A 109,662-nucleotide genomic window follows, 5' to 3' on the forward strand; every position below is an offset into this window, starting at 1 on the left:
GAATGGTCGCGCACCTCGGACGCCGGGTCGATGGCGATGCCGAGCCGCTCGAACAGCTTCGCGGTGCGGCGGTTCAGCTCGCGGTGGTCGACGAAGCCGAAGCGGTTCAGCGGCTCGCGGCGGATCCAGATGTTCTCCGCCACCGTCATGAAGGGCATCAGGTTGAGCTCCTGATGGATCATGGCGATGCCGGCCTCGAGCGCGTCGAGCGGCGACGCGATCCTGGTGCGGGCGCCCCTCAGGCGGATCTCGCCGCGGTCGGGCTGGTACACGCCGGCGATGATCTTCATCAGCGTCGACTTGCCGGCGCCGTTCTCGCCCATCAGGGCGTGGACGCTGCCGCGGCGGATCCGCAGGTCGACGTCGTCGAGCGCCACGACGCCGGGGAACTCCTTGCGCACGCCGTCCACCTCGAGGAGGAAGTCGGCGCCGGGAACGGCGCCCGACTGGCGGACCGCCTTCAAGGTGTTGGGGCTCAGCATGGGTGTGCTCCTGTCGGCGTCGCGGCTCCCGCGCGCTGCCCGCCGCCCGCCGGACGGTTCCCCTTCCCCGGCACGGGGGAAGGGCGGGCGACGGATCGGGTTCGTGCCGTCATGGCGGGGAAAGGGGTCCGGGTGCGGCGCGGCCGGGCGGCGAGCCCGGCGCGGCGCGGCGCCGTCACTTCGCCAGGTAGTCCTTGAGGTTGGCCTTCGTGACCTTCTCGAACGGCACGTCGACGATGGACGGCACCTTGTCGCCCTTGATCAGCGACAGCGCCGCGTCGACCGCACCCTTGCCCTGGCCCTTGGCGTTCTGGAACACCGTCACGTAGAGGTTGCCGTTCTGCACCTCGGCCAGGCCGTCCGCGGTGGCGTCGATGCCGCCGATGCACATGGACTTCGGGTCCCGGCCCGCCTGCTTCAGCGCCAGGATGGCGCCCACCGCCATCTCGTCGTTGTTGGCCGCCACGCCGTCGATCTTGTCGCCGGTGGTGATCCAGTTGTTCATCAGGTCGATGGCCTTGTTGCGGTCCCAATCGGCCGTCTGCTTCTGCACCACCTTCAGGCCAGGGGTCCTGGCCACCACGGCCTCGACGTCGGCGGTGCGGTCGAGCACGCCGATGTTGGACAGCTGGCCCTCGATGATGACGATGTTGCCCTTGCCGTTCAGGCACTTGGCCAGCTCCTCGGCTTCCAGCGTGCCCGACACCTTCTCGTCCGAGCCCACGAAGGCGACGCCCGGCGGCAGCTGCTTGTCCTCGGGTTTGCGGTTCACGTAGACGAGCGGGATCTTCGCCGCGACGGCGAGTTGGGTCATCTTCGGGGTCGCCGACGTGTCGACCGGGTTGACGATGATGGCGTCGACGTGCTGGGCGATGAAGTTCTGGATCTGGCTGATCTGCTTGCCGGTGTCGTCGTTGGCGTCCTCGACCTGCAGCGACACGCCCTTGTCCTTGGCCTCGGCCGAGATGGCGGTGCGGACGCTGGTGAGGAAATTGTCGTCGAACTTGCCGATCGTGACGCCGATGGTGGTGGCGGATGCCGCCCCCGTGAGGGCCGCGGTGGCGAGCAGGGCGAGAATCAGGCGCTTCATCGGGTATTCCTCCTGGGTGCTTCCCCTCGTGGGGGACCGTCGGGGCTTCGCCCTCGACGGCTGTGGGGTTTCGTCGGCGCGCGGGCGCCGACGGTATCACGCGGCGGGTCGTGCGACGCCGCCGGAGATGAAGGCCATGCTGTCGCGCAGGGCGGCCTGGATGTCGGGGCTCCGGTGCACCTCGGGCGCGAAGGGCTCGAAGGACACCGGCCCGCGGTAGCCGCCGGCGCCGAGCGCGCGCACCTGCCCGACGGTGTCGAGGACGTCGCCCGCGTCCACCAGCACGCGATGCGCGTCGCGCAGCCCGTCCGCGCCGATGGACGCATCGACCACGCCCGAAACGTGCACGAGGCCCGTCATCTCGGGGAACAGCTCGCCTTCGCCCGCCAGATGGTGGTGGAACGTGTCGTGGACGAGCGCGAAGGCCTTCGCGCCGTCGACGTCCCGGATGGCCTCGACGGCGGCCCGCTTCGAGCGCAGGGCGCATCCGGCGAAGCCCAGGGGCTCGACGAAGCCGGCGATCCCGGCCCGCTCCAGCATCGGCTTCAAGGCCGCGAGGGCTTCGCGCAGGGCGGCGGCGCGCTCGTCGCCCGAGGCCGCCGCGGAAGCGGCGTCGTTGCGCGGGCACAACACGATGCCGCCGGCCCCGCAGGCCGCCGCATAGTCGATGAGGGCGCCCGCCTGCGCGGCGCGCTCCGCCGTCCAGTCGTCGAAGAGGGCCAGGGCATTGATGCTCGCGATGGCGAGGCCCGCGCGATCGGCCATCCGCTCGACGTCGCCCGGCGGCGTACCGTCGGCGATGGCGGTGCCGGCGATGTCGTTGCGGATCTCCACGGCGGAAACGCCGAGGCTGCGCGCCAGGGCGAAGAAGTCCGCGAGCCCCAGCCGGGGAGCGGCCATGTGGTTCAGCGCGAAATCGATGCCGGTCACGTCGGGTCCCGTGGAAAGCCGCTGCCCCCGCCGGAACGGCGCGGGTCCGAAGGAGCGGCAAACGCCGCAAGGCGGGATCGGTGGGCCTTTCGGCCCCACTGGCCCTCGTCCGCCGCCGCGCAGGCGGAGCAGATAGATCGTTCTTGTTCGTTATTGGAATGAATATTCCGAATCGGCGCGCCGGTCAACCGTCGGTCGCGCCGCGGCCAGGCCCCGCGGAGCCCGGCCGCGGCCCCCCGGTCCGGGCGGCGGGCGGACCCTCACCCCTTCGGGCTGTACTTGTCGATCTTGGCGAGCAGGTCGGAGAAGTCGACCGGCTTCGAGCAATAGTCCGTGCAGCCGGCCGCGATGGCCTTGTCCTTGTCGCCCGACATGGCGTGGGCCGTCAGCGCGATGATCGGCACCGCCGCGGTCGCCGGATCGGCGCGGATCAGCCCCGCCGCGGACCAGCCGTCGAGGACGGGCAGGTTCATGTCGAGCAGGATGATGTCCGGCGCCTCGCTCTTCGCCTTGTCGACGCCCTCCTGGCCGTCGGTCGCGACCGCCACCTCGAAGCCGCGGCGCTTCAACCGCCGGGACAGGAAGTCCCAGATCTCCTCGTGGTCCTCGACAAGCAGGATCTTCATCTCGCGTCCCTCATGCTGCGGGGCCCCTCGGGGGCCCATGGTCCCGGAGCCCCCGGAAGGGCTCGCCGTTGAAGCTGTCCGTTCAGCCGCCGGCCCTGCGGCCCGCCACCGCGGGCCGGGCCCGCAGGGCGGCCTTCTCGGCCGCGCCCTCGGCTTCGAGCCCCCGGTTTCCGGTCACCTTCCCGAGGGCCTCCTTGAGGGCGGCCCCGGCCGCCTTGGCGACAGTCCCGATCCGTTGCTTCGACATGGCCAGCCTCCCGGCGCCCGCGACGCCGGGCCGTCCGTCATCCCCCATATGGCATCGCCCGCGGGATCCGCACCTGCCGGCGGGCGCGGACGGGGATGCGGAAGAACTAGTTCGGGGGGTGCGGCGCCATCATCCCGCGCGGGACGAGCCCGCGATGCCCCGCTCGCGCCCCCACACGATCAGCGCGGCCCGGCTGCGGACGCCGGTCTTGCGGAACAGGCTCGCCACGTGGTTGCGCACGGTGTTGCGCGACACGCCCATGCCGGCCGCGATGGCGCCGTCTTCCTCGCCCCGGCACACGAGGTCGAGCACCTGGCGGGCGCGGGGCGGCAGTTCGGCGAGGCCCGCGCCGTCCGCCGCATCCGGGGTGCGCGCCCGGGCCAGCTTCTCCAGCACGGCGTCGGTGAGCCACGACGTGTCGCGGAACACGGCCTCGATGGCGCCGGCCACCTCCACGTGGGTGCGCTTGCGCTCCGACACGTTCTGCGCCGTGACGAGCACGCAGCGCTGCCCGTGGATCTCCACGGCTTCCGCGGCGACGAGGCAGTCGAGCGCGCCGCCGTCGGCCGTGAGCAGCCGGAGGTCGAGGTCGCGCACGCGGCCGTCGTCCCGCAGCAGCCGCTCGATCGTGGCGGCCGCCTTGGGGTCGGACCAGAGCTGCAGGTCCACGGCGTCGCGGCCCACCACGTCGGTCTTGTGGAAGCCCGTTTCCTGCGCGAAGGCGTCGTTGACGAGCAGCACGCGGTTGCCGTCCCGCGTCGCCACCAGGGTCGGCACGGGCGACAAGCGGAACGCGATCTCGAAGCGCTCCTCGCTTTGACGCAGCGCTGCCTCGGCGTGGCGGCGGCCGTCGAGGTCGGCGAAGGTGAACAGCATGCAGCCCACGCCGTCGACGTCGATGGGCTGGCCCGCCACGATGACGCCCTTCTCGCCGCCTTCGGGGAGCTGCAGCACGGCCTCCATCTGCGGGATGGTGCGCCCTTCCTGCAGCCGCTCGATGGCGAGCTCGCGCCGGCTCGCGCCTTCCAACACGTCCACCTCGTAGATGGAGCGGCCCACCACGTCCTCGTCGCGGTAGCCGGTCATCTCCAGGAAGCCGCGGTTGACGCGCACGTGGCGCAGGTCGTCGAGGCGCAGGATCAGGGCGGGGGCGGGGTTGGCCGAGAAGGCCTTCTCGAAGCGCTCCTCGGCGCTGTAGCGCTCGGTCTCGTCGTGGAGCAGCAGCACGAGGCAGTTCGGCACGCCGTCGTCGTCGTTGAGCACGAGGCTGCGGATGCGGTGGACCCAGCGCACGTCGTTGCTGCCGGCGGGCGCCACCTCGACCACCACCTCGTCGAAGGCTTCGCCGGCCATGACCCGTTCCATCGGGTACTGGCCTTCGGGCAGCTTGTGGCGGTTGCGGTAGCGGAGCTCGAAGCGCCGCCGGTAGTCGGTGACGTCGCGGCCGAGCTCCGCCACGGCGGCCACCCCATGCATCGCCAGCGCCGGGGCGTTGGCCCATTCGATCGACTGGTCGGTGCCGACCAGGATCACGCCGTCCGTCATGCCCCCGACGATCTGGCGCAGGTGGCGCTCGTCCACCGTGCGGCGGGGGGGAGTTTCCCCGACCGGGCCCGCCCGACGTGCCCCGACCGTCATCGGGCCGAGTAAACGAAGAAGGAGTTGAAGCTGGAGCCGAAGCTCTTGTCGAGCTTGAAGCGGCACGGGGTGGTCAGCTCGAACGCGTTCGAGTCGTAGCAGTAGGACGTCGCCGAGCAGTAGAACATCTTCCCGCTCCGCTTGTCGACCTTGACCGCCGACAGGGGGCCGAAGGTGCCGCTCCCCTTGGACTTCACCTGTTCGGGGGCTTCGAGGGCGGGCACGTCGGCGAGGATGCGCGCCATGCAATGTCCGTCGGCGCGGGCGGCGCCGGGACCCGCGCCCGCGAGCGCGGCGCCGCACAGCAGCGCCGCGAGGTGGTTCCGGGCGGGCGAACGGCGGTCCATGGCCTTGGCTCCTGTGCGTCGGGTCGCCCGAACGATAGGTCGCGCGGCGCGCGGAAGATAGCGCGGCCGACGGGCCAAGCGATGGAGGCGACGGCCTTCCGGCGCGGGGCCGCGCCCGTCCCGGTCACGCCGCCGCCGCCAGGGCGCCGAGGTGGCGGACGAGCATCTCGGTCGAGGCTGCGAGGTCGCCGGAATTGTCGATGCGCAGGAGGTCGGCCCCCGCCGGCGGTTCGACCGGGACGCTCCGGCGGAGGCGGTCGAGGATGGTCGCTTCCGCTTCGCGCCCGCGCGACGACAGCCGGGCGATGTCGAACTGTTCGAGCGCCGAAAGCGCCACGGCGACGTCGGCGGGGCGCCACAGCCGCAGCAGGGACTGCGTCGCCGGCATGTCGTTGAGCCGGCCGACCAGCACGTTGTTGAGGACGTCGAGCTGGCCGACGAGGTTGAACTGCTGGAAGATCATGGCGCAGCGGGCGCGCCAGTCGCGGAGGCCCCGGCCGCGCAGCGCCGTCACGTCGACCCCGTCGAAGGAGATGACGCCTTCGCTCGGCTCCACGAGCCGATTGATCAGGCGCAGCAGCGTCGACTTGCCGGCGCCCGACCGCCCCACGACCCCGACGAAGCTGCCCGCCTCGATCTCGATCGACATGTCTTCGACGGCGACCTTGTTGCCGTAGCGGCGGCTCACGCCCTTGATGATCAGCATCGCCCCACCCGCATCCTGTAGAATGCAGGCATAGGGCGCGCGAAGCTTTCGTGACGGGTTCGACGTCGCCGGAACCGACGGCGGAGCGCGGTGCTGTCCGGGGCGGGCACCGACGGTTGTTCCCGGCGGGAGGGCGCCCCCATTCGCTTGACGTTTGTTTCCATCCCTGGTCGCATGGGCTCTCGATGGTTCAGCTCAATCTGCGGCCGCCTCCCATGCTGCTCGACGACGGGATCGAAGACCGGGCCCTTCTCGACCTCCGCCGCGCGGCGGCCGGGACGCGCCGGGACGCCGCGGTGCCGACCGGCCCCCGCGACCCGTCCCCCGGCGCCGACGACCTGCCGCCGGAGCTGGCGTTCCTCGTGGCGCAGGGCGTCGCGCCCGCGCTGGTGCGCCGCGCGGCGCGGATCGCCGCGGAGCTCGGCACCCCCGGCGAGGACGCCCTGTTCGGCCTCGGCTTTCCGGACGAGCGCTACGGCCGCCTGCTCGCCCGCCACCTCGGCGCGCCCTACCTCCGCCGCCCGTTGGCGCTGGCGCGGGAAGGCCTGGACGTGGCCGCCGCGGCGGCGGTGGGCTGGGCGCGGCTGGCCCCCCATCGCGGCCGCGTCGGCAACGTTTGCGCGCCCCGCGGGGACAAGCTCCGCCTGCTCCTGGACCGGCATCGCTTCGAGGACGTCGGCAGCTACGACTTCGCCATCACCACCCGCCGCCGCTTCGAGGCTCTGCTGCGCCGGCACGACGCGGCCGGCCTGGGCGAGCGTGCGGCGTCGGGGCTCGCCGGATGGGATGCGGCGCTGTCGGCGCGCGGGGGCGCCACGCCGGCCCAACTGGGCGCGGCGCTCGGCCTCGTCGCGGCCCTGGCCCTCGGCGTCGCGGTCGCGCCGGGCCCGACCGCGCTGGCCGCGTCGGCGGCGCTGTTCTGCGTCTTCGCCGCCGCGGTGGCGCAGCGCCTCGTCGTTGTCGCGGCGAGCGCCGCCCGCACGGCGCCGCCGCCCCTCGCCCCGCTGCCGGACCGCGACCTGCCGGTCTACACGCTGGTGGTGCCGCTGTTCCGCGAAACGCGGGTGCTGCCCCGGCTCGTGCGAGCCCTCGACGCGATCGACTACCCGGCCTTATGTAGGAAACGCAACAAACGTCACCCTATGCGATACCTTCGCAATCGCCTATGATGGCGTATGCTCTACGCCAACTCCCCGCCCCAGATCGTCGCCACCCTCAAGGCCAAGCGCCACGACATCGAAGCCTCTGTGAAGGCCTACGAGGCCAAGCTCGCCCAGGCCCGTCGGGATCTCGCCCACGTCCAGGCGACGCTCGCTCTGTTCGCCACCGACGATCCCGGCACCATCCGAGCCTACACGGACACGAGCCGGCTGTTCAATCGCGGGGAGGTGTGGGGCCTCTGCTGTCAGGCTCTGGCCGAGCGCGGTCCCATGGACACCCGAGAGCTGTCCCGTTGGGTCGCCACGTCGAAGGGCATGGACGCCGCCGACCCGGTCCTGTGCAAGGCCCTCGCCTATCGCATCGTCCAGTCCATGACGCTCCAATGGAAGCGCAAGCGGATCGGCTCGGAGGGTATCAGGAAGGGCGTGCGGGTGTGGGCGTTGCTGAAGGGGGAGTGAGGCCGGGATGCTACGGCGCCTAACCCAGTTTCGGCACCCAAGGCGGATCGCGCGTTCCCTCATACGTCAGCTTGCCGCGATAGACGACCCGCCCCGACTCGTTCCGCACGTCGCACGTGATGACGTGCAACTCACCGTCCGGCAGTTCCTCACGGGCGATGTCGGGAAGCAGGGCTTGGGCCTGCTCCCGCGCTTTTTCGAAGCTGTCGAACTCGTCGCCCATCTCGTCGCGATGGAAACCTTTCGCATCGCGCACGTCGAAATAGTAGAGCGGCATGCCGTGCCTCCACCCCGCTTTGGCAAGGGCACAGGCCTCCCTCAGCCGCCATACGCCATGAGACACCGTGGACGGTGCAACCTGCATCGCAGAAATCGCAACCAGACGCATTCACATAGGCTATTTCACCTTGATTGAGCCATTTTCGTCCTTCCTCCTGATGCGATTGCACGCATGCGGCCGAACAGCTCTGCGTGCCGCCGATAGCCGTGTGAGAGGACACCATGCGCCTTCCATCTCCCGCACAGGTCCGAGCCGCACGCGCCATGCTGAATTGGTCGAAGATCGATCTGGCGAAGGCCGCAAGCGTTTCCGTCTCGACGGTGCTGAACTTGGAGGGGCGTGATCCTGAACGGGTTTCGGGGGGATCTGCAGGCGCTATCCGCGTGGCACTGGAGACCGCAGGCGTGTGGTTCATCCAGGATGACAGCGAAGCGACTGGCGTGATGCTCTGCCCGCGCTGACACAGGCCATCCCGCCAACGTCGGAGAGCGCTATGCCCCAACTCTTCGATCCAGAGGCCGCGCGACTCATTGCAGACAGTCGCGTGGCCGTCGAGGCTTCCCGCCGCCTCATCGCTCAGTGCAAGCGAGACAGGGAAGCGTTCCGGGCTTTGATGGACGAAAGCCGCCGATTGCTGGAGGCGTCACGCCAACCCCGCGAGCGATAGACGGTCGCGCCTGCCGCGTCGCCTCCCTGGCCCTCGGCAAGGCCACCAGCCCGGACTTCGTGGGGTACTGGCAGCGGCATCGGGCGGTGGTGTGAATCCAACGCCAAGGAACCGCATCGGCTGGCATGCGTAGTCAGGCCGCGGGGCTAACGCTCTTGTAAGTTCCGCATCGATGCGCAAATGCGTGTCACCTCGGCGTCGGAACCGATAGCCAATGAGCTAACTTGGCATTAGCTCATGGCTGTGCAAACTGGGCATGCGGCGCCACACAGGGGCGGAGCGAGGGAGACACAGATGACGATGGCAGGGCTTGAGGGATGGACCAACCGCTAATTACCGGTTGAATTGTCTACAGGAATCAGATAGGCGGTTGGTATGAAGATCATACCGGCCGCCTTTTTCGTTGTCGTCGGAGCCATCCTCGCTATTGTAGCGTTGAGGTGGGGTGCTTTGTATCAGGCTATCGCTAAAACCGACCCCCATCCTGATACATATGCTATTTTGATAACGGGTTTTTTGGCTGCCATTGTCGCCATTTGGGGTATTTTAAGCCAGCGAGCAATTGCGAGACGTCAAGTTACTTTAGAATATCTTCTCAAAACTGAGAACGACAAGGACTTGTTTGCAGCTAAAATCGAGTTCAATGAGTTAGCAAAATTGCCAGAAGGGCTTGAAAAGTATGCCTCAGAACAGGAACAGGCATCTTCGCAGGCTAAAGCTATTCGTCATGTGCTGAACGATTTGGAACTTGCTGCGATAGGTATCGAAAAGGGTATTATAGACTACAGTCTATATAGCCGTTGGTGCAGAAGTGGCGTGATTAAAAAATGGAACCAGTCCGAAACGTTCATTCATAAGTTGCGTGCTAGGACTGGAAACGAGGCTCTCATGCGTGAGTTTGAGGCTATGGTTGGATGGTTGAAAGGCTCGAAAAAACTCAAGCGAGGCTACTTTTGGTCTCAATGGTTTTTTTGAACCGCCATACGTCCGTACTGATATCACGCCACCCGCCACACCGCCCCCGGCCCCTTCCCACCCTTCGCGACCCGCTCGCCCTTCTCCAGATATCGCAGGTTCGCCCGCACCCGGTTCCTGAGCCCGCTGGCGTTGTCGCTCTTCACCGTTTTTGCGCCACGTCGTTGTGTGCTGCACCATAATATGTTGCGATGCCGTCGGCGCTCACCTGTAGGACGGCGGAGCGCTACACGGCCCCACCCTCCCGTGCCCACGATGGGCGGGGCCGTGCTCTTCACCCCTCGTTCCGTTCCCAATATCCCTTCCACTGGCGCGACACCGGCGAGGCCAAGGCCAGTTTCGCGGTGCGGCGGAAGGCGTCGCCGTTCGACAGGCGGCGATTGTCCTCCTTCCAAGCGGCTTCGGCGGCGTACTGATAGAGGTAGCGGGCCGAGACGTGATGGTGCTGGCCGTCCACCATGCGGCGGAGGCGGGAGAAGTAGGACTCGGCCTGATTGGTATTCGCCTCGGGGGTCGAATAGCTCTCGGAGTGGTTGATGCGGCCGACCGCCTCAAAACGGTCGTGCAGCACGTCCCAATGGCGGGCCTCATCGGCGTAGACCGTGGCGTCGGGGGCGACGTTGTCGACCGCCAAGGCAACGCCCTCGGCTTCGCTCTCGCGGACAAAGGTCTTCGTGGCGCCGTCGCGCTCGCGGAGGACCACCACCACCCGGCGCTCGCCGTTCTGGTTTTCCGACTTGCGGCGGTCCTTCCGGCTCTCGATGTGGTTGTCGGGGCGGATCTTGCCGCCAAAATACGCGCCGTCGATCTCGACCTCTCCGGCGAGCTGCATCCCTTCCACCTCGGAGGCCAGGGCCTCGCGGAGCTTGTGGGCGAGCACCCACGCCGTCTTGTACTGGCAGTTAATGTCCCGGCCGAGCTGGAGGGCGGACAGGCCCTTCACGGCGTTCACGCAGAGGACGATGGCGGCGCACAGGTCCGTGAAGGCCATCTTGCGGGAGGCGAAGATCGTCCCCGAGGTGACGGAAAACTGATGCGCGCAGCCGGCGCACTTGAACTTGCGGCGGCCCTTCACGTCGTAATGCTTCAGCCCGCCGCAGCGGGGGCACACCGGGGCGCCGTCCGTCTCCGCCCAGCGCATCCGGCAGAAGATGCCGTAAGCCGCGTCCTCGCCACCCTTGTAGATGGAGGCCAGCGAGAGGGTGCGGGCTTCGGCGGAAAGGAGGAAGTGCTGAGCCATGTCATCACCTGCGGTGCATCTGCACCGTTTATGATGGCACTGTGCGGCGTAGTCAATGGCGAATGCCTCGTGTATGATGACATTCGTACCGGAGATGCTTCATGCTCGACAACGTCAGCCCAGCCCCACAAGCCGATATGGTCCCAGGCGGCGAGCAATGGGAAGCCAAGGTGAAGAACGTCCTCAAGGCTGAGCTGAAGCGCCGGGGGATCGGCTACAAGGAACTGGCGGAACGGCTATCCGCGATCGGTGTCTCGGAAAACGAGCCGAACATCCGCAACAAGCTGGCGCGTGGCCGGTTCACCGCCGTGTTCATGGTGCAGGTGATGGCTGCCATCGGCGCCAATGAAATCCGACTTTAAGTTGTCAACTGCTCTCTTGAGCGTTCTGTGATGCCCTTCGTGCGGCGCGCTCTGCTCTCACCGCAGGGCCTCTAGCTTCTTGTTCTGCTCGCAACGCTCTCGCTCGCTCTTGCTCCCTTTCTTCCTCAGCTCTTTTTCGAAGAGGATCTTCCCGTTTCGGAAATAGCACAAATGAGCAGAAGGCGCGCAAATCGAGTTCGTTTGTTGCCGAAAATCTTTGTGTGACATCCCTAACATTCCCAAGCTCCGTCTCTACGGTTGTTTTGGGTGTTTTTGAAAGAGGGTCGTAGTCACATTGATGGCGAAGTTCCTGCAGGGTTACAAACTGAGTGGCGAACTCTTGAATGCTCTCTGGAAACTTCCTCATTATCTCCAGATCGCGGCATCGCGTTTTTGTATTCTCATGAGCTAAAGCTCTGTAGACTTGCTGCCAAGCTCTGCGATAATCCTCCTGGATTGAGCCCATAAAAAGGTCAGCGCACGTTTTGGAAATTTCATGAAAAAGGGCATAGTACAATGTACTGGCAGCCCTATTAAGGTCGGCCTGGGTCGGTTCTGACCCAGGCCGGTTGATGAGGAGCTCAGCGCTAGCGATGAGATCCTGAGTCATCATCTTCTCCGCGCCTCATGCTCTGCTTGGTTCATATATCTGACCATAGGAAATGCCGTAAAACCGGCATTTGCCAGAGACAATCTAAGAACCCGTACCAAGCTCGAAAAACTCCTAGGAGCGAAATTCGAGGGGGGCGTGTTGATGACGACATCTACAGCAATTATGTCGTCACCATCGAAATCCTCACCGTGTCGGCTTCGAACTGACACGATTTTGTCTCCGCCAAGATGCGCTCGAACGGTGTTTTCTACCGTGTCAGACAAAATGTCTCGATGGTCCTCCGCCCTATCGCGAGGCGTGGACGCGATGTCCAGCATGGCTTTTCTCCCCTCCTTGGGACTATCAGTTATTAACTGCCCATCACTAGTGAAGGGTCAATGACCCTTGACATGGTCAAAATTATATGGCACCGCTACCGCGCGGTGCGGCGACGCACTTCAGCGGCGCCTGTAGCGAGCGGTTATTTTTGTATCGTAGCTACTAGGCCGCACTTTTGAACCCCGGTTCACCGCCTTCCCCTCGCGCTGCCTGCTAACCACGTCTCACCCAAGACCGCGCCGGCCTCCGCCACACAGCCCTATTGTGCTCGCCCTATGGCTTTGAGCGTCGGAGATCCGGCGGAGGCCGTGCGCGAGGCGAGCATGATCCCTGCCGAGGATGCGATGGGCCCGGCCCAGATGGCGGCTTTGCTCGACGCCGCGTTCCGTGTTGCCGACCCGCTTTCCTATCTCGACACCACAGCGATGACGTTTCGAGCGCTGGGGCGGGGAGATGACGCCAGAGCCGCGGCGTGGATGGGATGCCTCTATGCGGAAGGGGAGATCGAACTCCTGATGAGCCTGAGAACGACGTGGCGGATGGGACTGGTGCGTAGCCCGGAGAGCATCGTGGGTTAGCATAGAAGCGCCACCGTCAGTGATGGCATTTGTTGCGTTTCCTACATAAGGCCGCGACTACCCCCACGCCAAGCTCGACGTGAAGATCATGCTCGAAGCCTGCGACCGGGGCACGATCGCGGCCGCGGCCCAACTCCGCCTGCCGCCCCGCTACGACGTGATCGTGCTGCCCGACGGCCACCCCCGCACCAAGCCGCGGGCGCTCAACGCCGCGCTGGAATCGGCTCGCGGCGACCTCGTTGTGGTCTACGATGCGGAAGATCGGCCCGACCCCGGCCAGCTCCGCGCCGCCGCGGCCCGCTTCGCGGTCGCTCCCGCCGACCTCGCCTGCCTGCAGGCCCGCCTGACGGTCGACCACGCGGACGAGACGTGGGTCACGCGCCTCTTCGCGCTCGACTATGCGGCGCTGTTCCACGGCGTGAAGCCGGGTTTGGCGACGCTCGGCCTGCCGATCCCGCTCGGCGGCACGTCGAACCACTTCCGCGGTCTTATGTAGCTGCCTCACCAACGAGTGAAATCAGTCGCTTACGCCTCGGGGTAGTCCGGCGCCTCGATCCACTCCCCTTGGACGCTGAGTGTCGTCCGGTAGCGCTCACGGCCTTCGTGACACCGTACCACGGCCGTGATGGTTCGATGCTCTGCATCAACGGCATGGTCTCTGGCGATGTCCGGAAGGAGCGAGAGGGCCTGATCCCGGGCTTCGTAGAGGTCCCTAAGCTCGATGCCGAAGACGTCGCGCGAGGCCTCGCCGCTGTCGTCGATGTCGAAATAGTACATAGGCACTGGCACGATCCTCAATCGTTGACCCAGCTCCGAGTTCGGGAGCGTCTGCAGCAGCCTGACGCGGGCTTGAACTGCATGCAACTAGCCCTGAGGATTTCGGAAAAAAATGATCGGGTGATGTTGAGAAGGCTCACTCAATGTCGAGCTTGGCTGTCCCGCGATAAATGAGGGTCCCGTCTTCGCGCCGCACCCTCACCGTGAAAACCCGTGAACGTCCCTTAAGCATTTCAGCGAGGCCGAGGCCCTGAAGCAGGATGGCGGCTTCTCTGCCGATGTCCTGCGGGTCGGTAAGATCGATGCCGGCTTCATCGCGGACCTGCCGCTCGCCATCGCATGTGTCGAAGAAATAGCGCGGCAATCGTCCCTCCAGACTCCGCCCTATGAGGGGCGTGGGAGCTGATACGGATCGGATTGTCCGATGGTTTCGGAGTGGGGTGAAATACGTCGTTTGCCGCAGGCGCTGCCTTATGGCGGTGGGGCGGAGAGCGCGATCTGCTGTTCTCTAAAAGCCTCATCGCACACAGCCCTGAGTCCCATGCGGACGGTCTCCACGTCGAACGATGCCCATCCGTGACATCCTGCTCGCCATCGCGATCTTCGCCAACGGCGCCAAGGGCCACAGCGCCCTGCAGCTCTCCCGCGATCTGGACTGCCAATATAAGACGGCCTTCGTCCTCGCCCACAAGATCCGCGAGGCCATCACGGCCGACTGTGACGAGCGCACCCTCGCGGGCGACGTGGAGGTCGACGGCGCCTATTTCGGCGGGTACGTGAAGCCCGCCAATGAGAAGGCGAACCGCGTCGACCGCCGCAAGGCCGAAAACCAGACCGGCAAGCGCAAGGTGGTTGTCGTCATGCGCGAGCGAGGCGGCGAGACGCTTCCCTTCGTGTTCCGCTCCGAGGCCGCTTCCGTGTCCACGATCGGCGCCAAGGTGGCGGCCGGCTCGACCCTCTATGCCGACGAAGCGGCGTCCTGGGATCGCCTCCACGACCGCTTCCTCACGAAGCGCATCAACCACCAAGAGGCCTACTCGACGGCCGAGGCCTGCACCAACGGCGCGGAGTCGTTCTTCTCCCGCATCCGCCGCTCAGAGATCGGCATCCACCACCACATCGCCGGCCCCTACCTCCAGGCCTACAGCCAAGAGATGGCGTGGCGTGAGGATCACCGCCGGGTGTCCAACGGCGAGCAGTACCTCGCCATGACGGAAGCGGCGCTGCGTCACCCCGTCAGCCGCGTGTGGAAGGGGTACTGGCAGCGGGCGGCTGACTAACCCTTACGTCCTAACCGTTATGCAAAAATGCCACGTCAGGTTTTTTTCAGTGGATTGTTGCAATCTGCTCAGCATCCGCTACATCGCTGTTCCATACTCTTTCCCCGACTGGCCGCTCCGGCCAGCCGGGGTTTCGCGTACCCCGTTGACGGGGCGGTTAGGGGTACGTCAGGGAGCGGAGCCATGGATAGCCAGGTCGTGAGCAATACACCAGACGCTAATCAGCCGGTTCGGGCTGAGGCCACTTTCATCTCGGGGTGGTTTACCAAGCAGTTCGATGCTGGTAAGCAGCCTAAGTATGGTTATCCTACTAACCACCTTCCTGAGACGACCGACAAGCCCATGGACATGGTGACCGGATTCGTCACTGCGGACAGTAAGTAACTCTTAAGGCGGGGTATCCCGAGAGGTTTGCGTTAGCGATGCAAATTACAAAAGATACCCTGCCTGCTCTTATTGAGAGCGATACTAAGTTCATTAGTATTTTTAAGAGTTATGCTGAAGAGGCTATGTGGTCGGCCCGATTAGTTCCTCAGTTTTCAAAACCTCGGTTGGTCGAGGCGCGAGGCGCGTGGCTAAACGACGTTGATCGCGTCGGCAGTCATGAGAAGCATCTTGTCAATGGGCTGGATCATTTTAAGCAGGCAGGGCATCTTGCCTTTTGGCTTCGTCGCATGTCGCCCCTTATCGAAGCGAGCGATCCAACACAGGATATCCAAGATTCATCTGGGTACGAGCTAGACGAAACCGAAAGCGCGTTCAGAGATCTCCTGTTCGCAGGGCCCAATGAGTATTTGGCGTTCGATTTTGGATTTCAGATCGTAAGATTTTACGAAATGGCGCGTATTGATCGCGTGACTCCCTGTCCTGATATCAGGCCAAGCCGCGATTATTATCAAACTACGTGCCATTTTTTGAAATATAAGAATGTTTCACCCCATGGTCTCCACATAATCTACAAGTCATTGTTTGTTATGTGATGTAAGGTTTTATTTTGCTGAAACGGGCTGTTAAGACGCTTTAGTTGGTTTCAACCGCCACAGCATGTTCCCGTGCCCGTCTTTGCCGGCCGTGACGCGACCGTCGCCCTTGAGTACCCGCAGGGCCTTGGACACCCGCCGGGTATGATCCGCCATGAGCTTGCGGTCCCGCGCGTCCTGGCCTGAGACGGAGAGCAGCGCTTCGGCGACCTGGCGCGACGTGCGCGGTTCTCCCGTTTCCCGCAGCTCGTCGATGCAGCCCCGTGTCAGCTCGCCCCGGCCGAAGATGACCTCGCGCTTCTGCCGGGGCATCGCAGCGTCGAGATCGCCCTTGTAGCCCAGCGTGCCGAGGACGCGGTCCATCGCGGCGACGTCGTTTTTGATCTCCGCCAAGCGATCACGGATGCGCTCCGCTTCGCCAAACAGGTCGGCGCGCTTGGTGAGCAGGCCCGAGATGGTGTGCTCGAAGGTGTCGGTGCGGGAGGGGCGGATGGTGTCAGACATGTCACCATGGTATCAAAGCCGAGCGATCTCAGGCAGATAGCCCTTGGTGAGTTTGCTACCTAACACCGCACTTCCGCGCGTCCGCGCTGCGCCGCGTCGGCGGCTGGGATGCCTGGAACGTCACGGAGGACATCGATCTCGGATACCGCCTCGCCCGCTTCGGCTTCCGCGTCGGCGCGCTCGACTCCGACACCTTCGAGGAAGCGCCGCTGACCCTCGCCCGGTGGATGCCGCAGCGCAGCCGCTGGCTGAAGGGCTGGATGGTGACGCTGCTGGTCCACGGCCGCCAGCCGCGCCGGCTGTTCGTCGAACTCGGCTGGCGCGCCGGCCTGTCGGTCGCGGTGTCGCTGGCCGGCACGGTGCTGAGTTGCCTCCTCGGCCCGCCGCTCCTCGTCGCCGTCGCGGTGCAAAGCTGGCGCGGGGTCCTGTTTCGCGCCGAAACGCCGCTGTGGTGGCTGTTCGTGGCGGCGAGCGGCGCGCTTCTGGCGGGCGGCGTCGCGGCGGCGCTGTGGCCCGTCCTGCTCGGCCTGAGGCGCATGGGCCGGCTCGACCTCGCGGCCTGGCTCCCCACCCTGCCGCTCTACCTGCTGTTCGTTTCGGCCGCCTCGTGGCGCGGCCTGTTCGAGCTGTGGCGAGACCCGCAGGCGTGGAACAAGACCGAGCACGGCCTCGCGCGGCACCGGGCCGCGCGGCCGCGCCCCTGACGGGCGTGGCCTCCGCAAGGGCGGCGACCGCATGCCTGCCTCCCGCGTAGGCGGCGAACTTCCTCAGTGCTGCATCGTTGAGCAGGCCTCGCGGCACCGAAGACCAACCACACAGTCCGATGGGCGCGATGCCGCTTCTCGGACGCGGTGCGGCGGCAACGATGAAAGCCAACACATGACCAGCACCAACTTCCGCTCGGCCGCCTTCGCGATCTTCGCGCTCGGCGCCGGCCTCGCCACCGCCCCGGCCTTCGCCCAAGACCGCTTCGCCGCGACGTCCGACGAGGGGGCCGCTTACGCCCAGCCCATCCCCGGAGACGAGGGGGCGGCGGTTCCGCCGAACACGATGGGACATTTCACCTGCGGCTTCAACGAGCAGCACAGCCACCTCGAGCGCCAGAACTGCGGCGGCGTCCATTACCGCTACTGACGCGCGGTCCGGCCGACGACGCCGGATCGGGGGCTCGGCGGCACGCGAACGACGCCGCTTCCCGCATGGCACGGCGCCCGACGGAGGGCCCGCCGGCGCCGAGGTTCCCGCCGACTGCGGCGTGACCCGTCCGGCACGGGACCTCATCGCGGACGGTGGGTGCTGATGTGGCGCCGATCCGTCGGCCCGGCCTTTCGGAAGCCCGCGGTGAGGAACCGCGGGCTTTTCACGCGTTAAGGAACACCACGACCGCGGCGAAGGTGGAGCCATGCCGAACCAGCGTTCCGCCCCCGAAGCCGCGCCCCGCCGCCCCGCCGCCCGTCCCCGCCGCACGGTCGAGGCCGGGGCCGCGCCGGACCAGCTGGAGCTGGAATTCGTCCGCTTCGGCCCGCGCGACAAGGCGCTGGACCTCCGGGTGGATCTCGGCTCGGACACGATCTGGGCCACGCAGGCCCAGATGGCGGAGATGTTCGGCGTCGGCGCCGCCGCGGTGTCGAAGGAACTGTCGACGCTCAAGGGCGAGGGCGGCCTCGGGACCGTGCGCCCCGGCAGCGCCGGCTCGGGCGACCTTTACGACCTCGACACCATCCTGTGCGTGGGCTACCGCGTCAGCTCCGGCAAGGCCGCGGCGTTCCGGCGCTGGGCCAGCCAAACCCTGCGCGCTTCCGCGGTCGACGGCTTCGCGTTGAACGAGGCGCGCCTGCGCGACGACCCCGCGGCGAGCGACCGGCTGGCGACGCGGCTGCGCGCCATCCGTGCCGATGAGACCAACATCTACGAAACGGTGCGGGCCTTCTTCCGCCAGGCGTCGCAGGATCACGACGACGGCGCACCCGCGGCGCGGCAGTTCCACGCCACGCTGACGGACAAGTTCGTGTATGCCGTCACGGGCAGCACGCCCTCCGACCTCATCCTGGCGCGCGCCGACCACGGCGCGCCCAACATGGGCCTGACGCGCGTCGCCGGCGACGCCCCCAGCGTCGACGAGGCGCGCATCGCGTCCAACTACCTCGACGGCGACGAGATCTACGCCCTGCACGTGTTGTGCGAACAGTTCCTGCTCTACGTCCAGGGACAGGCGGCCCGCAGCCGGGTCATGACCATGCGGGAACTCGCCGGCAGGCTCGACGACCTGCTGCGCTTCGACGATTACCCCGTGCTGCCCGGCCACAAGGACGTCCATCGCGAGCGCGCGGTGCGCCACGCGGGGGCCGAATACGCCCGTTTCGTCCTGCGCGACCCCCCGAAGCCGCGGCTCGGACGCCGCTGATGGACGGCTTGACGCTGTTCGGCCTCGCCGCCGTGTCTCTGATGCTCGTCGCCTACGCGCTCGAACCGCGTGGGGCAGGCTTCACGCTCCTCTTCGCAGGCGCCTGCGCGCTCGGCTCCACCTACGGCTTCCTCCAAGGGGCGTGGCCCTTCGGCCTCGTGGAGGCGGTTTGGGCCGTCGTGGCCTTGGTGAAATGGCGGAGACTCGCTCCCGCATGAGCGAACCGTCGGCTTCCGTTCCGATCCGCATTCGGGATGCCATCCAGGCCGATCGGCCCTATCTCGCGTGGCTCGAGGAGGCTTGCATGCGAGACTATGCCGTCGCGCTCTGGGGCGTCTGGCGGACGCGGCCCGGCGAGTCTCTGGACCTCCGACAGTACCGCATCCTCGTCGCCTCGGAGCGGGACGCGGGGTGCATCGGGGTCCGGCGCGAGGTCGACCATCTTTGGATCGATGCGCTCTACGTCGCGCCCGGGTTCCAGAATCGGGGCATCGGGGCCGCTGCTCTCCGCATCGCCGTCTCGGAAGGCGCCGCGGAAGGATTGCCCGTGCGCTTGAGCGTTCTCACGACCAACCCCGCCCTCGCTTTCTATCTGCGGAACGGCTTGGTCGTCGAACGCGAGACGGTCGAACGCCGCTATCTCACGACGTCGCCTTGAACCCCCGACGCCTTCGCGGCGTCACGAGGATCGCGGAAGAGCTTCCGCAACGGAAACAGGCCGCCGGAGTCCGGCGGCCCCTTGTTGCGCGATCGCCGCGAAACGATCAGGCGGTCGCCTTGGCCCGGCCGCGGCGGGGCTTCTTGGCCGGCTCCTCGGCCGCGGCGGGCTCGGGTTCCGGGGCGGCGGGCGCCGGCTCGGGCTCGGCTGCCTCGACTTCGGGCTCCGCCGATTCCAGGGCGGGTGTGCCGGCCTTGCGGCCGAGACCCATGGTCTTGGCCAGGTTGGACCGCGCATCCGCATAGGCGGGCGCCACCATCGGGTAGTCCTTGGCGAGGCCCCACTTTTCCCGATATTCCTGCGGCGACAGGCCGTGCTCGGAGTGGAGGTGGCGCTTCAGCGACTTGAAGCGCTTCCCGTCCTCGAGGCAGACGATGTAGTCGTTGGTGACGGACTTCTTCACCGGGACCTTGGGCTGCGGAGGCTCCTTCACGGGCTCCGGCTTGGCGCCGTTGAGGATGTTGCCGAGCGAATCGTGCACGGATTGGAGCAGCGCCGGCAGCTCGCTGACCGGGACCGAATTGTTCCGCACGTAGGCCGAAACGATTTCAGCCGCCATCTCGACGACGTTCAGATCTGGTGGTGTGTCGGACATAGACTTGCCTGCTCCTCATCTTTCCTTGGAGGTAGAGCGCTTTCTTGAGCAAGGCAAGACACGTCGCGACCCGATCGTCCGCGCGGAAGCAAAAAAACGGTGCAAACGGCCCCAGGGCGGCGGCTCGCGATGATCAGCGGGCCCGTTCTGCCCCCGCTGCACCCGCGAAGACCGGCGCGGCGGGGCGGCCGGAGGGCGAAAACAGTATCGGGCCGGCGCGGGATCGCGCGGGGCGGAGGACGAATCAGCCCCGCCCGCCGATCGGGCCGTTTCGCCCGGGCCCGCCGGTTTTCGTCGCTTCGGGGCGGCAGGCTGTTATACGGGGGGCGGGCGTGAAGCGGATGGGACGGCGATTGCGCGGGATCGGGGACGTTTGGCGACCGCGCGTGGCGGCCGTCCTGTTGGCCCTGGCCTCGACGCCCGCCGTGGCGGATTCGCGCGCCGCGCCCGCGGCCGCGGCGGACCACCACGGGGTGGTGGACGCCGACAGCTATCCCTGGTCCGCGGTGGGAAAGCTGTTCAACTCCATCGGCGGGGCCTGCACGGCGGCGGCGGTCGCGCCCGACAAGGTGCTGACGGCGGCTCACTGCCTCTACGCCTTCCGCACCCACCGCTTCCTGCGGCCCGATTCCATCCACTTCCTGCTCGGCTACGCCCGCGGCGACTACCGCATCCATGCCCGCGTGGCATCGTACGCGCTGGGCCCCGGCTACGACCCGGCCGACGAGACCCGCACCGCCGCGCGCGACTGGGCCGTGCTGACCCTGGCGGAACCGCTCCCCGCGACGGTCCGCCCCATCGCGCTCGCCGCCGCCGTGCCCGCGGCCGGCGCCGCCATCGAGATCGGCGGCTTCGCGCAGGACCGGGCCTACCTGATGACGGCCGACACCCGCTGCCGCCTGCTCGGGCCCTCGGCCGGCACGCCGGTGCTGGCCCACGACTGCGTGATCGCCCACGGCGACAGCGGCGCGCCCCTGCTCGCCCGGTCCGCCGACGGCGCCGTCCAGGCCTTCGCCGTGACGGTGGGCTTCTGGACGGTCGGCGGCCGGCAGGTCGGCATCGCGGCGCCCGTGACGGCCTCGATCCTCCTGACCGCCGAAGCGCGCCGGTGATCTCCCGTCGACGGGCCGCCGCCGCGATGTCATGCTGACGCCAGAACCGGAGAGGCGAGCGATGCGGGACACGGCCCGATGACCGATGCGGACACCCGCCCCACCCACGACGTCCTGGCCCGCCGCGACGGCGCGCTCGGCCACCTCACGCTGAACCGTCCGGCCGCCCACAACGCCCTCACCCTCGACATGGTGCGGACGATCGACGCCGCGCTCGACCTTTGGGAGGAGGACCCCGGGGTCGCCGCCGTGCTGGTCGACGGCGCCGGCGACCGCGCCTTCTGCGCCGGCGGCGACATCCGCGCGCTCTACGACGCGCGCCGCGCCGGCCTGCACGCGCCGCTGGCGGATTTCTTCCGCCTCGAATACCGGCTCAACGCCCGCATCGCCCGCTATCCGAAGCCGATCGTCACGGTCATGCACGGCATGACGATGGGCGGCGGCATCGGGCTCGGCGCCCACGCGTCCCACCGGATCGTGACCGAGCGTTCGGCGCTGGCCATGCCGGAGGTGAGGATCGGCTTCGCACCCGACGTCGGGGGCACCTACCTGCTGGGCCGCGCGCCGGGGGAGCTCGGCCTCCACCTGGCCCTCACGGGCGGGCGCGCCGGCCCGGCCGACGCGCTGCTCTGCGGGCTCGCCGACGTCCACGTCCCGGCCGGGCGCCTGCACGACCTCCGCACGGCGCTGGCGGGCTGCCGCACCGCCGCCGACGTCGACGCCCGCCTGTCCGCGTTCGGCACCGCGCCCGCGCCGGGCGGCCTCGACGCCGCGCGGGGCTGGATCGACCGCTGCTACGGCTTCGACGCCGTCGAGGACATCCTCGCCGCGCTGGAAGCCGCGCCCGAGGCCGAAGCCCGTGCCGCCGCGGCCGAGATCGCCGGCAATGCGCCCACCTCGCTCAAGGTGACGCTGCAGGCCCTTCGCGATGCCCGGCTGCTCGGCCTCGAAGACTGCCTCGACCGCGAGTTCCGCGTGTCGCTGTCCATCACGGCGCGGCCGGACTTCGTGGAAGGCGTGCGCGCCGCCGTGGTCGACAAGGACCGCGCCCCGCGCTGGCAGCCGGCGCGGCTGTCCGACGTGTCGCGCCGCGACGTGCTGCGGCACTTCGAGCCCGCGGAGGACGGTGACCTCGGCCTCGGCAAGCCGTCGTGGGCTGGCCCTCGAACCTCTGCTTCGCCCCACGGGGGAGAAGAGCGGGACGGCGTGGCAGGAGCCTCGCCATCCCGCTCAGGGGACGACGCGTGATCGGGGCCCTGGCGGCCGGGGATCGCGACAGCTGGATGCCGCTGTGGCGCGGCTACCAGGCCTTCTACGCGGTGGAGATCCCGGACGCCGTGTCGGCCGCCACCTGGGAGCGGCTGCTGGATCCCGCGGAGCCGATGGGCGGCGCGCTGGCCTGGGAGGGCGACGAGGCGGTCGGCCTCGTCCACCACGTCCGCCACCGCTCGACCTGGACGACCGGCAACTCCTGCTACCTCCAGGACCTGTTCGTGGCGCCGGGCGGCCGGGGCCGGGGCACCGGCCGGGCGCTGATCGCCCACGCCGAGGAGGTGGCGCGGCAGGCCGGCTGCTCGCGGCTGTATTGGCTCACGCACGAGACCAACGCCGACGCCATGAAGCTCTACGACCGCGTGGCCGAGAAGTCGGGCTTCGTGCAGTACCGGAAATCGCTTTAAGGCCCTCGGCGTCCCGGTCCACCCCGGGCGGCGCCGTTCGCCGGGATGCGGCCCCACGGGAGATCGCGATTTGACGGCCGCCGGCCCGTCCGATCAACTGACGCCAAGGCCGCCGCTCGTGCGGCGCGGCCCGTGCGGGGGAGGGGACACGCCATGGCGGCGATCGCGTTCATCGGGCTCGGCAACATGGGCGGCCCCATGGCGGCCAACCTCGTCGGGGCGGGGCATGCGGTGGCGGGCTTCGACCTCGACCCTGCCGCCCTCGACGCCGCCCGGGCGGCGGGCGTGACGGCCGCGGCGTCGGCGGCGGAAGCCGCGGCCGGCGCCGACGTCGTCGTCACCATGCTGCCCGCCGGCCAGCACCTCGTCGCCGCCTACGAGGGTGGCCTCGTGGCGGCCGCGCCGGAAGGCGCGCTGTTCATCGATTCCTCGACCGTCGACGTCGCATCCTCGCGCCGCGCCCACGCCTTCGCGGCGGCGCGGGGCATGAGCACGGTCGACGCCCCGGTGTCGGGCGGCGTCGCCGGGGCCGTGGCGGGGACGCTCACCTTCATGGCGGGCGGCGCGCCCGAAGCGGTCGAGCGGGCGCGCCCGATCCTCGCCGCCCTGGGTCGGCGCGTCGTCGCCTGCGGGGGACCCGGCGCCGGCCAGGCCGCCAAGCTTTGCAACAACATGGTCCTCGGCATCGCGATGGTGGGCATCAGCGAGGCCTTCGTGCTGGCCGAAAAGCTCGGCCTCGACCATCAGGCGCTGTTCGACGTCGTTTCGACCTCGTCGGGCCAGTGCTGGGCGCTGACCAACCATTGCCCCGTGCCGGGGCCCGTGCCGGCGAGCGCCGCCAACCGCGCCTACGCGCCGGGCTTCGCCGCGGCCCTGATGCTCAAGGACCTGACGCTGGCGCGCGACGCCGCCGACAGCGTCGGCGCCGACACGGCGCTGGGGCGACACGCGCGCGACATCTTCGCGGCCTTCGCCGAGGGCGGAGGGGCGGCGCTCGACTATTCCGCCGTCATCGAAGCGGTGCGCCGGGGCTGACGCGCGGCACAAACCCGCCGCGTCGGCGGTTCAGGGGAAGCGCGGCATTCCCGCCCGCGCCGGAACGCCGGACCCCATGGACCTCCCCGATGCCCGACCGCCCGCGCGCCGCCGCGCCCTGCTGATCGTCAACGAGCACAGCCGCTCGGGCCGCGAGCGCGGCGACGAAGCCGAGGCCGCCCTCGACGAGGCCGGCCTCGCGGTGACGCGCGGCCACACGGACTCCCGCGAGGACGTGTCCCGCCGCATCCGCGAGATGCGCGGTTCCGTGGACCTCGTCGTGGTGGGGGGCGGGGACGGGACGATCAATGCCGCCGCGCCCGGCATCATCGGCACCGGGCTCCCGCTCGGCGTGCTTCCGCTCGGCACCGCCAACGACCTCGCCCGCACGCTCGGCCTGCCGATGGACCTCGAGGGGGCCGTGGCGGCCATCGCGGCCGGGCATCTCCGGCGCATCGACCTCGGCGAGGTCAACGGCCATCCCTACTTCAACGTGGCGAGCCTGGGCTTCGGCGTCGACCTCACCCACGCGCTGACGAGCGACGCCAAGAAGCGTTGGGGGCCGCTCGGCTACGCGGTGGCGGGCCTGCGCGTGCTGCGGCGACTGCGGCCGTTCCACGTCGACATCGAGATCGGGGGCGTGCGCCACCCGTCGCGCACCGTGCATCTCGCGGTCGGCAACGGGCGCCACTACGGGGGCGGCATGACGGTGAGCCACGACGCCGCGATCGACGACGGGCGGCTCGACGTCTACAGCCTCGAAGTCGCCAGCGTGTGGAAGCTGCTCATGCTGCTGCCGGCCCTGCGCAGCGGGCACACCCAGGATTGGACCGAGATCCACACGCTCGACGGCGCGGAGATCCGCGTCACGGCGCACCGCGAGCGCTCGGTCAACGCGGACGGCGAGATCGTCACCCGCACGCCCGCGGTGTTCCGCGTGCTGCACGACGCCGTGGCGGTCTTCGCGCCGGGCTGATGTGACGGCCCGCTCGATGCGGCCGCAGCCCGCTTCCGGCCCGCCCGGGCGGACCGCGCTTCCCGCGCCCCGCGGCATCGAACGGGTCCGCCACGAAAAAGGGCGGAGGCTCGCGCCCCCGCCCTTTTCCGCTTCCGACCGCCTGGGATCAGTAGGTGGCGATCGTGGTGCCGCCGAACGGGGCGCCGAGGATGCGGAACGGCACCTGGACGATGTCGCCGATGGCGTGCAGCGGGGCGCCGATGATCACAAGCGGGTTCTGCGAGATGTCGCCCGTGGCCGGGAAGATGCCGTTGATGGCGCGGAACGGAAGCGTCAGCACGTTGCTGGCGAAGCCGAGCGGCCCGGTGATCAGCGTGCCCGGGCCGACGTTCCCGACCGGCGCGGGGGCGACGACGACCGGCGCCTCGGTGACGGCGACGGTGCGGCGCACCGTCAGCGGACGGCGGCTGGCTTCGGCGGAGCGCACGGTGCGGACCGGACGCTGGCGGTAGATGCCGCGGCTCGGCGCATTGCCGTTGATGCCGGTCTGCTGGTCGGACGCCAGCGTGTTGGGCTGCATGCCGTTCGGGCCGTTGGTCAGGCTGCTCTGGGCCGCGGCCGACAGGTCGGTGGCGGCGAGGGCCAGGGTGGCGACCGCCGCGACGGCGGCGAGCTTCTTGATGTTGGTCATGGTGGTTACTCCAGAACGTCTGTCGCGGGCAGAATGCGCGGCGACGGCGATCGGTTCATTCCGTTGCGGCAATGCTGCCCCGACAACGCCGCTTCGACGCCGCTGGCGTGTCCTCATCAGGGCAGGATTCCGTCCGCCGGCCTCGCCGGAGCGTTTCGGGCCGGCAGCGTGGCAAAGAAGCGACAGCTGGCCGCCGGAGCGGCACCGCCGGCCCTTGAAGGAACGGCAAGGGACTCCGGTGCAGGGTGCGGTGACGTCCCCGGAGCCGCCCCATGTCGAGCATCCCGTCCCGCGCCGCGCCCGCCCTCCACGCCACCCCGGCGGCGTCGCCCTACGCCCGCATCGGGCGGCGGCTCATCCCGTTCCTGCTCGCCTGCTACCTCGCGGCGCTGATCGACCGGCTGAACCTCGGCTTCGCCAAGCTGCAGTTCCTGGCCGATCTCGGCCTCGACGAGGCGGTGTACGGCGTCGCGGCCGGCATCCTGTACCTCGGCTACATCCTGTTCGAGGTGCCGAGCAACCTGCTGCTGGCCCGGATCGGCATCCGCCGGACTCTGCTGCGCATCATGGTGCTGTGGGGGCTGTTCACGGTGGCGCTGGCCTTCGCGGGAAATCGCTATGCCTTCTATGCGCTGCGCTTCCTGCTCGGCGCCGCCGAGGCGGGCTTCTTCCCCGGCGTCGTGTTCTACCTCACCGCCTGGTTCCCGCGGGAGCGGCGGGGGCGCGTGCTCAGCCTGTTCGCCGTCGGGGTCCCGCTGTCGGGCGTCGTCGCCGGGCCCGTGTCGGGCTTCATCATGGCGCAGATGGGCGGCGCGGCGGGGCTGAACGGGTGGCAGTGGCTGTTCCTGCTCGAAGGGCTGCCGGCCATCGCGCTGGGCGTCGCCGCCTTCTTCTACCTGCCCGACAGCCCCGCCGACGCGCGGTTCCTCGACGCGCGGGACCGCGAGCGCGTGGCGCGCGACCTCGCGGCGGACCGTGCCGCGGCGCCGGCCGCCGGGCGGGGCTGGCGCGAGCCGCGGATGCTGGCGCTCGCCTTCGTGTATTTCGCCTTCTATGCCATCCAGAGCCTGCTGCTGCTGTGGGTGCCGACCCTGCTCAAGGCCGCGGGGGTCGGGAGCCTGGTCGAGATCGGCTGGCGCGCCGGCGCGGTGTCGCTGGCGGGCGCCCTCGGCATGGTGGCGCTCGGCTTCAGCTCGGACCGGACGGGCGAGCGGCGCCTCCACCTCGTCGGCGCGGGCGCGCTCGGCGCCCTGCTCTTCGTCGCCCTGCCGCTCGCGGCCGGCAGCCCGGACGGCACCGTGCTGCTGCTCGCCGGCGCGGCGGCCTGCATCTTCGGTTTCCTGGCGCTGTTCTGGACGGCGGCCAGCGGCATGGTGGGGGCGGACGGCGCCGCGGTCGGCATCGCCCTTATCTCCTCGGTGGGGGCCGTCGGCTCCTTCCTCAGCCCCACCTTCATCGGCTGGATGCGGGAAGCCACCGGCAGCTTCACCGGCGCCGTCGACGCGCTGGCGGCCCTGATGCTCGTCGCCATGGCGGTGCTGTGGCGCACGCTGCGGCCGGCGCCGAAAAAATGAAGGCGGCCCCTCGCGACCTCTTGCGGGGCTCCCGGCCGCCACCATTTCTGGACCACGCGGGCCACAACGGACGCGTGATCCACCAGGTTCCGGACAGCAACGCCGGGATCGCATGTCGCTCCACAGAGGATGTGTTCAAATGCGCCAGTACGACCTTTCCCCCCTGTACCGCTCCACCGTCGGCTTCGATCGGCTGTTCACGATCCTCGACCAGATGTCGGGCGTGGACGCCTCGGCCCAGACCTACCCGCCCTACAACATCGAGCGCACCGGCGAGAATGCCTATCGCATCTCGGTGGCGGTGGCGGGCTTCTCCGAAGACGACCTTTCGATCGAGACTCGCGAGAACGTGCTGCTGATCCGCGGCGCGCGCAAGGCCGATGCCGCGGAAGCTTCCAAGACCGAGGTGCTCTACCAGGGCATCGCGGCCCGAGCCTTCGAGCGCCGCTTCCAGCTCGCCGACCACGTCCAGGTGACGGGCGCGGCCCTGGAACACGGCCTGCTCCACGTCGACCTCGTGCGCGAGATCCCCGAGGCCCAGAAGCCGCGCCAGATCGCCATCGGCACCAACCCCCGGGCCCCGAAGGTGGTCGAGTCCAAGGCCGCCTGACCGGCTCCCGGTCTTCAGGTCGGCAGGAGGGCGTCCCGCGAGGGGCGCCCTTTTCGCATGCGGACGGGCGTGGGACCCCGGCGCGCCGTCGCGCCGTTGGGGGATTGCATGCCGGGTTCGCCCGGCCTTGGAGAAGGCTCATCCCATGCGGTACAACAAGCTCGGCCGGACCGGCCTCTTCGTGTCCGAACTCTGCCTCGGCACCATGACGTTCGGCGGCGCCGGCGAGATGTGGAGCAAGATCGGCACCCTTCAGCAGGGCGAAGCCGAGGCGCTCGTCAGGACGGCCGTCGACCGCGGCATCAACTTCATCGACACGGCGGATGTGTATTCGGGCGGCCAGTCCGAGGAGATCACCGGCCAAGCGCTGCACGGGCTCGGCATCGCGCGCCACGACGTCGTGCTGGCCACCAAGGCCTTCGGCGAGACCGGACCGGGGCCGAACGCGCGGGGCTCCTCGCGCGTCCACCTAATCGACGCCTGCAAGGCCAGCCTGAAGCGGCTGAAGACCGACTACATCGACCTGTACCAGCTCCACGGCTTCGACCCCGCCACCCCGATCGAGGAAAGCCTCCGGGCGCTCGACGTCCTCGTGCAGCACGGCCACGTCCGCTACGTCGGCGTGTCGAACTGGGCCGCGTGGCAGATCGCCAAGGCGCTCGGCACCTCCGAGCGCCTCGGCCTCGCCCGCTTCGCGAGCCTACAGGCCTATTACACGGTGGCGGGGCGGGATCTCGAGCGCGAGCTCGCGCCGATGATGCGGAGCGAGGACGTGGGCCTGATGGTGTGGAGCCCCCTGGCGGGCGGGCTCCTGTCCGGCAAATACGGGCGGGACAGCCAGGGCGAGCAGGGCAGCCGCCGCACCACCTTCGACTTCCCCCCGGTCAACAAGGACCGCGCCTTCGACGTCGTCGACGTGCTGCGTCCCATGGCGGAGCGGCGGGGCGTGTCGGTGGCGCAGATCGCGCTGGCGTGGCTGCTGCACCAGGAGGTCGTCACCAGCGTCATCGTCGGGGCCAAGCGCGTCGACCAGCTCGAGGACAACATCGCCGCCGCTTCGGTGGAGCTGACCGCCGACGAGATGGACGCCATCGACCGGGTCAGCGCGCTGCCGGCCGAATATCCCGGCTGGATGTTCGCGCGCCAGGGCGAGGCGCGCCGCAAGCAGCTCGCCGGCGAGCCTCGCCCGGCGCGGCGCTGACGACGCGGGGTGCCGTGAGCGCGGTGGCGCGGCCGGCACCCCGCATCCAAGAGGAACCGCGCCGTTCGCGGGCCGTCGGCTGCATCGTCGCCAATGTTATCGATCACCGATCCCGGTCGGCCAGTCCCCGCGGCGGTCTGCCGGCCGCCGATGCCTGCGAAGCCGGCCCATCCATCTCGGCCTCGTCTGCGATGCGGCGTCGGTCGACTTGACGCCGCGGGTCCGCTCTTAATCGGCATTCAACTTCTTCGTCGCTATCGTGTCCCGCGGTCGAGGATGGCCGTCGAACGGTACGGGGCGGGGACGACATGAAGGGCGTGGTGTTCAACCTCCTCGAAGAGGCCGTGACGGCCGCCTTCGGCCTCGACACCTGGGACGACCTGCTCGACGACGCGGGCCTGCCCGGCGCCTACACGTCGCTCGGCAACTATTCGGACGCCGAGATCGAGGCGCTGGTGGGGGCCGCCGCGCGTCGGCTGGACATGGAGCCCGCGGCCGTGTTGCGGTGGTTCGGCGAGCGCGCCATGCCGCTCCTGAAGGCCCGGTATCCGGCTCTCTTCGACGCGCACCCGTCGTCGCGCTCGTTCATCCTGTCGATCAACAGCATCATCCATCCGGAAGTGCGCAAGCTTTACGTCGGCGCCGCGTGCCCGTTCTTCCATTTCCGGGAGGACGCCGACGGCGTCGTCAGCATGCGCTACCATTCGACCCGCCGCATGTTCGACCTCGCCCACGGCTTTGTGCTCGGCGCCGCCGCGCTGTGGCGCGAAACCGTCACGGTGGTGCGCCACGGCGCGGGCTCGCCCGACGCCGACACGATGGTCATCCGGTGGGTTTGACGGTCATCGCGGCAGCGCCGACCGAACCGGAGCCGGATTACCGCCTGCTCTACTTGCGCGCGCAGCGCCGGTTCGAGCGCGAGCGCGCCGTGCGGCTCGAGGTGGAAGCCATCGCGGAGCGGGGATTGCGCGACCTGCACGAGCGCGAACGCCATCAGGCGCTCATCGAAGCGGTGGCGCGCCACGCCAACGGCACGTCCTCGGAGGAGGATGCGCTGGACTTCACGCTGGCCGAAGTCTGCGGCCATGCCGGCTGGGCCTTCGGCTGCGTGTACCGCCCGGCGGCCCGCGACCCGTCGCGGCTTTCGCAATCCTCCATCGCCCATTCGGCGGGCGAGGGCCTCGAAGTCTTCGCCGCCGCGACCGCCCGCGCCGAGTTCCCGCTCGAGATCGGCCTGCCGGGCCGCGTGCGGGCGTCGTGCCGCGCCCATTGGGTGCCGGACGTGACGGCGGACGACAACTTCCACCGCCGCGAAGCGGCCGCCGCCTGCGGGTTGCGGGCCGGCGTGGCGTTCCCGATCCTCGTCGCCGGCGAGGTCGTGGCCGTGGTGGAGTTCTTCGCCCGCGAGGTGCTGGCGCCCGACCCGGCCTTTCTGGCCGTGCTGAGCGAGATCGGAACGCAGCTCGGCCGTGTCGTCGAGCGCGCCCGCGCGGCGCGGCGCCTGATCCACGACGCCACACACGACGAGCTCACCGGCCTGCCGAACCGCACCCTGTTCCTCGACCGGCTCGACGCCGCCCTGGCGCGCGGCACCGTCGGGGCCGTGCTCTTCGTCGACCTCGACCGCTTCAAGCTCGTCAACGACAGCCTGGGCCACGCGGCCGGCGATGCCTTCCTGATCGAGATCGCGGCCCGCTTCGCCGCCGTCACGGCCGGGGCAGGGGTGGACCACGTGCTGGCGCGCCTCGGCGGAGACGAGTTCACCGTTCTCCTCGACGGGCGCCCCGATCCCGGTGCGGCGTCCGCCTTCGCGGCGCGGCTGCTGGAATCCCTGCACGAGCCCATCGTCGTCGAGGGCGCCTCGCTGCACGCGACCGCCAGCGTCGGCATCGTGATGGCCGAACCCGGATGCGGCTCGGCGCGAACGCTGATGCGCGACGCGGACCTCGCCATGTACCGCGCCAAGACGGCGGGGCGCGCCCGCGTGGCCCTGTTCGACGGCAGCCTGCACCGGGACGCGGTGCGGCGGCTCGAGATGGAGAACGACCTCCGCGCCGGGCTCCGGGACGAAGCCTTCGTGCTGCACTTCCAGCCCATCGTGTCGCTGGCCGACCGCCGCACGCAGGGGTTCGAAGCGCTGGTGCGCTGGCGGCGGACGCCCGATGCCCTCGTCCACCCGGGCGACTTCATCGCCATCGCGGAAGAATCGGGGCTGATCGTGCCGCTCGGCTTCTGGGTCATGGCGCAGGCGTGCCGGGCCGCGGTGCGGTGGAACGCCGCCGAACCGGCGCGCGTCCCGCGGTGGGTCAGCGTCAACGTGTCCCCCCGTCAGTTCCGCTGCGACGACGTGGTGGAGCGGGTGCGCGCCATCCTGCGGGACACCGGCATCGCGCCGGGGCTCCTGAAGATCGAGATCACCGAAAGCGTCGCCATGGAGAACACCGAGCGCGCGATCGCGGTGCTGCGGAGCCTGCGCGACCTCGGCGTCGGGATCAGCATCGACGACTTCGGCACCGGCTATTCGTCGTTGAGCTCGCTGCACCGCCTGCCGTTCGACACGCTGAAGATCGATCGCTCCTTCGTGGGTGCCATCGGCCGGGACGGCGACGGCATCGTCCGCACCGTGCTGGGCCTCGCCCGCAGCCTGCGGCTGGCGGTGGTGGCGGAGGGCGCCGAAACCGCCGCCCAGGTGGACGCGCTGGCCGCCATGGGATGCGACCAGGCGCAGGGGTTCCACTTTTCCCGGCCGGTGCCGGAAGCCGCCGTGGCGGCGCTCATTGCCCCCTGATCAGCGGTCGATGGCGAGGCGCAGCGCCAGGCCCGTGAACACCGTGCCGAGCGCGATGCCCGGGGCGCGCCGGAACCGCAGGCGCTTCGCGGCCGCCCGGCTGAGGCGGGTGGCGCCGAGGACCAGCGAGCCGTTGACCGCTAGGCTGATGACGTTGAGCACGGTGGCGAGCAGCAGGATCTGGAGCGCGACGTGGCCTGCTTCAGGCCGCACGAACTGCGGGAACAGCGCCAGCGCGAACAGTGCCACCTTGGGGTTGAGCACGTTGGTGAGGACGCCCTGGCGGAACACGGCGCCGAGCGACAGGGCCGGCGCTGCCGCCGGGGTCGCCAGCGTCGAACCCGTGGAGCGGAACGCCCCCCAGGCGAGCACGAGGAGGTAGGCGGCCCCCGCGTAGCGCACGGCGTCGTAGGCGATCGGCACGGCGCGGAACAGCTCCGAAAGTCCCAGCGCCACCGCGATCGCGTGCACGTAGATGCCCGCCATGGCGCCGAACAGCGAAGCGAAGCCGGCGCCTCGCCCCTGGGCGACGCTGCGCGACAGGATCAGCAGCATGTCGGGTCCCGGCGTGCAGGACAGCGCCAGGGCGGCGGCGGCGAACAGGGCGAGCGTGGACGGATCGAGCATGGGCCCGTCTACCACGGGCCGAACCGGTGGCGCCACCGCTCCGCGACCGCGGCCCCCGGACCGGGGCAGGGGAAGGCCGCGGTCCGGCGGGTCCGGCCCGTAGCGGCCCGGGTCACGATGGGTTAGGGGGACCTTCGTGCGACGAAGAAGCGGGATCTGCGGCATGCGGCATGGGACAGGGTCGTTTCCCAGGGCGAGGGCGTGAGCGTGGCCTCGGACGCCGAGATCGCCCGCGCGGCGGTGCTGAAGCCCATCGAGGAGATCGGCGCCCGCGCCGGGCTCGATGCCGCTGCGCTCTATCGGTACGGCCCCCACAAGGCGAAGGTCGCCCTCGACGCCGTGGCGGCGCTGCCGGCGCGGCGCGGCAGGCTCGTGCTCGTCACCGCGATCAGCCCGACGCCCGCCGGCGAGGGCAAGACCACCACGACGATCGGCCTCGGCGACGCCCTGAACCTGTCGGGCCGGCGCACGGTCATCTGCCTGCGCGAGCCGTCGCTCGGCCCCTGCTTCGGCCTGAAGGGCGGCGCCAACGGCGGCGGCCGGGCGCAGGTGCTGCCGCAGGACGAGATCAACCTCCACCTCACGGGCGACTTCCACGCCCTGACGGCGGCGAACAACCTGCTCGCCGCGATGATCGACAACGGGATCTACTGGGGCAACCCCCTCGGCATCGACCCGTCCCGGGTCACCTGGCGGCGGGCGATCGACATGAACGACCGCGCGCTGCGCGAGATCGTCGTCGGCCTCGGCAACAACGGCGCCGTGCGGCAGGACGGCTTCGACCTCACCGTCGCGTCCGAAACCATGGCGGCCTTCTGCCTCGCCTCCTCGCTCGCCGACCTCGAAACGCGCCTCGGCCGCATGGTGGTCGGGCAGACCTTCGCGCGCGAGGACGTCCAGGCCTCGGCCGTGAAGGCCACCGGCGCCATGACGGCGCTGCTGCGCGACGCCTTCGCGCCCAACCTCGTGCAGACCCTCGACGGCTCGCCGGCGCTGGTCCACGGCGGACCCTTCGCCAACATCGCCCACGGCTGCAATTCCGTGGCGGCGACCGACCTCGGGCTGCGCCTCGCCGACTACGTCGTCACCGAGGCGGGCTTCGGCGCCGACCTCGGGGCGGAGAAATTCTTCGACATCAAGTGCCGGCAGGCCGGGCTCGCGCCCGCCGCCGCCGTGGTGGTGGCGACGTCGCGGGCGCTGAAGATGCACGGCGGCGTCGCCAAGGCCGACCTCGGCCGCGCCGACCCCCAAGCTGTGCGCCGCGGCGCCGCCAACCTCCGGCGCCACGTCGAGAACGTCCAAAAGTTCGGCGTGCCCGTCGTGGTGGCGATCAACCACTTCACCGCGGACACCGAGGCCGAACTCGCGGAAATCTTCGCCTGCTGCGCCGACATCGGCGTCGGCGTCCACCTGTGCCGCCATTGGGCCGAGGGCGCCCCGGGCGCGCTCGACCTCGCCGAGGCCGTGGCGGCGCTGGTGGAGGGCGGCACGGCGCGGTTCGCGCCCCTGTACCCCGACCCGCTGCCGCTCGACGCCAAGATCGAGCGGATCGCCCGCGACATCTACCGGGCCGACGGCGTGGTCATCGCGCCGGCGGCGGCGAAGAAGCTCGCCCGCTACGAGGCCGGCGGCTACGGCCACCTGCCGGTCTGCATGGCGAAGACGCCCTACAGCTTCACCGCCGACCCGGCGCGGGTCGGCGCGCCCGAAGGCTTCACCCTGCCGGTGCGCGACGTGCGCCTGTCGGCCGGCGCGGGCTTCGTCGTGGCGCTCTGCGGCGACGTCGTCACCCTGCCGGGCCTGCCGCGCCGGCCCGCCGCCGAATCGATCGGGGTCGACGCCGCGGGCGTCATCCAGGGGCTGTTCTGACCGCACCCGCGTCGGGCGGGCGTCGCCCGGGCCGGCGGGCGGGGCGCGCGCGGCGCACGGCTTAGCGTTTCCAAAGAAACAGGGTCGCGCCGGGACGGCCGAGGGGAACCTTCAATCGATTCCAGGCGCTCGATGCAGCGAAGCGACGCCGGCCGTGGCCCGCATCGAGACCTCGCCCGTGACGCTCCTGTCCTCGTTCCAAGCGGCTCCGTCCCCCCGCCACGCCCGGCCCCGCCTCGCGCCGGCTCCCGGCCGGGACGGCATCCCGTCCCGCGCCGCGGATGGCGGCCCCGCCGAGGCGGCTCCCCCGGACTGGATCTCGCCGGACGGGATCCCGGCACGCCCCGGCCGCGCCATCGCGTCGTCGGCGGGATCCGCGATGCTGCGGCGGGCGATCAGCGGCGTCGACGGATATCTGAGCTCCTGTTGCGGGGTGAAGCCCTACAGCGGCGACGAGCGCTGCCTCCTGCGCTACGCCGCCCTCCCGTCGCCCGGCGCCTACCGCCTGTCGGACGGCACGGCCGTGCGGCCCGGCGACGGGGTCATCGACCTCCACCTGTGGAACGAACACATCCCGCCCGTGCCGAAGGCCGGGCCGGACCTCGCCTGGGCCCGCCTGCTGGCGCGACGGATGGACCATTCGCTGTCGCTGCTCGCCGCTGCGGCGGCGACGCACCCGGAGCTGCGCGGCGCGAAGGCCGTCCGCGCCAGGACCAATTTCGTCGGCTGGGGCAGGCACAGCGAGAGCCTGTCGCGTCTCATCGGGCGCTTCGGCTTCGAGGACGTCGACGAGGGGGCCGCCTCCTTGCCCGCGCGCGTGCACGACGCCTTCGAAAACGTCCTCATCGGCGCGCTCACCTGGACCCACAACCCCGAAGCCCTGCGGCGGGACAAGCTGATCCGCCAGCGTCGGCCCGTGTGGATGTCGACCGACCTGCTGCGCCGGCGCCATTCCGGCCGCTGAACCGTGCTGCTCGCGCTGGCGGCCCTGTTCGACGCGGCCCTGGCCTGGGCCATCCTGCGGATGGTCGGGCAATCCAGGCTCTATGCCGGCATCGCGGCGCCCGGGCGAACCCGCGCGGGAGGGCCCCCGCACTCCCGCCCGCATCCACGGGATGGCGAGGCGGGACGGCGCGGGACGTGCGACGCCATCCCGCCCGCGGAGGCCGCGCCCGGCGGGGCGGGCGGCTGGCCCGCCGTCACGGTGGTGGTGCCGGCGCGCGACGAGGCCGACGTGGTCGGCGCCTGCATCGGCGGGCTCCTGGCGCAGGACTACCCGGGCGACCGGCTGAGGGTCGTCCTCGTCGACGACGGCTCGACGGACGGCACCGCGGACGCCGCGCGCGCGGCGGCGGGCGGCGACCCGCGCTTGACCGTCCTGCCCGGCGGCGCGCTGCCGCGGGGCTGGACCGGCAAAGCCCACGCCTGCGCGCGGGGCGCCGAGCTGTCCCGCGCGGGTTGGCTCTGCTTCATGGATGCCGACACCCGGGCCGAGCCCGCGCTGCTGCGCGCCGCCGTGACCCATGCCTCGGCCGGCGGCACGGGGCTCCTGTCGCTGGAGCCGTTCCAGGAACTCGGCGGCTGGGCGGACCGGCTCGTCATCCCCTGCGGCCTGTACCTCGTGGCCGCCACGGGCGACCACGGCGCCGTCAACGACCCCGGCCGCGCGGCGGCGGCCGCCAACGGCCAGTTCATGCTCTTCGCCCCCGGCGCCTATGCGGCCCTGGGCGGCCACGCGGCCGTGCGCGCCGAAGTCTGCGAGGACCTCGCGCTGGCGCGGCTCGCCAAACGCCGGGGCCTCGGCTTCGCGCTGCTCGGCGCCGAAACCCTGATCCGCACCCGCATGTACCGCGACGCCGCGCAGCTCTGGCACGGCCTGTCGAAGAACGTCGGCGCGCTCGGCGGCGGCACGGGCCGCACGGTGCTGATCGCCGCGGGAGGGGTCGCGCTGGCGCTGGCGAGCGTCGCGCTGCCGGCGGCCGCGGTGGCGCGCTTCGCCGCCGGCCACCGCGGCGCCGACGACCTCCTCGCCGCCGTCCTGGCCTGCTGCGGGCTGCTGTCGGCGCTGGGCCTGCACCTGGCCGGCGCGCGTCACTTCAGGATCCCCGCCTTCTACGGGTTCGCCTATCCCGCCGGCTACGCGCTGGCCCTGGCGCTCGCCGTCAACGCGGCACGGCTGCGGCGGCTCGGCCGCGTGCGCTGGAAGGATCGCACCGTGCCCACCGCGGGCGGGAGCGCGCCGTGAGCGCCGGCGACGGGCGGGGACGGGGCCGCGGCGACGCCGAGCCACCGGCCTGGGCGACGGCCGCGACGCTGACGGCGGTGCTGGCGGTCTGCTACGCCTTGCGCTACGCGCTGCTGCCCATCGCCGCCACGGCGGCGCTGGCCTTCGCGCTCCACCCCCTCGTGCGCTGGCTGCAGCGGCGGCTGCGCGTGCCCGAAACGGCCGGCGCGGCGCTCGTCTGCCTCGCCGTGCTGGCGCTGGCGGGGCTCGCCGTGTGGGACCTCGTCGCCGTGGCGGGGGACCGGATGGCGGACCTCGCATCGGAGGCGCCGAGGCTCGTGGCGGACGCGATCCGCGGGCTCGTCGGCCCCCGGGTCCACGCCTTCGGCCGCGACGTCACGGCGGAGGACATGGCGGCGCGCATCGTCGCCGCGGCCGGCGAAGCCGTCGCCTCGCCGCAGGCCGCCGCCATGGCCGGCGGCATCGCCCTCGGCCTGCCGGCCGTCGGCGTGCTGATGCTGGTGATGCTGTTCTGCTTCCTGAACTCCGGGCGGCAGCTCCTGCGGGGGACGCTGCGCCTGTTCCCACCCCGGTACCGCGCCCACATCGCCCAGCTCGGGGCCCGCATCGAGCCGATGTTGCGCCGCTACGTGCGCGGCGTCGCCGTGGTCACGCTCTACACCGTCGCGGTGTCCTGGCTGGTGCTGGGGTTCGGGTTCCACGTCGGCTTCGCGCTGCCGATCTCGGTCGCCGTGGGAGTGCTGGAGCCGATCCCTATCGTGGGGCCCGCGGCGTCGATCGCGCTGTTCGGCGTCGCCGGCGTGATCGAGGGCGGCGGCGCCCGGACCTTCGCGAGCTTCATGGCGCTCGCGGTGTTCCTGCGCGTTTCGGTCGACAACGTCGTCGGGCCCGTGGTGCTGGGGCGCGCCGTGACGCTGCACCCCGTCGCCGTCATCGTCGCCTTTCTGGTCGGCGCCTCGCTGTTCGGCGTCCTCGGCGTGTTCGTCGCCGTGCCGGTGGCGGCGGCGGCCAAGATCGTGCTCTCGGCCTGGTACGACGAGGACGGGGCGGGGCCCGACGACGCCCCGACCTGACCCGACCGGCTGCCCCACGCCGCCCCGGCGCGGGCGCGGGGCGTCGTCGCCGAATTTTGCCGGCGGCAGGGCGGCGACGCGGTGAACCCCTGACGGGTCTCGCCGTTGGACAGCCATGACCGAAGAAACATCCCCCTCCGCCGCCGCCGCCGCGGCGCCCGCCGCCTCCGCGATCGTCGATGCCCGCCGCCGCGAGATGGCCGTCGAACACCTGCTGTTCGGCACCCTGCGCTTCGTAGCGCACCGCCACCCCGAGCTGATCGCGGAACTCGAAGGCAGCCTTTCCCACCTGTGGGACAAGGCCGACGACGACACGCGCGACGACGAGGCCGTGAGGACGATCGCGCGCCGCTTCATCAAGAGCCTGCGCGTCGAAAGCTGAGCATGCCGCGCGCGGTCCTTCAGCCCTTCCTGATCACCGCCGTGGTCGGGCTGGTGGCCCTCTTCGGCTATTGGGTGCAGGCGCCCTGGCTGATCCCCAGCGTCGGCGCGTCCGCCTTCATCCAGCTCCTGCTGCCGGACAAGCCCGCCGGCCAGGCCTACGACACCGGCGTGGGCCAGCTCGTCGGCATGGTGGCGGGCTTTGCTTCCGTCCTCGTCACGGGCGCGGCGGCGGCGCCCGTGATGTCCGAAACGCACGGGATCGCGCTGGTGCGCGTCGGCGCCGTGGTGCTGGCGGTGTTCCTGACCTCGGCCGTGCAGGTGCCCTTGAAGGCGCTCAGCGCGGCCGGTGCCGCCGTCGCGGTGCTGATCGCCGCCGGGGTGGCCTCGACGAGCTGGGCTAGCTTCGGCGTCATCGCGGCCAGCATCGGCCTCGTCACCGTGCTGGGCGAGGTCGCCCGCAGGACGCTGCTGGCCGTCGAGCGTTGACGCGCCCGGCCGGCGGCCCTCAGGCTTCGCCGTCGGCGAAGGTGTAGACGTCCAGGGGCTGGCCGACGCCGCGTAGCGGGTAGCTGCCGAGCCGCCGCAGCGCCGCCCCGCATCGCGTGCGCTCGACGAAGGCGCCCGAGAACAGCGCCGGAACGCCGACCTCCTTGGTCAGCGCTTCCAGCCGCGACGCGACGTTGACGGCCGGGCCGATCACGGTGAAGTCGAGCCGCGTGCGGGAGCCGATGTTGCCGTACATGACGTCGCCGTAGTTGACGCCGACCCCGTAGCCGAGCGCGTCCCGCCCGTCCGCGACGCGGCCGGCGTTCAGCGCCGCCATGGCGGTGCGGATGTCGGCGACGGCGCCGATGGCCGCCTGGGCGTCGTCGGGGAAGATGGCGAGCAGGCCGTCGCCCATGAACTTCAGGATCTCGCCGCCGTGGCGCTCGATGGGCTCGGACAGGGCGTCGAAATAATCGTTGAGCAGCGCGATGACGTCGTCGCGCGGCCACAGGTCCGAGATGGCGGTGAAGCCGCGCAGGTCCACCACCACGATGGCGGCCTCGACGGTGAACCCCGTGCCGCGGCGCGTCGCGCCGTTGAGGATCGCTTCCCCGGCATGCGGCCCCACGTAGGTGTCGAGCAGGGTGCGGGCGAGGCGGTTCTTGACGCGGACGTCCGCGACCGCGGCGAGGACCGGGACGAGGTCGGCGAGCAGGCCGATGTCGTCGTCGGAGAAGCCGCCCAGGCGGTCGGTGGCGAAGGTGACGACGTTGCGCCGCCCCTGCGTGAAGAGCAGGGGCCAAGCGACATAGTCGGTCACGCCGTCGGCGCGGAGCTCCGCGTAGAGCGGGTAGGGGTCGCCGGCCGGGTCGGAGTCCCACAGCCGGGCGCGGACCTCGGCCATCCCCTCGTGGATGTCGTGCGTGGGGCTGACGAGGTAGCTCGCGCCGAGCCTGGCGTCGAAACCCGACATGCGGGCCTCGACCGCCGCCGCGCCGCGCCGCCACATCGCCCTGACGCCGCTCCACTGGGGGTTGTCGATCTGCAGGATCACCACGGCGCGCAGCAGCGGCACGTCCGCCCCTTCCAGCCGTCGGCACAGTTCCAGGAAGAGGCGGTCCAGGAAGCGCTCGTCGTGCGTGCCGTTGACCAGCCAATCCATCACGGCCGTGCGCCGCGCGGGCCAGCGCCCGGTCTCGATCGTTCCGATGCCGTCGTGGGTCATGGCGGCCGTCCCCGGGCTGTGCGGTGCACCATACATGATGGGGACGACGGGCGCGCGACGCCATCCCGAAAAGATGCGCCCGGATTAACCCTGCGGCGCCTTGCCCTGCAACATTCGGGCGCGCCGGGACTTGTGGGCTGGAGCGCCGCCGACGGTGGGCGGCCGTCACTCCGAGGAGCTTTCCGATGCCCCAGTTCGACGCGACCATCAAGCACATCAAGGACGGCGTGAAGGGCTTCACCGTCAAGGCTGCCGTGACCAACATCGAGGGCTGGGAAGCCACGCTCGAGAAGTCCGAGACCGCGGGCGTGAAGACCCTGGTGAAGGATCTCGAGCACCTGAAGAAGCTGATCCAGGACGAGAACCCCAAGGGCGACCAGATCAAGAAGCTCCTCGCCAAGCTCGGCAAGGAGACCGTCACCTTCGCCGGCAAGGCCGAGGGCAAGAACGCCGAGAAGGCCAAGGCCCTCGGCGAAGCCCTGACCCACATGGTGGACGAGCCCGAGGGCGAGAAGGAAGACGCCAAGGGCGAGTGATCCGGTCCCCGGCCGACCAGGCCGGGGGATCGGATCGGCAGCCCGCGCGGCGCCCGAGCGAAGCCCGCCTCCGTGTCGCGAAGCGATGATGCGGAGACGCCATGAGCCCGGGCCTCACCGCCTCGACGCGAAAGAGCCCGCCGGAGCGATCCGGCGGGCTCTTTCGCGTCGGGGCGGGACGGGCGCGGCTCCGGGGCGCGCTACACCGTCGAGCAGCTTCCGCCGCCGGGCTGGGGCGCGCCGTCGGGCGCCACGACGTAGCGGTGGTCGCAGACGGCGACCTGGGGCGGGCGGTGGGTGGCGTCGAAGGCGTCGCTGCCGGTCTTCAGCATGGCCCAGAACGCGGCGTTGGGATCGTCGCGGTGCTTGTCCAGGTTGGCGGCCGTCATGCGGAACGGCAGGGCCTGGAGCGAGATCGCCGTCTGGCCGCCCGCGAAGGCCTCGTGGGCGAGGCCGTAGATCTCCTCGATCTCGCGGTTCGTCATGGCGTAGCAGCCGACCGAGCGGCAACCGCCATGGACCATCAGCGAATCCCCCGTGCGGCCGAGCGAGCGGTCGTAGGCGTTGGGGTAGCCGACGTTGAAGGACAGGTATTCGCGGCTGTGCGGGTTCATCTGGTTCGGCGCGACCGAATAGAACCCTTCCGGCGCCTGGTGGTCGCCATAGGCCTTCTTGGGGCCGAGCACGCCCGAATAATGACACACCGGGTAGCTCTTCAGCGGCCGATAGCGGCCCGAGCGGTCCTCCTTCCACACTTCGAGGGTGGAATCCTCCTTGGTGATACGGATGAAGATGGGCGCCCCCCGGTCCATGTTCTCCGACTCCATCAGCGCGACGGTGTCGGGGTAGACGGAGCCGATGTTGACGCGCTCGGCGAGGTCGCCCGCGCAGCCGGCGAGCGCCAGGGCGGCGGACAGCGCGGACAGGAGGCGGAGGGGCTTCAAACGCTTCACGGCCGGACGAAACCTCACGCTGGGACAGGCGAGCATCCTGCCCGTGGAGCGCGGGCGGAATGTGGCGCCGGCGGGGACGCGGCGGTCTTGCACGCCACGATGGGCCGGGATGGTGAACGGAGCGTGTGCGGGCGAGGATCAGCCGGCGTCGGGCGGCGCGAGCAACTCGGCCACGCGGGCGAGAGGGAGCCGCGCGATCATCCGGGCATCGTCGAGGTCGACCGTCGCTCGCGCCAGATGTGCGGCTGCTTCGGGCTTCATAAGTCGATGCCGTCGCGACGAAGCTCGGCCATGAAGCTGGTCCGTTCTTGATCTGCGCCTTCGGCCAGCGGCATGGCGCCGATCAGTGCCCCCATGTCGTAGAGGACATCCACCTCGATCTCGGCGAGGCGCTTCGATTCCGTTCCGAAGCTTCGATAGTCTTTGAGAAACTCCGCGACGTCGTAATCCGAGTCGGGCCGATGGTCGCCCCGCGCCCGCGAGCCGAAGAGCACCACGCGCGCGAGGCGGTCGCCGTAGGCGGCGTCGAGGGCCGAGCGGAATCGGGTCAGGACTGGGTCGTCGACCGTGGTCATAGGTCAAGATTAGTACGCGGGCGGGTCGGCTTCCATGCGGTCGCGCGTCCCGGGGGCGCGTTTCGATGGAGGGGCCAGCCGCCGGTCGGCCCACACCAGCCCGAACCCCGCCGCCAGGAATCCCGCCGCGATCAGCGCGGCGTTCGCCGCCGTGGCGGCCCAGCCGATGCGGCCCACGTCGATGAACCCGTAGGGGTAGATCCCGTCGGCGGCGCCCCGTGCCAGCGCGTACGCGAAGTAGAGCAGGGGCGCCGCCGCCCAGGGTCCGACGTCGCGCGGGCGCAGACCACCGCGCGGCACGCACAGGAGCCAGAACAGTATCACCAGCGCGGGCGCGATGCCGTGCAGGAACAGGTCGGCCAGCTTCTCCTGCGCGGTCTGCACCAGCGTGCCGGCGATGAGGGCGCGATAAACGATCGCCACCAGGGCGGCGTTGAGCGCGATCCCGCCGATCGGCGCGGCCGGGAGCGGACGGCGCCGCAGCGCCAGCGCCGTGAAGGCGAGCGCCACGCCGAGGGCGACCAGGATCGTGAAGTAGCGCAGCAGGATCCACAGCGCGGCCGAAGCCGAGCCGTTCGCGCCGAGCGTCGCGTCGAACTGCACCGCGAGCCCGAACCAGGCCGCAGCCGCGACCACGGCCGCGGCGGCGCGCTGCCGACCCGTCAAAACATGAAATACCGCTGCGCCATCGGCAGCACGTCGGCCGGCTGGCAGGTCAGCAGCACGCCGTCCGCCACCACGGCGTAGGTTTCCGGGTCGATCTTCAGGTCCGGCGTGGCGCCGTTGTGGACCATGCTCGACTTGCGCAGCGTGCCGCGCGTCCCCTCCACGGCCACGAGGGGCTTCGACACCCGGAGCGCCGCCGCCAGCCCCTTCCGCAGCGACGTCCCCGACACGAAGGTCAGGCTCGTCGCCGCCACCGCCCGCCCGTAGGCGCCGAACATCGGCCGGTAATGCACCGGCTGGGGCGTGGGGATGGAAGCGTTGGGGTCGCCCATCGGGGCGGCGGCGATCATCCCGCCCTTGAGGATCAGGTCCGGCTTCACGCCGAAGAAGGCCGGCGTCCACAGCACGAGGTCGGCGAGCTTGCCGGGCTCGATCGAGCCGATGTGCTTCGACACGCCATGCGCGATGGCGGGGTTGATCGTGTATTTGGCGACGTAGCGCTTCACCCGCCGGTTGTCGTTGTCGCCTGTCTCGCCGTCGAGCGGCCCGCGCTGGCGCTTCATCTTGTCGGCCGTCTGCCAGGTGCGGATGATGACCTCGCCGACGCGGCCCATGGCTTGGCTGTCCGACGACATCATCGACAGCGCGCCGATGTCGTGCAGCACGTCCTCGGCGGCGATCGTTTCCTTGCGGATGCGGGATTCCGCGAAGGCCAGGTCCTCGGGGATGGCGCCGTCGAGGTGGTGGCACACCATCAGCATGTCGAGGTGCTCGTCGAGCGTGTTGACGGTGAAGGGCCGCGTCGGGTTGGTGGAGGAGGGGAGCACGTTATCGAGCCCCGCCACCCGCATGATGTCGGGCGCGTGGCCGCCGCCGGCCCCCTCCGTGTGGAAGGCGTGGATGGTGCGGCCCTTGAAGGCCGCGATCGTGTCCTCGACGAAGCCCGACTCGTTCAGCGTGTCGGTGTGGATCATCACCTGCACGTCGTGGTCGTCCGCGACGCTGAGGCAGTTGTCGATGGCGGCGGGGGTGGTGCCCCAGTCCTCGTGCAGCTTCATCGCGCAGGCGCCGCCCTCGATCTGCTCGACGAGCCCCGCGGGCGTCGCGGCATTGCCCTTGCCGGCGAAGCCGAGGTTCATCGGGAAGGCGTCGGCGGCCTCGATCATGCGGGCGATGTGCCAGGGGCCGGGCGTGCAGGTGGTGGCGAAGGTGCCGGTGGCCGGGCCGGTGCCGCCGCCGAGCATGGAGGTGACGCCGCTCATCAGCGCTTCCTCGATCTGCTGGGGGCAGATGAAGTGGATGTGCGTGTCGAAGCCGCCGGCGGTGAGGATCTTGCCCTCGCCGGCGATGACCTCCGTGCCGGGGCCGATGACCAGGGTCACGCCGGGCTGGATCTCCGGGTTGCCGGCCTTGCCGACGCCGACGATGCGGCCGTCCTTCAGCCCCACGTCGCCCTTCACGATCCCCCAATGGTCGAGCACGACCGCGTTGGTGATGACGGTGTCGAGCGCCCCCCCGGCGCGGCTCACCTGGCTCTGCCCCATGCCGTCGCGGATGACCTTGCCGCCGCCGAACTTCACCTCCTCGCCGTAGACGGTGAAGTCGCGCTCGACCTCGATCACCAGCGCCGTGTCGGCGAGGCGCAGACGGTCGCCCGTGGTGGGGCCGAACATGTCGCCGTAGACTGGGCGGGGCAGGGTGCAGGACATGGGCGGGCTCCTCGGCGGGCAGATTAGCGCCATCGCACCCCGGGGCGGTAGCCCCTTCGCACCCCAGGGCGGTAGCCCCTTCGCACCGCAGCGCGGCGACGCCCCCCGTCCCGTCGTCCCGCCGTGCGGGACCGCGAGACCCGGAAACGATCTCGCCAGGAACAAAGCGGCAGCCAAGCCGTCTCCCCGGGGCGACACGAAGGCCCGGCGCGGCCGCCGACGAGGACTCCCGACCCCATGGCCGAGCCCGCCGACAGACCCCAGGCGCAGGACGCCGCGGAATGGCTCGAAGCCGACGGCCTCGGCGCCTACGCGTCGGGCGCCGTCGACGGGGTGCGGACGCGGCGCTACCACGCGCTGCTGATCGCCCCCCGCACGCCGCCGACGGACCGGCTGGTCCTGGTCAACGGCGTCGAATGTTTCGTCGAAACGGCGGCCGGCCGCTTCGCCCTCACGTCGCAGCGCTACAATCCGGGCGTGCTCGCCCCCGACGGCGCGTCCCGCATCGCTTCCTTCGCGCACGAGCCCTGGCCGAGCTGGACCTACGCCCTCCCGGACGGAACCGGGATCGCGCACGAGCTCTTCGTCGAGCCGAACTCGGGCGAATGCGTGCTGCGCTGGCGGCGGCTGTCCGGCCCCGAGGGCCCCTGCCGGCTGGCGGTGCGGCCGTTGCTGACGGGCCGCGACCACGGCGGGCTCCACCGGCGCAACGACGCGTTCCGCTTCGACGCCGAGGCCACGGGCGGCAACGTCACGTGGCGGCCCTACGCCGACGTGCCGGCCGCCACGGCGCTGACCGACGGCGCCTACCGCCACGCCCCCCTGTGGTTCGACAACGTGCTCTACACCGTGGAGCGGGAGCGCGGCCTCCCCGACACGGAGGACGTGGCGTCCCCCGGCGTCTTCGCTTTCGACTTGGCCGAGCGCCCCGCCACGATGGTGCTGCGCGCCGGCGACGGGCGCGCCACCGACGCCGCCCGCCACGCGGACGACCTCGCCAAGCTGGAGAAGAAGCGCCGCAAGCGCTTCGGCTCGCCCCTCGCCCGCTCCGCCGCCGCCTATGCGGTGGCGCGAGGGCCGGGGCGCACGATCGTGGCGGGCTTTCCCTGGTTCACCGATTGGGGCCGCGACACGTTCATCGCCCTGCGCGGCCTGCTGCTCGCCACCGGCCGCCTCGACGATGCCCGCGCGGTGCTGCTGGGCTGGGCCGCGGCGGTGGACGGCGGCATGCTGCCGAACCGCTTCCCCGACACGGGGGCCGCCCCGGAGTTCAACGCCGTCGACGCGTCGCTGTGGTTCGTCGTGGCGGTCCACGACGCGCTCGACGCCTGTGCGGCGGCGGGCAGGCCCCTGCCGGCCCGGGACGAGGCCGAGCTCCGCGACGCCGCGGAAGCCATCCTCGACGGCTACATGCGGGGCACGCGCTTCAACATCGGCATGGACCGGGACGGGCTGATCCACGCCGGCGAGGCGGGCGTTCAGCTCACCTGGATGGACGCCATCACGGACGGCCGGGTGTGGACGCCGCGGCGCGGCAAGCCCGTGGAGGTGCAGGCGTTGTGGATCAACGCGCTGGCCATCGCGGCGGCGCGCTGGTCGGACCGGTGGCGCGCGCCCGAGCGGCTCGCCCGGGACGGCTTCGCGGCGCGCTTCCCCGATCCCGCGGGCGGGCTCTACGACGTCGTCGACGTCGACGGCGTCCCCGGCACCCACGACGGCAGGGTCCGGCCGAACCAGGTGTTCGCCGTGGGCGGCCTGCCGTTCCCGGTCGTCGAGGGCGAGGCCGCGCGCCGGGTGGTCGACCTCGTCGAAGCGAAGCTGTGGACGCCGCTCGGCCTGCGGACCCTGTCGCCCGACGACCCCGGCTACGTCGCGCGCTACCGCGGCGACCTCGCGCGCCGCGACGCCGCCTACCACCAGGGCACGGCCTGGCCCTGGCTGCTCGGCCCCTTCGTGGACGCGTGGCTGGGCGTGCGCGGCCGCACCGGCAAGGCCAAGCGCGCCGCTGCGGCCCGCTTCCTGCAGCCCCTAATGGACCACCTCGACCGCAACGGCCTCGGCCACGTGTCCGAGGTGGTCGACGGCGACGCCCCCCACCACGCCGGCGGCTGCCCCTGGCAGGCCTGGTCGCTCGGCGAAACGATCCGCATCCGCCGGATGCTGGACCTCGACATCTGACGCCGGCGGTCGAAGGCTTCGACCGCCGGCCATCGCGACCGCGCGCCGCCCTTCGCGCGGCGCGGCATGATCCGACGCCCGACCGAGGAACACTGATGCCCGACTTCGACCGCGCCCACGCGGCGCCCTGCCTCGCCACCGCCGAAGGCGTGCGCCTGCGCGACGCCGAGGCCGGAGGCTGGCGCCGATGGGGCCCCTACCTCAGCGAGCGTGCCTGGGGCACGGTGCGGGAAGACTATTCGAAGGACGGCGACGCGTGGAACTACTTCCCGCACGACCACGCCCGCTCGCGCGCCTTCCGGTGGAGCGAGGACGGCATCGCGGGCTTCTCGGACGAGCACCAGCGCTGGTGCCTGGCGCTGGCGCTGTGGAACGGCCGCGACCCGATCCTCAAGGAACGGATGTTCGGACTGACGAACCAGGAGGGCAACCACGGCGAGGACGTCAAGGAGCTCTGGTATTACGTCGACGGCGTGCCGACCCACAGCTACATGAAGACGGTCTACAAGTACCCGCAGGCGCCCTATCCCTACGAGGACCTCGTCGCCGAGAATGCCCGCCGCAAGCGGACCGATCCCAAGGCCTTCGAATACGAGCTGTTCGACACCGGCGTCTTCGCCGAGAACCGCTACTTCGACGTCACGACCGAATATGCCAAGCACGAATCCGACGACATCCTGATGCGGGTGACGGTCGCCAACCGCGGCCCCGAGGCCGCCGACCTCCACGTGTTGCCGCATTTCTGGGCCCGCAACGTGTGGTCCTGGGAGGAGGGGCACCCGAAACCGAGCCTGGAGCTGCAGGAGGACGGCACCGTCCTGGCCCGGCGCGCCCACGACGAGGACCGGCGCTTCTCCGCGCTCGGCCCGGTCGAGTGGCTGTTCTGCGAGAACGAGACCAACCGCCGCCGCCTCTACGGCGAGGACGCGGCGGGCTATTTCAAGGACGGCATCAACGACCGCGTGGTCGGGGGCGACCACGGCGCCGTGAACCCCGAACACCGCGGCACCAAATGTGCCGCCTGGGTGCGGCTGCGCGTCGAGCCCGGGGCGGAAGCCGTGCTGCGCCTGCGCCTCGCCCCCGCCGACGCGGCCGCCCTCGACCAGGCCGGCCACGACGCGGTGTTCGGCCGCCGCGCCGACGAGGCCGACCGCTTCTACGCCGCCGTGCAGGTGGACATCCCGGACCCGGACGCGCGCCTCGTGCAGCGCCAGGCCTTCGCCGGCATGCTGTGGTCCAAGCAATATTACCACATGGACGTGCGCCGCTGGCTCGCCGGCGACCCCGCCATGCCGCCGCCGCCGCAGGAGCGCAAGTTGGGCCGCGACAGCGATTGGAAGCACCTGCTCAACGCCGACATCGTGTCCATGCCGGACAAGTGGGAATACCCCTGGTACGCCGCCTGGGACCTCGCGTTCCACTGCACCGTGTTCGCCCTGATCGACCCCGAATTCGCCAAGGCGCAGCTGATCCTGCTGACGCGCGAATGGTACATGCACCCGAACGGCCAGCTGCCCGCCTACGAGTGGAACTTCGGCGACGTGAACCCCCCGGTGCATGGCCTCGCGGCCTTCAGGGTCTACCAGATGGACCGGGCCATGACGGGCACGGCCGATCGCGAGTTCCTGGTGCGGATCTTCCACAAGCTGATGATCAACTTCACCTGGTGGGTGAACCGCAAGGACGTCGACGGCCGCAACGTGTTCCAGGGCGGCTTCCTCGGGCTCGACAACATCGGCGTCTTCGACCGCTCGAAGCCGCTGCCGACGGGCGGCTTCATCTCACAGGCCGACGGCACGGCCTGGATGGCGGGCTATTGCCTGAACCTCCTGCAGATCGCGCTGGAACTCGCCGAGCGGGACCGCGCCTACGAGGACATCGCCACCAAGTTCTTCGAGCACTTCCTGCTCATCGCCGAAGCCATGACGACCATCGGCGAGGACGGGCACGAGGGCGACGAGCTGCAGGGCCTGTGGGACGAGCGGGACGGTTTCTACTACGACATCCTCAACCTGCCGGACGGGAGCCGCGTGCCCCTGAAGGTGCGGTCGCTGGTGGGGCTGATCCCGCTCTGCGCCGTGGCGGTGCTCGACGGCACCATCACCCGGAAGTTCCCCGACTTCGCCGAGCGCCTGCGCTGGACGCTGGAGCACCGGCCCGACCAGGCGCGGCTCGTGTCGCGCTTCGGCGAGCCCGGCAAGGACAACCGCCTGCTCCTGTCGTTGCTGCGCCGCCACCGCATGCAGGCCCTGATGACCCGCGTGATGGACGACGCGGAGTTCCTGTCGCCCCACGGCATCCGGGCCGTGTCGAAGTTCCACAAGGACCACCCCTTCGTCTACGATTGGGACGGCACGCGCTTCCAGGTCGACTACGAGCCGGCCGAATCCACCACGACGCTGTTCGGCGGCAACTCCAACTGGCGCGGCCCGATCTGGATGCCCATCAACGTCGTGCTCATCGAGGCGCTCTACGAATTCGAGAAGTTCTACCACGACGAGGACTTCACCATCGAATACCCGAAGGGCTCGGGGACGATGCTGAACCTGGCCGAGATCGGCGCCGAGCTGACGCGGCGGCTGAACAGCCTGTTCCTGCGCGACGGGAACGGGCGAAGGGCGGTGCTGGGCGGCAACGAGGTGTTCCAGACCGACCCGCATTTCCGCGACCTGATCCCGTTCCACGAGTATTTCCACGGCGACGACGGCGCCGGCCTCGGCGCCTCGCACCAGACGGGTTGGTCGGGCCTCGCCGCCTTCCTGCTGCAACCGCGCCAACGCTCGAAGGGCACGCTGATCCCCGTCACCTCGACCAAGGGGGAGGCGCATTGATCCACGGGGGGGTGCGGCGCCGATCCCGGCATGCAACGGCTTCACGCCACTCTTTGGAACGGCTATAAAACGGGCCACGGAGGCCTCGTCATGAGCATACCCATCACCCTCACCATCAACGGGACGCGGAGGGAGATCGCGCTCGACGACCCCCGCGTGACCCTGCTCGACCTGCTGCGCGAGCGGCTCGACCTCACCGGCACCAAGAAGGCCTGCGACCGCGGGCAGTGCGGCGCCTGCACGGTGATCGTCGACGGCCGGCGGATCAACGCCTGCCTGGCGCTCGCGGTCAGCCACGACGGATCGGACGTGCTCACCATCGAGGGCCTGTCCAAGGACGGCCAGCTGCATCCCGTCCAGGAAGCCTTCATCGCGCATGACGGCTTCCAGTGCGGCTTCTGCACGCCGGGCCAGATCATGAGCGCCGTCGGCCTCATCCGCGAAGCCCAGGCCGGGAACGACCCCGAGCGCGTCCGCGAAGCCATGAGCGGCAACATCTGCCGCTGCGGCGCCTATGCGGGCATCACCGAAGCCGTGCTGGACGCGCAGACCCGCATGGCGGGCGCGTTCAAGGAGGCCGCGGAATGAAGCGCTTCGATTATCACCGCGCCGCGTCCCCCGCCGACGCGATCGCGGCTTCGGCGGCGGACGGCGCCGTCGTGCTCGGCGGCGGCACCAACCTGCTCGACCTGATGAAGGGCAACGTCGTCCGCCCGGACCGCCTCGTCGACGTCACGCACCTGTCCGGCCTCGACCGCATCGAGACGCTCCCGGACGGGTCCACCCGCATCGGCGCCCTGGTGCGCAACGGCGACCTCGCCCACGACGCCGCCTTCGCCCGGACCTATCCGGCGGTGGCGGAAGCGCTGCTCAGCGGCGCTTCGGCGCAGCTCCGCAACGCCGCCACCACGGGCGGCAACCTGCTCCAGCGCACGCGCTGCCCCTATTTCACGGACGGCGTCAGCGCCTGCAACAAGCGCGAACCCGGCTCGGGCTGCGACGCGATCGGGGGCGAAACGCGCCTCCACGCGGTCCTGGGCTGGAGCGACAGCTGCATCGCCGTGCAGCCGTCGGACTTCTGCGTGCCGCTGGCGGCGCTCGGCGCCACGGTCGAGATCGAGGGCAAAGCGGGCGCGCGCAGCGTGCCCCTGGTCGAGTTCCACCGCCTGCCGGGCGACGAGCCCTGGCGCGAAACGGTGCTCGAAGCCGGCGACCTCGTCACCGCCGTGGTGCTGCCCGCCGATGCGGCGGGCTTCGCCGGGCATTCCCGCTACCTCAAGGTGCGCGACCGCACCTCCTACGCTTTCGCGGTCGTGTCGGCCGCCGCCGCGCTGCGGCTGGACGGGGACCGCATCGCCGATGCGCGCCTCGCCTTCGGCGGCGTGGCGCTGAAGCCCTGGCGGTCCCGCAAGGCGGAGGCCGTGCTGGTCGGCCAGCCCGCCACGGTCGAGACGTTTCGCCGCGCCGCCGAGGCCGCCATGGCCGATGCGAAGCCGTCGGGCGACAACAGCTACAAGATCGAACTCGCCCGGCGCATCGCCGTGCGGGCCTTCACGCTGGCGCTCGCCGGCACGCCCGAGCGCGTGTCCGCCCTGCCGGCGTCCCCGTTCTCGTCTCCGCTGGGAGTCGCCGCACATGCCTGAGCAGACCCACACCCGCCACGGCTCCAACGTCGGCCAGCCCCTCACCCGCCGCGAAGGCGTGGCCAAGGTCACCGGCACCGCCACTTTCGCGGCCGACAACCACCCCGAGGGGATGCTCTACGCGGCCATCTGCTCGTCGACGATCGCGCGCGGCCGCGTCAGCCACCTCGACGTCGCCGCCGCCAAGGCGCATCCCGGCGTCGTCGACGTGATGGTGCCGGGCGACACCCCCGGCCTCGCCTTCGACCCGGACGAGAAGGACAACCCCTTCACGTTCAAGATGGACGTGTTGCAGAACGACCGCGTCCGCTACGCCAACCAGGCCGTCGCGGTGGTGATCGCCGACACGCTGGAAGCCGCCACCGAGGGCGTGGCGCTGCTGGCGCCGCGCTACGAGGTCGAGCAGGCCCGCATCGGGCTCGACGGCAACGAGAGCTTCACGCCCCCGGCGGTCGGCGTCGGCGAGCCGCCGGACGTCGACAACGGCGGCGACGTCGAGGCCGGCTTCGCCAGATCGGCGAAGCGGGTCGAGGCCACCTACGAGACGCCCGCCCAGTACCACAACGCCATGGAGCCCCACGCCATCGTGGCCGCCTGGGACGGCGACAAGCTCACGGTCGACACGCCTTCGCAGGCGCTGACCATGGGCCAGGGCCGCATCGCCCAGCTGTTCGGCATCGACCCAGCCAACATCCTGATCCGCTCGCCCTACCTCGGCGGCGGGTTCGGCTCCAAGGCGCTGATGAAGGGTCCGCAGATCCTCGGCATCATGGCGGCCAAGCGCACCGGCCGCCCGGTGAAGCTGGTGCTGCGCCGCGACCAGATGTTCGGCCCCGTCGGCCACCGCGCCCCCACCCGGCAGACCGTCAAGCTCGGCGCCGACGAGGGCGGCCAGCTCCAGGCCATCCACCACCACAACCACACCGCCACGTCGTCCTTCGACGACTTCTACGAGCCTTCCGCCAACCTGTCGCACACGCTCTACGCGGCGCCGGCGCTGAAGACGACGCATACGGCGGTGCGGCTCGACACCGGCACGCCGCTGTTCATGCGCGCGCCGGGCGAGGCGTCCGGCTCCATCGCGCTGGAATCGGCCGTCGACGAGATGGCCGAAGCCTGCGGCATGGACCCGCTGGCCTTCCGGCTGAAGAACTACGCCGAGGTGGAGCCGATCTCCGGCAAGCCCTTCTCGTCGAAGAACCTGCGCGAATGCTACGAGCGCGGCGCCGAAGCCTTCGGCTGGTCGAAGCGGAGCGCCAAGCCGCGCGCGATGCGCGACGAGGCGGGGCTGCTCGTCGGCTACGGCATGGGCACTGCGACCTTCCCGGCGCTGATCTTCGCCGCCGACGCCAAGGCGTCGATCCTGGCCGACGGCACCGGCCTCGTTGAGATCGGCGCGCAGGACATGGGGCAGGGCGCCTGGACGGCGCTGGCCCAGATCGCCGCCGACGGGCTCGGGCTCGGCATCGACCAGGTCGAGTTCCGCATGGGCCGCTCGGACCTGCCGAACGGCGGCATCGCGGGCGGCTCGGGCCACACCGCGACGGCCGGCAACGCTATCCATGCGGCGGGCGGCGACGTCATCGCCAAGCTGGCGCGCCTCGCCACCGACGACCAGCGCTCGCCGCTGTTCGGCGCCGGCAACGCCGGCGTGGTGGCACGGGACGGGCGCCTGGTGCGCCGCGACGACGAAAGCCGCGGCGAATCCTACGCCGACATCCTGGCCCGCTCCGGCCTGCCCGCCATCGAGGGCCAGGGCAGCGCGGGCGCCGACCAGGACGCCCAGAAGCGCTACGCCATGCACGCGCATGGCGTGGTCTTCGCCGAGGTGAAGGTCGACCCCGACCTCGGCCAGATCCGCTGCACGCGCCTCGTCGGCGCCTTCGCGGCGGGCCGCGTCATCAACCCGCGCCTGGTGCAGAGCCAGTATTTCGGTGGCATGATCTGGGGCGTCGGCTTCGCGCTGCACGAGGAGGCCGCGATGGACCATCGCTCGGGCCGCGTGCTCAACAACAACCTCGGCGAATACCACGTGCCGGTGAACGCCGACATCCCGTCGCTCCAGGCCATCCTGGTCGACGAGAAGGACAGCGTCATCAACGCGCTGGGGGTGAAGGGCGTGGGCGAGATCGGCATCACTGGCACGGCCGGCGCCATCGCCAACGCGGTCTACCACGCGACGGGCGTGCGCGTGCGCAACGCCCCGATCCGGCTGGACCAGCTGCTGACGGACATGCCGCTCGCCGCCGAGTGACGCCGCCGGTCGGAGGTTTCGATCCCCGGCCCACGCGATCGGGCGCCGCCCGTGCGGCGCCCGACATGACGCGACCGAAGCGGGCGCCCCGCGCGCCGCTTCGGTCCTTCAGCCTTGCCCCGCCTCGCCGGGCCTGCCACTGACCTCCCCGGGATCCATCTCGGGAAAGCGCATGCGCAAGATCGCCTTCATCGGCACGGGCGGCACCATGTCGTCGCTGGGCGCCGACAGCCTCGACATCCTCGACTACGGCCGCCACGAGCGCCGGCTCGACGCCCCCGCCATCGCGGCGGCGGTGCCGGAGCTCGCGCAGGTCGCCGACGTCCGCGCGGTGGCGTTCCGCGCCGTCGAGAGTTCGGCGATGGACTTCGCCGTGTGGCACGAGCTCGCGGCGCTCTGCACCGACCTCGCGCGGGACCCGGACCTCGCCGGCATCGTCATCGGCCACGGCACCGCGACGCTGGAAGAGACCGCCTACGCGCTCGACCTCACGCTGAAGCTCGACATCCCCGTGGTGATGGTCGGCTCGCAGCGGCCGCTGAACGGCCTGTCGTCGGACGCCCCGTCCAACCTGCTCGGCGCCGTGCGGGTCGCCGCCGACCCGGCGTCGCGCGGGCGGGGCGTGCTGGTGGCGCTCAACGACGAGATCCAGGCGGCGCGCGACGTCGCCAAGACGTCCACGGCCCGGCTGCAAACCTTCCGCACGCCCGACTTCGGCATCCTCGGCCAGGTCGACGGGCCCCACGTCCGCTACTACCGCCGCTCCGAGCGGCGCCACATGCCCGATACCGAGTTCGACGTGGCGGCGCTGGCGGCCGTGCCGCGGGTCGACATCGTCCTGTCCTACGCCGGCGCCGACGGCACGGCCGCGCGGGCCTTCGTGGCGGCCGGCGCGCGGGGCCTGGTGCAGGCCGCCTTCGCGCCCGGCATGTCCACGGGAGCCGAGTTCGAAGCGCTGCGCGAAGCGGTGGCGGCCGGCATCGCCGTCGTGTTGGCGACGCGGGTCGGCAGCGGCGTCGCCATCGACGGCGAGCGCGTGCGCGCCGGCGGCGTGATCGGCGCCGACAACCTCAGCCCGTGGAAGGCCCGCATCCTGCTCGCCCTGGCGCTGACCCGCACCGCGGACGCGGGCGAGATCCGCCGCATGTTCGCGACCTACTGACACCGGCGGTCGAAAAGCCTCGACCGCTGGCGCGCGCCGCCGCTCGTGCGGCGCGACGGAGACGCGCCGGTCGAAACCGGGCGGGGTTTCCGTCGCCTTTGCAATTTTGCATCCGGGATCAGGCCCGCTACACTCGCCCCTCGCGAGCCGATCACGGTCCCGAGCGGGCCGGCCCTGGTCCGGCTCTTGCTACGACCCTGCGACAGCCGGTCGCGAGAGGGGGACGGACATGCGCAATCCGATGGTCGGGATCCTCGTGGCGGCCCTGCTGGCGACATCGTGCGGCGCCAGCCTCGCCGCCGGCGATCCCGCGAGCTGCAAGGCGGTGAGGTTCTCCGACGTGGGCTGGACCGACATCACCGCCACCACGGCGGCGACCTCGGCGATTCTCAAGGGGCTCGGCTACGCCCCCCACACCGACGTGCTGTCCGTCCCCGTCACCTACCAGTCGCTCCACGCCAAGCAGGTCGACGTCTTCCTCGGCAACTGGATGCCGACCATGGAGGCGGACCGCAAACCCTACCTCGACGACGGCACGGTGGAGGTCGTGGGGACCAATCTCACCGGCGCGAAATACACGCTCGCGGTCCCGGACTACACCTATCAGGCGGGGCTGAAGAGCTTCGCCGACATCGCCAGGTTCAAGGACCAGCTCGGCGCCAAGGTGTACGGCATCGAGCCGGGCAACGACGGCAACCGGCTGATCCTCGGCATGATCAAGGACGGCAAGTTCGGGCTGTCCGGGTTCGACGTCGTCGAGTCGAGCGAACAGGGCATGCTGAGCCAGGTCGAGCGGGCCGAGAAGCGGCACGAGCCGATCGTCTTCCTCGGCTGGGAGCCCCATCCCATGAACACCAAGTTCAAGATGGACTTCCTGTCGGGCGGTGACGACGTGTTCGGTCCCGATTTCGGCGGCGCCACCGTGCTGACCAACGTGCGGGCGGGACTGCGTAAGGACTGCCCGAACCTCGGCCGCTTCCTCGAACAGCTGAAGTTCTCGCTGCCGATGGAGAATGCGGTGATGGGCGCGATCCTGTTCGACGGCCAGGACCCCGACAAGGCCGCGGTGGACTGGCTCAAGGCCAACCCCGCGGCCCTCGACGCCTGGCTGGGCGGCGTGACGACGATCGACGGCCAGCCCGGCTCGCCGGCCGTGAAGGCGAGCCTGGGCCTGTAGCGGCCGGCGGCGCGGCACCCCTCCCGTGGATCCCGTCACCGCCCTCGTCACGGCCCGGAAGATCCCCGTCGGGCCCTGGCTCAACGCCGGCATGACCGCGCTGAAGGACGGCTCCGGCCTGTTCTTCGACCGCGTGTCGGACGGCCTGAGCTTCCTGATCGACCACAGCGTCGAAGCTCTCGGCGCCGTGCTGCCGCTGGTCTTCTGCGGGCTCGTGGCGGCACTGGCCTACGCCCTGCGCCGGTCCTGGCCGCTGGCGCTCTTCGCCGCCCTGGCGCTCGCCTTCATCCTGAACCAGGGCTACTGGCGCGAAACCGTGACCACGCTGGTGATCACCTTCTACGCCACGTCGGCCTCCATGCTGATCGGCGTGCCGGTCGGCATCCTGGCCGGCCATTCGCGGCCCCTCGCCAGGGTCCTGCGGCCCGTGCTCGACCTGATGCAGACGCTTCCCACCTTCGTCTACCTCATCCCCATGCTGTCGCTGTTCGGCCTCGGCGTGGTCCCCGGCATCATCGCGACGGTCATCTTCTCCGTCCCGGCCCCGATCCGCATGACGCAGCTCGGCATCGCCTCGGTCCCGTCCCCGCTGCGGGAAGCCGGCGAAGCCTTCGGCGCCACGCCCTGGCAGCTGCTGTGCAAGGTCGAGCTGCCCCATGCCCTGCCGGCCATCATGGAGGGGCTCACCCAGGCCATCATGCTGGCCTTGTCCATGTCGGTCATCGCCACGATGGTGGGATCGGGCGGGCTCGGCGTGCCGGTGCTGCGGTCCTTGAACCAGGTACGGCCCGCCATGGGCTTCGAGGCCGGCATCGCCATCGTGCTGGTGGCGGTGCTGCTCGACCGGCTGTTCCGCCGCCCCGCCGCGGGCGCCGCGGCGCCGTGACGGCCGCCGCCGCCGTCACCTTCGACCGCGTCGACATCGTGTTCGGCCCGCGGCCGGCCCGGGCCCTGGCCCTGATCGACGAGGGCCGCAGCCGCGACGAGATCCTGGCCGCCACCGGCCACGTGATCGGCGTCGCGGGCGCCAGCCTCACGGTGCGGACGGGCGAGATCTGCGTGCTGATGGGGCTGTCGGGATCGGGCAAGTCGACCCTGCTGCGGGCCGTCAACCGCCTCGCCAGGCCGGCGCGCGGCAGCGTCACGGTGCATCACCGCGGCCGGCCCGTCGACGTCTGCGGCTGCGACGCCGCGACCCTGCGCGACCTGCGGTCGGGCGGCGTCGCCATGGTGTTCCAGCAGTTCGCGCTGCTGCCCTGGCGCAGCGTGCGCGACAACGTCGGGATGGGGCTGGAGCTGCGGGGGATGGGGCGCCGGGAGCGCCACAGGATCGTCGACGAGAAGCTCGCCATGGTGGGCCTGGAGCGCTGGGCCGACAAGCACGCCCACGAACTCTCGGGCGGCATGCAGCAGCGGGTCGGCCTCGCGCGCGCCTTCGCCACGGACGCCGACATCCTGCTGATGGACGAGCCCTTCTCGGCCCTGGATCCCCTGATCCGGGCCCGCCTGCAGGACGAGCTGTTGGAACTCCAGGCGCGCTTGAAGAAGACGATCCTGTTCGTGTCGCACGACCTCGACGAGGCGGCGAAGCTCGGCAACCGCATCGTCATCATGGAGGGGGGACGGATCGTCCAGGCCGGCACGGTCGCCGACATCGTCCTTCGCCCCGCCGACGCCTATGTGACCGATTTCGTCCGGCACATGAACCCGCTCGACGCCCTGAAAGCCGACACCTTCATGGTGCCGCTGGACCGCCTCGCCCGGGACGGCGACGCCCTGGTGCCGGGCCCCGGCCTCCGCGTGACCCTCGATCGCGATGGGCGGCCGGGGGCGGCCTGCCGGGCCGGCGCGCCGGTCCGCGTGGTGCCGCTGGCGCAGGCCGAGGCCGCCGCGATCGACGGCGCCCTGGTGGCCGTGCCGTCCGCGCTGCACCTCAAGGCGGCGGTCGGCCTGCGCCGACGCGGCGCGGCGGCCCTCCTCGTGCTCGACGGGGAGGGGCGCATGATCGGTGCCGCCGCGGAGGACGACCTGTTCGGGGCGCTGCTCGGGCGATGACGCCGCTGCGGGCCGGGATTTTCCGCTTGCGTCCCGCGGCGCCGGCGGCTAGACCAACGTCATCGGGCGGTTAGCTCAGCGGTAGAGCACTGTGTTGACATCGCAGGGGTCACAGGTTCAAACCCTGTACCGCCCACCAGTATAGAAAAGGCCTCCGGATCGTCTCCGGAGGACTTTTGCTTTGGCGGTCGCGTCGAGCGTCGCCCCTGCCGGGCCACCTCCTCCCCGATGCGGGGGAGGGGCGCCCGTGCTGCGCGACGGGAGCGCGTCCGCGCTTCCGCCGCTCGCCATCACAGAAGGGCGGAGGTCCACGGCAGGTCGACCTTGCGGAAGCCCGCGCCGTCCCGCTCCACCGTCAGGAAGCCCGGCATGTTGAAGTGCATGCCCGCCACCGCGAGCCTGTCGCTCGCCACTTGGTCCAGCACCTTCATGCGCGTGGCCCGCGCGCCGTCGGGGTCGACGTCGAAGCCGATCGTCACCTCGGGCCTGCGGATCTGGACATCGGCCAGGTGGGTGATGTCGGCCCAGATCAGCAGTTGCTCGGCGCCCGACTGGATGTGGTAGCCCGAATGGCCCGGCGTGTGGCCCGGCAGCGGCATCAGCGAGATCCCCGGCAGCACCTCGCCGGCGCCGACGAGCTTGAGGTTCGGCTGGTAGGCGTCGAGCGCGGTGCGGGCCGCCTTGAAGAAGGGTTCGGCGTCGGCGCCCGCCGAGGCCATGATGGCGTCGTCGCGCCAGAATCGGGCTTCGGCCTCGTTGACGATCACCTCGGCCTTGGGGAAGAGCGGCTTGCCGTGCAGCGTCAGCCCGCCGACGTGGTCGACGTGGGCGTGGGTCAGCAGGATCGTGTCGACGTCGGCCGGCTCGACGCCCGCCGCCGCCAGCGCCACCGGGAATCGCCCGCCCCAGCCGTTGAACCCGCCGGTGCCGGCATCGACCAGCACCGTCCGCCCCCGACCCTGGATGACGTAGGACGCGATGGAGATGTGGGCGAGCGGCGGCCGGTGCGCTTCCTTCAGCATGGCCTCGGCCTCGGACGCCTCGATGCCCTGGAAATAGGCGAAGGAGCCGTCGAGGAAGCCGTCGCTGAGGTAGGTGACGACGTAGTCGCCGACCTTGCGGCGGTTCAGCGCCGGGGCCTGGACGTCGGGCTGGATGGTCATGGGTCGAACTCCGGGACGGCCCGGAGGGCTCCGGGCATGGCCCGGGTTATCGAGCGGGGCGGCGCCCTGGCAAGGCCGCGGGCCTCAGTTGCCCGACGCGGCGGCGTCCTTGAAGACCGAGGTGTCGGCAGCCTCCTCGGCCCGGAAGAAGTGGAAACCGCGGTGGTCGACCTCGTGGGCCGTCTCCGTGGAAGCCTGCCACGGGCCCAGCAGCGTCCAATCCTTGTGGCCGAGCTCGGTGGGCAGCATGGCGCCCGACGCCACCACCAGCCGCACGTGCGGCTCGTCCTTGTAGACCCAGCATTCGTACATGGAGCGTCTCCTTCCAGCGGGAGATGCCGCCCTCCGCCGCGACGTCAAGGCCCGCACCTTTCAGCAGCCCCGAGGCGTTGGGGCGCAGTGGATCGGCAACCGGGGAACAGCATGGCACACGACGTACCGAGCGGGCGTGGCGGCGACACCGTCCTGCAGCTGAAGGACGACATCGACTCGGGCCGCACCGGCTCGAAGACCGCCACGGCGGACCCCGGGATGGCGTCGCTCGGCACCTGCGAGGAAGCCGGCGGCAACCCCGCGACGCCGGCCGAGATCGCGCTCGCCCGCAAGGAGGAGAAGAAGATCGGCCGCATCGCCACCGCGAACGACAAGCCCGCCACCAACATCCCGCTGATGGCGATGATCGGCGTGGTCGTCGTGGTGGCCATCGTGGCGATCGCCTTCTACCTCACCCGATGAGCCGCGACCGCACCGCGGGGCTCGGCACGGCCGTGCTGGTGACGGGGACGGTGGCGGGCCTGCTGTCGGCCGTCGGCCTGGCCATGGCGGCCGAAGCCGAGGGCAAGGCGCCGCTCCGGCCCTTGAACGCCACCAGCCACTGGCTCAACGGCGACTTCGCCGGCCTCGACGAGGGGCTGAACCCGCGCCGCACCGGCGTCGGCTTCGCCACCAACCACGCCGCCTGCCTGTTCTGGGCGCTTCCCTTCACGGCGTGGCAGCGCCTGCACCCGGCCGAAACGGCGGGCGCGCTGGTGCGCGACGGGCTGGTGATGGCGGCGATCGCCGCGGCGGTCGACTACGGCGCGACCCCGAAGCGCTTCACGCCGGGGTGGGAGCTCGTGCTGTCCAAGGCCGGCATGGCGGGCGCCTACGCGGCCCTGGCGGTGGGTTTCGCGGCGGGCGCGTCGCTCGACCGGCGCCGCTTGCGCCCCTGATCCGACGTCGTCAGCCGTTTTCTCGCCCTGGGACACACGGGGACTAAACGAGGGCGTGCGACGCATGGCCGAGTCATCGGCCGGCCTCACCCGAGCGCGGCGCTTCCGGGCGGCGCCGACCGGCCCCGGGTGGCCCTGCTCACACTGCCCGAGGCGGAACCGGAGGCGCTCCCGTCACCTGCCGCCGGACGGGCTCGGCCGGCTCGCCCGCGCCGCCGCCGTGGTCCGCCGGGTCGCGCGGGCGAGCCACGGGGCCGGATGCGACCGGCGTCGCCGCAGCTTCATGGCGGCCATGCGGCGGGAGGGCTGTCTCGACCCGCCGAAACCGACCATATGGTCGGTGAGGGGTGAAACGTCCGACATATGGGCCCGCGTGCCGCCGACATCGACGCCCGATCGGGGCGCGGTGACGATGGAACGGGCCGACAGGTTGCCATCATGGACGCCCCGCTTTCCCGTTCCGCCCCCCTGCTGTCGATCGACCGGGCCTTCCTGGCCCGCTCGGGCGAGGTGTACCGGATCCGTCCCATACGGCGGTCCGACGAGGCGGCGCTGCGCGACATGTTCCGGCGCTGCTCGGCCGAAGACCTCCGTCTGCGCTGCTTCGGCATCTCGAAGACCTTTCCGGAGGTCTTCGCCAACCGCCTCGCGGGGCTGACCGGCGGAACCGAATTCGCCATCGCGGCGGTGGCGCCCTCGGGCGAGATCGGCGGCGTGGTCCACGCCGTGGGGTTGCCCGGCGCGGCGGGGGACGCCGACTACGACATCATGGTCCGCACGGACCTGAAGGGGCAGGGCATCGGCGCGCGCCTGATGCGCGACATGCTGAGCGAAGCCGTCCGCTCGGGTTTCACGGCGGTGCACGGCGACGTCATGATGGCCAACCGCGCCATGCTGCTGCTCGCGGGCGACCTCGGTTTCCGGCGCATCGGCATGGAAGGCGGCGTGGTCCGCATCGCGGCCCATCCGTCGGCGGACCCGAGCGCTCCCCGGGGCCTCGCCGACGCCTGACGCCGGCGCCCGCGGAGCGCCCGTGCGGCTGGCGGAGCGGACGCCGCCGCTGGTAGACGGAAGCCTGGACATCGGTTTCCCGCGCCGTCGACCGCGGCCCGGGGATCCAGGGCTCGGAGCCGCCATGACCATCGACCAGCTTTCCCCATCCATCGATCCCGCCAAGCTCGACCGCCTCGCCGAAACGGCCGTGCGGGTCGGCCTGGGGCTCGAACCCGGCCAGCCCCTGGTCATCACCGCGCCCGTCGAAGCCTTGCCGCTGGTGCGCCGCATCGCCCACCACGCCTATGCGGCGGGGGCGAGCCTCGTGACGCCCATCCTGTCCGACCCCGGCGTCACGCTGGCCCGCTTCGAAGCGGGGCGGGACGCGAGCTTCGACGCCGCCCCGGCCTGGCTTTACGACGGCATGGCGCAGGCCTTCGACGGCAATGCGGCGCGGCTCGCCGTGGTGGGCGAGGACCCGATGCTGCTCGCCGGCCAGGACGCGTCCCGCGTGGCGCGCGTCGGCAAGGCGCAGTCGATGGCCTACCGCCCGGCGCTCGACCGCATCGCCGGCTTCGCGGTCAACTGGACCATCGCGGCCTATCCGGGCGCCGCCTGGGCGTCCCGCATGTTCCCGGACGACGCGCCCGACGTCGCGGTGGGCCGGCTCGCCGAGGCGATCTTCGCGGCGTCGCGCATCGACGGCCCGGATCCCGTCGCCGCCTGGGACCGCCACAACGCGGCGCTGCGCGCCCGGACCGCGTGGCTCAACGGCCAGCGCTTCGACGCCCTGCGCTATTCCGGCCCCGGCACGGAGCTGACGATCGGCCTCGCCGAGGGCCACGAGTGGCACGGCGGAGCGTCCCGCGCGAAGAACGGGATCCTGTGCAACCCCAACATCCCCACCGAGGAGGTGTTCACCACGCCCCACGCGCGGCGGGTGGACGGCCATGTCGCCAGCACCAAGCCGCTGTCGCACGGGGGCACGCTGATCGACGGCATCGCGGTTCGCTTCGAGGCCGGCCGCATCGTCGACGCGCGGGCGTCGCGCGGGGATGCGGTGCTGGCGGACCTGCTCGACACCGACGAGGGCGCGCGGCGCCTCGGCGAAGTGGCGCTGGTGCCGCATTCGTCGCCGATCTCGGCCAGCGGGCTCCTGTTCTTCAACACGCTGTTCGACGAGAACGCCGCCTGCCACATCGCGCTCGGCCAATGCTACGCCAAGTGCTTCGAGGACGGGGCGACGCTGACGCCCGACGAGATCGCGGCCCGCGGCGGCAATTCCAGCGCCATCCACGTCGACTGGATGATCGGTTCCGACCGCATCGACATCGACGGGGTCCGCGCCGACGGGAGCCGGGTGCCGGTGTTCCGCGCCGGGGAATGGGCGGCCTGACGTCCCAGGCGGAGGGACGGGGCCCGCCCGCGTTGACCTCGGCGCGCGCCCGTGGGACGCCCTGGCCATGGACGCCCCACCCACCGCCCCGACCGTCATCGCCCCGCGCGCGTCCCGCTTCGGGCGCGTTCTGCTCGGCCTGGGCATCCTGCTCATCGCGCTGAACCTGCGCACGCTGTTCCCGTCGCTGTCCGCGCTGCTGCCGGAGGTGATGGCGGGGACGGGCGCGTCGCCGGGCCTCGCCAGCCTGATGACGACCCTGCCGGTGCTGTGCCTCGGCGTCTTCTCCTTCGGGGCGGCGCCCGTCGCCCGCCGGCTCGGCACCGAGCGGGCCGTGCTGCTGGCGCTCTGCGCCGTGGCGGCCGGGACGGCGCTTCGGGGCTCGGCCGCCGTGCCGGCGCTGCTCGGCGGCGGCGTGCTGGCGGGGGCGGGCATCGCCTTCGGCAACGTGCTGCTGCCCGGCCTCGTCAAGCGCGACTTCCCCGACCGCATCGCGGCGATGACGGGACTCTATTCGATGTCCCTCAGCGCCGGCGCGGCCGTGGCCGCCGCCCTCACGGTGCCGGTGGCGCGGGCCGCGGGCTCCTGGGCGGAGGGCCTCGCCGTCTGGGCGCTGCCGGCCGCCGCCGCGGCGCTCCTGTGGCTGCCCCGCGCCGCCCGGCGACCCGGAGCGACCGCGGCCGTCGCCGCCTCGGGAGCCCGGCCGCTGTGGCGCAGCGGCCTCGCTTGGCAGGTGAGCCTGTTCATGGGGCTGCAGTCGGCCCTGGCCTATTGCGTGTTCGGCTGGCTCGCGCCCATCATGCGGGACCGCGGGCTCGACGCCGCCGCGGCGGGCTTCCTGCTGTCGCTGTCGGTCGTCGGCCAGATGGTCGGCTGTCTCGCCGCGCCCGCGCTGGCGACGCTCGGCCGCGACCAGCGCGCCGCCGCGACGGCCCTCTACGCCCTCGTGCTGGCGGGCCTCGCCGGCTGCTTCTACGCGCCGCTCGGCACGGCCTGGATCTCGGCGGTGCTGCTCGGCCTGGGGCAGGGCGGGCTGCTCGCCGTGGCGCTGACGGTCATCCTGCTGCGCGCGCCCGACGCCGGCGTGGCGGCGCGCCTGTCCGGCATGGCGCAGGGCATCGGCTACACGCTGGCGGCCGGCGGACCTTTGCTGGTCGGCGTGATCCGGCAGGCCGAGGGCGGCTTCGGCGCCGTGCCGATCCTGTTCGCGGCCCTGATCGCGCTCGGCGTCGCGTCGGGCCTCGCGGCGGGGCGTGCGGAGATCATCGACCTGGCTTGAACCGCCTGTGGGCAATCCGTCGCGCGCCGTTGAACCGCGGCGCCGCGGACCCACCTCGGAAGGGGACGGGCGACGCGGATTCGCCTCTCCGGGCCGCTTGGCCTACAAGAACGTTCCGAGAACAGGGCTCCCCCGTCGATGGCGCGTTTGGACATCACCGAGAAGCTGGCCGTGCTGGCCGACGCCGCCAAGTACGACGCGTCCTGCGCGTCGTCCGGCGCCAAGCCGCGCCGGGAGCCGGCGAAGGCGGGCGGCATCGGCTCGATCACCGGGCAGGGGATCTGCCATTCCTACGCGCCCGACGGCCGCTGCATCTCGCTCCTGAAGCTGCTGCTCACCAACCACTGCATCTACGATTGCCTGTATTGTGTGAACCGCGTGTCCTCCGACGTGCGGCGGGCGCGCTTCACCCCCGAGGAGGTCGTGCAGCTGACGCTTGACTTCTACCGCCGCAACTACATCGAGGGGCTGTTCCTGTCCTCGGGCATCATCCGCTCGCCCGACTACACGATGGAGCAGCTCGTGCGCGTCGCCCAGCTCCTCCGGGAAGAGCACGGCTTCCGCGGCTACATCCACCTGAAGACCATCCCCGACGCCGACCCGAACCTGATCGAGCAGGCCGGGCGCTTCGCCGACCGCCTGTCGATCAACGTGGAGCTGCCGAAGGCGACGTCGCTGGAGAAGCTCGCCCCGCAGAAGCAGGCGTCCACCATCCGCAAGGCGATGGGCGGGCTGCGGCTGCGGCTCGACGAGGCCGAGGACGAGCGCAAGCGCTCCCGCCGCGCCCCGGCCTTCGCGCCGGCCGGGCAGAGCACGCAGATGATCGTCGGTGCCGATGGCGAAAAGGATTCCGACATCCTCGAGTCGAGCGCGACCCTGTACTCGGGCTACAAGCTGAAGCGCGTGTATTACTCGGCCTACAGCCCCATCCCGGGGTCGAGCCAGTCGCTGCCGGCCCGCAAGCCGCCGCTGATGCGCGAGCACCGGCTCTACCAGGCCGACTGGCTCTACCGCTACTACGGCTTCGCCATGGACGAGGTGGTGGGCGCCACCGACGGCGGCATGCTCGACCTCGACCTCGACCCGAAGCTCGCCTGGGCGCTGCGCAACCGCGGGCGCTTCCCCATCGACGTCAATTCGGCGTCGCGCGAGGACCTGCTGCGCGTGCCGGGCCTGGGCGTGAAGAGCGTCGACCGCATCATCGACATCCGGCGCCTCACGGCCATGCGGCTCGACGACGTGGCGAAGCTGGCGCGCTCGGCGAAGGCGCTGCGCCCCTTCGTGACGGCGCTCGACTGGACGCCCGGCGCCAGCCTCGACGGCGCCCACCTCGCCCGCGCCGTGAAGCGGCCGGCCGAACAGCTGAGCCTGTTCTGATGCGGCGGGCCCTGCCATGAGAGAGGTCGTCCTCCGCGCGCCCGACGATTACGAGGGCTGGCGCGACGCCGCCCGCGCCCTCGCGGAGGGGAGCGTGCCGCCCGAAGCCGTGGTGTGGCGCGTCGCCGACGATGCGCCGGACCTGTTCGTGTCACCCTCCGAGGGCCCCTCGGACGGTCCGCGGCGCGCGTTGCGCGTGGCGCGGCGCTTCGTGGACCTCGCGGAGCTCGTGGCCTGCCACAAGGACCCGGAGCGCTTCGCATTCCTGTACCGGGTGCTGTGCCGGCTGCAGGACGAGCCGCGCCTGCTCGACATCACCACCGACGAGGACGTGTTCCGCATCGAGATGATGGCGAAGTCGGTGCGGCGCGACCGCCACAAGATGACGGCCTTCGTGCGCTTCAAGGAGGTGGCCGTCGAGGGGGTCCCGCCGGCCTATCTCGCCTGGTTCGAGCCCGAGCACCACATCGTGGCGCTCGCGGCCCCCTTCTTCGTCGAGCGTTTCCGCGCCATGCCCTGGACCATCGTGACGCCCGAGGCGCGGGCCTCGTGGGACGGCGCGGCGCTGCATTTCGGCCCGGGCGGCTCGCGCGACGAGGTGCCGGCCGAGGATGCCACCGAGGAGCATTGGCGCACCTACTACGTGAACATCTTCAACCCGGCGCGGTTGAAGGTGGACGCGATGAAGCGCGAGATGCCGATGAAGTACTGGAAGAACCTCCCCGAGGCCCAGCTCATCGCGCCGCTGATCCGCGCCGCCGGCAACGACGAGGCCCGCATGGTCGCCACCCCGCAGAAGACCGTCCCCAAGCGCGCCGCCACCATCGTGGCCCGCGCCGACGAGGCCCGCGCGACGCGCGACGCGCCGCCTCCCCCGGCCGTCCATGGCGGGATGGGGGGCAACGGGCTCGACGCCCTGAAGCGCGAAGCCCTGGCCTGCACGCGCTGCGACCTGCACCGGTTCGCCACCCAGGTGGTGTTCGGGGAAGGGCTGTCCACGGCCGACCTCGTCTTCGTCGGCGAGCAGCCCGGCGACAAGGAGGACCTGGCCGGAAAGCCGTTCATCGGGCCGGCGGGGTCGCTGTTCGACCGCGCGCTCGGCGAAGCGGGCATCGACCGCTCCCGTGCCTACGTCACCAATGCGGTGAAGCATTTCAAGTTCGAGCCGAGGGGGAAGCGGCGCATCCACAAGAAGCCCGGCGTCGGCGAGATCAACGCCTGCCACCATTGGCTGGAGGAGGAGCTGAAGATCCTCCGCCCGAAGCTCACCATCGCGCTCGGCGCTTCAGCGATCCGCTCGCTGACCGGGCAAAGCGCGTCCGTGCTGTCGGTGCGCGGCACGGTCCTCACCTCGGCCCTGGCGGGCCCGGTCTTCGTCACCGTTCACCCGTCCTTCCTGCTGCGCCTGCCCGACGAGGAATCGCAGCGGACCGAATATGCGCGCTTCGTCGAGGACCTCCGCGCCGCGAAGGCGCTGGCGGCGAACGGCGACGCCGGAGGGCTTCAAGCCACGGGCACCCTGCTGTGAGGCCCTGAGCGGGCCCTCGTCCCGGGCCTGTCGGCGACGGCGGGCGCGGGACCCGGCCGACCGCCGGCCTGCGGTCGAGCGACGCTCCCGCTTCCCTTGATTTCACCCCGCCGCGCCGCAGGTTTGGTCCGACACGGCAGGGGAAGGGCGGCGCTTTGGCTTCGATCATCATCTTCGGCGGCGCGGGCGGCATCGGCTCGGCGGTCGCGCGGCGGCTCGCCGCGCGGGGCGACCGGCCCCACCTCGTCGGCCGCGACCCGGCCAAGCTCGCCGCCGTGGCGCGCGAGGTCGGCGCCGCCTCGTCGGTGTGCGACGTGACGGACGGTGCCGCGGTGGCGGCGGTGGTGGCCGAGGCGGCGGGAGGGGACGGGCTCGCGGGCCTCGTCTACGCGGTCGGCACCATCAACCTGAAGCCGATCGGCTCGCTGACGGAGGCGGATTTCGAGCGCGATTGGCGGATCAACGCGCTCGGCGCCGCGCTGGCCCTGAAGGCCGCGGCGCCCCACCTCAAGGCCGTCGACGGATCGTCGGTCGTGCTGTTCTCGACCGTGGCGGTGGGGCAGGGCTTCGCCGCCCATGCCTCCGTTTCCATGGCGAAGGGCGCCGTCGAGGGCCTGACGGTGGCGCTCGCCGCCGAGCTGGCCCCGAAGGTGCGCGTGAACTGCATCGCCCCGTCTCTGACCCGCACGCCCCTCGCCGAGGGGCTGACCCGCAACGAGGCCTTGGCGAAGGGTGTCGCCGAAACCCACGCGCTGCGCCGCCTGGGCGAAGCCGACGACAGCGCCGCGCTGGCCGCCTTCCTGCTCGGGCCGGAGGCGGGCTGGATCACCGGACAGGTGATCGGCGTCGACGGCGGCCGTTCGACGCTGCGCACGAAGGGGTGAGGCGCCCGCTCACTTCCCGATGTAGCGCTCCAGCGGCTCGGTGCGCTCGATCAGCCCCTTGCTCTTCATGAACTCCGCGAAGGCGGCGTAGCGCGGCCCGTCGGTCGCGGCGGGGTCGGCGGACAGGCGGGGGATCGTCGCCGCCCAGGCGAGCTTGTCCAGCGGGTCGTCGAGCTTGGGATAAGCGTGGACGAAGGCCGCCCAGGCCTCGTCCGGATGGTCGAGGATGAAGAGCTGAGCCTGCCCTACGGCGTCGAGGAAGGGCTTCACGAAGGCCGCCCGGGCGTTGTCGGCCTTGGTGACGAAGATCGATTCGTCGTAGGGCGGCACGCCGTGTTCCTCGGGGAAGAACGGCGTTCCGGGATGGCCGGCGAGCTGCATCTCGAAAAGCTCGACGTTGCGATAGGCGCCCACCACGGCGTCGACCTGGCCACCGATCAGCGGCGCCGTCAGGGCGAAGTTGACGTTGACGAGCTTCACGTCGTCGAGCTTCAACCCCGCGCTTTCCAGCATGGTGCCGAGCAGCGCCGTCTCGTATCCCGCCACCGAATAGCCCACCGTCTTGCCCTTGAGGTCGGCGAGCGACTTGATCCGCCCGTCGGCCAGCACCATCACGGTGTTGAGCGGCGTCTGGATCGAGGTACCGACGCGCTGGATTGGCAGGCCCGCCGCGACGTCGAGGTAGAAGTTCGGCTGGTAGGTCAGCGCGATGTCGCCCTGGCCCGCCGCCACGAGCCGCGGCGGCATGGACGGGTCGGCCGGCTCGACGAAGTCGACGTCGAGGCCGCCCTTCGCGAAGAAGCCCTTCTCCTTCGCCACCACGATGGCGGCGTGGACCGGGTTGACGAACCAGTCGAGCAGCAGCGTCACCTTTCGCGCCGCCGGGGCGGCTGCGGTGTCGCCCGCCGCGGCTGGAGCCGCCGCGGCGGGCCGGCCTTGTGCCGGCAGGAAGCACGCGAGGCCGAGCAGCAGGGCGCCGGCGAAGGGAAGCGGTCGCATCAGGGGTCTCCGGTGAGGGGGGCGAGCGTGTCGGGCGCCCAGGGCGTCATGCGGCGCGTCAGCGCCCCCACGGCGGCCCAGAGCGCCAGCGAGAAGGCGACGAGGATCGTCAGCCCGGCGAAGACCGTGTCGGTCTGCATGCGGGCGTTGGCGTGCAGCATCACGAGGCCGAGCCCCGACGACGAGCCCACCCACTCGCCCACCACCGCGCCGAGCGGCGCCACCGCGGCGGCGACGCGCAGGCCGGCGCCCAGCGCCGGCAGGGCCGACGGCAGGCGGATGAGCAGCAGCGTGTCGCGGCGGGACGCGCCGTTGAGCCGCGCGAGGTCGATGAGGCCTGGATCCGTCCGGCGGAGCCCCTCGAACAGGCTCGTCGATACGGGAAAGAAGATGATCAGCCCCGCCATGGCGAGCTTCGACGCCACGCCGAAGCCGAACCACACGACGAGCAGCGGCGCGATGGCGAAGACCGGCAGCGCCTGGGCGACGACCAGCAGTGGCCCGACCGCGCGCTCCAGCAGCCGCGATTGCGCCATCGCCAGCGCCACTGCCACCCCGCCGAGCGTGCCGAGGAGGAGGCCGCCCAGCATTTCCCCGCCCGTCACCAGGGCGTCGCGCCACAGGAGCGGCGCCTGCCGCAGCAGCGTCGCGGCGACGCGCGACGGGGCCGGCAGGACGTAGGCCGGGGTGTCGAGCGCCCGCACGGCGACCTCCCACAGCGCGAGCGCGCCCACGCCGGTGAGCACGGCCGCCCAGGGCAGGCCGGCCGGGCGGCGGGCACCGGGGGATGCGGCGTCGCGCGCCTCGGGCATGCTGTCGTTCCCTCCGCCGGCACGACCCGGTTCAGGTTCAACGGGTTTCCTTCCGAATGGAAGACTCTCAGCCCGGCCCGGGCACCCCGACGATGGAAGCGCAGCCTACCGGCAAGGGTCGGCGTCGCGCAAGGCCGGGTGTCGACGTCGCGCCCGCCGCGGGTTCGTGCCGCCGGGCCTGCGATCGAAAACCCGCATCGCGCGTTTCCCGCCGGGACACCACATCCGAGGACCGACCAGCATGCCCAAGTTCACCGCCCCCACCGGCACCGACCTTTCGCCCGACGCCGCGCTCGCGCTGCTGAAGGAGGGCAACCGAAACTACGTCGGGGGCGGCACCGTGCGGCCCCACCTCATGGGGGCGGAGCGCCGCGCCGCGCTGGCGCAGGAGCAGCGGCCCTTCTGCGTGCTGGTGGGCTGTTCGGACAGCCGGGTGTCGCCCGAGCTGCTGTTCGGGCGGGGCCTGGGCGACCTCTTCATCGTCCGCAACGCCGGCAACGTGGTCGACCTCGCCGCGATGGGCAGCATCGAATACGGCGTCGCGGTGCTCGGCGCCCCGCTGGTCGTCGTGCTCGGCCACGAGCGCTGCGGCGCCGTGGCGGCGGCCGTGAGCGTCGTCGAGAAGGACACCGAGTATCCCGGCAGCATCGGCCAGATGATCGAGCCGATCCTGCCGGCCGTGTTGCGCGCCAGGCGCGACGGCGACCACGACCTGCTCGACCGGGCCGTCCGCCACAACGTCATGCGCGTCGTGGAGCGGCTGCGCACCACGGAACAGATGTTGCAGGAGCCGCAACGCCAGGGGCGCCTGAAGATCGTCGGCGCGCGCTACGACCTCGACGACGGCGTCGTGGAATTCTTCGAGTGAGATCGGCGGTCGCGAGGTCCTGACCGCCGGCGAGCGCGAACGGGCGCCGCCGCGGCGCGACGCGACCGAGATGCGTCGGCATTTCCGTCGCCTGATGTGAGGGTGTCCGTGCCGAATCCCGACTTCCGCCGGACCACCGTCCTCACCCCGACGCTCGCGGTAGCCTGCGAGGAACGCGGCCCGGCGGACGGTTTTCCCGTGGTCCTGCTGCACGGCTTCCCCTACGACCCGCGCTGCTTCGACGGGGTCGCGCCGCGGCTCGCCCGGGCGGGCCACCGCGTGATCGTCCCCTACCTGCGCGGCTACGGCGACACCCGGTTCCGCAGCGCCGATACGCCGCGCTCGGGCCAGCAGGCCGCCCTGGCGCGGGACCTCGTCGACCTCCTGGACGCCCTGGCGATCCCGCAGGCCGCCCTGATGGGCTTCGATTGGGGCGGGCGGGCCGCCTGCATCGTCGCCGCGCTGTGGCCCGAGCGGGTGCGCTGCCTCGTGACCGGGGACGACTACAACGTCCAGGACATCGCGGCCTCCGGACGCCCTTCGGCCCCGGAGGACGAGCGCCGCCTCTGGTACCAGTATTATTTCCACGCGGAGCGCGGCCGGGCCGGGCTGGCGGCCGACCGCCTCGGCTTCTGCCGGCTGTTGTGGCGGCTGTGGTCGCCGACCTGGGCGGCCGGGCCGGGGCTGTTCGACGCCACGGCGCCGTCCTTCGACAACCCGGACTTCGTCGACGTGGTGATCCACTCCTACCGGCACCGGTTCGGCCTCGTGGCGGGCGACCCCGCGCTCGACGACATCGAGCGCCGCATCGCCCTCCAGCCGCCGATCGCCGTGCCGACGGTGTCGCTGTGCGGGGCAGACGACGGCGTCGGGCCGGCCGAAGCGGACGATCCCGACGCCGACCGGTTCACCGGTCCCTACCGTCGCCACGTGCTCGCGGGGGTGGGACATGCCATCCCGGCCGAAGCGCCGGATACCGTCGCCGACGCGCTGCTGGATCTGCTGCGCGCCTGACGCGTCGGCGGAGGCTTCGCGCGGCGGCGTCAGGCCGGGCCGGGCGAGATCGGGGCGCCGGGCGTGCCGGGGGAGGGCGGTGTCGGGCTCGGCCCGGTGGGGATGCCGATGCCGGGATCGATCACGTCGGGGCCGGGCTGCGGGATGCCGATCGGCTCGACCGACGGCACTTCGACGGGGTTCGGCTGGCCCGGCGCGGGGTCCGGCGCCGCGCCGATGTCGGCGATGCTGGTCATGGGTGTCCTCCTGACGACATGCGCGGCAGGATCCGCGTCCCGCCGCTGCGGTCGGTCAACGCCCGAAGCGCCCCGGAGGTGGCGCGCCGGCGGTGACCGTCGCGCGCGCCCCTTCCCGTCGTCGCGCTGCGGGCCTCCGCGAACGCGAAAGCGCCCCGCCTTGGGGGCGGGGCGCTTCGAGGTGCCGGAAAGGCGGTTCTTAGAAGTCGCGTTCAGCGCGGAGGCGAACCTCGAACCCGTCGGGGTTCTTGGAGATGCCGGTCGGCAGCGCCGAGGCGGCCTGGCCGGGGTTGTGCGCGAGGGTCTGGTCGATGTGGGCGTAGTCGAACTCGAGGCCGAACTCGAGGTTCTTCACGGGATCGAACAGGAACTGGTTGCCGATGCGGTATTCGCTCATGTCGCCCAGGCCGCCGAGGGTCCAGTCGATGTTCTTGGCGCGGCCGTAGCCGCTCTGCTCGTAGGAGCCGAAGAGAACGTCGTGGAAGGTGGCCGTGAAGTAGTGGTTGATGGCGGCCATGGCCGAGAAGCCGCGGCTGAGCGAAAGGTTGTAAGCGCCGGTGCGGGACCCGGGCACGCCGATCGCGATGGCGTCGTGGTCGATGTGCTGGAAGCCACCGAGGTAGCGGGAATTGAAGCCGGTGTTCGCGTAACCCGCGGAGTCCTGGTACAGATACGCACCGTTCTGGTAGGCGCCCTGGATCCAGAGGTCGTCGCCGGCCGCCAGCATGGGCAGCTTGATGCGGACGCCGCCCTGCACGGCGAAGCCGTCGGCATCGTTGTGGTTGAAGCCCTGGCCCGAGGTTCCGACGAACGGCCCGGCATTCGTGTTGATCTGGTGGTAGGCGCCCGACAGCTGAGCGGATCCCCAGGTTTGGTCGTAGCGCACCACGCCGACGACGTCCGGGATCATCGAACCGCCGTAGCGAGCCGTGAGCGCAGTGGCGCCCTGGTTCACGCCGCCGACCTCGAAGGCGCCGCCCTGGATGGTGCCGATGCCGTCCGTGCGCACCTCGTGGCTTTCCAGCGACAGCGTCGCGGAAAGGCCGCCGCCGGCATTGTAGGTGTAGGCGAAGACGGGCGTGGTCAGGTCGGAGTTCGCGATGCCTTCGTAATTGTAGTTGTCGGCATAGAAGTCGAAGAACGACTGGATGCGACCCGCCGTGATGCCGGCGAACTGGATGAAGCCGCGGCGCACGGAGGCGAGGTTGCCGCCCTGGTTGGCGAAGCTGTTCTGGCCGCCGGAGGAGCCGCCGCCGGAGTAGAGGCCCTGGTCACGCTCGATCTGGTACTGGATGTAGGCGCGCAGGGTGCCGTAGGCGGTCTGCGTGCGCGCATCGACGCCCAGGCGGGTCTTGACGAGGAAGCCGGACGTATCCGCGTCGCGGCCCGAGATGATGGTGCCGCCGGCCCTGAGCGCGGTGGCCTGGCCGACCGTGGCGGTCGGGTAGAACTGGCGGGCGTTGTTGATGAACGCGCCTTCGACGCGCACGATGCCGCTGATCTGGATGCAGGTGTCGGTGCCGGGGATGTAGAAGAATCCGGCGCCGGTGAAGTCGCAGACGCGGACGTAGTCGACCGGGGCGGCCTTGCGGACGGGGAGGTCGGCGGCCTGGGCGGCGACCGATCCGGCCAACGCAGCAGTCGATCCGAGCAGCAAGGTCTTGACGAAGTTCATCCGTACATCTCCGAAGGTGCTGATTGTGGAGCGACCGGTCTGGTCGCGCTCAGGGATATATCAATCCGATGGAAGTTCTTCGAAGCACGCCTCGGCCGCCCCGACTTTCGTTTTTTGTCTCTGTTCTTCGCATGGCCGACACGCGCTGGCACTGACCAGCGGCGGGCCTTGCTAGAACTTTCGAGGTGTTGCTTGCGAAAGGCGTAGCGCCTTCGACACATTCAGATTAGCCGCAATGCGGAACATAACAATTGTTTTAAGGCCCCGAAGCCGCCACAAAGCCGTCACGCCGTGAAACAGTGCTAAAAATGCAACGAAAATGCATCCTAAAAGGAAATTTAAGATAGCCGTACAATCCCCGGCTGTCGTCACGGCCGTGATCGGACGGATCGCATCGACCGATGGAGGGACGCCGGCGGTCGGCCGGCCCGATCGACGGCCTGGGCGAACGCGCGCTGCCGCTCACGCGGCGTGGCCTGACGCACGGGCGCAACATCCCTGTCGGTCGGTCCGTGGAACTTCCCGGGCGTCGGCGGTGCCGCGCCCGCATGGGACCGGCTCGCCGCCGGGCGCTTCGACCGGACGACCGCGCGAAGCTTGAACGCGGCGCCGAAGCTCGAGCGCGGGGTGGGGGCGTGCGGATGTCGGGCCCGCGAGCCCGTCCGGCCCCCGCGCCGGCCCGCCATGCTGCCGTCAGGCGGGCTCGGCGTCGTCGTCGTCGGCGATCTCGAACTCGGCCGCCGGGGTGCCGGCCTCCAGGGGGCCGTTGTCGCCATAGCTGACGACCAGGGTTTCGGCGCCGTCCGCCTCGCCCACCGCGATGACGGTGCCGATCTGGTCGGCCATCGGCCCCAGCGTGTCCCGGTGAGCGGCATCGCGTCGAAAGCGGACCTTGTCGCCGATCTTCATGCGGGTTCTCCCATCCCAAGCGGCCCTGCACGGCGGCGCCGCCCTGTTTCGCTCCGAGCGGTGCGACGCCGTCGCCGCCGAACCCTAGACACGCCGCGGGTCCGGTCAAACCCCCCGACGCGGCGCCATGGCTTCCCGCAGCACTTCCGGCCCGACGTCCCCGGGCCCGTCGACGCCGAGCAGGGCCAGGTCGATGTCGATCTCCTTCGACAGGATGCCGATGGCGCGCTGGACGCCGGCTTCCCCGGCGACGGCGGCCGCGAACAGGAAGGGGCGGCCGACGAGAACGAAGTCGGCGCCGAGCGCCAGCGCCTTCAGGACATCGGAGCCGTGGCGGAACCCGCTGTCGCAGAGCACCGCCATGTCGCCGGCCTCGCGCCGGATCTCGGGCAGCACTTCGAGCGGCGACACGGCGGAGTCGAGCTGGCGCCCGCCGTGGTTGGACACCACGACGCCGTCGGCGCCGAGGTCGCGGGCGATCCTGGCGTCCTCGGCGGACAGCAGGCCCTTGATGACGAACTTGCCGCGCCACAGCTTGCGGATCAGCTCGGCTTCCCGCCAGCCGAAATCGTCGTGGCCGGCGATCACCGCCACCTCGCGCGAGAAGATGCCGATGCGCCCCTTCGCTTCGAGGTTCGAGATTTCCGGCACGCCCCGCGCCAGAAAGGTCCGCGCGAACGTGCCGGCGAGCCAGCCGGGGTGGGTCAGCCCGTCCCAGGTCAGGCGCGGCGTGGGCCGCAGCGGCATGGAATAGCCGGCGCGCTTGTCGTTGACGCGGTTCGAGCCCACGGGCACGTCGACCGTCAGCATGTACACGTCGAAGCCCGCGGCCTCGACCCGGCCGAGCATCCGCTCGATCTTGGACGGGTCCGGGGACTGGTAGGCGGCGAACCAGCTGTCGGGGTTGCTCTTCGCCACCTCCTCCAGCGGCGTGATGGAGTTGGCGGACAGCGCATAAGGGATGCCGGCCTCGCGCGCGGCCCGCGCCATGGCGTTGTCGGCGTCGTAGGCCACCACCGCCGAGGCGCCCATCGGGGCGATGCCGAAGGGCGCGGCGTATCGCTTGCCGAACAGGGTCGTCTCCTGCGAGCGCGCCGACACGTCGCGCAGCACGCGGGTCACCATGCGCCAGTGCCCGAACGCCGCGCGGTTGTTGTCGCGCGCCACCATGGCTTCGGCGCCGTTGGCCACGTAGCCGTAGACGGCCTTGGGCAGCTTGCGCCGGGCGAGGCGGGCGAAGTCGTCGAGATCGAGCGCGGAGGACAGCGCGCGCTCCCGCGGGTGCTGCATGCGCTCCAGCGCGCGCTGCGAGCGCTCGGGAAGCCGGTCGGCGCTCGTGTCCTCGCGTCCCGCCATGCCGCACCTTCTCCCTGTCCGTTCCGTAATGTTCAATGGCGGAGCCGGACGGACGTTCCGGCCGTTGGCGATCCGCATGCAGCCGACCGCTGCCGAGGGACATCCGCCATGCCGTCTGGTTTCTTCGCGCTGCTCGACGACGTGGCGGGCATCGCCAGATCGGCGGCGGCCTCGCTCGACGACGTCGCCGCCACGTCGGGCCGCGTCGGGCTGAAGGCCGCGGGCGTGGTGGTCGACGACACGGCCGTGACCCCCCGCTACGTCACGGGCCTGACCCCCGACCGCGAGCTGCCGATGATCGGCCGCATCACGCTGGGCTCGCTGCGCAACAAGCTGCTCATCCTGCTCCCCGCGGCGCTGCTGCTGAACGCGCTCGCGCCCTGGGCGGTCACGCCGCTGCTGATGGCCGGCGGGCTGTTCCTGTGCTTCGAGGGGGCCGAGAAGCTGGTCGAGGTGCTGCGGGGCGCCGGCGCGCATGTCGAGCGCGAGGACGTCGAGGCGGATCCCCGGCTGGTCGAGGACGGGCGGGTGCGGGGCGCGATCCGCACCGACCTGATCCTGTCCGCCGAGATCATGGCGATCTCGCTGGCGGAGGTCGCCGACAGGCCGCTGCTCGTCGAGGCCGTCGTTCTGGCCCTCGTCGGCCTCGTCATCACGCTGAGCGTCTACGGCGTCGTGGCGGTGGTGGTGAAGGTCGACGACGTCGGGCTGCATCTGGCCGGCAGCGGGGCGGCCCCGGTGCGCGCCCTCGGCCGCGCCCTCGTGCGCACCATGCCGCCCGTGATGGCGGCCCTGTCCGCGGTCGGCACCGCCGCGATGATCTGGGTCGGCGGCGGCATCCTGCTGCACGGCGGCGCTGCCCTGGGGTTCGCCGCGCCGGCCCACGCGCTCGACGATGCGGCGTCCGCGGCCGGCCGGGCCGTGCCGGAGCCCGCCGCCGAGGCGGCGGCGTGGCTGGTTTCCGCGGCCGGGTCCGGCTGCGTGGGGCTGGCCGTGGGCGGGGCGATCGTGGGCGTCCTCGCCGTCGTCGCCCGGCTTCGCGGTTGAGCGCTTTCAGCCCGCCTTGCGCAGGAGGCCGGCGACGCGGTCCCTGAAGGAGGCCGGGCGTTCCGCCAGGATGGCGACGATGCGGTCGCGGTCGACCCGCACCTCGGCGAGGTGGGCGCGTTCGGCGGCCACCAGGGCCGTGAGCACGTCGACCTGCCCGGCTTGGACGCGCAGCGCTTCGGCGGCGGTGCGGGCTTCGCGCGCTTCGGTGCGGGCGTCCTCGGCGACGCGGCGCGATTCGAGGAGGTCGTCCGTGAGCTCGCCGACGCGACGCTCCAGGTAGCCGATCAGGGCCCGGGCATCGCGGCCGACGTCCGGGGCGTCGTCCGCCGCGTCGTCGGGGGCGGCGTCGGCGCGCGGTTCGTGGGGGCGCTCCAGCCGTTCCTCGGGCACCGCCACCAGAGCGCGACCGTCGTTGCCGGGGCGGCGCGCCCATTTCTGCCGCGTCGCCAGGCGGCGGGCGCTGTCGGGGGTGATGCCGAGGGCTTCGGCCATGTCGTCGTAGGTGAGCCAGCGGCTGGCGAGGTCGTTCATGGGATCCATCCCGGTGTCGGTGGGGCCGCGGGGGCGGCGTCGGGCGCGACGGCAGGGTGGTCCCGCGATGGTTGATTTTGCGTGAAAGCCTCGCCGCGCGGACGCTGCCTTGGGCCGACCCACTAGGTCCCGCGCGCCGGCACGAGGCCGAGGCCGGCGTCGCGCAGTGCCGTCGAAGACGCCGACGAGCGCGGCCCGTGCAGGTAGACGAAGGCGGGGGGCTGCCGCGTCGGCAGCAGCGCGGCGTCCGATTCGCGCAGGCGGCCCGGCGCCAGCACGGCGGCCGCCCGGCCGTTCAGCGAGCGGAAGGTGGAGCCCGGCCGGTCCACCACGGCCACGGGCACCAGGGCGACGAGCTCGCGCCAGCGCCGCCAGCGGGGCAGCTGCAGCAGGTTGTCGGCGCCCATGATCCACACGAAGTGGACGCCTGGGCAGCGGGCCTTGAGGTGGCGGATCGTGTCGACCGTGAAGCGCATGCCGATGCCGGCTTCCACCCCGGTCGCGGCGATGCGGGGGTGGTCGGCGAGCCGGCGCGCCGCCGCCACGCGGGTGTCGAGGTCGGCGAGCCCGTCGTGGCGCTTCAACGGGTTGCCGGGGGTGACGATCCACCAGACGCGGTCGAGCCCCAGCCGCTTCAGCGCGGTGAGCGACGCCAACCGGTGCCCCTCGTGCGGCGGGTTGAAGCTGCCGCCGAACAGGCCGATGCGAAGCCCCGGGGCCCAGGCGGGCAGGGCCCGCCCACCCGGCGAACGTCCGGGCAGGGCCCGCCCGCCCGGCGAATGTCCGGGCAGGGCCCAGCCGTCCGGCGACCGTGGCCCCGCGGGAAGGTTCACGGCCGGGTCTGCCCGTCCCCGCGCACCCGGTACTTGAAGGAGCAGAGCTGTTCGAGGCCCACCGGCCCCCTGGCGTGCATGCGCCCCGTCGCGATGCCGATCTCGCCGCCGAAGCCGAACTCGCCGCCGTCGGCGAATTGGGTGGAAGCGTTGTGCATCACGATGGCAGAGTCGACCTCCGCCATGAAGGTGGCGGCGGCCTGCAGGTCCTCGGTGACGATGCAGTCCGTGTGGTGCGAGCCGTAGCTTTCGATGTGGTCGACCGCGGCGTCGAGGTCCGCGACCACGCGGGCCGAGATCACGGCGTCGAGGTATTCGGTCCGCCAGTCCTCGTCCGACGCGGGCGTGACGCGCGGGTCGGCCCGGCACGCGGCCGCGTCGCCCCGCACCGCGCAGCCGCGGTCGAGCAGCGCCCCGAGAAGCCGCGGCAGCAGAGCCTCGGCGCGCTTCTCGTGGACCAGCAGGGTTTCGACGGCGCCGCACACGCCGGTGCGGCGGAGCTTGGAGTTCACCAGGATGGCTTCGGCCTTGTCGGCGTCGGCGGCGGCGTCGACGTAGAGGTGCACGAGACCTTCGAGGTGGGCGAAGACCGGCACGCGCGCTTCGGCCTGCACCCGCGCCACCAGCGCCTTGCCGCCGCGCGGCACCAGCACGTCGAGGTTGCCGTCGAGCCCGGCCAGCATCTCGCCGACGGCGTCGCGGTGGCGCGTCGGAACGAGCGAGATCGCCGCGACCGGAAGCCCGACGGCGTCGAGCCCCCGGACCAGGCAGGCATGCAGGGCGCGCGTCGAGTGGACGCTGTCCGAGCCGCCGCGCAGGATGGACGCGTTGCCGGATTTCAGGCACAGCGCGCCCGCGTCGGCGGTGACGTTGGGGCGGCTCTCGTAGATCACGCCGACGACGCCGAGCGGCGTCGACACGCGCTCGATGGTGAGGCCGTTCGGCCGGTCGAAGCTCGCCAGGATGCGGCCGACCGGGCAGGGGAGCTCGGCGATGTCCTCCAGGCTGCGCGCCACCGCCCGCACGCGGTCGGCGTCGAGCGTCAGGCGGTCGCGCGCCGCGGGGCCGAGGTCGCGGGCTTCGGCGAGGTCGCGGGCGTTGGCGTCCAGGATCGCCGCGGTCGAGCGGCGCACCGCGTCGGCGGCCTCCACCAGGGCGCGGTCGATCGTTTCGGCGGGGGCGTTGGCGAGTGCCCGCTGGGCCAAGCGCGCGGCGCGGCCGATCCCGCGCATGACGGCCGGCACGTCCCCGGCCCCGCCGTCCTGTTCCCGCAACCCGTCCATGACGCTCCCTCTCGCGCGGGCTCAATGGCGGATGGCGCGGCGCTTGTCCACGGGGGCTCTCAGGCGGCGAGCTTCGCCGCGATCGCGCCGACCTCGCGCAGCACCGCTTCCCGGGCGTCGTCGTCGAGGCCCGGCGCGTCGCAATAGGCCGCCACCACGATCGGGGCGCGGTTCGGCGGGCGCAGCAGCGCCACGTCGTCGGCGACCGGCCCCGCCGTGCCGGTCTTGTCGCCGACGGTCCACCCTTTCGGCACGCCCGCGCGGATGCGCTTCCCGCCGGTCTCGCAGTCGATGGTCCAGCCGTCGAGCAGGGCCCGCGACGCGGGGCTCAAAGCGTCGCCGAGCAGCAGCGCGCGCGTCAGGGTCGCGAAGGCGCGCGGCGTGGTGGTGTCGCGCTCCCCGTCGGGGCGGTTCAGCGCGGGCTCGATCCGGTCGAAGCGCGATGCCGGATCGCCCAGCCCCCGCGCGAAGCGCGTCACCGCATCCGGGCCGCCGAGGCTTTCGAAGAGCAGGTTGGCGGCGCCGTTGTCGCTGTGAACGATCGCGGCGCGGCACAGCGCTTCCAGGCTCATGCCGCCGTCGGCGAGGTGGGCCTTCGTGTCGGGGGCGTAGCCGACCGCGATGCCGGCGGCCGTGTAGGGCACGCGCCGGTCGAGCCGCTCCGACCCCGCGTCCACGCGGGCCAGCACCGCCGCCACGGACGCGAGCTTGGTGGTCGAGCACATCAGGAAGCGCTCGTCGGCGCGGTGGGCGAGGCTGCGGCCCGAGCCCGTGTCGAGCGCGAAGGCGCCGAGCCGGCCGCCGCTGCGCCGTTCGAGGTCGGCCAGGGCGTCGGCGTCGGCGTCGGCGGCAGCGGCGCCGGCCGGCAGGGCCGGGAGGAGCGCCGCGGCGGCGAGGCCCAGCAGCACGGCGCGCCGGACGGGACGCGGCGCGGCGCCGGTGTCGATGCGATGGGGCATGCCGGTCCTCCGAGATCGTTTCCGCCCCTATACCCGAACCGCGCCGGCGGCGCGCCGGTGGATCCGGCGCTCGTTCCACGCGGTCCGATCGCCGCCGCGCGTCCGGCCGGGGCCGCCGCGGGGCGCGACGCCGCTTCGATCCACCGCGCGCTCTGCTATGCTGCGCCGTCCGACGACGAGGAGAACCCGACGGTGCAGTCCCACGCGGATGGCCACGATCACGACCATGGCCACGATCACGACCACGGCCATGACCACGGCCATCAAGGCCACGGCCACGAAGGCCACGGCCACGGCCACCACGGCCACGGCCTGGGCGGCCACAGCCACGCGCCCGCCTCCTTCGGCCGGGCCTTCGCGGTCGGCATCGCCCTCAACGCCGGCTTCGTGGTGGCGGAGGTCGGCTTCGGCCTGGCCGGCCATTCGGTGGCCCTGCTGGCCGACGCGGGCCACAACCTGTCCGACGTGCTGGGGCTCGCCGTGGCGGGCGGCGCGCATGCGCTGACGCGGCGCGCCCCGACGAACCGCTTCACCTACGGCTTCGGATCGTCGTCGATCCTGGCGGCGCTGTTCAACGCCGTGATCCTGCTCGTCGTCATCGGCGGGCTGTCCTGGGAAGCCATCGTCCGGTTCGGCCATCCCGAGCCCGTCGCCGCGCCCACGATGATGGGCGTCGCCGCCGCCGGCATCGCGGTGAACGGGATCTGCGCGTGGCTGTTCGCGTCCGGCCGGGCCGGCGACCTCAACCTCCGCGGCGCCTTCGCCCACATGCTCGCCGACGCGGTCGTGTCGGTCGGCGTCGTGCTGGCGGGCCTGCTGATCCTGCTCACGGGCTGGGCATGGGTCGACCCCGCCGTCAGCCTCGCCGTCAACGCCGTCATCGTGTGGGGCACCTGGAGCCTGCTGCGCGACAGCACCTGCCTGGCGATGGGCGCGGTGCCGCCCGGCATCGAGCCCGCCGCGGTGAAGCGCTACCTCGCCGGACGCCCGGGAGTGTCCGGGCTGCACGACCTCCACATCTGGCCGATCTCCACCACCGACACGGCGTTGACCGCCCATCTCGTCATGCCCGGGGGGCACCCGGGCGACGCCGCCCTGATGGAGGCCTGCGCGGGATTGCGGGAGCTTTTCGGCATCGGCCATGCCACGCTGCAGGTCGAGACCGACGAAGCCACGCTCTGCGCGCTGGCGCCCGAACACGTCGTGTGACGAGGGACAGGCCATGAGGAACGCCCACCGCCTGGAAGGCCGGGTCGCGCTGGTGACGGGCGCGTCGCGCGGCATCGGCCGCGCCGTCGCCGAGCTGTTCGCCCGCGAAGGCGCGACGGTGGCGGTCAACCATTGGCGCGATCCCGAAGCCGCCGCCGCGGCCGTGGCGGCCCTGCACGCCGCCTCGGCCGCCGAGGGCCATCCCGCCCGCCCCCATGCGGCGCACGACGCCGACGTGGCCGACGCGGGCGCGGTGGCGCGCATGTTCGCGGACGTCGCGGCCCGCTGCGGCCGGCTCGACATCCTCGTCAACAATGCCGGGATGCAGGTCGAGACGCCCGGCGAAAGCTTCGACGACGCGGCCTTCCTGCGCGTGCTCGGCGTCGACCTGATCGGCCCGGCGCTGTGCTCGCGCGCGGCGTTGAGGATGTTTCTGGAGCAGGGTGGGGGCGGCACGATCGTCAACACGACGAGCGTGCACGAGGCGGTCCCCAAGCCCGGCTACGCGGCCTATTCGGCGGCGAAGGGCGGGCTCGGCAACCTCACCCGCACGCTGGCGCTGGAGTTCGCCGGCCGCGGCATCCGCGTCAACGCGGTGGGGCCCGGCGCCGTCGCCACCGACATGAACGCCGCCTGGACCGGCGATCCCGCCGCGCGGGCCGCCGTGGAATCGCACATCCCCATGGGCCGCGCGGCGTCGGCTGAGGAGATCGCGGCCGTGTTCGCCTTTCTGGCGTCGGACGAGGCCCGCTACATCACGGGGCAGACGGTCTACGCCTGCGGCGGCCTCACGCTCTACGGCGACTTCGCCACCAACTGGGCCTCATAGCTCCCGCCGCCCGCCGTCCCACGCCCGGAACCGCGCCGGGTCGGCCGCCACCTCGGGCAGGCGCTTGAAGACCCGCACCATGAAGGCTGTGGCGAAGAGCGGCGTCAGCAGGTTCAGCACCGGCACCGACACCACCGCCGCCATCACGAGGCCGGCGAGGACGATGCGCCCGGAATGGCGACGCCGCAGCGTTTCGGCATCGGCCGGCGACAGGTGGCGCAGGGCCACGAACTCGTAATATTGCCGGCCGAGCAGGTAGGCGTTGGCGCCCAGGAACGCCACGGCGTTGACCCCGGGGACGAGCAGCAGCAGCAGCGCCAGCACGGTGACGCCGAGCTGCAGCGCGCCGAACCGCACGGACAGCACCAGCGCGGGCAGGATGCGGAGCGGGCGACCGGGCGGCGACAGGGGGTCGAGGTCGCGCTCGACGTGTTCCGCCAGGTCGTCGATGAAGAAGCCCGCCACCACCGACGACACCGGCGCCACCAGGAACACCGAGCCGACCAGCAGCCCGAGCCCCGCCACGATGCCGAGCAGGGTGGACAGCCAGGCGGCATGGACGGCGACGAGCAGCAGCAGGCCGTGGTCGAGCAGCGCCACGGCGCCGACGAGCAGCAGCAGGGTGAGGCCCAGCACCTTGAGGAGGGCCGCGCGGAACGGCGGCGTCAGGATCTCGCGGAACGCCGCGAGGGCGTCGGCCAGCAGCAGCACGGGGGGAGGGCCTTTTACTTGCGGTAAAGCATGGTTGACGGGATCGTTCAAATACACCGGAACTTGCCGGATTCCCTGTCGTTACGATGACATGGCACAGCTTCACAACTCGGGGTCCCGGCGGACCGTTGTGGTCGTCGAGGACGAGTTCCTCGTGCGTGACCTCGCGGTCTGCGAACTCGAGGACAACGGTTTCACCGTGGTCGAGTTCGACTGCGCCGACGCCGCTCTGCCCTACCTGCGCGAGCACGGCGGCGACGCGGCGGTGATCGTCACGGACGTGCAGATGCCCGGGTCGCTGAACGGGCTGGAACTGGTCGCCATCCTCGATCGCCTGTGGCCCGGCGTCCCGGTGCTGATCACCTCGGGCGGCCCCCTCGTCGACCCCCGCCGGCTGCCCGCCTGCGCGGGTTTCCTGAGCAAGCCCTGGCGGCCCGAGGACATGGTGGCCCGCGTGGCCGGCATGGCCGCCGCGGCGCACTGACCGGTTCAGGGCGCGAGCGCGGTCTCGACGAGGCTGATCCAGTAGGCGATGCCGTTGGCGATGGCCGCATCGTCGAAGTCGTAGGCGGGGTGGTGCAGGCCGGCGCTGTCGCCGTTGCCGATGAACACGAAGGCGCCGGGCCGCTCGTCCAGCATGTAGGAGAAGTCCTCGGCGCCCATCATCGGGGCGATGGCCTCGTCCACGCCCCCGCTCCCCACCACGGCCGTCGCCGCCTTGGCGGCGAGGCGGGCCTTCTCGGGATCGTTGCGCGTCACCGGCTAGCCGCGGTCGTTGCGGAACGTCGCGCGCGCGCCGTGGGCGGCGGCGACGCTTTCGGCGATGGCCCGGAGCCGCGCTTCGGCGTGGTCGCGCATCGCGGGCGTCAGCGTGCGGATGGTGCCGGCGAGGCGGGCGGTCTGGGGGATGGCGTTCTGGGCCGACCCGGCCTGGAACACCGTCACCGACACCACCACGGCTTCCAGGGGATCGACGTTGCGGGCCACGATGCCCTGCGCCATCGTGACGATGTGGGAGCCGACCAGCACCGGGTCGACGGTCTGGTGGGGCAGGGCGGCGTGGCCGCCGCGCCCCTCGATGTCGATGACGAAGCGGTCCGCCGCCGCCATGATGGGGCCGGGCCGGGTGGCGAAGCGGCCGGTGGCCAAGCCCGGCAGGCTGTGCATCCCGTAAACCTCGTCGACGCCGAAGCGGGTCAGCAGCCCGTCGCCGATCATCGCCCGCGCGCCGGCGCCGCCCTCTTCGGCCGGCTGGAACACGCACACGGCCGTCCCGGCGAAGTCGCGCGACTCGCACAGCGCGCGCGCGGCGCCGAGCAGCATGGCGGTGTGGCCGTCGTGGCCGCAAGCGTGCATCGCCCCATCGGTGCGGGACGCGTAGGGCAGGTTCGTGCGCTCGGCGATCGGCAGCGCGTCCATGTCGGCCCGGAGCGCGACGGTCCGGCCGGGGCCGCGCCGCCCGCGGACCGTCCCGACCACGCCGGTGCGGCCGATGCCGGTGGCGACCTCGTCGCAGCCGAATTCCCGCAGGCGCTCCGCCACCAGGCCCGCGGTGCGGTGGACGTCGTACAGGATTTCGGGGTTCTGGTGGAAGTCGCGCCGCCACGCCGTGGCGTCGGCGACGATGCTGTCCGCGATCGGCATTCTGGTGTCCCGGTGGGGAAGGTCAGGCACCAGACCCCAGCCCCGATGAGGCGTCAACCGCGCCGGGGCCGGGACCGGCCGTCACCGGTTGGGCGCGTAGGCGTCGCTCAGGATCTGGCGCGAGTTGATGAAGCCCTGCTTCAGGGCCGACCAGGCCGTGCGGCTCGCCGTGGACAGCTTCGTGAGGCGCGCGCCCGCCGCCGCGGCGCGAGCCTTGACGGCCGCGATGCGCGCCTCGACGGCGTCGCGCTGTTCCGCGGTCATGTCGGCCACCTTGGCCTGCAGGTCGGACGCGACGCCCAGCCAGTAGCTCTGCTCGGCCTTCAACCTTGCTTCGACGACCGCCTTGCGCTGCGCGACGTCGAGCTTGAACTGCGCCACGTCGGCGTCGACCGCGCTGTCGAACTGCTTGTAAGGCGCTTCCAGCGCGGCGCGGGCGGTGCGGAGCTGGTCGACGGTCATCTGGCGGCCCTGGGCCACGACGCTGTCGATCTCCTTCTTGTAGGTGTCGCGCACGGTTTTCAGCGCCGTCACGGCGTCGTGGGCCTTCTGCCGGGTCGCGGCATCCACCTTGTCGGCGTCGTCCTGCAGCACCGAGATGGTGGCGTCCATCTCGGCCAGGCGCTCCTGCGCGCTGGCGATGGCCGCATGCGCGCCGACGGGGTCGGGTTCCGCACCGGCGGAACGGGCCGCGGCGGCGGGGGCGGCCGGGGTCGCCGCGAAAGCCGCCGCCGGGGCGAGGGCGGCGATGAGGGCGAGGGCCGGAAGAACGCGGCGTGACATGGGGCGGGATCCTCGATGACTGATGTGCGGCATTTTAGACGCAGGTTTCCGATGGCGCCAACGCCCGAAGCGCGGGGTCGTTGCGCGCCGTTTTCCCCTCCGGACCGTTTCGACGCGCCCGCGCCGCCCGCAGGCCGCGGCTTGTTCCGCGCCGCCGCGCCCCTTATCGCTCGCCGGATCGCGGCACGCTCCCGCATCGGACGCAGGGGACACGATGACCACCACGGGTGACAGGGCCGCGCCCGCCCGCCCGCGCGGGACGCGGGGTGTTTCGCTCGGCACGATAGCGGCGGCCGTGCTGCTCGGCGCCTGGCTGTCGATCGCGGCCTTCCACCCGTTCACGCCCGCAGTGCCCCAGCCCGGGCTCGACGGGTCCTGGGTGACGGCCCTCGGGGAAGCCGCGGACCGGGGCCTGCGCTGGGGGCCCGACGTCGCCTTCACCTACGGCCCCGCGTCCACGCTGGTGACGGCGTACTTCAACGCCGCCTACCTCCCCGTGACCCTGCCGCTGCTGCTCGCCACCTGCCTGCTGTTCGGAGCCTCGACGGCGCTGCTCGCCCCGCCCCGCGGGCCGCTCGCGCTCGCAGGAACGGCCGCGGCGACCGGCGCGGTCGCGGCGCTGTCGATCGGCTATCCCGACAGCGTGTTTCTCGTTCTGCCCCTGGCGCCGTTCCTGCTCCGCCTGTCGCGGGTCCGGACCGGGCCCGTCCCGGCCCTCGTGGCCGGCGCCACGGCGGTCGCGGTCGGGATGATCGGCATGAGCAAGACGAGCTTCCCGCTGTCGGCCGTGCCGTTGTTCGTGCTCGGGGATGCCGCCGCGGTCCTGCGCCGCCGCGTCCCGGCGCTGACGCTGCCCTGCGCGCTCGGCTTCCTCCTGTCCGACCGCGTGTACCGCCAGAACCCGGCGGACCTGCCGCTGTTCTTCCGGCAGCAATGGGAGGTCGTGTCGGGCTACAGCGACGCCATGGCGCTCGACGGGAGCCGGGGCGAGCTGCTCGCCTTCCTGCTGGCCGTGGCCGCCTGCATTCTGCTGGCCGCCGGGGCGGAGTGGCGGGGCGCGGGTGGGCGCACGGCGTCGCGCTTCGCCGTGCCGCTCGGCCTCGCCTGGGTGCTGCTGATCCTGTTCAAGGCGGGCTTCGTGCGCCAGGACACCCACACGCTGATCGCCTGGCACGGCCTGGCGCTGGCGGCCTCGCTCGTGGCCTGGGCTCGGTTCCGGCCCCGCGCCGCCGCGGCCGCCTCGCTCTGTGCCGTCGCCGTGGCGGCGGCGTTCGGGCTGGCCGTCGTGGGGCCGGCGGCCGATCCCGCGGTCCGCGGCGGCGCGGTGGTGGCCGCCGCACACCGGGTGTTCGTGGCGGGGCCGGCCGCACAGCTCGCCGCGGCCTTCGATCTCGCGCGCGACCCGTCCGCCTTTGCGCGCGCGAGGCGGGCCGAAAAGGCGGCGGCGTGGCGGGAGATCGCCGAGTCCGCGCCCCTGCCGCGGCTCGACGGCGGCGTGGATGTCATCCCGTCGCGGCAGAGCCGCCTGATCGCGTCGGGCCTCGACTACCGGCCGCGGCCGAGCTTCCAGGAATATTCGACCTACACCCCGGCCCTGATCGCCGCCAACCGCGCCTTCCTGTCCGGACCGCGGGCGCCGGACTGGGTGTTGTTCGGGCCCGAATCCGGCTTCGGTTCCATGACGCTCGACCGCCGCTACCCGAACCTCGCCGAGGGCGCCCTGTGGCTCGACCTTCTGGCGCTGTATCGCCCCGAGCGCCACATCGGCGACCTTTTGGCGCTGCGCCGGCGCGACGTCCCGGCGCCGCTCGCCCTCGGCGCCGCGCGCCGGTCCGCCGTGGGATTCGACGAGGAGGTCGCGGTCGGCCCGCTCCCCGACGGCGCGCGGGCGGTCTTCGCCACCGTGGACGTCCGGCCGACGCTCCTCGGCCGCCTCGCGGCCTTCCTGTTCAGGTCGCCGCCGTTGACGCTGAGCGCGCGCTTCGCGGACGGGCACGAGCGCGTCTACCAGTTCGTGCCCGGCATCGGGTCGTCGGGCTTCGTGCTGTCGCCGACGGTGAACAATGCCACCGAGTTCGAAGCGCTGGCCGACGGCGCCCCGCCCCCGCCGGACCGCGTCGTGACCGCCTTCAGCCTCCACGCGCCGCCGCGGATGCGTGCGCTGCTGCAGCCCGCCGTCGCGGTGACGCTGCAGACCGTGTCGGGGGGCGGACAGGCGGCGCCCCCGGCGCCCGACTCGGCCTGGTCGGCGCTGTCCGCCGCGGAAGGGCGCGCGCCCGACGGCGCCGACATCGGCGTGGTCCCGCCCTCGCTCCTCGCCGTCCCGGCGGCCGGGCTGCCGCGGGTCGAGCTCGGCTTCGGCCTCGCGCTGGCCGACGACGCGCCCCCGGGCGCCGAAAGGCTGTGCTTCGCCATCCACTCGGCCGACGGCACCGCGCGGACGCTGTGGCGTCGCTGCCTCGACCGCGCGCGCGAAGCCGACCGCGGGCCCCAGTCCGTGTCGCTCGCCCTGCCGCCCGGCACCTCCGAGCTGGCGCTGGGAACCACCTGCGAGGCGGGGTGCGACGAGGGCATGGGCGGCTATTGGGCGCCGCCCCCCCGCCGTTGAGCCTGCGATCGGCCTTGGAGCGGACATTCGGGGGCCGGCCCACGACATCCTGCCCGGCCCCGTTGGCCCGCCCGCCCCGAATGGGTTAAGGGATCGCCCAGGAGGGGCGCCGCCCCGGTTCCATCCGCCCATCCCCCGGGTCCCCGGCGGGACCCGAGGAGTTTCATGGCGAAGTCCGCGACGGTTCCCGCCGTCCCCGCCCCCGGTGCCGCCGACGGCGACGGCCGGTCCCTTCCGCTGATCCGCCGCCTGATGGCCGAGCACGCCCGCGCCCATGCGGGCTCCTACGCCCTGGCGCTCGTCCTCATGGCGATCAGCGCCGCGGCCTCGGTCGGCTCGGTGGCGCTGCTCCGGCCGGTGGTCAACGGCATGACGGGCATGACGGTCGCCGAGCCCGGCGCCTTCAAGATGCTGCGCAACCTCGCGGTGGCGGTGGCGGTTCTCTACGTGGTGCGCGGCCTCGCCACCTGCGGCCAGCTCATCCTGATGTCGCGGGCCGGCAACCGCATCGTGGCGTCGCTGCAGCGGCGCGTCTACGACCACCTGCTGCACCAGCCCGTGCGCTTCTTCTCGGACCGGCATTCCTCCGAGCTGATGGCGCGGCTCGCCATGGCGGCCAACGGCGCGCGCGACGCCGTGCAGTTCGTCATCAACTCGGCCGGCCGCGACGTGCTGACCGTGGTCGGCCTCGCCGGCGTCATGGTCTACAACGATCCGCTGATGAGCCTGATCGCCCTGTCGATCGCGCCCGTCGGCGTGCTGATGCTGAGCCGCCTGATGAAGAAGGTGCGCCGCGCCGCGCGCCGCTCCTTCGACGGCTCGGCCGACATCATGAAGCACATGGGCGAGACCGCCCAGGGCATCCGCATCATCAAGAGCTTCAACCTCGAAGGCGTGATGCGGAGCCGCATGGCGGGTGCCGTCGGCGAGGTCGAGAAAGCCGCCAACCGCATGGCGATCGGCATCGCGTTGTCGTCCCCGGTGTCCGAAACGCTGGGCGGCGTCGCGGTGGCGATCATCATCCTGTACGGCGGCTGGAAGGTCGCCGTGGCGCACAGCGACCCCGGCTCCTTCTTCGCCTTCATGGGCGCGCTCCTGTCCGCCTACGAGCCGGCCAAGCGCCTCGGGCGCCTGAACCTCGACCTGCAGAACAGCCTCGTCGGCGCGCGCCTCGTCTACGACCTGCTCGACGAGCCGCTCCCCGACGCGCGCGACGCGGCCAAGCCCGACCTCGTGCCGGGGCCGGGGCGCATCACGCTCGAAGGGGTGTCCTTCTCCTACCGCCAGGGCGAACGGGTGCTCGACCGCATCGACCTGCTGGCGGAGCCCGACAAGACGACGGCGCTCGTCGGCCCGTCGGGGGGCGGCAAGTCCACCATCATCAGCCTCGTGCAGCGGCTCTACGAGCCCGAATCCGGCGCGGTGCGGATCGACGGCCAGGACGTGACGGGGGTCAACACCCGCTCGTTGCGCGACGCCATCGCGTTCGTGGCGCAGGACGTGTTCCTGTTCCGCGGCACGATCCGCGACAACATCGCGCTCGGCCGCCCCGGCGCCACCGAGGCCGAGATCGTCGACGCGGCCCGGCGCGCCCACGCCCACGACTTCATCATGGGCTTCGACCAGGGCTTCGACACCGAGGTGGGCGAGCAGGGCGCGAAGCTGTCCGGCGGGCAGCGCCAGCGCATCGCCATCGCGCGCGCCTTCCTCAAGCGCGCCTCCATCATCCTGCTCGACGAGCCGACGGCGGCGCTGGACTCGGAATCCGAGCGCGAAGTGCAGAAGGCCCTCGACGAGCTCAGGGTCGGGCGCACCACGGTGGTGGTGGCGCATCGGCTGCAGACCATCGTCGACGCGGACCGCATCTGCGTGATCGAGAACGGCCGGGCGGTGGAATACGGCACCCACGACGAACTGATGGCGCGGCGCGGGTCCTACCACGCGTTCTTCGCCACCCAGTTCGGCGATCGGGCGCGACGCATCGCCTGACCACACCCGTGATCCTTCCACCCATCCCGCGGGTTGGAGCGGCACGGAGGACGTCATGATCAGGACATGGACACTCGCGGTCGCGGCAGCCCTGCTGGCGGCCTGCCCCGCGCTCGCCCAGGTGCACGACGGGATCGACAATTCCCCGTCGCAGCAGCGCATCGCCGACGGGTTCCGGGCTCAAGGCTCGAAATGCGACGCGCCGGCCTGCCACAACGATGCGGACGGCGTGTACCCGCCGTCGACGCGGCCGGGGGACCCCGCCAAGGTGCCGTCGACCCCGGCCGGGCAGGCGCAGCCGCGCGACTGACCGGCGACCTCGGCAGGACGCCGCCGGGGGTCAGGGCAGGCTTCGCCGCCCGGTCGCTTGGGCCGCCGTCATCACCCGCGCATGCGGCCGTTCGGTGCGATATTGCCCGCGGATCACCACCGCGAAGGCCAGGGCTCCCACCGACAGGGTCGTGACCCACCAGAGTTCCGTCGTGTCGAGCCCCCACAGCGCGAAGGTGAGGCCGGACACGATTTCCGCCAGCAGGAAGGGCGCGACGGCCTCCGAGGTGCGCCCCGCCAACGTCAGCCCGCCGTAGGCGACGGCCGCCGCCGCCACGGCGCCGACGATGCCGAGGTCGTACCAGATCTCGAAGGCGAGGCTGCGCGGGATCTCCGGCGGCAGGTAGCCCACCACGGCGCCGCGGGCCGCGAGGTCGAGCCCGTGCCCCGTCAGCAGCCGCCACGGCGCCGAGGCGACGAGGTCGGCCCAGACGTGCAGCGCCCGCGCCATCCCGCCGAGCTCGGGCACGCTGCCGCCGGTAGCCGCCCCGACGGCATCCAAGGCCGGCCCGAACACGAAGGGGATGGCGGGGGCGAGCAGCAGCAGCACCGCCGCGGCGATGCCGAAGGACGCGCCGGCGCGGCGCGGCGACAGGGTCGCGACCGCGAAAGCCATGGCGCCGAGCGCCAGCGCGGTCAGCGCCACGGGCGTCCAGGCCGCCATGGCGGCGAGGGTGATGCCGATGACGAGCAACGCCGCCGAGGCCCAGCGTTCGCGCACCGCCAGCGCGCCCAGCGCCGGCCACACCAGGACGACGAGGCTCACCACGGCGCGCACCAGGGTGGCGTCGGCGTCGGGAAACAGGCTGAGCCGTTGCGCCCCCACGAGGCCGAAGACCGCAGTGGCGATGCCGGCCGGCACGAGGCCCAGCGGGAACAGGTACAGGTTCGACGTGCGCGTCCGCTCCGGCAGCGCCGCGATCACCAGCACCACGCCGACGATCGTGCCGCCCTCCTTCAGCCAGCGCAGGCCCGCGTCGGAGGGGAAGGGCGTCCAGATGATCGAGGCGGCGCTCCACACCAGGATCGCCACGCCGCCGAGGCCGGCGGTGGTGGCCACGCCCCGGGCGAGGCGCCGCTCGAAGGGCGCCCGCGGCAGCAGGGTCGCGGCGAGCAGCAGCAGGCCCGCGCCGATCGGCAGCAGCGTGAACACGGCGCGGCGCGACACGACGGCGCTGAGCGGCACCGCGAAGGCGAGCACGAACAGGCCGAGGCGGATCAGCAGGAGGGCGGCGTCGGCGGCCGGATCGTCGATGGGGCGGGAACGGGAGGAGGGCATGGACGCGGACTTCGAGCGCGGGCCCGCGGAGGGCCCGTGCCGTCACGCTATCGTGAATCCGACTCCGACATCGTTGCAGGACTGCAACAGCACCGTTCAAAGGCGGATCTCGCCCGGCGACCTCCCCGCCGGCTGCCCGGGCGGCCGCCGGGGCAGGGGAGCGCGCGCCGACGCCCCTGCTCCCCGAACGGAAGCCGCGTCAGGCCTCGGCGGCCGGCTTCGCCACGCCTTCGCGGTCGGGCGGGCAGGTACAGTTCCATCGCGGGCCGATGTCGGACAGGGCCGCTTCCAGGACCTCCACGTCGAGGCGCACGGCGCCGTCGTCGTTGAAATGCAGCATCACGGTGCCGGCCGGCGCTTCCGTCGGCTCGTAGGAGATGGCGAGCAGGGTCATCACGGCGTCGGGGTCCTGGTCGAAGCCGGCGCGGCGCACCCGCGTCACCCGCTCGAAATGGAGACCCGTGCCGCAGCGCTCGCAGCCGCCGCGCGCCGCCGCGTACCAGTCGAACCGCGCGCCGGCGAGCACGAAACGGCGCTGCTCGGGCAGGTACGCCATGTCGCCGACGCGGATGTCGGCGTCCTGCAGGTGGGCCGACAGGATCGCCAGGCCTTCGGGGTCGAGGGCGGCGATGCGGAGCGGGGCCGCGTCGGGCAGCAGGTTGGCGGCGTCTGGCTTGGCCTCGATCATGACGGGTCCCGGAGTGATGTCGGCGGTATAAGCCGGAGCGCCGCGTCCATGTTCCCCTTCGGGAAGGTCACGGGCGGGGGAAGCCGTCGAGGGCGTCCTGCAGCGGCTGCGTCGGCACCAGGATGGTGCCGCGGGCCGGCCGCTGCAGGTCGAGCATCAGGGCGATCAGGGTCGACACCAGCAGCGCCATGACGAGGTTGGCGAAGCGCCGCTTCACGCCCGCCACGCCGGCGCCGTAGCCCGAGAACGCCATGGCGACCAGCGCCGTGCCGGCCAGCATGAGCGACACCACCACGGGAACGTGGTTGCGCAGCGCGGTGACGCGCTTCTCGCCCATGTTGTTCAGGTCGCTGAGGTTCCACACGAACTGGTACACGCCGAGGCTTTGCGGCTGCGCGGTTTCCGCCGCCACGGCCCGGCGCCACAGGTCTGCGCGGAGCTCGCCCGAGCGTTTCAAGGCGGCGGCGAACCTGTCGGGGTCGTAGGGGGCGCCGAGCGCCATGCGGAGTTCCGTGTATTCCCGCAGGTCCGCCATGATCGGCGCCTGGTCGGCCTGGGGCAGCATCAGGGCGAAGTTGGCCGTGGAGCTGATGGCGTTGGCTTCCTGCAACACCACCTCCCGACGGAGGTCGTATCGCTCGAGGGCCATCGCGTAGGTGAAGGCGATCAGCAGGGCGAGCAGGCCCAACGTGGCGGTGGCCATGTTGCCCGCGTCCGTGTCGTCGGCGACCGTCCTGCCGTAGGTCCGCCCGAGCCAGTTGCCGGTTTCGGCCGCGCCGACCAGCAGGACGAGCAGGACCGCCAGGACTTGGGCGAGGCCGAGCGACTGCAGGGTTTCGAACATCAAGGCGAGCGGCTCCCGGGGGGCCGCGCGATGCGGGCCGCCGCCGGCCATCGCATGCGGGGCGCGCGGACGCCAGCGCCCCGCGCTCGACCGTGGGCGGCGGGGCCGCTACCGTGGGGCGTGTTCGGCGCCGCGGCGAGGGGGGACGGCGATGGTGGCGCGAAAGCTCGGGGCGGGGGCCGTGCTGGTGCCGTTGGCGCTGCTGGCGTTCCCGGCCGCCGGGCAGGACGGGGCGATCGGGCCCTGCTCGCCCTATCGCTCGGCGGAAGGCGACATCCCGTCCGAGATGCCGGGCTGCGGGCGGCGGCTCCGGCCCGCGCCGGGATCGCTCGCCGACGAGCTGGACTTCCGCCGCGCGCGGAACCCGGGACATGCCGCCGAACCCGACGACGACGAGCCGTCGCCCGCCCCGCGGCGGCACCGGGCGGGCCGGCCGCGCGCCCGCTGAGCGGAACCGCGACCGGTCCGGGGCGTCACGCGAGCCCGCCGTTCTCCATCAGCACGATCGCGTGGCCGTCGGGATCGTGGATCAGCGCGGCCCGGACGCCGTTCGGCAGCGACGCGGCGCGCGTGAGGCCGTCGCCCGACAGCGAAGCGACCTCGATCCACGTCCGCGTGGACCACACGTCGTCTGGCCCCGTGCCCGGCGGCATGGGCCGGCGCGTGCCGGTCTCGTAGCCCAGGAGCTCGACGTGGGGTGGCGCGTCGGGCGTTTGCATCGGCACCACGCGGCAGCGGTCCCCGGGCACGTCGTCGAGCCGCTCCTGCTCGATGCCCTCGTTGTGCGTCGCGTCGCCCACCGTCAGCCCCAGCCCCTCGAAGAAGTGCCGGACGCGCCCGGCGTCGCCGACCGCGAGGGCCGTGTGGTCGATGCCGAGGAACGGGGACGCGACGTCGCGCGCGCGCCAGGCCGGGGCGCCGACGCCTTCCGGGAAGAACAGCAGTTCCAGCGGGTGCCCGTCCGGATCGCGGAACTTGAAGGCCGTCACGCCGCCGGTGTTGGCGGGCAGGGTCTGCGGGCCGCCGCGGGTGATCGGGAGGGCGCCGGCGGCGAGGGCCCGCGCGTGGGCCTGCGCCATGTCGGACACCGCGATGGCGATGTGCTGGAACCACAGGTCCGTCGCGGTGCTGCCTTCGGGGTAGGGGCGGCCGGGCGGGTCGAAGCGCAGGAACGACACCTCCTGTGCGCCGAGGCGCATCGACAGGCGCTCGGCCCGGGCGTCGGGCCGGCCGAGCAGGGCCAGCTCCGCCCCGTCGACCGGCGTGGGCCCGGACGCGGCGGTGAAGCCCAGGGCCTCGTAGAAGCGGCGCGTCCGGGCGAGGTCGGTCGCCGTGAAGTCGATGCGCGCGACGCGCCGGGCGTCGAGGCTCATGGTTCGTGGCTCATTGTTCGTGGCTCATGGGCGTCGGGCCCCTCGCACGTTGGTGTAGATGGCGTAGAGCGTGTGGGAGGCGCAGATGAAGAGCTGCGCGCGGTTGCGGCCGCCGAACTCGACGTTGGCCACCGTGAACGGCACCTTGATCTTGCCGAGCAGGTCGCCTTCGGGCGAGATGCAGTGGACGCCGTCGCCCGCGCCGGTCCACACGTTGCCGTCCTCGTCGACGCGGAAGCCGTCGCTGTTGCCGGGCGACACCGCGAAGAACCGGCGCCCCGCCCCGAGCCGCGTCCCGTCCTCGCTGACGTCGAAGACGCGGATATGTTGCTTCGGATCGACGTCGAACTGGCCGCCGGTCTCCGCCACGTAGAGCAGCCTCTCGTCCGGCGAGAAGGCCAGGCCGTTCGGACCCTCGAAGTCGTCGGCCACGACGGTCAGGGAGCCGTCGCGCGGGTCCAGGCGGTACAGGTTGGCGGGGAGAAGGGCTTCGCGCTTGCCGCCCTCGTAATCGGTGTTGGTGCCGTAGGGGGGGTCGCTGAACCAGATCGTGCCGTCCGACTTCACCACGACGTCATTGGGGGAGTTCAGCGGCTTGCCCCGGTAGGCGTCGGCCAGAACGGTGACGCGCCCGTCGATCTCGGTGCGGGTGATGCGGCCGTGGTGCGAGCAGGAAATGAGCCGGCCCTGCCCGTCGCGGGCGTGGCCGTTCTCGAAGTCGCTCGGGTCCCGGAACACCGACATCCCGCCCGACGACGTCCAGCGCATCACGCGGTTGCTCGGCAGGTCCGACACGAGCAGGAACTGCCCGTCCGCGAACCAGACCGGGCCTTCGAGCCACGCGAAGCCTTCGCCGAGCTTCACGAGCGCCGCGTTGGGCAGCACCATCCGCTTGAACCGCGGGTCGATGATCTCGTAGTCGTCGGCCATGTCGTCGCCCGAGCCTGGTTGTCGAAGGATCCGCCCCCGTCGGCGGGGCCCGGGGCCGCATGCGCGCCCCGGGCGTTTCTCGTCAGGCCGCCGAGGGCCTCACGCGGGCTCGAGCGCGGGGGAATGGCCGGCCAGCACGTAGCTGTTGCCCACCGCCGGCTGCGCCGCCGGCACGCCCTTGGCGCCCAGCCGCTCGCGCAGGTGGTCGGCGACGCGCAGCGCGTTGGCGACGATGGTCAGCGTCGGGTTGACGGCGCCGATCGAGGGGAAGAAGCCCGCGTCCGTGGAATACAGGTTGTCGAGCTCGTGCGCCTTGCAGTTCACGTCGAGGACCGAAGTGTTCGGGTCGGTGCCGAAGCGCATCGTGCCGGCCTGGTGCGCCGTGCCGCCGATCGGGATGTCCTTGCCGAGGTACAGGTTGCGCTCGAGCAGGAAGGGGGCCGAACCGGACGCCCTCATCACGCGCTCCAGCCGCTTCGTCAGCTGCCGATGCGCTTCCATGTTGGTCTCGGTCAGGTCGAGGAACACCTTCTCGCCCTCGTAGCGGATGCGGTTCTCGGGGATCGGCAGATCCTCGCTCGACAGCCAGAAGTCCAGGGCATGGTCGGCGATCTTGTTGAACGGCATCTGGGGCAGGAAGTCGTTCAGCCAGTGCGGCACCTCCTCGCCCCGCACCTGGTCGCCGTGCGTCGTGGCGCACATCTGGATCAGGCCGATGGGGTGGGGATAGTCCTCGTCGCCGAAGTAGAAGTCGCTGCACCCCAGGGTCTTCTGGAACACCGTGGTGTTCTTCTCCTTGAGGAAAGCCATCAGCACCGATTGGTTGTGGCGCATGTAGTTGCGCCCGACCTGGTCGGAGCCGTTGGCGAGGCCGTTGTCGTGGTGCGGCCCGTAGGAGCGCAGCATCAGCTGGGCCGACGACAGCGCCCCGCCCGCCACGACGAACAGGTCCGCCGAATAGCGCTCCATGACGCCGCCGCGGTCGACGTGGACGTATTTCACCGTTCTGCCGTCCGGGGTGGTTTCCAGGCGCTTGGCATAGGCCTCGGTCAGCAGGGTGACGTTCTTGAACCGGGCGATCGTGGGGTCGATGCAGACGACCTGGGCGTCGGCCTTGCCGTTCAGCAGGCAGGGGAAGCCGTCGAAGGCGTCGCAGCGCATGCAGATGCTGGTCGGCGTCGGCTTGCCGTGCTTGTCCTCGTCGAGCAGGATCCCCATCGGCATGTGGAACGGGTGCAGGCCCTGCTGCGCCCAGGACGCGCTCAGCTTCTCGATCAGGGGCTCGTGGCTGACCGGCTTGTAGGGGAAGTCGCCGGTGCGGCGCGGCTCGTTCGGGTCCTCGCCGATCTTGCCGTGGACGTGGAACAGCTTCTCGGCCGCTGTGTAATAGGGCTCGAAGGCGTCGTAGCCGACCGGCCAGGCCGGGGAAATGCCGTCCGGGTGGCGCACCTCCTCGAAGTCCCGCTCGCGCAGCCGGAACAGCGCCGCGCCGTAGACCTTGGAATTGCCCCCGACGTAGCGGTGCAGGCCCGGCTTGAAGGACGAGCCGTCGGCCCCGTACCAGGTCTCGTCGACCTGGTACTTGCCGTCGACGAAGACCGTCTTGGCGTTCCAGTTGTCCTGCTCGCGGGGCAGGTAGGGGCCGCGCTCGAGGATGAGGATGCGCTTGCCCGTGGGGGCGAGGCTGTGGGCCATGGAGCCGCCGCCGGGGCCGCTGCCGATGATGATGACGTCATAATGGTCGTCGGACACGGGGCGTCCCTTCGCTGTCGGTGGCGCTCGGCCTGGCGGGTCGGCCCGCGATGGTGCGCCGGGCCATGGACGCCCGGGCTTCGCGGCGGTTCGGGGCTTCAACGGCCCGATGGATGCCGAGTTGCAGCGCCGCGCCCAGAAAGCTAAGCCGTTCCGAAGCTTCGGCTTCGCCGCCTTGCGGCCGACCCCGAGTCGGGGCGATAAGGAGGCCTGTGGCCGCAGGGGAGTGCGATCCGGCGATGGCGAAGGACCTGACCGACGATGAGCGCGTGTCGTTCCAGGGCGAGCTCGACCGCCTGCGCGAGGAGCACCGCGACCTCGACGCCGCCATCGAGGCGCTGATCGACCTCGGCCGCGTCGACCAGCTCCAGGTGCAGCGCTTCAAGAAGCGCAAGCTCGCGCTCCGCGACCGCCTGTCCTTTCTCGAGGACCAGATGACGCCCGACATCATCGCGTGATGCGGGATCGCCCATCCGCCACCATGTGAGAGCACCGTCGCCGGACACCGTTCGATGCGCAAGAAAGCCGACCTCCCGACCAAGATCTGCGCCCATTGCGGGCGGCCTTTCACCTGGCGGAAGAAGTGGGAAAAGGTGTGGGACGAGGTGAGGTACTGCTCGGACCGCTGCCGCCGCGAGCGAAAGTCTCCGGGCCAACCTCAAGCTTGACCGGAACCATATCGGCCCGTGCCAGTTCTTCCGCCAGATGCATCCGTCCCGGGTGCACATCTCGTCGGGGAAAAACACCATGCCGATCGACGGCGCTTCTATCATCACCTGGATCATCGTCGGCGGCATCGCCGGCTGGCTGGCCGGCCTTCTCGTGCAGGGCGGCGGCTTCGGCATCATCGGCGACATCGTGGTCGGGATCGTCGGCGCCATCATCGCCGGCTACGTCCTGCCCGCGCTCGGCATCTACCTCGGCGCCGGCATCATCGCGGCCATCATCGACGCCGTCATCGGCGCCGTGATCCTCCTGCTGATCATCCGGTTGGTGCGGCGAGCGGCGTAGTCCCCGTCCCATCGACCTCGACCGGAAAGCCGGGCATCCTCGCGGGTGCCCGGCTTTTTCCGTCGTTCAACCCACGCGGAGTCCCCCATGGTCCTCACAGGCTTCCACCACCTCACCGCCATCACGGCCGACGCGCCCGCCAACCACCGCTTCTACACGCAGGTGCTGGGGCTGCGGCTGGTGAAGAAGACCGTGAACCAGGACGACGTGTCGGCCTACCACCTGTTCTACGCCGACGGCCTCGCGTCGCCGGGATCGGACGTCACCTTCTTCGACTGGCCCGCCGCGCGCGAGCGGCGCGGCACCGGCGCCGTGGTCCGCACGGGCCTGCGCGTGCCGGGGCGCGACGCGCTCGAATGGTGGAAGGACCGGCTCGCCTCGGCGGGCGTTCCGCACGGGACGATCGCCGAACGCGACGGGCGGCTGGTGCTCGACTTCGAGGACCCGGAAGGCCAGCGCCTGTCCCTGGTCGCCGACCCCGGCAGCGCGCCGCACCACCCCTGGCTCGGCGGCCCGGTGCCGCGCGACTACCAGGTGCTCGGCCTCGGCTCGATCACGCTCAGCACCGCGCGCTTCGCCGCCACCGACGCGGTGCTGCGCGACGTGCTGGGGATGGAGCGCGTGCGCTCCTACCGGGACGGGGACGCCGAAGCCCACGTCTACGCCATGGACGGCGGCGGCGAGACCGCGAAGGAACTCCACCTGCTCGACGAGCCCGGGAAGCCCGCCGCGAGGCAGGGGGCCGGAGGCGTCCACCACGTCGCGCTGCGCACGCCGGACGAGGACACCTACCGGGGCTGGGTCGAGCGGCTCGAGGCGCTGCGGGTGGCGTCGAGCGGGCCGGTCGACCGCTTCTACTTCCGCAGCCTGTATTTCCGCGAGCCGGGCGGCGTGCTGTTCGAGATCGCCACGGACGGGCCGGGCTTCGCCACCGACGAACCCATGGACCGGCTCGGCGAAACCCTGTCGCTGCCGCCGTTCCTGGAAGGGCGCCGGCGGAAAATCGAGGCGGGGCTGAAGCCGCTCGACGTGTGACGACGGCGACCGTGCCCCTCGCGGGCTGAAGTGCCGGCGCGCGTCAGGCCGGCGCCGGCGCGTCCCCGTCGCCCCCGCGTCGCGCGTCCGCGTCACGCTCCTCGCGCGACTTCGGCGGCGCGATGCCCCGCTTGCGGTCGAGCCATTCCGCGACGCGCTGGAACACCACGTAGAGCATCGGGATCAGGAACAGCCCCACCACCGAGGACACGATCATGCCGGCGAAGACCGGCGTGCCGACGTCGCGCCGGCTGAGCTTGGCGGCACCTTCCGCGATCACCAGCGGCAACAGGCCCAGCACGAAGGCGATCGACGTCATGATGACGGCGCGGAACCGCTGGCTCGCGCCCTCGATGGCGGCGTCGAGCAGCGGGACGCCCTCGGCGCGGCGGTCCTTGGCGAACTCCACGATGAGGATGCCGTTCTTGGCCGCCAGGGCCACCAGCACCACGAGCCCGACCTGGGCGTAGAGGTCGAGCACCAGCCCGGCCATGATGATGCCCATGAAGGCGCCGAACACGCCCACCGTGACGCTGAGCAGCACCGACACGGGGATGAGCCAGCTTTCGTAGAGCGCCACCAGGAACAGGTAGGCGAACAGGATGGCGAAGCCGAGCACGTAGCCGGTCTTTCCGGCCGACTGGTATTCCTGGTAGGCCGTGCCGGTCCATTCGTAGCTGTAGCCGGTCGGCAGGGTCTTGTCGGACACGTCCGCCATGGCGCTGAGCGCGGCGCCCGACGAGATGCCGGCCTTCGGGCTGCCCTGGATGGGGATCGCGCGGTAGTTGTTGTAGCGGGTGATGACCTGCGGGCCCTGCACGACGCGGATCGACGCCAGGGACCGCAGCGGCACCTCGCCGCCGTTCTTGTTCTTGACGTAGATCTGCCAGATGTCGGCGATGTCGGCGCGGTCCTTGGCCTCGCCCTCGATGTTGACCTGCCAGGTGCGGCCGTAAAGGTTGAAGTTGTTGATGTAGGTGCCGCCCAGCGTCGACTGCAGTACGTTGAAGATGTCCCCGACGTTGACGCCCAGGGCGGACGCCTTGGCGCGGTCGATGTCGAGGTAGAGCGACGGGTTCGAGGCCGTGAAGGTCGTGAACACGCGCTGCAGGTCGGGGCTGGCGTTGGCGGCCGCGATCAGCCCCTGAGCGGCCGAGCCGATCACCGCGGGATCCTGCCCCTGCAGGGCTTCGAGGTCGTATTCGAAGCCGCCCGAGGTCGACAGGCCGATGATGGGCGGCAGGTTGAAGGCGATGACGTTGCCCGAGCGGATCTGCTGCGCGTCCTTGAACACGGTGCCGATGGTGGCCTGCACCGAGTCGGCCGCCGCCGTGCGGTCCTCGAAGGGCTTCAGCTTCACCACCATGAAGCCGGCGTTGGGTTCGCTGACGCTGTCGAGGAACGAGTAGCCCACCACCGCGAAGGTGTCGGCCACCTGCGGCAACTTGAGGAGCAGGTCCTCCATGGTCTTCACGGTTTCGCCCGTGCGGTTGACCGAGGCCCCGTCGGGGAGCTGGATCACCACGAAGAAGGCGCCCTGGTCCTCCTCGGGCAGGAAGCCCGTCGGGGTCTTCAGCGCCGCGAAGTAGATCGCCACCGCGAAGCCGGCGATCACCACGATCGACACGATGGAGAACCGCACCAGCCGCGCCACGATCCAGGCGTAGCCGTCCCGCGTCTTGTCGATGCCGTTGAGCACGCGGCCCATGATGCCGCGCCGGTGGCCGCTCGGACGCAGGAAGATACCGCACAGCGCGGGCGACAGCGTCAGCGCGTTGATGGCCGAGATCAGCATGGCAATCGAGATCGTCACGGCGCATTGCCGGAACAGGACGCCGGTGAGGCCCGGGATGAAGGCCAGGGGCACGAACACCGACAGCAGCACCAGCGTGATCGCCACGATGGGGGCGGTGATCTCGCGCATGGCCTGCTTGGTGGCCTCGCCCGGCGTCATCTCCGGGTGCTCCTCCATGACCCGCTCGACGTTCTCCACAACCACGATGGCGTCGTCGACCACGATGCCGATGGCCAGCACCATGGCGAGCAGCGACACGGTGTTGGCCGAGAAGCCGAAGACCAGCAGCACCGCGAAGGTGCCGATGAGGCTCACCGGCACCGCGATGGCCGGGATCAGCGTGGCGCGCAGGTTGCCGAGGAACAGGAACACCACGATGACGACGAGCACGAAGGCTTCGCCGAGCGTCTTCAGCACCTCCGAGATCGTGTCGCGCACGAAGGTGGTGGAATCGTAGACCACCTTGGTCTTCAGCCCCTCGGGGAAGCGCTTGCCGACCTTGGCGAGGGTCGCGTTGACGGCCGCCGCCGTGTTCACCGCGTTGGCGCCGGGCGACAGGTAGATGCCGATGGCGACGGCGGGCTTGCCGTCGAGCCGGCTGAAGTTGTCCGAGTTCTGCGCCCCGAGCTCGATGCGCGCCACGTCCTTGACCTTGACGGTCGACCCGTCCGGGTTGGCGCGGATGACGATGTCGCCGAACTCTTCCGGCGTGGTCAGGCGGCCCTGGGTCTGCAGGTTATATTGGAACTGCTGCTCGTCCGAGATCGGCCGCGCGCCGATGCGCCCCACCGGCGCCTGGACGTTCTGCGTGTCGATGGCGGCGACGACTTCCGACGGCGCCATGCTGAGGTTGTTCAGGCGCTGGACGTCGAACCAGATCCGCATCGAATAGTTGAGCTTGCCGAACAGCGACGCCTGGCCCACCCCGGGCGTGCGCGACAGCTCGTCGAGCACGTTGATCAGCACGTAGTTGGTGATGAACAGCGGGTCCTGCTGGCCCGTGTCGCTGTAGAACATCATGAACTGCAGCACGGAGGACGAGCGCTTCTGCACCGTCAGGCCCTCGGCCTGGACCTCGGCGGGCAGCTGCGACAGCGCCGTCTGGACGCGGTTGTTGACGTTGACGGTGTCGATGTTCGGGTCGGTGCCGAGCGCGAACGAGACCGTGAGGTTGTAGGAGCCGTCGTTGCCGGAGGACGACTTCATGTACAGCATCTGGTCGACGCCCACGATCTGGGCTTCGAGCGGCTGCGCGACCGCGGTCTCGACCACGGACGCGGCTGCGCCCGGGTACGTCGCCGCCACCTGCACCTGCGGCGGCACGATGTCGGGGAACTGCGCCACCGGGATGCGCAGGATGGACAGCGCCCCCGCGATGGTGACGATGATCGAGATGACGATCGCGAGGCGCGGCCGGTCGACGAAGACGGAGGAGATCATGCGGGGCCGGTCTCGTTCCTGAACGCGGTCGTCGTCACTGCGCGGCTTTCTGGGCCGCCTCGGTGGCACTGGGCGGGGGCGGGCCGGGGTTGACGGGCTGGCCGACGCGCACGCGCTGCAGGCCGTCGACCACGATGGTCTGGCCCTCCTTCAGGCCGGACACGACCGCCACCTGGGGCGGCTCGGTCTGGCCGAGCTGCACGTTCTGGCGGCTCACGACCTTGTCGTCGCCCACCACGTAGACGTAGGAGCCCCCCTGGTCGGTCAGCACCGCGGCCTGGGGGATGGCGAGGAGGTCCACCGGCTGCGCGCCTTCCAGCAGCACGGTCACGAACTCGCCGTCGTAGAGTTCCCGCACCACCGTATCGACGCCCTTCTGCGGCAGCGCCGGGTTGGCGATGGTGCCGCGCAGCGTCACCGTGTCGGTGTTGGTCGCCACCGTGTTGTTGACGAAGTTGAGCGCCCCGGTCTGCCCGTAGGTGCGGCCGTCCGGCAGCACGATCCGGAGCCGGATGGCGTCGAAGCCGCCGAGCGGCACGTAGCGGTCGCGCAGTTCCAGCAGCGAGCGCACCGACACCGGGAACACGATGTACATCGGGTCCTGCCCGATCACAGTCGTGAGCGTGCCGCTCGACGGCGACACGACGTTGCCGGCGGTGACGTTGGTTTGCCCGATCTTGCCGTCGATGGGCGACGTGATCGTGGTGTAGCCGAGGTTGATCTGCGCGGTCTTCAGCTGGGCCTGGGCGGTCAGGAGCTGGCCCTGCACGTTGCCCTGAGTGGCCTTGGCGGAATCGACGTTGGATTGGAGGCCGGCCGGCGTGTTGATCAGCGTGTTGGCGCGCTGCAGCGTGACGTTGGCGTTGGCGAGCTGCGCCTGGAACTGCGCCACCGCGCCCTGGTCGGCCTCCACGGCGGCCTGGAACGGCGGCTGCTCCAGCTTGTACAGGAGCTGGCCCTTCTTGACCTCGTCGCCTTCCTTGAAGACGTAGCTGTCGAGGTAGGCCGTCACGCGGGCCACGATGTCGACGCGCGCCGTCGCCTGGATGCGGCCGATGAAGCGGTTGGTTTCCGTGACGGGGTGCTTGGTCACCTTGATCACGCCCACGGCCGGCGGCCCGCCGGGGGGCGCCTGCGCGGCGGCGGGCGCCGCCGCGGCGACGAGGAGTGCCATAGCCAGACCGGAACGCCGCATCGCCGCCTCTCGCCGCTCCGCACGGGCGTCGGCCGGTGCGGCGATCGCGGGCGGAACAGAACTCATCGGTTAGGATCCTAACCCGGCGAACGGCCGCCCACAAGGGACCTCCCCGACCTGCGGCCTCGTGCGCATCACGCCGGCATGCGACCGGTGCGGACCGAATGGGCGATCGCGGGCCGGCCGGCCCGCTCGGCCTCGCGGGCGGCGGCCTCGTGGTCGTAGGGGACGGCGCGCAGGGCCGCCGTCCAGCCGGAACCCGTGCGCTCGACGACCGCGTAGAGGGCATGGGTCGTGCCCGCCTCCATGACGTGGGGCACGGGGAGATCGTCGGCATAGCCCGGCAGGCCGACGCTGCCGGGGTTGACGATCAGCAGCCCGTCGAGGCTGACCGTCCGGGCCGTGTGCGAATGGCCGCACAGCACCAGCCGCGCCGCGCCGATGCCGCCGAGGCGGGGCCGGATACGATCGGGGCTCGCCAGCAGGGCCCGGCCGGTGTCCACGTCCTCCAGCAGATAGTCGAGGTCGCCTCCGGCCGGGCTGCCGTGGCAGGCGAAGACGTCGCCGCCGTCGAGCGACAACGTCGGTGGCAGGCCCGCCATCCAGTTCCTGTGGGCGTCCGACAGGGCCGTGCGGGCGAGGGCGTCGTCGCTATAGCCGGCGGGCGGGCCTTCCAGCACCCAGCGGTCGTGGTTGCCCATCAGCGTCGCGGCGCCGAGCGCCATCTGGGCGTCGGCACTGCCGGCGGGGTCGAAGGGGCCGGACACGAGGTCGCCGAGGTTCACCACGAGGTCGGGGGACTGGCGGCGGAGGTCGGCCGTCACGGCGGCGAGGGCGTGGCGGTTGCCGTGGACGTCGGCGAGGACCGCGATGCGCATGGGGCGAGACGCTCCGGGGTGGGAAGCCTCATGGATCGGAGGCCGGCCCAGGTCCGGCGGCGATGGCGGGCGCCGGCCCGCGGCGGGGCGGGCCGTTCCGGTTCAGGTCAGGATGCGCAGGGGCCAGCCCGCGACACGGCGGTCGCGCACGGACGGAACGTTGCGCCGGATCCAGGCATCGGCGCCCATGGCGCGGCCGGCCGCGACGGTCGCCAGGGTGCCGCCCAGCAGGGCGAGGAACACGTAGCTCCACGGCCATTCCGCCGGGTCGCCGGGCCGCTGGCCGTAGAGGCCGACCCACAGTGCCAGGGCCACGATCATGCTGCCGATCCCGGCGACCCGCACGAAGAGCCCGAGGATGAAGGCCGTGGCGAAGCCGAACGCGACGAGGAAGGCCAGCGGGTCGAAGAGCGAGAAATGCGGCACGACGACGTCGCCGACGAAGGAGGCCAGCTGCGGGACGGCGGCGCGCCCCGCCACCTGCTGCGTCCAGGAGGAGAGGACGTTCTGCGTGCCGAAGGGCAGCGTCCACAGCATGCCCTGGAACCACAGGCAGCCGACGAGCACGCGGACGGCCCAGAACCACAGCAGCGTCCCGCTGCGCTGCGCCCGGTCCTGCCTGAGATTCACGGCGAGCAGGATCACGCTGCACACCATCAGGGCGTAGAAGGTCAGCACCACCACGTATTTCGCCGCGCCGAGCGCGTTGAAGTCGCCCGTGTTCGCCGTCAGGAAGGCGACGAGGTCTTGCAGCGGGTTGGACATCGATCGATCCTCGGAACGTCCCGGCGCGGCGGGTCCCGTCCGACATCATCGCAACCCCGGGCCCTCCGGGATGGATGGGCGCGCAAGGCTTAGCCGGACAGCCCCGGCGAATCCAGCGCCGAAGTCCGTCCGGCCGCCCGTCCATGCTCCGCGACGTCGCGCGGGCGTCGCGCCGCGGCCCCGGAGGCCGCGGTGCCGCCAGCCCTGGCCCGGAGTCGCGTCGGGTCGGAACTCCCCCGCGCATGTCACGGTTGGCGCCGTACCTCCCGCCCGTCGAACGGTGACGATCGCCCCATGACCATCGCGGCCCCGCCCTTCCCCATCCGCTACCGGCCCGACCTCGAACAGCCCGAGCCCGACGAAGCGCAGGTCACGCGGGACATCATCGCCCAGTTCGACACGATCGAGGGGACGGTGTTCAAGGACAGCGGCCACGCCGAGCGCGGCGTCCACGCCAAGAGCCACGGGCTGCTGCGGGCCGAGATGCGGGTGCTGGGCGGCCTGCCCGCCGCGCTGGCGCAGGGCATCTTCGCCGAGCCCGGCACCTATCCGGTGATCATGCGCCTGTCGACCAACCCGGGCGACGTGCTCGACGACAGCGTGTCGACCCCGCGCGGCCTCGCCGTGAAGGTGATCGGCGTCGAGGGCGAGCGCCTCCCCGACGCCCCTGGCGGGAACCAGGACTTCGTCATGGCCAACGCCCCCGCGTTCTCGGCCGGCACGCCGAAGCAGTTCCTGAAGAGCCTGAAGCCGCTCGCGGCCTCGACCGACGCCCCGCAGGTTCTGAAGAAGGCCTTCTCGGCCGCCATGCGGGGGGCGGAAAGCATCGTGGAAGCCTTCGGGGGCAAGAGCGGCACGCTGCTGGCGCTCGGTGGCCAGCCCGAAACCCACATCCTGGGCGAAACCTTCTACAGCCAGGTGCCGATCCTTTACGGCGAGCACGTCGCCAAGGTGGCGGTGCGGCCGGCCTCGCCGGACATCAAGCGCCTCACGGACGCGCCGCTGGACGTCGATGGCAAACCCGACGGCCTGCGCGACGCCGTGTCGGCCTTCTTCGCCGTGAACTCCGCCGAGTGGGAGCTGTGCGTGCAGCTCAATACGTCCACCGACACGATGCCGATCGAGGACGCGTCCGTGCCTTGGCCCGAGGACGAAAGCCCCTACGTGCCGGTGGCGCGCATCACCGCCGCGCCCCAGGACGCCTGGGACGACGCCAAGCACGCCCGCATCGACGACCGCATGTCGTTCAGCCCCTGGCACGGCATCGCGGCGCACCGGCCGCTCGGCGCCATCATGCGGGTGCGCAAGGCCATCTACGCGGCGTCGTCCGACTTCCGCGCGAAGGCCAACGGCGTCACCCTGGAAGAGCCCCGGCGGGACGAGGGAGAAGCTGCATGACGCACCATCAGAGCGAGATCGAGGTCTACGGGCATTGGCGCTCCAACGCGATGTATCGCGTGCGCGTGGCGCTGAACCTCAAGGGCGTCGCCTTCCGCGAGATCCCGGTCGACCTCGACGCGGGCGAGCAGCGTTCGCCGGAGTTCCTCGCCCGCAACCCCATGGGGGCCGTGCCGGCGCTGGTCGACGGCGACCTGCCGCCGTTGACGCAATCGTTGGCGCTGCTCGAATACATCGAGGAGCGCTATCCCGAGCCGCCGCTGCTGCCGGCCGACGCCCGGGGCCGGGCGCGGGTGCGGGCCCTGGCCTGCGACGTCGCCTGCGACACCCATCCCCTCATCGTGCCGCGCCTGCGCCGATACCTCACGACGGTCGGCGGCTTCGACCAGGACGCCTGGCGCGCCTGGACGACCCATTGGGTGGGGACCGGGATGGAAAGCCTGGAAGCCAAGCTGGCGGCCAGCCCCGACACGGGCCGCTTCTGCCACGGCGACAGCGTCACGGTCGCGGACATCTGCGCCTCCGGCCTGGCGATGATCGGGCGCATCTTCAAGCTCGACATGCCGAAGACGCCGACCCTGACGGCGATCCTCGAACGCTGCAGCGCCGATCCCGCCTTCGCCGACGCGGAAGCGTCTCGGCAGCCCGGCGCGCCGACGCCGTAAGGGCGCGACCGGCGGGCGAAAGCCTGCCGGCGGTCGACGCGCTACTTCAGCAATGCCCGCTGCAGGTCCGCCTTCGTCATCTTCGACCGGCCCGGGACGTCCCGGCGCCTAGCTTCGGCGTAGAGCGCGGCCCGCGTGGTCGTGCCCTCGTGCAGGTCCCGCGCCGTGACGCCGCGCTGCTCCTGATCCGCCGTCCTCCGCGCGTTGTGGCGGTTCGTGTCCTCGTCCACGCGGTCGCTGGCGCCGGCCTCGCTCAGCGCCACCGCGATGGCCTGCCGCTTGTCGGTGACGACGGAGCCGTCGTTCTGATGCAGTTCCCCGTGCTTGAACTCGTGCATCACGCGGGCGACGGTCTTCTTCTGCGCCGGCGTCTGACGAGCGGACATGGGGAGATCCTCCAGGCGGGACGGGCGAAACGCTTCCGGCCGAAACCGGCGGCTCCCGGCGCGCCCGGGGGCCGTGGGCGCGTCGCGTTCGCTTCGAACGGCCGGTCGGGGGCGCGCGGCAACCGCGGCCCGGTCCCGACCGGCGAAGCGTCGGTTCGCGCGTTCAGGCGCCGCGGAGCGCCGTGATCACGGCTTCGAGCTTGGCCTTGCCGGCATCCGTGAAGGCGGCGCGGTCGCCGTCCTTCTTGGCGAGGTCGGCGGCTTCGAGTTCCTCGATGGCCTGGGGATCGGCGGAATGCCCGGCCCCGTCCTTCAGCACGACGTCGATGACGGCCTCGCCGGACGACAACTGATGGTAGGCCGCGAAGGCGAAGACCGCGATGGCCTTGTCGCTGAGCGTCGTGGACGGCATGGGCTACTCCCCTGAAATGTCGCGTGGATGCAGCGTGAATGCGGCGGGGTGTCGCTTGGTTCGGTCGCTCGGCCCGGCGGGTTGCCGCAGTTGCGCGCGCCGCGGCCCCTTCCCAGATCCGCCCCATGACGATCACCGACGCTTCCGCCCATGCGGCGTGACCGCGAGGGCCGCGGGGCCCCCCCGCCGCAGCCGCCCCCCGTCTGCCCGCTGTGCGACCGCCCCATCCCGCCCCATGCCAAATCGAGCCGGCACCACCTCGTGCCCAAGCTGAAGGGGGGCGCCAAGCTCGGCACTGTCCACCTCCACCAAGTGTGCCACAGCGCCATCCACGCGCGGTTCTCGGAAAGCGAGCTCGCCCGGCGGCTCAACGACGTGGACAGCCTCAAGGCCGACCCCGCGCTGGCCGAGTTCCTCGCCTGGGTGCGCACCAAGCCCGACGACTTCCACGCCCCGACCCGCCAAACCCGGGACCGCCGCGACGGGCGGAGCCGGGCGAAGCGGCCCTGACGGCACGAGGGCCGCAGGTCCCGGCGACCGGACGCGTCCCGTTCTCGCCGACTGCGGGCCGGCGACGTTCCCGGCTTCCCGTCCCGGGATCCGGCGGCCGACACCGTCGAGCCACGGCACCGGGTTCGACATCCGGGTCGCGGAACAGTGTCGGGGGACCCGAGCGGCCGTTTCGGCGACACCGGAGCGGCGCGGGGAGGCATCGCCGCTCCGCCGGAACCTCGAGGGAGAGCATCGCCGCCGTCCCGAACGCCGCCCGCACTTCGACGGCACCGGTGCGGAGCCTTCGCGAACTGCCCCGGCACGGCCCCGCATCCGAGATCTTGCAGAGGTCCGGTGCGTTGCGCCGAATCGATCCTTGCCGCGGCGCAACGCTTGGCCGCACCGCATCGGATGCGGTCGTCGGGAGCCACCGTCGCGGTCCGGAAGCGGCTTCCGGTCTAGGATAACGCCCCGTCCAGGTCGGAATCCCACGTTTTCGTTAGGCTAACATGCCGAAAACACGGTGTCGGCGGTGCAAGACTGGGCTCGACACCTTGATTCGGTTCAAACCGTCTTCTAACCTCGGACATCAAAGTTTTTTCTGAGAGGAAGCGGCGTCGCTGAGCGAACCGAGCGCCAAGGATCCTCCGTATCGATCAAAAAGTGCAACTCTGATGAAGTTTCAGCCGAAAAGGTTTGTCGTCGAAGTCAAGCGAGGCACGAACAGGGCGGCTTTCGCTTCGCCCGATCCCGTCTCGGACAGGTTCAGCAGCGCGGAAGCCATGCTGTTCGGCGGCGCACCGAAGGCCGAAACGAAGGCGGAAGCTGCGGGCTTGGCACAGGGCGATGCATCGAGCGGGCGAATACTGAGGTCGCTGGTGGAACCGGAACCGGTGGTCGAAGACGCACCGCCGCCTGTCCGCCGGGGCCGCAAACCCGGCTCCAAGAACAAGCCGAAGCCCCACCTGACGGCGCCCATGGCCGAGATGGGGCCCGACACGTCGGCGGAGCGGCCGAGGCGCGGCCGCAAGCCGGGCTCCAAGAACAAGCCGAAGGCGCCGGTGACGGTGGCTTTCCCGACCGCCACCCCCGACGGTCACTACGATGCCGCTGCCGCGATGCGGAGCTACGGCTTCGCCGACGAGGGGCCGGCCTGGCTGGAGCCCGCTTCCGGGGCGGCCGAGCCCGTTCCGGCCCCGTCCGTCCAACTCGCACCCGCCCCCGCGGACGCCTTCGGGGACAACGGCCCGGCGCGGGCCGGGCGGTCGCGCTCACGGTTGCGGGATCGTTCCACCATCCTCAAGCGCTACGTCCTCGACCTGGAGCCGCGGCCGGGCCAGTTCGGCGCCCTCAGGGCCCGTCGCCTGGCCCGCGCCGCGCCCTGAGGCCGCCGCCGCCGATCGGCGCCGACGTCCACACGAGGTCCGGCACGCTGACGGAGCGCAGAGCATGTCTTCCTTCACGTTTCAAACCTGTCCCAACATCCTGTTCGCCCCGGGCGCGTCGGCGGGCATCGCCGATGTCGTGGGCCAGTGCGGTGCGCGGCGCGTCCTGCTGGTGACGGATGCCGGCGTGCGCGGCGCCGGTCTGACG

The 109,662-nt window shown here is 71.4% G+C and carries 112 protein-coding genes, 1 tRNA gene, 5 pseudogenes and 1 riboswitch (1 of these 119 only partly in view); of the genes and pseudogenes, 69 read left to right on the forward strand and 49 right to left on the reverse strand.

Annotated elements, in window-relative coordinates; genetic code table 11:
- The 8 genes and pseudogenes from D3273_RS10580 to D3273_RS10615 all read right to left on the reverse strand — a co-directional run.
- Window positions 1-482: ATP-binding cassette domain-containing protein (locus D3273_RS10580; protein ID WP_165359455.1), on the reverse strand; the 482-nt coding region annotated here is incomplete at its 3' end.
- Between the two features lie 175 nt (window positions 483-657).
- Window positions 658-1,572, reverse strand: coding sequence for a sugar ABC transporter substrate-binding protein (locus D3273_RS10585; protein ID WP_129226300.1), 915 nt, complete (start codon window positions 1,570-1,572; stop codon window positions 658-660).
- A gap of 96 nt (window positions 1,573-1,668) precedes the next feature.
- The gene (locus D3273_RS10590) at window positions 1,669-2,502 is read right to left on the reverse strand and encodes a TIM barrel protein (RefSeq protein ID WP_129226302.1); all 834 of its coding nucleotides are present in this window, start codon (window positions 2,500-2,502) and stop codon (window positions 1,669-1,671) included.
- Between the two features lie 260 nt (window positions 2,503-2,762).
- Window positions 2,763-3,128 (reverse strand): response regulator, encoded by a 366-nt coding sequence (locus D3273_RS10595; RefSeq protein ID WP_129226304.1) that lies wholly within the window; start codon window positions 3,126-3,128, stop codon window positions 2,763-2,765.
- A gap of 82 nt (window positions 3,129-3,210) precedes the next feature.
- Entirely contained in the window at window positions 3,211-3,375 is a 165-nt protein-coding gene (locus D3273_RS10600; RefSeq protein ID WP_129226306.1) for a CsbD family protein, read from the reverse strand.
- Between the two features lie 129 nt (window positions 3,376-3,504).
- Window positions 3,505-4,956 (reverse strand): PAS domain S-box protein, encoded by a 1,452-nt coding sequence (locus tag D3273_RS10605; protein ID WP_281011247.1) that lies wholly within the window; start codon window positions 4,954-4,956, stop codon window positions 3,505-3,507.
- 53 nt (window positions 4,957-5,009) lie between these two features.
- The gene (locus D3273_RS10610; RefSeq protein ID WP_129226310.1) at window positions 5,010-5,360 is read right to left on the reverse strand and encodes a hypothetical protein; all 351 of its coding nucleotides are present in this window, start codon (window positions 5,358-5,360) and stop codon (window positions 5,010-5,012) included.
- Window positions 5,361-5,649: 289 nt separating this feature from the next.
- Window positions 5,650-6,066 (reverse strand): annotated as a pseudogene (locus tag D3273_RS10615) (ATP-binding cassette domain-containing protein); the annotation flags it as partial.
- Between the two features lie 185 nt (window positions 6,067-6,251).
- On the opposite strand from D3273_RS10615, the gene D3273_RS10620 reads away from it, so the two are divergent.
- The gene (locus D3273_RS10620) at window positions 6,252-7,235 is read left to right on the forward strand and encodes a hypothetical protein (protein WP_129226314.1); all 984 of its coding nucleotides are present in this window, start codon (window positions 6,252-6,254) and stop codon (window positions 7,233-7,235) included.
- A 6-nt stretch (window positions 7,236-7,241) separates the two neighbouring features.
- A complete protein-coding gene (locus D3273_RS10625; protein ID WP_129226316.1) occupies window positions 7,242-7,685 on the forward strand; it encodes a hypothetical protein in 444 nt (147 codons plus the stop codon).
- Between the two features lie 19 nt (window positions 7,686-7,704).
- Here D3273_RS10625 and D3273_RS10630 read toward each other — a convergent pair whose 3' ends face one another.
- A complete protein-coding gene (locus tag D3273_RS10630) occupies window positions 7,705-7,962 on the reverse strand; it encodes a DUF6894 family protein (RefSeq protein WP_129226318.1) in 258 nt (85 codons plus the stop codon).
- A gap of 266 nt (window positions 7,963-8,228) precedes the next feature.
- On the opposite strand from D3273_RS10630, the gene D3273_RS10635 reads away from it, so the two are divergent.
- On the forward strand, window positions 8,229-8,426 hold the full coding sequence (locus tag D3273_RS10635) for a transcriptional regulator (protein WP_245501104.1): 198 nt from the start codon (window positions 8,229-8,231) through the stop codon (window positions 8,424-8,426).
- 581 nt (window positions 8,427-9,007) lie between these two features.
- Window positions 9,008-9,607, forward strand: coding sequence for a DUF4760 domain-containing protein (locus D3273_RS10640; protein ID WP_129226321.1), 600 nt, complete (start codon window positions 9,008-9,010; stop codon window positions 9,605-9,607).
- A 274-nt stretch (window positions 9,608-9,881) separates the two neighbouring features.
- On the opposite strand, the gene D3273_RS10645 is transcribed toward D3273_RS10640, so the two are convergent.
- Window positions 9,882-10,847 (reverse strand): IS1595 family transposase, encoded by a 966-nt coding sequence (locus D3273_RS10645; RefSeq protein WP_129226323.1) that lies wholly within the window; start codon window positions 10,845-10,847, stop codon window positions 9,882-9,884.
- 101 nt (window positions 10,848-10,948) lie between these two features.
- Here D3273_RS10645 and D3273_RS10650 point away from each other — a divergent pair, with 101 nt between their 5' ends.
- A complete protein-coding gene (locus D3273_RS10650; protein ID WP_245501105.1) occupies window positions 10,949-11,209 on the forward strand; it encodes a DUF6471 domain-containing protein in 261 nt (86 codons plus the stop codon).
- Between the two features lie 4 nt (window positions 11,210-11,213).
- On the opposite strand, the gene D3273_RS10655 is transcribed toward D3273_RS10650, so the two are convergent.
- The gene (locus tag D3273_RS10655; RefSeq protein ID WP_129226324.1) at window positions 11,214-11,819 is read right to left on the reverse strand and encodes a hypothetical protein; all 606 of its coding nucleotides are present in this window, start codon (window positions 11,817-11,819) and stop codon (window positions 11,214-11,216) included.
- Window positions 11,820-12,463: 644 nt separating this feature from the next.
- On the opposite strand from D3273_RS10655, the gene D3273_RS10660 reads away from it, so the two are divergent.
- Both D3273_RS10660 and D3273_RS10665 read left to right on the forward strand, forming a co-directional pair.
- Complete coding sequence (locus tag D3273_RS10660; protein ID WP_129226325.1) at window positions 12,464-12,718, forward strand: hypothetical protein; 255 nt, start codon at window positions 12,464-12,466, stop codon at window positions 12,716-12,718.
- A gap of 73 nt (window positions 12,719-12,791) precedes the next feature.
- A pseudogene (locus D3273_RS10665) lies at window positions 12,792-13,214 on the forward strand (glycosyltransferase); the annotation flags it as partial.
- Window positions 13,215-13,243: 29 nt separating this feature from the next.
- Here the strand turns inward: D3273_RS10665 and D3273_RS10670 are convergent.
- Together D3273_RS10670 and D3273_RS10675 are read right to left on the reverse strand one after the other, a co-directional pair.
- Window positions 13,244-13,495 carry a DUF6894 family protein gene (locus tag D3273_RS10670; protein WP_129226326.1) on the reverse strand — a complete coding sequence of 84 codons (252 nt, stop codon included), beginning with the start codon at window positions 13,493-13,495 and terminating at the stop codon, window positions 13,244-13,246.
- A gap of 136 nt (window positions 13,496-13,631) precedes the next feature.
- The gene (locus D3273_RS10675; RefSeq protein WP_129226327.1) at window positions 13,632-13,859 is read right to left on the reverse strand and encodes a DUF6894 family protein; all 228 of its coding nucleotides are present in this window, start codon (window positions 13,857-13,859) and stop codon (window positions 13,632-13,634) included.
- Between the two features lie 196 nt (window positions 13,860-14,055).
- Here D3273_RS10675 and D3273_RS10680 point away from each other — a divergent pair.
- From D3273_RS10680 to D3273_RS10690, 3 genes and pseudogenes are all read left to right on the forward strand, one after another.
- A pseudogene (locus D3273_RS10680) lies at window positions 14,056-14,775 on the forward strand (IS1595 family transposase); the annotation flags it as partial.
- Between the two features lie 183 nt (window positions 14,776-14,958).
- On the forward strand, window positions 14,959-15,159 hold the full coding sequence (locus tag D3273_RS10685) for a hypothetical protein (protein WP_129226328.1): 201 nt from the start codon (window positions 14,959-14,961) through the stop codon (window positions 15,157-15,159).
- 38 nt (window positions 15,160-15,197) lie between these two features.
- Window positions 15,198-15,755: a hypothetical protein gene (locus tag D3273_RS10690; RefSeq protein ID WP_129226330.1), complete on the forward strand. Its 558-nt coding sequence runs from the start codon at window positions 15,198-15,200 to the stop codon at window positions 15,753-15,755.
- Window positions 15,756-15,785: 30 nt separating this feature from the next.
- On the opposite strand, the gene D3273_RS10695 is transcribed toward D3273_RS10690, so the two are convergent.
- Window positions 15,786-16,259 (reverse strand): hypothetical protein, encoded by a 474-nt coding sequence (locus D3273_RS10695; RefSeq protein ID WP_129226331.1) that lies wholly within the window; start codon window positions 16,257-16,259, stop codon window positions 15,786-15,788.
- An 83-nt stretch (window positions 16,260-16,342) separates the two neighbouring features.
- Here D3273_RS10695 and D3273_RS10700 point away from each other — a divergent pair.
- The 5 genes and pseudogenes from D3273_RS10700 to D3273_RS10720 form a co-directional block, all read left to right on the forward strand.
- Window positions 16,343-16,963: pseudogene (locus D3273_RS10700) on the forward strand (glycosyltransferase family 2 protein); the annotation flags it as partial.
- A 175-nt stretch (window positions 16,964-17,138) separates the two neighbouring features.
- On the forward strand, window positions 17,139-17,393 hold the full coding sequence (locus D3273_RS10705; protein ID WP_129226335.1) for a hypothetical protein: 255 nt from the start codon (window positions 17,139-17,141) through the stop codon (window positions 17,391-17,393).
- A gap of 268 nt (window positions 17,394-17,661) precedes the next feature.
- The gene (rhuM, locus tag D3273_RS10710) at window positions 17,662-18,663 is read left to right on the forward strand and encodes a RhuM family protein (protein ID WP_129226337.1); all 1,002 of its coding nucleotides are present in this window, start codon (window positions 17,662-17,664) and stop codon (window positions 18,661-18,663) included.
- Window positions 18,663-18,881 (forward strand): hypothetical protein, encoded by a 219-nt coding sequence (locus D3273_RS10715; RefSeq protein WP_129226339.1) that lies wholly within the window; start codon window positions 18,663-18,665, stop codon window positions 18,879-18,881. Before rhuM ends, D3273_RS10715 begins: the two co-directional genes overlap by 1 nt.
- Window positions 18,878-19,321: a GNAT family N-acetyltransferase gene (locus D3273_RS10720; RefSeq protein WP_165359456.1), complete on the forward strand. Its 444-nt coding sequence runs from the start codon at window positions 18,878-18,880 to the stop codon at window positions 19,319-19,321. Before D3273_RS10715 ends, D3273_RS10720 begins: the two co-directional genes overlap by 4 nt.
- Window positions 19,322-19,427: 106 nt before the next feature.
- Here D3273_RS10720 and D3273_RS10725 read toward each other — a convergent pair whose 3' ends face one another.
- Window positions 19,428-19,976, reverse strand: a complete 549-nt coding sequence (locus D3273_RS10725; protein WP_129226343.1) for a Ros/MucR family transcriptional regulator — start codon at window positions 19,974-19,976, stop codon at window positions 19,428-19,430.
- Window positions 19,977-20,362: 386 nt separating this feature from the next.
- On the opposite strand from D3273_RS10725, the gene D3273_RS10730 reads away from it, so the two are divergent.
- The 5 genes from D3273_RS10730 (at window position 20,363) to D3273_RS10750 (ending at window position 24,778) form a co-directional block, all read left to right on the forward strand.
- Window positions 20,363-21,088 carry a trypsin-like serine peptidase gene (locus D3273_RS10730; protein WP_129226345.1) on the forward strand — a complete coding sequence of 242 codons (726 nt, stop codon included), beginning with the start codon at window positions 20,363-20,365 and terminating at the stop codon, window positions 21,086-21,088.
- 78 nt (window positions 21,089-21,166) lie between these two features.
- Window positions 21,167-22,336 carry an enoyl-CoA hydratase/isomerase family protein gene (locus D3273_RS10735; protein WP_129226347.1) on the forward strand — a complete coding sequence of 390 codons (1,170 nt, stop codon included), beginning with the start codon at window positions 21,167-21,169 and terminating at the stop codon, window positions 22,334-22,336.
- A gap of 35 nt (window positions 22,337-22,371) precedes the next feature.
- Window positions 22,372-22,767 (forward strand): GNAT family N-acetyltransferase, encoded by a 396-nt coding sequence (locus D3273_RS10740; protein WP_129226570.1) that lies wholly within the window; start codon window positions 22,372-22,374, stop codon window positions 22,765-22,767.
- A gap of 153 nt (window positions 22,768-22,920) precedes the next feature.
- Window positions 22,921-23,802, forward strand: a complete 882-nt coding sequence (gene mmsB / locus D3273_RS10745) for a 3-hydroxyisobutyrate dehydrogenase (RefSeq protein WP_129226349.1) — start codon at window positions 22,921-22,923, stop codon at window positions 23,800-23,802.
- A gap of 76 nt (window positions 23,803-23,878) precedes the next feature.
- Window positions 23,879-24,778 (forward strand): lipid kinase, encoded by a 900-nt coding sequence (locus D3273_RS10750; protein WP_129226351.1) that lies wholly within the window; start codon window positions 23,879-23,881, stop codon window positions 24,776-24,778.
- Between the two features lie 148 nt (window positions 24,779-24,926).
- Here D3273_RS10750 and D3273_RS10755 read toward each other — a convergent pair whose 3' ends face one another.
- Entirely contained in the window at window positions 24,927-25,451 is a 525-nt protein-coding gene (locus tag D3273_RS10755; RefSeq protein ID WP_129226353.1) for a hypothetical protein, read from the reverse strand.
- Window positions 25,452-25,723: 272 nt separating this feature from the next.
- Here D3273_RS10755 and D3273_RS10760 point away from each other — a divergent pair, with 272 nt between their 5' ends.
- The 5 genes from D3273_RS10760 (at window position 25,724) to D3273_RS10780 (ending at window position 31,624) form a co-directional block, all read left to right on the forward strand.
- A complete protein-coding gene (locus tag D3273_RS10760; protein ID WP_129226355.1) occupies window positions 25,724-27,025 on the forward strand; it encodes an MFS transporter in 1,302 nt (433 codons plus the stop codon).
- Window positions 27,026-27,164: 139 nt separating this feature from the next.
- Entirely contained in the window at window positions 27,165-27,635 is a 471-nt protein-coding gene (locus D3273_RS10765; RefSeq protein ID WP_129226357.1) for an Hsp20 family protein, read from the forward strand.
- A 145-nt stretch (window positions 27,636-27,780) separates the two neighbouring features.
- A complete protein-coding gene (locus D3273_RS10770; protein ID WP_129226359.1) occupies window positions 27,781-28,836 on the forward strand; it encodes an aldo/keto reductase in 1,056 nt (351 codons plus the stop codon).
- Window positions 28,837-29,144: 308 nt separating this feature from the next.
- Window positions 29,145-29,675: a heme NO-binding domain-containing protein gene (locus D3273_RS10775; RefSeq protein WP_129226361.1), complete on the forward strand. Its 531-nt coding sequence runs from the start codon at window positions 29,145-29,147 to the stop codon at window positions 29,673-29,675.
- The gene (locus D3273_RS10780; protein WP_165359457.1) at window positions 29,666-31,624 is read left to right on the forward strand and encodes a putative bifunctional diguanylate cyclase/phosphodiesterase; all 1,959 of its coding nucleotides are present in this window, start codon (window positions 29,666-29,668) and stop codon (window positions 31,622-31,624) included. Before D3273_RS10775 ends, D3273_RS10780 begins: the two co-directional genes overlap by 10 nt.
- On the opposite strand, the gene D3273_RS10785 is transcribed toward D3273_RS10780, so the two are convergent.
- Entirely contained in the window at window positions 31,625-32,251 is a 627-nt protein-coding gene (locus tag D3273_RS10785; protein ID WP_129226365.1) for a LysE family translocator, read from the reverse strand.
- A 207-nt stretch (window positions 32,252-32,458) separates the two neighbouring features.
- Between D3273_RS10785 and D3273_RS10790 the strand changes: the two genes are divergently transcribed.
- From D3273_RS10790 to D3273_RS10815, 6 genes are all read left to right on the forward strand, one after another.
- Window positions 32,459-34,120 carry a formate--tetrahydrofolate ligase gene (locus tag D3273_RS10790; RefSeq protein ID WP_129226572.1) on the forward strand — a complete coding sequence of 554 codons (1,662 nt, stop codon included), beginning with the start codon at window positions 32,459-32,461 and terminating at the stop codon, window positions 34,118-34,120.
- Window positions 34,121-34,274: 154 nt separating this feature from the next.
- A complete protein-coding gene (locus tag D3273_RS10795) occupies window positions 34,275-35,084 on the forward strand; it encodes a YkoP family protein (RefSeq protein WP_129226367.1) in 810 nt (269 codons plus the stop codon).
- 3 nt (window positions 35,085-35,087) lie between these two features.
- Window positions 35,088-36,365, forward strand: a complete 1,278-nt coding sequence (locus tag D3273_RS10800; protein WP_129226369.1) for a glycosyltransferase — start codon at window positions 35,088-35,090, stop codon at window positions 36,363-36,365.
- Complete coding sequence (locus D3273_RS10805; protein ID WP_165359458.1) at window positions 36,362-37,438, forward strand: AI-2E family transporter; 1,077 nt, start codon at window positions 36,362-36,364, stop codon at window positions 37,436-37,438. Before D3273_RS10800 ends, D3273_RS10805 begins: the two co-directional genes overlap by 4 nt.
- 115 nt (window positions 37,439-37,553) lie before the next feature.
- Complete coding sequence (locus D3273_RS10810) at window positions 37,554-37,820, forward strand: hypothetical protein (protein WP_245501106.1); 267 nt, start codon at window positions 37,554-37,556, stop codon at window positions 37,818-37,820.
- Window positions 37,821-37,822: 2 nt separating this feature from the next.
- Window positions 37,823-38,308 (forward strand): HPP family protein, encoded by a 486-nt coding sequence (locus tag D3273_RS10815; protein ID WP_129226371.1) that lies wholly within the window; start codon window positions 37,823-37,825, stop codon window positions 38,306-38,308.
- Window positions 38,309-38,327: 19 nt separating this feature from the next.
- Here D3273_RS10815 and D3273_RS10820 read toward each other — a convergent pair whose 3' ends face one another.
- Entirely contained in the window at window positions 38,328-39,533 is a 1,206-nt protein-coding gene (locus D3273_RS10820) for an adenylate/guanylate cyclase domain-containing protein (protein WP_245501107.1), read from the reverse strand.
- A gap of 185 nt (window positions 39,534-39,718) precedes the next feature.
- On the opposite strand from D3273_RS10820, the gene D3273_RS10825 reads away from it, so the two are divergent.
- Window positions 39,719-40,069 (forward strand): hypothetical protein, encoded by a 351-nt coding sequence (locus D3273_RS10825; RefSeq protein WP_129226375.1) that lies wholly within the window; start codon window positions 39,719-39,721, stop codon window positions 40,067-40,069.
- A gap of 200 nt (window positions 40,070-40,269) precedes the next feature.
- Here the strand turns inward: D3273_RS10825 and D3273_RS10830 are convergent, their stop codons facing one another.
- The 4 genes from D3273_RS10830 to ureC all read right to left on the reverse strand — a co-directional run bounded on the left by D3273_RS10830 (window position 40,270) and on the right by ureC (window position 43,972).
- A complete protein-coding gene (locus D3273_RS10830; RefSeq protein ID WP_129226377.1) occupies window positions 40,270-41,022 on the reverse strand; it encodes a L,D-transpeptidase family protein in 753 nt (250 codons plus the stop codon).
- A gap of 257 nt (window positions 41,023-41,279) precedes the next feature.
- Window positions 41,280-41,597: a nucleotidyltransferase domain-containing protein gene (locus tag D3273_RS10835; protein ID WP_129226379.1), complete on the reverse strand. Its 318-nt coding sequence runs from the start codon at window positions 41,595-41,597 to the stop codon at window positions 41,280-41,282.
- Window positions 41,598-41,606: 9 nt separating this feature from the next.
- Window positions 41,607-42,263 carry a Pr6Pr family membrane protein gene (locus tag D3273_RS10840; protein ID WP_207210760.1) on the reverse strand — a complete coding sequence of 219 codons (657 nt, stop codon included), beginning with the start codon at window positions 42,261-42,263 and terminating at the stop codon, window positions 41,607-41,609.
- Complete coding sequence (gene ureC / locus D3273_RS10845; RefSeq protein WP_129226381.1) at window positions 42,260-43,972, reverse strand: urease subunit alpha; 1,713 nt, start codon at window positions 43,970-43,972, stop codon at window positions 42,260-42,262. Before ureC ends, D3273_RS10840 begins: the two co-directional genes overlap by 4 nt.
- Before the next feature lie 237 nt (window positions 43,973-44,209).
- Between ureC and D3273_RS10850 the strand changes: the two genes are divergently transcribed.
- From D3273_RS10850 to D3273_RS10895, 10 genes are all read left to right on the forward strand, one after another.
- On the forward strand, window positions 44,210-46,150 hold the full coding sequence (locus D3273_RS10850; protein ID WP_129226383.1) for an amylo-alpha-1,6-glucosidase: 1,941 nt from the start codon (window positions 44,210-44,212) through the stop codon (window positions 46,148-46,150).
- 95 nt (window positions 46,151-46,245) lie between these two features.
- Window positions 46,246-48,981 (forward strand): MGH1-like glycoside hydrolase domain-containing protein, encoded by a 2,736-nt coding sequence (locus tag D3273_RS10855; RefSeq protein WP_129226385.1) that lies wholly within the window; start codon window positions 46,246-46,248, stop codon window positions 48,979-48,981.
- A gap of 90 nt (window positions 48,982-49,071) precedes the next feature.
- Window positions 49,072-49,569 carry a (2Fe-2S)-binding protein gene (locus tag D3273_RS10860; RefSeq protein ID WP_129226387.1) on the forward strand — a complete coding sequence of 166 codons (498 nt, stop codon included), beginning with the start codon at window positions 49,072-49,074 and terminating at the stop codon, window positions 49,567-49,569.
- The gene (locus D3273_RS10865; protein WP_129226389.1) at window positions 49,566-50,624 is read left to right on the forward strand and encodes an FAD binding domain-containing protein; all 1,059 of its coding nucleotides are present in this window, start codon (window positions 49,566-49,568) and stop codon (window positions 50,622-50,624) included. Before D3273_RS10860 ends, D3273_RS10865 begins: the two co-directional genes overlap by 4 nt.
- A complete protein-coding gene (locus D3273_RS10870) occupies window positions 50,617-52,878 on the forward strand; it encodes a xanthine dehydrogenase family protein molybdopterin-binding subunit (protein ID WP_129226391.1) in 2,262 nt (753 codons plus the stop codon). The genes D3273_RS10865 and D3273_RS10870 overlap by 8 nt, the downstream gene beginning before the upstream one ends.
- Before the next feature lie 172 nt (window positions 52,879-53,050).
- Window positions 53,051-54,040 carry an asparaginase gene (locus D3273_RS10875; protein ID WP_129226393.1) on the forward strand — a complete coding sequence of 330 codons (990 nt, stop codon included), beginning with the start codon at window positions 53,051-53,053 and terminating at the stop codon, window positions 54,038-54,040.
- Window positions 54,041-54,269: 229 nt separating this feature from the next.
- Window positions 54,270-55,217: a choline ABC transporter substrate-binding protein gene (locus D3273_RS10880; protein WP_129226395.1), complete on the forward strand. Its 948-nt coding sequence runs from the start codon at window positions 54,270-54,272 to the stop codon at window positions 55,215-55,217.
- Between the two features lie 91 nt (window positions 55,218-55,308).
- On the forward strand, window positions 55,309-56,103 hold the full coding sequence (locus D3273_RS10885; RefSeq protein WP_129226578.1) for an ABC transporter permease subunit: 795 nt from the start codon (window positions 55,309-55,311) through the stop codon (window positions 56,101-56,103).
- A complete protein-coding gene (gene choV, locus D3273_RS10890) occupies window positions 56,100-57,272 on the forward strand; it encodes a choline ABC transporter ATP-binding protein (protein WP_129226397.1) in 1,173 nt (390 codons plus the stop codon). The genes D3273_RS10885 and choV overlap by 4 nt, the downstream gene beginning before the upstream one ends.
- Before the next feature lie 64 nt (window positions 57,273-57,336).
- A tRNA-Val gene (locus D3273_RS10895) sits at window positions 57,337-57,411 on the forward strand.
- 151 nt (window positions 57,412-57,562) lie between these two features.
- Here the strand turns inward: D3273_RS10895 and D3273_RS10900 are convergent.
- Window positions 57,563-58,435: an MBL fold metallo-hydrolase gene (locus D3273_RS10900; RefSeq protein WP_129226399.1), complete on the reverse strand. Its 873-nt coding sequence runs from the start codon at window positions 58,433-58,435 to the stop codon at window positions 57,563-57,565.
- An 84-nt stretch (window positions 58,436-58,519) separates the two neighbouring features.
- Entirely contained in the window at window positions 58,520-58,747 is a 228-nt protein-coding gene (locus tag D3273_RS10905) for a hypothetical protein (RefSeq protein ID WP_129226401.1), read from the reverse strand.
- 111 nt (window positions 58,748-58,858) lie between these two features.
- Here D3273_RS10905 and D3273_RS10910 point away from each other — a divergent pair, with 111 nt between their 5' ends.
- The 8 genes from D3273_RS10910 (at window position 58,859) to D3273_RS10945 (ending at window position 67,103) form a co-directional block, all read left to right on the forward strand.
- Window positions 58,859-59,170: a hypothetical protein gene (locus D3273_RS10910; protein ID WP_129226403.1), complete on the forward strand. Its 312-nt coding sequence runs from the start codon at window positions 58,859-58,861 to the stop codon at window positions 59,168-59,170.
- Window positions 59,167-59,646 (forward strand): hypothetical protein, encoded by a 480-nt coding sequence (locus D3273_RS10915; RefSeq protein ID WP_129226405.1) that lies wholly within the window; start codon window positions 59,167-59,169, stop codon window positions 59,644-59,646. Before D3273_RS10910 ends, D3273_RS10915 begins: the two co-directional genes overlap by 4 nt.
- Before the next feature lie 438 nt (window positions 59,647-60,084).
- Window positions 60,085-60,657 carry a GNAT family N-acetyltransferase gene (locus tag D3273_RS10920; protein WP_165359459.1) on the forward strand — a complete coding sequence of 191 codons (573 nt, stop codon included), beginning with the start codon at window positions 60,085-60,087 and terminating at the stop codon, window positions 60,655-60,657.
- Between the two features lie 124 nt (window positions 60,658-60,781).
- Complete coding sequence (locus D3273_RS10925) at window positions 60,782-62,035, forward strand: aminopeptidase (protein ID WP_129226409.1); 1,254 nt, start codon at window positions 60,782-60,784, stop codon at window positions 62,033-62,035.
- Between the two features lie 67 nt (window positions 62,036-62,102).
- Window positions 62,103-63,314, forward strand: coding sequence for an MFS transporter (locus tag D3273_RS10930; RefSeq protein ID WP_129226411.1), 1,212 nt, complete (start codon window positions 62,103-62,105; stop codon window positions 63,312-63,314).
- 138 nt (window positions 63,315-63,452) lie between these two features.
- Complete coding sequence (locus tag D3273_RS10935) at window positions 63,453-64,691, forward strand: putative DNA modification/repair radical SAM protein (protein WP_129226413.1); 1,239 nt, start codon at window positions 63,453-63,455, stop codon at window positions 64,689-64,691.
- Window positions 64,692-64,707: 16 nt separating this feature from the next.
- Window positions 64,708-66,219 carry a UdgX family uracil-DNA binding protein gene (locus tag D3273_RS10940; RefSeq protein WP_129226415.1) on the forward strand — a complete coding sequence of 504 codons (1,512 nt, stop codon included), beginning with the start codon at window positions 64,708-64,710 and terminating at the stop codon, window positions 66,217-66,219.
- Window positions 66,220-66,374: 155 nt separating this feature from the next.
- Complete coding sequence (locus tag D3273_RS10945; protein ID WP_129226417.1) at window positions 66,375-67,103, forward strand: SDR family NAD(P)-dependent oxidoreductase; 729 nt, start codon at window positions 66,375-66,377, stop codon at window positions 67,101-67,103.
- Between the two features lie 9 nt (window positions 67,104-67,112).
- Here D3273_RS10945 and D3273_RS10950 read toward each other — a convergent pair whose 3' ends face one another.
- Window positions 67,113-68,102, reverse strand: coding sequence for an ABC transporter substrate-binding protein (locus D3273_RS10950; RefSeq protein ID WP_129226419.1), 990 nt, complete (start codon window positions 68,100-68,102; stop codon window positions 67,113-67,115).
- Complete coding sequence (locus tag D3273_RS10955; RefSeq protein WP_129226421.1) at window positions 68,102-68,914, reverse strand: ABC transporter permease; 813 nt, start codon at window positions 68,912-68,914, stop codon at window positions 68,102-68,104. Before D3273_RS10955 ends, D3273_RS10950 begins: the two co-directional genes overlap by 1 nt.
- Window positions 68,906-69,013: riboswitch (TPP riboswitch) on the reverse strand. (Overlaps the previous gene by 9 nt.)
- A 142-nt stretch (window positions 69,014-69,155) precedes the next feature.
- Here D3273_RS10955 and D3273_RS10960 point away from each other — a divergent pair.
- Window positions 69,156-69,782: a carbonic anhydrase gene (locus D3273_RS10960; RefSeq protein ID WP_129226423.1), complete on the forward strand. Its 627-nt coding sequence runs from the start codon at window positions 69,156-69,158 to the stop codon at window positions 69,780-69,782.
- A 108-nt stretch (window positions 69,783-69,890) separates the two neighbouring features.
- Complete coding sequence (locus D3273_RS10965) at window positions 69,891-70,796, forward strand: alpha/beta fold hydrolase (RefSeq protein ID WP_129226425.1); 906 nt, start codon at window positions 69,891-69,893, stop codon at window positions 70,794-70,796.
- A 29-nt stretch (window positions 70,797-70,825) separates the two neighbouring features.
- Here the strand turns inward: D3273_RS10965 and D3273_RS10970 are convergent, their stop codons facing one another.
- The 4 genes from D3273_RS10970 to D3273_RS10985 all read right to left on the reverse strand — a co-directional run bounded on the left by D3273_RS10970 (window position 70,826) and on the right by D3273_RS10985 (window position 74,972).
- Entirely contained in the window at window positions 70,826-71,032 is a 207-nt protein-coding gene (locus tag D3273_RS10970; protein ID WP_129226427.1) for a hypothetical protein, read from the reverse strand.
- A gap of 199 nt (window positions 71,033-71,231) precedes the next feature.
- On the reverse strand, window positions 71,232-72,707 hold the full coding sequence (locus D3273_RS10975; protein WP_129226429.1) for a porin: 1,476 nt from the start codon (window positions 72,705-72,707) through the stop codon (window positions 71,232-71,234).
- A gap of 693 nt (window positions 72,708-73,400) precedes the next feature.
- The gene (locus D3273_RS10980) at window positions 73,401-73,616 is read right to left on the reverse strand and encodes a hypothetical protein (RefSeq protein ID WP_129226431.1); all 216 of its coding nucleotides are present in this window, start codon (window positions 73,614-73,616) and stop codon (window positions 73,401-73,403) included.
- A 105-nt stretch (window positions 73,617-73,721) separates the two neighbouring features.
- Window positions 73,722-74,972: an alpha-hydroxy acid oxidase gene (locus tag D3273_RS10985; protein ID WP_245501108.1), complete on the reverse strand. Its 1,251-nt coding sequence runs from the start codon at window positions 74,970-74,972 to the stop codon at window positions 73,722-73,724.
- Between the two features lie 108 nt (window positions 74,973-75,080).
- Here D3273_RS10985 and D3273_RS10990 point away from each other — a divergent pair, with 108 nt between their 5' ends.
- The gene (locus D3273_RS10990; RefSeq protein WP_129226432.1) at window positions 75,081-76,019 is read left to right on the forward strand and encodes a DUF808 domain-containing protein; all 939 of its coding nucleotides are present in this window, start codon (window positions 75,081-75,083) and stop codon (window positions 76,017-76,019) included.
- Window positions 76,020-76,025: 6 nt separating this feature from the next.
- Here D3273_RS10990 and D3273_RS10995 read toward each other — a convergent pair whose 3' ends face one another.
- The 4 genes from D3273_RS10995 to bla all read right to left on the reverse strand — a co-directional run bounded on the left by D3273_RS10995 (window position 76,026) and on the right by bla (window position 79,628).
- Window positions 76,026-76,553, reverse strand: coding sequence for a hypothetical protein (locus D3273_RS10995; RefSeq protein ID WP_129226433.1), 528 nt, complete (start codon window positions 76,551-76,553; stop codon window positions 76,026-76,028).
- A 122-nt stretch (window positions 76,554-76,675) separates the two neighbouring features.
- Window positions 76,676-77,314 carry a nicotinate-nucleotide adenylyltransferase gene (locus D3273_RS11000; protein ID WP_129226582.1) on the reverse strand — a complete coding sequence of 213 codons (639 nt, stop codon included), beginning with the start codon at window positions 77,312-77,314 and terminating at the stop codon, window positions 76,676-76,678.
- Between the two features lie 68 nt (window positions 77,315-77,382).
- Window positions 77,383-78,669: a glutamate-5-semialdehyde dehydrogenase gene (locus D3273_RS11005; protein WP_129226434.1), complete on the reverse strand. Its 1,287-nt coding sequence runs from the start codon at window positions 78,667-78,669 to the stop codon at window positions 77,383-77,385.
- Window positions 78,670-78,728: 59 nt separating this feature from the next.
- The gene (gene bla / locus D3273_RS11010; protein WP_129226436.1) at window positions 78,729-79,628 is read right to left on the reverse strand and encodes a class A beta-lactamase; all 900 of its coding nucleotides are present in this window, start codon (window positions 79,626-79,628) and stop codon (window positions 78,729-78,731) included.
- Between the two features lie 192 nt (window positions 79,629-79,820).
- Here bla and D3273_RS11015 point away from each other — a divergent pair, with 192 nt between their 5' ends.
- Window positions 79,821-80,837 (forward strand): cation diffusion facilitator family transporter, encoded by a 1,017-nt coding sequence (locus D3273_RS11015; protein WP_245501116.1) that lies wholly within the window; start codon window positions 79,821-79,823, stop codon window positions 80,835-80,837.
- Window positions 80,838-80,850: 13 nt separating this feature from the next.
- A complete protein-coding gene (locus D3273_RS11020; RefSeq protein WP_129226440.1) occupies window positions 80,851-81,666 on the forward strand; it encodes an SDR family oxidoreductase in 816 nt (271 codons plus the stop codon).
- Here the strand turns inward: D3273_RS11020 and D3273_RS11025 are convergent.
- A complete protein-coding gene (locus D3273_RS11025; protein ID WP_342634269.1) occupies window positions 81,661-82,377 on the reverse strand; it encodes a sulfate transporter family protein in 717 nt (238 codons plus the stop codon). The genes D3273_RS11020 and D3273_RS11025 overlap by 6 nt on opposite strands.
- 91 nt (window positions 82,378-82,468) lie before the next feature.
- Between D3273_RS11025 and D3273_RS11030 the strand changes: the two genes are divergently transcribed.
- A complete protein-coding gene (locus D3273_RS11030) occupies window positions 82,469-82,861 on the forward strand; it encodes a response regulator (protein ID WP_129226442.1) in 393 nt (130 codons plus the stop codon).
- Between the two features lie 5 nt (window positions 82,862-82,866).
- Here the strand turns inward: D3273_RS11030 and D3273_RS11035 are convergent.
- Window positions 82,867-84,021, reverse strand: a pseudogene (locus tag D3273_RS11035) (M20 aminoacylase family protein).
- Between the two features lie 81 nt (window positions 84,022-84,102).
- Entirely contained in the window at window positions 84,103-84,804 is a 702-nt protein-coding gene (locus tag D3273_RS11040; protein WP_129226444.1) for a hypothetical protein, read from the reverse strand.
- A 214-nt stretch (window positions 84,805-85,018) separates the two neighbouring features.
- Here D3273_RS11040 and D3273_RS11045 point away from each other — a divergent pair, with 214 nt between their 5' ends.
- From D3273_RS11045 to D3273_RS11055, 3 genes are all read left to right on the forward strand, one after another.
- Entirely contained in the window at window positions 85,019-87,412 is a 2,394-nt protein-coding gene (locus tag D3273_RS11045) for a hypothetical protein (RefSeq protein WP_129226445.1), read from the forward strand.
- Window positions 87,413-87,577: 165 nt separating this feature from the next.
- Window positions 87,578-89,401, forward strand: coding sequence for an ABC transporter ATP-binding protein (locus D3273_RS11050; RefSeq protein ID WP_129226447.1), 1,824 nt, complete (start codon window positions 87,578-87,580; stop codon window positions 89,399-89,401).
- Between the two features lie 55 nt (window positions 89,402-89,456).
- Window positions 89,457-89,711, forward strand: a complete 255-nt coding sequence (locus D3273_RS11055) for a hypothetical protein (protein WP_129226449.1) — start codon at window positions 89,457-89,459, stop codon at window positions 89,709-89,711.
- Between the two features lie 30 nt (window positions 89,712-89,741).
- Here D3273_RS11055 and D3273_RS11060 read toward each other — a convergent pair whose 3' ends face one another.
- The 3 genes from D3273_RS11060 to D3273_RS11070 all read right to left on the reverse strand — a co-directional run bounded on the left by D3273_RS11060 (window position 89,742) and on the right by D3273_RS11070 (window position 92,542).
- Window positions 89,742-91,010: a peptide ABC transporter permease gene (locus tag D3273_RS11060; protein WP_129226451.1), complete on the reverse strand. Its 1,269-nt coding sequence runs from the start codon at window positions 91,008-91,010 to the stop codon at window positions 89,742-89,744.
- A gap of 199 nt (window positions 91,011-91,209) precedes the next feature.
- The gene (locus D3273_RS11065; RefSeq protein ID WP_129226453.1) at window positions 91,210-91,698 is read right to left on the reverse strand and encodes a DUF2948 family protein; all 489 of its coding nucleotides are present in this window, start codon (window positions 91,696-91,698) and stop codon (window positions 91,210-91,212) included.
- 67 nt (window positions 91,699-91,765) lie between these two features.
- Window positions 91,766-92,542, reverse strand: coding sequence for a bestrophin-like domain (locus D3273_RS11070; RefSeq protein ID WP_487343515.1), 777 nt, complete (start codon window positions 92,540-92,542; stop codon window positions 91,766-91,768).
- Between the two features lie 151 nt (window positions 92,543-92,693).
- On the opposite strand from D3273_RS11070, the gene D3273_RS11075 reads away from it, so the two are divergent.
- The gene (locus tag D3273_RS11075) at window positions 92,694-92,990 is read left to right on the forward strand and encodes a hypothetical protein (RefSeq protein ID WP_129226457.1); all 297 of its coding nucleotides are present in this window, start codon (window positions 92,694-92,696) and stop codon (window positions 92,988-92,990) included.
- 25 nt (window positions 92,991-93,015) lie between these two features.
- Here D3273_RS11075 and D3273_RS11080 read toward each other — a convergent pair whose 3' ends face one another.
- The 3 genes from D3273_RS11080 to D3273_RS11090 all read right to left on the reverse strand — a co-directional run bounded on the left by D3273_RS11080 (window position 93,016) and on the right by D3273_RS11090 (window position 96,597).
- Window positions 93,016-93,915, reverse strand: a complete 900-nt coding sequence (locus tag D3273_RS11080; RefSeq protein ID WP_129226459.1) for a VOC family protein — start codon at window positions 93,913-93,915, stop codon at window positions 93,016-93,018.
- 24 nt (window positions 93,916-93,939) lie between these two features.
- The gene (locus D3273_RS11085; protein ID WP_129226461.1) at window positions 93,940-94,845 is read right to left on the reverse strand and encodes an SMP-30/gluconolactonase/LRE family protein; all 906 of its coding nucleotides are present in this window, start codon (window positions 94,843-94,845) and stop codon (window positions 93,940-93,942) included.
- Between the two features lie 99 nt (window positions 94,846-94,944).
- On the reverse strand, window positions 94,945-96,597 hold the full coding sequence (locus tag D3273_RS11090) for a GMC oxidoreductase (protein ID WP_129226463.1): 1,653 nt from the start codon (window positions 96,595-96,597) through the stop codon (window positions 94,945-94,947).
- A gap of 239 nt (window positions 96,598-96,836) precedes the next feature.
- Here D3273_RS11090 and D3273_RS11095 point away from each other — a divergent pair, with 239 nt between their 5' ends.
- The 4 genes from D3273_RS11095 to D3273_RS11110 all read left to right on the forward strand — a co-directional run bounded on the left by D3273_RS11095 (window position 96,837) and on the right by D3273_RS11110 (window position 98,643).
- Entirely contained in the window at window positions 96,837-97,055 is a 219-nt protein-coding gene (locus tag D3273_RS11095) for a YdcH family protein (RefSeq protein WP_129226465.1), read from the forward strand.
- A gap of 54 nt (window positions 97,056-97,109) precedes the next feature.
- The gene (locus D3273_RS11100; RefSeq protein ID WP_129226467.1) at window positions 97,110-97,265 is read left to right on the forward strand and encodes a DUF2256 domain-containing protein; all 156 of its coding nucleotides are present in this window, start codon (window positions 97,110-97,112) and stop codon (window positions 97,263-97,265) included.
- Between the two features lie 79 nt (window positions 97,266-97,344).
- Entirely contained in the window at window positions 97,345-97,608 is a 264-nt protein-coding gene (locus D3273_RS11105) for a GlsB/YeaQ/YmgE family stress response membrane protein (RefSeq protein ID WP_129226469.1), read from the forward strand.
- A gap of 87 nt (window positions 97,609-97,695) precedes the next feature.
- The gene (locus tag D3273_RS11110) at window positions 97,696-98,643 is read left to right on the forward strand and encodes a ring-cleaving dioxygenase (RefSeq protein ID WP_129226471.1); all 948 of its coding nucleotides are present in this window, start codon (window positions 97,696-97,698) and stop codon (window positions 98,641-98,643) included.
- 43 nt (window positions 98,644-98,686) lie between these two features.
- On the opposite strand, the gene D3273_RS11115 is transcribed toward D3273_RS11110, so the two are convergent.
- The 4 genes from D3273_RS11115 to D3273_RS11130 all read right to left on the reverse strand — a co-directional run bounded on the left by D3273_RS11115 (window position 98,687) and on the right by D3273_RS11130 (window position 104,716).
- Window positions 98,687-101,878: an efflux RND transporter permease subunit gene (locus D3273_RS11115; RefSeq protein ID WP_129226473.1), complete on the reverse strand. Its 3,192-nt coding sequence runs from the start codon at window positions 101,876-101,878 to the stop codon at window positions 98,687-98,689.
- 34 nt (window positions 101,879-101,912) lie between these two features.
- Complete coding sequence (locus D3273_RS11120) at window positions 101,913-103,052, reverse strand: efflux RND transporter periplasmic adaptor subunit (protein WP_245501109.1); 1,140 nt, start codon at window positions 103,050-103,052, stop codon at window positions 101,913-101,915.
- 155 nt (window positions 103,053-103,207) lie between these two features.
- Window positions 103,208-103,951 (reverse strand): metallophosphoesterase family protein, encoded by a 744-nt coding sequence (locus D3273_RS11125; protein WP_129226477.1) that lies wholly within the window; start codon window positions 103,949-103,951, stop codon window positions 103,208-103,210.
- 102 nt (window positions 103,952-104,053) lie between these two features.
- Entirely contained in the window at window positions 104,054-104,716 is a 663-nt protein-coding gene (locus D3273_RS11130) for a DoxX family protein (RefSeq protein ID WP_129226479.1), read from the reverse strand.
- 294 nt (window positions 104,717-105,010) lie between these two features.
- Here D3273_RS11130 and D3273_RS11135 point away from each other — a divergent pair, with 294 nt between their 5' ends.
- Entirely contained in the window at window positions 105,011-106,114 is a 1,104-nt protein-coding gene (locus tag D3273_RS11135; RefSeq protein WP_129226481.1) for a catalase family protein, read from the forward strand.
- Window positions 106,111-106,779: a maleylacetoacetate isomerase gene (gene maiA / locus D3273_RS11140; protein ID WP_245501110.1), complete on the forward strand. Its 669-nt coding sequence runs from the start codon at window positions 106,111-106,113 to the stop codon at window positions 106,777-106,779. The genes D3273_RS11135 and maiA overlap by 4 nt, the downstream gene beginning before the upstream one ends.
- Before the next feature lie 41 nt (window positions 106,780-106,820).
- Here the strand turns inward: maiA and D3273_RS11145 are convergent, their stop codons facing one another.
- Both D3273_RS11145 and D3273_RS11150 read right to left on the reverse strand, forming a co-directional pair.
- A complete protein-coding gene (locus D3273_RS11145) occupies window positions 106,821-107,165 on the reverse strand; it encodes a DUF6496 domain-containing protein (protein ID WP_129226483.1) in 345 nt (114 codons plus the stop codon).
- A 163-nt stretch (window positions 107,166-107,328) separates the two neighbouring features.
- Window positions 107,329-107,577, reverse strand: coding sequence for a hypothetical protein (locus D3273_RS11150; RefSeq protein WP_129226485.1), 249 nt, complete (start codon window positions 107,575-107,577; stop codon window positions 107,329-107,331).
- 150 nt (window positions 107,578-107,727) lie between these two features.
- Here D3273_RS11150 and D3273_RS11155 point away from each other — a divergent pair, with 150 nt between their 5' ends.
- The 3 genes from D3273_RS11155 to D3273_RS11165 all read left to right on the forward strand — a co-directional run.
- Window positions 107,728-108,087: a restriction endonuclease gene (locus D3273_RS11155; protein WP_129226487.1), complete on the forward strand. Its 360-nt coding sequence runs from the start codon at window positions 107,728-107,730 to the stop codon at window positions 108,085-108,087.
- A gap of 860 nt (window positions 108,088-108,947) precedes the next feature.
- Complete coding sequence (locus D3273_RS11160; protein WP_129226489.1) at window positions 108,948-109,454, forward strand: hypothetical protein; 507 nt, start codon at window positions 108,948-108,950, stop codon at window positions 109,452-109,454.
- Between the two features lie 64 nt (window positions 109,455-109,518).
- A protein-coding gene (locus tag D3273_RS11165) for an iron-containing alcohol dehydrogenase (RefSeq protein WP_129226491.1) crosses the window boundary here: on the forward strand, window positions 109,519-109,662 show its 5' portion. It continues 1,011 nt past the right edge of the window; the window shows 144 of its 1,155 coding nt (coding positions 1-144); it begins with the start codon at window positions 109,519-109,521; its stop codon lies beyond the right edge, outside the window.

Origin of the sequence: Lichenibacterium minor, from assembly GCF_004137685.1 — a bacterium.
Lineage (GTDB): Bacteria > Pseudomonadota > Alphaproteobacteria > Rhizobiales > Beijerinckiaceae > Lichenihabitans > Lichenihabitans minor.

Bases quoted from the DNA above. Each gene is read 5' to 3' on its own strand.
- D3273_RS10585 (WP_129226300.1), bottom strand. From the start codon at position 1,572: ATGAAGCGCCTGATTCTCGCCCTGCTCGCCACCGCGGCCCTCACGGGG.
- D3273_RS10595 (WP_129226304.1), bottom strand. From the start codon at position 3,128: ATGAAGATCCTGCTTGTCGAGGACCACGAGGAGATCTGGGACTTCCTG.
- D3273_RS10600 (WP_129226306.1), bottom strand. From the start codon at position 3,375: ATGTCGAAGCAACGGATCGGGACTGTCGCCAAGGCGGCCGGGGCCGCC.
- D3273_RS10610 (WP_129226310.1), bottom strand. From the start codon at position 5,360: ATGGACCGCCGTTCGCCCGCCCGGAACCACCTCGCGGCGCTGCTGTGC.
- D3273_RS10620 (WP_129226314.1), top strand. From the start codon at position 6,252: ATGGTTCAGCTCAATCTGCGGCCGCCTCCCATGCTGCTCGACGACGGG.
- D3273_RS10625 (WP_129226316.1), top strand. From the start codon at position 7,242: ATGCTCTACGCCAACTCCCCGCCCCAGATCGTCGCCACCCTCAAGGCC.
- D3273_RS10630 (WP_129226318.1), bottom strand. From the start codon at position 7,962: ATGCCGCTCTACTATTTCGACGTGCGCGATGCGAAAGGTTTCCATCGC.
- D3273_RS10635 (WP_245501104.1), top strand. From the start codon at position 8,229: ATGCTGAATTGGTCGAAGATCGATCTGGCGAAGGCCGCAAGCGTTTCC.
- D3273_RS10640 (WP_129226321.1), top strand. From the start codon at position 9,008: ATGAAGATCATACCGGCCGCCTTTTTCGTTGTCGTCGGAGCCATCCTC.
- D3273_RS10645 (WP_129226323.1), bottom strand. From the start codon at position 10,847: ATGGCTCAGCACTTCCTCCTTTCCGCCGAAGCCCGCACCCTCTCGCTG.
- D3273_RS10650 (WP_245501105.1), top strand. From the start codon at position 10,949: ATGCTCGACAACGTCAGCCCAGCCCCACAAGCCGATATGGTCCCAGGC.
- D3273_RS10655 (WP_129226324.1), bottom strand. From the start codon at position 11,819: ATGACTCAGGATCTCATCGCTAGCGCTGAGCTCCTCATCAACCGGCCT.
- D3273_RS10660 (WP_129226325.1), top strand. From the start codon at position 12,464: ATGATCCCTGCCGAGGATGCGATGGGCCCGGCCCAGATGGCGGCTTTG.
- D3273_RS10670 (WP_129226326.1), bottom strand. From the start codon at position 13,495: ATGTACTATTTCGACATCGACGACAGCGGCGAGGCCTCGCGCGACGTC.
- D3273_RS10685 (WP_129226328.1), top strand. From the start codon at position 14,959: ATGGATAGCCAGGTCGTGAGCAATACACCAGACGCTAATCAGCCGGTT.
- D3273_RS10690 (WP_129226330.1), top strand. From the start codon at position 15,198: ATGCAAATTACAAAAGATACCCTGCCTGCTCTTATTGAGAGCGATACT.
- D3273_RS10695 (WP_129226331.1), bottom strand. From the start codon at position 16,259: ATGTCTGACACCATCCGCCCCTCCCGCACCGACACCTTCGAGCACACC.
- D3273_RS10705 (WP_129226335.1), top strand. From the start codon at position 17,139: ATGACCAGCACCAACTTCCGCTCGGCCGCCTTCGCGATCTTCGCGCTC.
- rhuM (WP_129226337.1), top strand. From the start codon at position 17,662: ATGCCGAACCAGCGTTCCGCCCCCGAAGCCGCGCCCCGCCGCCCCGCC.
- D3273_RS10715 (WP_129226339.1), top strand. From the start codon at position 18,663: ATGGACGGCTTGACGCTGTTCGGCCTCGCCGCCGTGTCTCTGATGCTC.
- D3273_RS10720 (WP_165359456.1), top strand. From the start codon at position 18,878: ATGAGCGAACCGTCGGCTTCCGTTCCGATCCGCATTCGGGATGCCATC.
- D3273_RS10725 (WP_129226343.1), bottom strand. From the start codon at position 19,976: ATGTCCGACACACCACCAGATCTGAACGTCGTCGAGATGGCGGCTGAA.
- D3273_RS10735 (WP_129226347.1), top strand. From the start codon at position 21,167: ATGACCGATGCGGACACCCGCCCCACCCACGACGTCCTGGCCCGCCGC.
- D3273_RS10740 (WP_129226570.1), top strand. From the start codon at position 22,372: ATGCCGCTGTGGCGCGGCTACCAGGCCTTCTACGCGGTGGAGATCCCG.
- mmsB (WP_129226349.1), top strand. From the start codon at position 22,921: ATGGCGGCGATCGCGTTCATCGGGCTCGGCAACATGGGCGGCCCCATG.
- D3273_RS10750 (WP_129226351.1), top strand. From the start codon at position 23,879: ATGGACCTCCCCGATGCCCGACCGCCCGCGCGCCGCCGCGCCCTGCTG.
- D3273_RS10755 (WP_129226353.1), bottom strand. From the start codon at position 25,451: ATGACCAACATCAAGAAGCTCGCCGCCGTCGCGGCGGTCGCCACCCTG.
- D3273_RS10760 (WP_129226355.1), top strand. From the start codon at position 25,724: ATGTCGAGCATCCCGTCCCGCGCCGCGCCCGCCCTCCACGCCACCCCG.
- D3273_RS10765 (WP_129226357.1), top strand. From the start codon at position 27,165: ATGCGCCAGTACGACCTTTCCCCCCTGTACCGCTCCACCGTCGGCTTC.
- D3273_RS10770 (WP_129226359.1), top strand. From the start codon at position 27,781: ATGCGGTACAACAAGCTCGGCCGGACCGGCCTCTTCGTGTCCGAACTC.
- D3273_RS10775 (WP_129226361.1), top strand. From the start codon at position 29,145: ATGAAGGGCGTGGTGTTCAACCTCCTCGAAGAGGCCGTGACGGCCGCC.
- D3273_RS10785 (WP_129226365.1), bottom strand. From the start codon at position 32,251: ATGCTCGATCCGTCCACGCTCGCCCTGTTCGCCGCCGCCGCCCTGGCG.
- D3273_RS10810 (WP_245501106.1), top strand. From the start codon at position 37,554: ATGACCGAAGAAACATCCCCCTCCGCCGCCGCCGCCGCGGCGCCCGCC.
- D3273_RS10815 (WP_129226371.1), top strand. From the start codon at position 37,823: ATGCCGCGCGCGGTCCTTCAGCCCTTCCTGATCACCGCCGTGGTCGGG.
- D3273_RS10820 (WP_245501107.1), bottom strand. From the start codon at position 39,533: ATGACCCACGACGGCATCGGAACGATCGAGACCGGGCGCTGGCCCGCG.
- D3273_RS10825 (WP_129226375.1), top strand. From the start codon at position 39,719: ATGCCCCAGTTCGACGCGACCATCAAGCACATCAAGGACGGCGTGAAG.
- D3273_RS10835 (WP_129226379.1), bottom strand. From the start codon at position 41,597: ATGACCACGGTCGACGACCCAGTCCTGACCCGATTCCGCTCGGCCCTC.
- ureC (WP_129226381.1), bottom strand. From the start codon at position 43,972: ATGTCCTGCACCCTGCCCCGCCCAGTCTACGGCGACATGTTCGGCCCC.
- D3273_RS10850 (WP_129226383.1), top strand. From the start codon at position 44,210: ATGGCCGAGCCCGCCGACAGACCCCAGGCGCAGGACGCCGCGGAATGG.
- D3273_RS10855 (WP_129226385.1), top strand. From the start codon at position 46,246: ATGCCCGACTTCGACCGCGCCCACGCGGCGCCCTGCCTCGCCACCGCC.
- D3273_RS10860 (WP_129226387.1), top strand. From the start codon at position 49,072: ATGAGCATACCCATCACCCTCACCATCAACGGGACGCGGAGGGAGATC.
- D3273_RS10865 (WP_129226389.1), top strand. From the start codon at position 49,566: ATGAAGCGCTTCGATTATCACCGCGCCGCGTCCCCCGCCGACGCGATC.
- D3273_RS10870 (WP_129226391.1), top strand. From the start codon at position 50,617: ATGCCTGAGCAGACCCACACCCGCCACGGCTCCAACGTCGGCCAGCCC.
- D3273_RS10875 (WP_129226393.1), top strand. From the start codon at position 53,051: ATGCGCAAGATCGCCTTCATCGGCACGGGCGGCACCATGTCGTCGCTG.
- D3273_RS10880 (WP_129226395.1), top strand. From the start codon at position 54,270: ATGCGCAATCCGATGGTCGGGATCCTCGTGGCGGCCCTGCTGGCGACA.
- D3273_RS10885 (WP_129226578.1), top strand. From the start codon at position 55,309: ATGACCGCGCTGAAGGACGGCTCCGGCCTGTTCTTCGACCGCGTGTCG.
- D3273_RS10900 (WP_129226399.1), bottom strand. From the start codon at position 58,435: ATGACCATCCAGCCCGACGTCCAGGCCCCGGCGCTGAACCGCCGCAAG.
- D3273_RS10905 (WP_129226401.1), bottom strand. From the start codon at position 58,747: ATGTACGAATGCTGGGTCTACAAGGACGAGCCGCACGTGCGGCTGGTG.
- D3273_RS10910 (WP_129226403.1), top strand. From the start codon at position 58,859: ATGGCACACGACGTACCGAGCGGGCGTGGCGGCGACACCGTCCTGCAG.
- D3273_RS10915 (WP_129226405.1), top strand. From the start codon at position 59,167: ATGAGCCGCGACCGCACCGCGGGGCTCGGCACGGCCGTGCTGGTGACG.
- D3273_RS10920 (WP_165359459.1), top strand. From the start codon at position 60,085: ATGGACGCCCCGCTTTCCCGTTCCGCCCCCCTGCTGTCGATCGACCGG.
- D3273_RS10925 (WP_129226409.1), top strand. From the start codon at position 60,782: ATGACCATCGACCAGCTTTCCCCATCCATCGATCCCGCCAAGCTCGAC.
- D3273_RS10930 (WP_129226411.1), top strand. From the start codon at position 62,103: ATGGACGCCCCACCCACCGCCCCGACCGTCATCGCCCCGCGCGCGTCC.
- D3273_RS10935 (WP_129226413.1), top strand. From the start codon at position 63,453: ATGGCGCGTTTGGACATCACCGAGAAGCTGGCCGTGCTGGCCGACGCC.
- D3273_RS10940 (WP_129226415.1), top strand. From the start codon at position 64,708: ATGAGAGAGGTCGTCCTCCGCGCGCCCGACGATTACGAGGGCTGGCGC.
- D3273_RS10950 (WP_129226419.1), bottom strand. From the start codon at position 68,102: ATGCGACCGCTTCCCTTCGCCGGCGCCCTGCTGCTCGGCCTCGCGTGC.
- D3273_RS10955 (WP_129226421.1), bottom strand. From the start codon at position 68,914: ATGCCCGAGGCGCGCGACGCCGCATCCCCCGGTGCCCGCCGCCCGGCC.
- D3273_RS10960 (WP_129226423.1), top strand. From the start codon at position 69,156: ATGCCCAAGTTCACCGCCCCCACCGGCACCGACCTTTCGCCCGACGCC.
- D3273_RS10970 (WP_129226427.1), bottom strand. From the start codon at position 71,032: ATGACCAGCATCGCCGACATCGGCGCGGCGCCGGACCCCGCGCCGGGC.
- D3273_RS10975 (WP_129226429.1), bottom strand. From the start codon at position 72,707: ATGAACTTCGTCAAGACCTTGCTGCTCGGATCGACTGCTGCGTTGGCC.
- D3273_RS10980 (WP_129226431.1), bottom strand. From the start codon at position 73,616: ATGAAGATCGGCGACAAGGTCCGCTTTCGACGCGATGCCGCTCACCGG.
- D3273_RS10985 (WP_245501108.1), bottom strand. From the start codon at position 74,972: ATGGCGGGACGCGAGGACACGAGCGCCGACCGGCTTCCCGAGCGCTCG.
- D3273_RS10990 (WP_129226432.1), top strand. From the start codon at position 75,081: ATGCCGTCTGGTTTCTTCGCGCTGCTCGACGACGTGGCGGGCATCGCC.
- D3273_RS10995 (WP_129226433.1), bottom strand. From the start codon at position 76,553: ATGAACGACCTCGCCAGCCGCTGGCTCACCTACGACGACATGGCCGAA.
- D3273_RS11005 (WP_129226434.1), bottom strand. From the start codon at position 78,669: ATGGACGGGTTGCGGGAACAGGACGGCGGGGCCGGGGACGTGCCGGCC.
- bla (WP_129226436.1), bottom strand. From the start codon at position 79,628: ATGCCCCATCGCATCGACACCGGCGCCGCGCCGCGTCCCGTCCGGCGC.
- D3273_RS11020 (WP_129226440.1), top strand. From the start codon at position 80,851: ATGAGGAACGCCCACCGCCTGGAAGGCCGGGTCGCGCTGGTGACGGGC.
- D3273_RS11030 (WP_129226442.1), top strand. From the start codon at position 82,469: ATGGCACAGCTTCACAACTCGGGGTCCCGGCGGACCGTTGTGGTCGTC.
- D3273_RS11040 (WP_129226444.1), bottom strand. From the start codon at position 84,804: ATGTCACGCCGCGTTCTTCCGGCCCTCGCCCTCATCGCCGCCCTCGCC.
- D3273_RS11045 (WP_129226445.1), top strand. From the start codon at position 85,019: ATGACCACCACGGGTGACAGGGCCGCGCCCGCCCGCCCGCGCGGGACG.
- D3273_RS11050 (WP_129226447.1), top strand. From the start codon at position 87,578: ATGGCGAAGTCCGCGACGGTTCCCGCCGTCCCCGCCCCCGGTGCCGCC.
- D3273_RS11055 (WP_129226449.1), top strand. From the start codon at position 89,457: ATGATCAGGACATGGACACTCGCGGTCGCGGCAGCCCTGCTGGCGGCC.
- D3273_RS11060 (WP_129226451.1), bottom strand. From the start codon at position 91,010: ATGCCCTCCTCCCGTTCCCGCCCCATCGACGATCCGGCCGCCGACGCC.
- D3273_RS11065 (WP_129226453.1), bottom strand. From the start codon at position 91,698: ATGATCGAGGCCAAGCCAGACGCCGCCAACCTGCTGCCCGACGCGGCC.
- D3273_RS11070 (WP_487343515.1), bottom strand. From the start codon at position 92,542: ATGTTCGAAACCCTGCAGTCGCTCGGCCTCGCCCAAGTCCTGGCGGTC.
- D3273_RS11075 (WP_129226457.1), top strand. From the start codon at position 92,694: ATGGTGGCGCGAAAGCTCGGGGCGGGGGCCGTGCTGGTGCCGTTGGCG.
- D3273_RS11080 (WP_129226459.1), bottom strand. From the start codon at position 93,915: ATGAGCCTCGACGCCCGGCGCGTCGCGCGCATCGACTTCACGGCGACC.
- D3273_RS11085 (WP_129226461.1), bottom strand. From the start codon at position 94,845: ATGGCCGACGACTACGAGATCATCGACCCGCGGTTCAAGCGGATGGTG.
- D3273_RS11095 (WP_129226465.1), top strand. From the start codon at position 96,837: ATGGCGAAGGACCTGACCGACGATGAGCGCGTGTCGTTCCAGGGCGAG.
- D3273_RS11100 (WP_129226467.1), top strand. From the start codon at position 97,110: ATGCGCAAGAAAGCCGACCTCCCGACCAAGATCTGCGCCCATTGCGGG.
- D3273_RS11105 (WP_129226469.1), top strand. From the start codon at position 97,345: ATGCCGATCGACGGCGCTTCTATCATCACCTGGATCATCGTCGGCGGC.
- D3273_RS11110 (WP_129226471.1), top strand. From the start codon at position 97,696: ATGGTCCTCACAGGCTTCCACCACCTCACCGCCATCACGGCCGACGCG.
- D3273_RS11115 (WP_129226473.1), bottom strand. From the start codon at position 101,878: ATGATCTCCTCCGTCTTCGTCGACCGGCCGCGCCTCGCGATCGTCATC.
- D3273_RS11120 (WP_245501109.1), bottom strand. From the start codon at position 103,052: ATGGCACTCCTCGTCGCCGCGGCGGCGCCCGCCGCCGCGCAGGCGCCC.
- D3273_RS11125 (WP_129226477.1), bottom strand. From the start codon at position 103,951: ATGCGCATCGCGGTCCTCGCCGACGTCCACGGCAACCGCCACGCCCTC.
- D3273_RS11130 (WP_129226479.1), bottom strand. From the start codon at position 104,716: ATGTCCAACCCGCTGCAAGACCTCGTCGCCTTCCTGACGGCGAACACG.
- D3273_RS11135 (WP_129226481.1), top strand. From the start codon at position 105,011: ATGACCATCGCGGCCCCGCCCTTCCCCATCCGCTACCGGCCCGACCTC.
- maiA (WP_245501110.1), top strand. From the start codon at position 106,111: ATGACGCACCATCAGAGCGAGATCGAGGTCTACGGGCATTGGCGCTCC.
- D3273_RS11145 (WP_129226483.1), bottom strand. From the start codon at position 107,165: ATGTCCGCTCGTCAGACGCCGGCGCAGAAGAAGACCGTCGCCCGCGTG.
- D3273_RS11150 (WP_129226485.1), bottom strand. From the start codon at position 107,577: ATGCCGTCCACGACGCTCAGCGACAAGGCCATCGCGGTCTTCGCCTTC.
- D3273_RS11155 (WP_129226487.1), top strand. From the start codon at position 107,728: ATGCGGCGTGACCGCGAGGGCCGCGGGGCCCCCCCGCCGCAGCCGCCC.